This is a genomic window from Marinobacter sp. X15-166B (assembly GCF_001752365.1).
Taxonomy (GTDB): Bacteria; Pseudomonadota; Gammaproteobacteria; order Pseudomonadales; family Oleiphilaceae; genus Marinobacter.
This window is the reverse complement of the sequence record NZ_MEIY01000001.1, coordinates 3,132,272-3,246,842: the sequence shown is the minus strand read 5'-3', so window position 1 is coordinate 3,246,842 and position 114,571 is coordinate 3,132,272. Positions and strand designations below refer to the sequence as shown.

The 114,571-nt window shown below is 57.9% G+C and carries 106 protein-coding genes, 1 tRNA gene, 6 pseudogenes and 1 riboswitch (1 of these 114 only partly in view); of the genes and pseudogenes, 58 read left to right on the top strand and 55 right to left on the bottom strand.

All coding sequences use genetic code 11. The features are described 5' to 3' along the window. Positions 1-646: the 5' portion of a glycerol-3-phosphate dehydrogenase gene (gene glpD / locus BG841_RS15290; RefSeq protein ID WP_070058433.1), read on the bottom strand. Its footprint begins 908 nt before the window's first position; 646 of the gene's 1,554 nt are visible here — the first part of the coding sequence; its start codon is at positions 644-646; the stop codon falls past the left edge of the window. A 144-nt stretch (positions 647-790) separates the two neighbouring features. Beyond that, positions 791-1,549 carry a DeoR/GlpR family transcriptional regulator gene (locus tag BG841_RS15285; protein WP_070058432.1) on the bottom strand — a complete coding sequence of 253 codons (759 nt, stop codon included), beginning with the start codon at positions 1,547-1,549 and terminating at the stop codon, positions 791-793. Between the two features lie 203 nt (positions 1,550-1,752). On the opposite strand from BG841_RS15285, the gene glpK reads away from it, so the two are divergent. After that, a complete protein-coding gene (glpK, locus tag BG841_RS15280; protein WP_070058431.1) occupies positions 1,753-3,225 on the top strand; it encodes a glycerol kinase GlpK in 1,473 nt (490 codons plus the stop codon). A gap of 8 nt (positions 3,226-3,233) precedes the next feature. On the opposite strand, the pseudogene BG841_RS15275 reads toward glpK, so the two are convergent. Continuing rightward, a pseudogene (locus BG841_RS15275) lies at positions 3,234-5,080 on the bottom strand (sigma-54-dependent Fis family transcriptional regulator). A gap of 327 nt (positions 5,081-5,407) precedes the next feature. On the opposite strand from BG841_RS15275, the gene BG841_RS15270 reads away from it, so the two are divergent. The 6 genes from BG841_RS15270 to BG841_RS15245 all read left to right on the top strand — a co-directional run bounded on the left by BG841_RS15270 (position 5,408) and on the right by BG841_RS15245 (position 11,525). Further along, positions 5,408-6,502, top strand: coding sequence for an ABC transporter ATP-binding protein (locus BG841_RS15270; protein WP_070058430.1), 1,095 nt, complete (start codon positions 5,408-5,410; stop codon positions 6,500-6,502). Continuing rightward, positions 6,502-7,602, top strand: coding sequence for an ABC transporter ATP-binding protein (locus tag BG841_RS15265; protein WP_070058429.1), 1,101 nt, complete (start codon positions 6,502-6,504; stop codon positions 7,600-7,602). The genes BG841_RS15270 and BG841_RS15265 overlap by 1 nt, the downstream gene beginning before the upstream one ends. Then, the gene (locus BG841_RS15260) at positions 7,602-8,468 is read left to right on the top strand and encodes a carbohydrate ABC transporter permease (RefSeq protein WP_070058428.1); all 867 of its coding nucleotides are present in this window, start codon (positions 7,602-7,604) and stop codon (positions 8,466-8,468) included. Before BG841_RS15265 ends, BG841_RS15260 begins: the two co-directional genes overlap by 1 nt. A gap of 10 nt (positions 8,469-8,478) precedes the next feature. Beyond that, positions 8,479-9,288: a carbohydrate ABC transporter permease gene (locus BG841_RS15255; protein WP_070058427.1), complete on the top strand. Its 810-nt coding sequence runs from the start codon at positions 8,479-8,481 to the stop codon at positions 9,286-9,288. Positions 9,289-9,298: 10 nt separating this feature from the next. Then, positions 9,299-9,574, top strand: coding sequence for a DUF2160 domain-containing protein (locus BG841_RS15250; protein WP_070058426.1), 276 nt, complete (start codon positions 9,299-9,301; stop codon positions 9,572-9,574). A gap of 202 nt (positions 9,575-9,776) precedes the next feature. Beyond that, positions 9,777-11,525 (top strand): ABC transporter substrate-binding protein, encoded by a 1,749-nt coding sequence (locus BG841_RS15245; protein WP_070058425.1) that lies wholly within the window; start codon positions 9,777-9,779, stop codon positions 11,523-11,525. Between the two features lie 71 nt (positions 11,526-11,596). Here the strand turns inward: BG841_RS15245 and BG841_RS15240 are convergent, their stop codons facing one another. Next, positions 11,597-12,394, bottom strand: coding sequence for an AraC family transcriptional regulator (locus BG841_RS15240; protein ID WP_070058424.1), 798 nt, complete (start codon positions 12,392-12,394; stop codon positions 11,597-11,599). Positions 12,395-12,468: 74 nt separating this feature from the next. Between BG841_RS15240 and BG841_RS15235 the strand changes: the two genes are divergently transcribed. Beyond that, on the top strand, positions 12,469-13,461 hold the full coding sequence (locus BG841_RS15235) for a bile acid:sodium symporter family protein (RefSeq protein ID WP_070058423.1): 993 nt from the start codon (positions 12,469-12,471) through the stop codon (positions 13,459-13,461). Between the two features lie 26 nt (positions 13,462-13,487). Here the strand turns inward: BG841_RS15235 and BG841_RS15230 are convergent, their stop codons facing one another. Genes BG841_RS15230 through imuA form a run of 3 tightly spaced genes read right to left on the bottom strand, consistent with a single transcriptional unit; the run spans position 13,488 to position 18,748 of the window. Further along, positions 13,488-16,628 carry an error-prone DNA polymerase gene (locus BG841_RS15230; protein WP_070058422.1) on the bottom strand — a complete coding sequence of 1,047 codons (3,141 nt, stop codon included), beginning with the start codon at positions 16,626-16,628 and terminating at the stop codon, positions 13,488-13,490. Further along, the gene (locus BG841_RS15225) at positions 16,628-18,049 is read right to left on the bottom strand and encodes a Y-family DNA polymerase (protein WP_070058421.1); all 1,422 of its coding nucleotides are present in this window, start codon (positions 18,047-18,049) and stop codon (positions 16,628-16,630) included. Before BG841_RS15225 ends, BG841_RS15230 begins: the two co-directional genes overlap by 1 nt. A gap of 9 nt (positions 18,050-18,058) precedes the next feature. Continuing rightward, a complete protein-coding gene (gene imuA / locus BG841_RS15220) occupies positions 18,059-18,748 on the bottom strand; it encodes a translesion DNA synthesis-associated protein ImuA (RefSeq protein ID WP_070058420.1) in 690 nt (229 codons plus the stop codon). A gap of 130 nt (positions 18,749-18,878) precedes the next feature. On the opposite strand from imuA, the pseudogene BG841_RS16645 reads away from it, so the two are divergent. The 4 genes and pseudogenes from BG841_RS16645 to BG841_RS15205 all read left to right on the top strand — a co-directional run. Further along, a pseudogene (locus tag BG841_RS16645) lies at positions 18,879-18,998 on the top strand (MscL family protein); the annotation flags it as partial. 60 nt (positions 18,999-19,058) lie between these two features. After that, the gene (locus BG841_RS15215) at positions 19,059-19,292 is read left to right on the top strand and encodes a hypothetical protein (protein WP_070058419.1); all 234 of its coding nucleotides are present in this window, start codon (positions 19,059-19,061) and stop codon (positions 19,290-19,292) included. 431 nt (positions 19,293-19,723) lie between these two features. Further along, positions 19,724-20,509: a spermidine synthase gene (locus BG841_RS15210; protein WP_070058418.1), complete on the top strand. Its 786-nt coding sequence runs from the start codon at positions 19,724-19,726 to the stop codon at positions 20,507-20,509. 14 nt (positions 20,510-20,523) lie between these two features. Further along, entirely contained in the window at positions 20,524-21,519 is a 996-nt protein-coding gene (locus BG841_RS15205; protein ID WP_228141681.1) for an FAD:protein FMN transferase, read from the top strand. 38 nt (positions 21,520-21,557) lie between these two features. Here BG841_RS15205 and BG841_RS16755 read toward each other — a convergent pair whose 3' ends face one another. After that, positions 21,558-21,908, bottom strand: coding sequence for a hypothetical protein (locus tag BG841_RS16755; RefSeq protein WP_070058417.1), 351 nt, complete (start codon positions 21,906-21,908; stop codon positions 21,558-21,560). Between BG841_RS16755 and BG841_RS16630 the strand changes: the two genes are divergently transcribed. Next, entirely contained in the window at positions 21,883-22,092 is a 210-nt protein-coding gene (locus BG841_RS16630; protein ID WP_141737114.1) for an AgmX/PglI C-terminal domain-containing protein, read from the top strand. The genes BG841_RS16755 and BG841_RS16630 overlap by 26 nt on opposite strands. 3 nt (positions 22,093-22,095) lie before the next feature. Here BG841_RS16630 and hemH read toward each other — a convergent pair whose 3' ends face one another. The 5 genes from hemH to BG841_RS15175 form a co-directional block, all read right to left on the bottom strand. Next, positions 22,096-23,196, bottom strand: coding sequence for a ferrochelatase (hemH, locus tag BG841_RS15195; RefSeq protein ID WP_070058416.1), 1,101 nt, complete (start codon positions 23,194-23,196; stop codon positions 22,096-22,098). 134 nt (positions 23,197-23,330) lie between these two features. Then, positions 23,331-23,762: a TIGR01244 family sulfur transferase gene (locus BG841_RS15190; protein ID WP_070058415.1), complete on the bottom strand. Its 432-nt coding sequence runs from the start codon at positions 23,760-23,762 to the stop codon at positions 23,331-23,333. 58 nt (positions 23,763-23,820) lie between these two features. Next, complete coding sequence (locus BG841_RS15185) at positions 23,821-24,246, bottom strand: DUF6691 family protein (RefSeq protein WP_070058414.1); 426 nt, start codon at positions 24,244-24,246, stop codon at positions 23,821-23,823. Positions 24,247-24,250: 4 nt separating this feature from the next. Then, positions 24,251-24,688 carry a YeeE/YedE family protein gene (locus BG841_RS15180; RefSeq protein WP_070058413.1) on the bottom strand — a complete coding sequence of 146 codons (438 nt, stop codon included), beginning with the start codon at positions 24,686-24,688 and terminating at the stop codon, positions 24,251-24,253. Further along, positions 24,681-25,007: an ArsR/SmtB family transcription factor gene (locus BG841_RS15175; protein ID WP_070058412.1), complete on the bottom strand. Its 327-nt coding sequence runs from the start codon at positions 25,005-25,007 to the stop codon at positions 24,681-24,683. The genes BG841_RS15180 and BG841_RS15175 overlap by 8 nt, the downstream gene beginning before the upstream one ends. A gap of 342 nt (positions 25,008-25,349) precedes the next feature. Between BG841_RS15175 and BG841_RS15170 the strand changes: the two genes are divergently transcribed. Further along, positions 25,350-25,766, top strand: a complete 417-nt coding sequence (locus tag BG841_RS15170) for a phasin family protein (RefSeq protein WP_070058411.1) — start codon at positions 25,350-25,352, stop codon at positions 25,764-25,766. Here BG841_RS15170 and BG841_RS15165 read toward each other — a convergent pair. From BG841_RS15165 to BG841_RS15130, 9 genes and pseudogenes are all read right to left on the bottom strand, one after another. After that, positions 25,730-26,389, bottom strand: coding sequence for a TetR/AcrR family transcriptional regulator (locus BG841_RS15165; protein ID WP_070058410.1), 660 nt, complete (start codon positions 26,387-26,389; stop codon positions 25,730-25,732). The two genes, BG841_RS15170 and BG841_RS15165, sit on opposite strands and share 37 nt — an antisense overlap. A 23-nt stretch (positions 26,390-26,412) precedes the next feature. Beyond that, positions 26,413-27,225, bottom strand: coding sequence for an exodeoxyribonuclease III (gene xthA, locus BG841_RS15160; protein ID WP_070058409.1), 813 nt, complete (start codon positions 27,223-27,225; stop codon positions 26,413-26,415). Positions 27,226-27,327: 102 nt separating this feature from the next. Continuing rightward, positions 27,328-28,596 carry an SAM-dependent methyltransferase gene (locus BG841_RS15155; protein ID WP_070058408.1) on the bottom strand — a complete coding sequence of 423 codons (1,269 nt, stop codon included), beginning with the start codon at positions 28,594-28,596 and terminating at the stop codon, positions 27,328-27,330. Further along, positions 28,584-29,501, bottom strand: coding sequence for a DUF1365 domain-containing protein (locus BG841_RS15150; protein WP_416202620.1), 918 nt, complete (start codon positions 29,499-29,501; stop codon positions 28,584-28,586). The genes BG841_RS15155 and BG841_RS15150 overlap by 13 nt, the downstream gene beginning before the upstream one ends. A gap of 3 nt (positions 29,502-29,504) precedes the next feature. Next, positions 29,505-30,771: pseudogene (locus BG841_RS15145) on the bottom strand (NAD(P)/FAD-dependent oxidoreductase). Beyond that, positions 30,768-31,568 carry an SDR family NAD(P)-dependent oxidoreductase gene (locus tag BG841_RS15140; RefSeq protein ID WP_070058407.1) on the bottom strand — a complete coding sequence of 267 codons (801 nt, stop codon included), beginning with the start codon at positions 31,566-31,568 and terminating at the stop codon, positions 30,768-30,770. Before BG841_RS15140 ends, BG841_RS15145 begins: the two are co-directional and overlap by 4 nt. Next, positions 31,565-31,762, bottom strand: coding sequence for a hypothetical protein (locus tag BG841_RS17490; protein WP_228141680.1), 198 nt, complete (start codon positions 31,760-31,762; stop codon positions 31,565-31,567). Before BG841_RS17490 ends, BG841_RS15140 begins: the two co-directional genes overlap by 4 nt. Further along, complete coding sequence (locus BG841_RS17485; protein ID WP_228141679.1) at positions 31,734-32,027, bottom strand: nuclear transport factor 2 family protein; 294 nt, start codon at positions 32,025-32,027, stop codon at positions 31,734-31,736. Before BG841_RS17485 ends, BG841_RS17490 begins: the two co-directional genes overlap by 29 nt. A 165-nt stretch (positions 32,028-32,192) precedes the next feature. After that, a pseudogene (locus tag BG841_RS15130) lies at positions 32,193-33,675 on the bottom strand (HD domain-containing protein). A gap of 123 nt (positions 33,676-33,798) precedes the next feature. Here BG841_RS15130 and BG841_RS15125 point away from each other — a divergent pair. The 6 genes from BG841_RS15125 to BG841_RS15100 all read left to right on the top strand — a co-directional run bounded on the left by BG841_RS15125 (position 33,799) and on the right by BG841_RS15100 (position 39,463). Then, positions 33,799-35,046: a SpoIIE family protein phosphatase gene (locus BG841_RS15125; RefSeq protein ID WP_070058406.1), complete on the top strand. Its 1,248-nt coding sequence runs from the start codon at positions 33,799-33,801 to the stop codon at positions 35,044-35,046. Positions 35,047-35,057: 11 nt separating this feature from the next. After that, on the top strand, positions 35,058-35,552 hold the full coding sequence (locus tag BG841_RS15120) for an STAS domain-containing protein (protein ID WP_070058405.1): 495 nt from the start codon (positions 35,058-35,060) through the stop codon (positions 35,550-35,552). 48 nt (positions 35,553-35,600) lie between these two features. After that, positions 35,601-36,662: an NAD(P)H-dependent glycerol-3-phosphate dehydrogenase gene (locus tag BG841_RS15115; protein ID WP_070058404.1), complete on the top strand. Its 1,062-nt coding sequence runs from the start codon at positions 35,601-35,603 to the stop codon at positions 36,660-36,662. Between the two features lie 35 nt (positions 36,663-36,697). Next, a complete protein-coding gene (gene sixA, locus BG841_RS15110) occupies positions 36,698-37,147 on the top strand; it encodes a phosphohistidine phosphatase SixA (protein WP_070058403.1) in 450 nt (149 codons plus the stop codon). A gap of 399 nt (positions 37,148-37,546) precedes the next feature. Then, complete coding sequence (locus BG841_RS15105) at positions 37,547-38,368, top strand: THxN family PEP-CTERM protein (protein ID WP_070058402.1); 822 nt, start codon at positions 37,547-37,549, stop codon at positions 38,366-38,368. Positions 38,369-38,656: 288 nt separating this feature from the next. After that, positions 38,657-39,463 (top strand): THxN family PEP-CTERM protein, encoded by an 807-nt coding sequence (locus tag BG841_RS15100; protein WP_070058401.1) that lies wholly within the window; start codon positions 38,657-38,659, stop codon positions 39,461-39,463. A 114-nt stretch (positions 39,464-39,577) separates the two neighbouring features. Here BG841_RS15100 and BG841_RS15095 read toward each other — a convergent pair whose 3' ends face one another. Both BG841_RS15095 and BG841_RS15090 read right to left on the bottom strand, forming a co-directional pair. Beyond that, positions 39,578-40,417: a PEP-CTERM/exosortase system-associated acyltransferase gene (locus BG841_RS15095; protein WP_070058400.1), complete on the bottom strand. Its 840-nt coding sequence runs from the start codon at positions 40,415-40,417 to the stop codon at positions 39,578-39,580. 115 nt (positions 40,418-40,532) lie between these two features. Next, on the bottom strand, positions 40,533-42,155 hold the full coding sequence (locus BG841_RS15090; RefSeq protein ID WP_070058399.1) for an FAD-binding oxidoreductase: 1,623 nt from the start codon (positions 42,153-42,155) through the stop codon (positions 40,533-40,535). Between the two features lie 549 nt (positions 42,156-42,704). Here BG841_RS15090 and BG841_RS15085 point away from each other — a divergent pair. The 4 genes from BG841_RS15085 to BG841_RS15075 all read left to right on the top strand — a co-directional run bounded on the left by BG841_RS15085 (position 42,705) and on the right by BG841_RS15075 (position 44,830). Then, positions 42,705-43,601 (top strand): radical SAM protein, encoded by an 897-nt coding sequence (locus tag BG841_RS15085; RefSeq protein ID WP_070058398.1) that lies wholly within the window; start codon positions 42,705-42,707, stop codon positions 43,599-43,601. After that, the gene (locus BG841_RS17650) at positions 43,601-43,891 is read left to right on the top strand and encodes a DUF1285 domain-containing protein (RefSeq protein ID WP_322853379.1); all 291 of its coding nucleotides are present in this window, start codon (positions 43,601-43,603) and stop codon (positions 43,889-43,891) included. Before BG841_RS15085 ends, BG841_RS17650 begins: the two co-directional genes overlap by 1 nt. Before the next feature lie 35 nt (positions 43,892-43,926). Next, positions 43,927-44,160, top strand: coding sequence for a DUF1285 domain-containing protein (locus BG841_RS17645; RefSeq protein ID WP_322853378.1), 234 nt, complete (start codon positions 43,927-43,929; stop codon positions 44,158-44,160). Between the two features lie 208 nt (positions 44,161-44,368). Next, a complete protein-coding gene (locus tag BG841_RS15075; RefSeq protein WP_070058397.1) occupies positions 44,369-44,830 on the top strand; it encodes an FKBP-type peptidyl-prolyl cis-trans isomerase in 462 nt (153 codons plus the stop codon). 55 nt (positions 44,831-44,885) lie between these two features. On the opposite strand, the gene BG841_RS15070 is transcribed toward BG841_RS15075, so the two are convergent. After that, on the bottom strand, positions 44,886-45,812 hold the full coding sequence (locus BG841_RS15070; RefSeq protein ID WP_070058396.1) for a bestrophin family protein: 927 nt from the start codon (positions 45,810-45,812) through the stop codon (positions 44,886-44,888). A gap of 127 nt (positions 45,813-45,939) precedes the next feature. Then, a complete protein-coding gene (locus BG841_RS15065) occupies positions 45,940-47,592 on the bottom strand; it encodes an electron transfer flavoprotein-ubiquinone oxidoreductase (protein WP_070058395.1) in 1,653 nt (550 codons plus the stop codon). A gap of 434 nt (positions 47,593-48,026) precedes the next feature. On the opposite strand from BG841_RS15065, the gene BG841_RS15060 reads away from it, so the two are divergent. From BG841_RS15060 to BG841_RS15050, 3 genes are all read left to right on the top strand, one after another. Further along, positions 48,027-48,776, top strand: coding sequence for an electron transfer flavoprotein subunit beta/FixA family protein (locus tag BG841_RS15060; protein ID WP_070058394.1), 750 nt, complete (start codon positions 48,027-48,029; stop codon positions 48,774-48,776). After that, a complete protein-coding gene (locus BG841_RS15055; protein WP_070058393.1) occupies positions 48,777-49,718 on the top strand; it encodes an electron transfer flavoprotein subunit alpha/FixB family protein in 942 nt (313 codons plus the stop codon). A gap of 61 nt (positions 49,719-49,779) precedes the next feature. Next, positions 49,780-51,018 (top strand): saccharopine dehydrogenase family protein, encoded by a 1,239-nt coding sequence (locus BG841_RS15050; RefSeq protein ID WP_070058392.1) that lies wholly within the window; start codon positions 49,780-49,782, stop codon positions 51,016-51,018. On the opposite strand, the gene cydC is transcribed toward BG841_RS15050, so the two are convergent. Genes cydC through BG841_RS15030 form a run of 4 tightly spaced genes read right to left on the bottom strand, consistent with a single transcriptional unit; the run spans position 51,015 to position 56,765 of the window. After that, a complete protein-coding gene (cydC, locus tag BG841_RS15045; RefSeq protein ID WP_070058391.1) occupies positions 51,015-52,673 on the bottom strand; it encodes a thiol reductant ABC exporter subunit CydC in 1,659 nt (552 codons plus the stop codon). The genes BG841_RS15050 and cydC overlap by 4 nt on opposite strands. After that, a complete protein-coding gene (cydD, locus tag BG841_RS15040) occupies positions 52,666-54,339 on the bottom strand; it encodes a thiol reductant ABC exporter subunit CydD (RefSeq protein ID WP_070058390.1) in 1,674 nt (557 codons plus the stop codon). The genes cydC and cydD overlap by 8 nt, the downstream gene beginning before the upstream one ends. Continuing rightward, positions 54,340-55,341: a cytochrome d ubiquinol oxidase subunit II gene (cydB, locus tag BG841_RS15035; protein ID WP_070058389.1), complete on the bottom strand. Its 1,002-nt coding sequence runs from the start codon at positions 55,339-55,341 to the stop codon at positions 54,340-54,342. 2 nt (positions 55,342-55,343) lie between these two features. Continuing rightward, on the bottom strand, positions 55,344-56,765 hold the full coding sequence (locus BG841_RS15030; RefSeq protein WP_070058388.1) for a cytochrome ubiquinol oxidase subunit I: 1,422 nt from the start codon (positions 56,763-56,765) through the stop codon (positions 55,344-55,346). Positions 56,766-56,973: 208 nt separating this feature from the next. Between BG841_RS15030 and BG841_RS15025 the strand changes: the two genes are divergently transcribed. The 4 genes from BG841_RS15025 (at position 56,974) to BG841_RS15010 (ending at position 60,998) form a co-directional block, all read left to right on the top strand. Continuing rightward, the gene (locus BG841_RS15025) at positions 56,974-57,597 is read left to right on the top strand and encodes a class I SAM-dependent methyltransferase (protein WP_070058387.1); all 624 of its coding nucleotides are present in this window, start codon (positions 56,974-56,976) and stop codon (positions 57,595-57,597) included. Between the two features lie 155 nt (positions 57,598-57,752). Next, a tRNA-Leu gene (locus BG841_RS15020) sits at positions 57,753-57,841 on the top strand. A gap of 669 nt (positions 57,842-58,510) precedes the next feature. Next, the gene (locus BG841_RS15015) at positions 58,511-59,998 is read left to right on the top strand and encodes a carotenoid oxygenase family protein (protein ID WP_070058386.1); all 1,488 of its coding nucleotides are present in this window, start codon (positions 58,511-58,513) and stop codon (positions 59,996-59,998) included. Between the two features lie 37 nt (positions 59,999-60,035). Then, on the top strand, positions 60,036-60,998 hold the full coding sequence (locus BG841_RS15010; protein ID WP_070058385.1) for a Bug family tripartite tricarboxylate transporter substrate binding protein: 963 nt from the start codon (positions 60,036-60,038) through the stop codon (positions 60,996-60,998). A 196-nt stretch (positions 60,999-61,194) separates the two neighbouring features. On the opposite strand, the gene BG841_RS17480 is transcribed toward BG841_RS15010, so the two are convergent. From BG841_RS17480 to BG841_RS14975, 10 genes are all read right to left on the bottom strand, one after another. Continuing rightward, positions 61,195-61,371, bottom strand: coding sequence for an SOS response-associated peptidase (locus BG841_RS17480; RefSeq protein WP_228141678.1), 177 nt, complete (start codon positions 61,369-61,371; stop codon positions 61,195-61,197). Further along, positions 61,371-61,874, bottom strand: a complete 504-nt coding sequence (locus BG841_RS15005; protein WP_228141677.1) for an SOS response-associated peptidase — start codon at positions 61,872-61,874, stop codon at positions 61,371-61,373. The genes BG841_RS17480 and BG841_RS15005 overlap by 1 nt, the downstream gene beginning before the upstream one ends. Before the next feature lie 72 nt (positions 61,875-61,946). Further along, entirely contained in the window at positions 61,947-62,303 is a 357-nt protein-coding gene (locus tag BG841_RS15000; RefSeq protein WP_070058384.1) for a RidA family protein, read from the bottom strand. Positions 62,304-62,380: 77 nt separating this feature from the next. After that, positions 62,381-62,770 (bottom strand): septal ring lytic transglycosylase RlpA family protein, encoded by a 390-nt coding sequence (locus BG841_RS14995; protein WP_070058383.1) that lies wholly within the window; start codon positions 62,768-62,770, stop codon positions 62,381-62,383. A gap of 50 nt (positions 62,771-62,820) precedes the next feature. Then, entirely contained in the window at positions 62,821-63,522 is a 702-nt protein-coding gene (locus BG841_RS14990) for a lytic transglycosylase domain-containing protein (protein WP_070058382.1), read from the bottom strand. Positions 63,523-63,818: 296 nt separating this feature from the next. Further along, positions 63,819-63,977 carry a hypothetical protein gene (locus tag BG841_RS17115; protein ID WP_158007624.1) on the bottom strand — a complete coding sequence of 53 codons (159 nt, stop codon included), beginning with the start codon at positions 63,975-63,977 and terminating at the stop codon, positions 63,819-63,821. 243 nt (positions 63,978-64,220) lie between these two features. Then, positions 64,221-64,367 carry a hypothetical protein gene (locus BG841_RS17110; RefSeq protein ID WP_158007623.1) on the bottom strand — a complete coding sequence of 49 codons (147 nt, stop codon included), beginning with the start codon at positions 64,365-64,367 and terminating at the stop codon, positions 64,221-64,223. A 123-nt stretch (positions 64,368-64,490) separates the two neighbouring features. Beyond that, positions 64,491-65,459: an aldo/keto reductase gene (locus BG841_RS14985; RefSeq protein ID WP_083260283.1), complete on the bottom strand. Its 969-nt coding sequence runs from the start codon at positions 65,457-65,459 to the stop codon at positions 64,491-64,493. Then, a complete protein-coding gene (locus tag BG841_RS14980; RefSeq protein ID WP_083260282.1) occupies positions 65,446-66,816 on the bottom strand; it encodes an NTP/NDP exchange transporter in 1,371 nt (456 codons plus the stop codon). The genes BG841_RS14985 and BG841_RS14980 overlap by 14 nt, the downstream gene beginning before the upstream one ends. A gap of 106 nt (positions 66,817-66,922) precedes the next feature. Continuing rightward, a complete protein-coding gene (locus BG841_RS14975) occupies positions 66,923-67,702 on the bottom strand; it encodes an SDR family oxidoreductase (RefSeq protein WP_070058381.1) in 780 nt (259 codons plus the stop codon). 150 nt (positions 67,703-67,852) lie between these two features. Between BG841_RS14975 and BG841_RS14970 the strand changes: the two genes are divergently transcribed. From BG841_RS14970 to BG841_RS14955, 4 genes are all read left to right on the top strand, one after another. Next, on the top strand, positions 67,853-69,307 hold the full coding sequence (locus tag BG841_RS14970; protein WP_070058380.1) for a catalase: 1,455 nt from the start codon (positions 67,853-67,855) through the stop codon (positions 69,305-69,307). Positions 69,308-69,408: 101 nt separating this feature from the next. After that, positions 69,409-70,764, top strand: a complete 1,356-nt coding sequence (locus BG841_RS14965; protein ID WP_070058379.1) for an MBL fold metallo-hydrolase RNA specificity domain-containing protein — start codon at positions 69,409-69,411, stop codon at positions 70,762-70,764. A gap of 136 nt (positions 70,765-70,900) precedes the next feature. Then, entirely contained in the window at positions 70,901-72,046 is a 1,146-nt protein-coding gene (locus BG841_RS14960; RefSeq protein WP_070058378.1) for a metallophosphoesterase family protein, read from the top strand. Beyond that, a complete protein-coding gene (locus BG841_RS14955; RefSeq protein WP_070058377.1) occupies positions 72,043-74,742 on the top strand; it encodes an AAA family ATPase in 2,700 nt (899 codons plus the stop codon). The genes BG841_RS14960 and BG841_RS14955 overlap by 4 nt, the downstream gene beginning before the upstream one ends. On the opposite strand, the gene BG841_RS14950 is transcribed toward BG841_RS14955, so the two are convergent. The 3 genes from BG841_RS14950 to BG841_RS14940 are packed head-to-tail and all read right to left on the bottom strand — an operon-like array spanning position 74,700 to position 76,897. Beyond that, on the bottom strand, positions 74,700-75,182 hold the full coding sequence (locus BG841_RS14950; protein WP_083260281.1) for a DUF192 domain-containing protein: 483 nt from the start codon (positions 75,180-75,182) through the stop codon (positions 74,700-74,702). The genes BG841_RS14955 and BG841_RS14950 overlap by 43 nt on opposite strands. Then, a complete protein-coding gene (locus BG841_RS14945; RefSeq protein WP_070058375.1) occupies positions 75,182-75,943 on the bottom strand; it encodes an ABC transporter permease in 762 nt (253 codons plus the stop codon). The genes BG841_RS14950 and BG841_RS14945 overlap by 1 nt, the downstream gene beginning before the upstream one ends. Positions 75,944-75,976: 33 nt before the next feature. Beyond that, the gene (locus BG841_RS14940) at positions 75,977-76,897 is read right to left on the bottom strand and encodes an ABC transporter ATP-binding protein (protein WP_070058374.1); all 921 of its coding nucleotides are present in this window, start codon (positions 76,895-76,897) and stop codon (positions 75,977-75,979) included. A 185-nt stretch (positions 76,898-77,082) separates the two neighbouring features. Between BG841_RS14940 and BG841_RS14935 the strand changes: the two genes are divergently transcribed. Continuing rightward, positions 77,083-77,553 (top strand): hypothetical protein, encoded by a 471-nt coding sequence (locus BG841_RS14935; RefSeq protein ID WP_070058373.1) that lies wholly within the window; start codon positions 77,083-77,085, stop codon positions 77,551-77,553. Here the strand turns inward: BG841_RS14935 and selD are convergent. From selD to BG841_RS14915, 5 genes are all read right to left on the bottom strand, one after another. Then, entirely contained in the window at positions 77,545-79,788 is a 2,244-nt protein-coding gene (selD, locus tag BG841_RS14930) for a selenide, water dikinase SelD (RefSeq protein ID WP_070058372.1), read from the bottom strand. The two genes, BG841_RS14935 and selD, sit on opposite strands and share 9 nt — an antisense overlap. Continuing rightward, positions 79,785-79,919 (bottom strand): hypothetical protein, encoded by a 135-nt coding sequence (locus BG841_RS17560; protein WP_265733888.1) that lies wholly within the window; start codon positions 79,917-79,919, stop codon positions 79,785-79,787. Before BG841_RS17560 ends, selD begins: the two co-directional genes overlap by 4 nt. Continuing rightward, positions 79,916-80,419, bottom strand: coding sequence for a hypothetical protein (locus BG841_RS14925; protein WP_228141676.1), 504 nt, complete (start codon positions 80,417-80,419; stop codon positions 79,916-79,918). Before BG841_RS14925 ends, BG841_RS17560 begins: the two co-directional genes overlap by 4 nt. Positions 80,420-80,447: 28 nt before the next feature. Further along, complete coding sequence (locus BG841_RS14920) at positions 80,448-80,846, bottom strand: hypothetical protein (protein WP_070058371.1); 399 nt, start codon at positions 80,844-80,846, stop codon at positions 80,448-80,450. Between the two features lie 118 nt (positions 80,847-80,964). Next, complete coding sequence (locus tag BG841_RS14915) at positions 80,965-82,485, bottom strand: bifunctional GNAT family N-acetyltransferase/carbon-nitrogen hydrolase family protein (RefSeq protein WP_070058370.1); 1,521 nt, start codon at positions 82,483-82,485, stop codon at positions 80,965-80,967. A 154-nt stretch (positions 82,486-82,639) separates the two neighbouring features. Here BG841_RS14915 and BG841_RS14910 point away from each other — a divergent pair, with 154 nt between their 5' ends. Further along, positions 82,640-84,526, top strand: a complete 1,887-nt coding sequence (locus BG841_RS14910; RefSeq protein WP_070058369.1) for a methyl-accepting chemotaxis protein — start codon at positions 82,640-82,642, stop codon at positions 84,524-84,526. A gap of 43 nt (positions 84,527-84,569) precedes the next feature. Here the strand turns inward: BG841_RS14910 and recQ are convergent, their stop codons facing one another. Then, complete coding sequence (gene recQ / locus BG841_RS14905) at positions 84,570-86,384, bottom strand: DNA helicase RecQ (protein WP_070058867.1); 1,815 nt, start codon at positions 86,382-86,384, stop codon at positions 84,570-84,572. A 176-nt stretch (positions 86,385-86,560) separates the two neighbouring features. Between recQ and BG841_RS14900 the strand changes: the two genes are divergently transcribed. Both BG841_RS14900 and BG841_RS14895 read left to right on the top strand, forming a co-directional pair. Further along, positions 86,561-87,745, top strand: coding sequence for a 1-acyl-sn-glycerol-3-phosphate acyltransferase (locus BG841_RS14900; RefSeq protein WP_070058368.1), 1,185 nt, complete (start codon positions 86,561-86,563; stop codon positions 87,743-87,745). A gap of 24 nt (positions 87,746-87,769) precedes the next feature. Continuing rightward, a complete protein-coding gene (locus BG841_RS14895) occupies positions 87,770-88,429 on the top strand; it encodes an alpha/beta hydrolase (protein ID WP_070058367.1) in 660 nt (219 codons plus the stop codon). Here BG841_RS14895 and BG841_RS14890 read toward each other — a convergent pair whose 3' ends face one another. Beyond that, complete coding sequence (locus tag BG841_RS14890; RefSeq protein ID WP_141737165.1) at positions 88,430-89,842, bottom strand: TrkH family potassium uptake protein; 1,413 nt, start codon at positions 89,840-89,842, stop codon at positions 88,430-88,432. Between the two features lie 159 nt (positions 89,843-90,001). On the opposite strand from BG841_RS14890, the pseudogene BG841_RS16750 reads away from it, so the two are divergent. Then, a pseudogene (locus BG841_RS16750) lies at positions 90,002-90,454 on the top strand (ACP phosphodiesterase); the annotation flags it as partial. 120 nt (positions 90,455-90,574) lie between these two features. Here the strand turns inward: BG841_RS16750 and BG841_RS14880 are convergent. Further along, positions 90,575-91,504, bottom strand: coding sequence for a DUF2914 domain-containing protein (locus tag BG841_RS14880; RefSeq protein WP_070058364.1), 930 nt, complete (start codon positions 91,502-91,504; stop codon positions 90,575-90,577). Between the two features lie 192 nt (positions 91,505-91,696). Here BG841_RS14880 and BG841_RS14875 point away from each other — a divergent pair, with 192 nt between their 5' ends. The 8 genes from BG841_RS14875 to BG841_RS14840 all read left to right on the top strand — a co-directional run bounded on the left by BG841_RS14875 (position 91,697) and on the right by BG841_RS14840 (position 98,936). Continuing rightward, positions 91,697-92,209 carry a methylated-DNA--[protein]-cysteine S-methyltransferase gene (locus tag BG841_RS14875; RefSeq protein ID WP_070058363.1) on the top strand — a complete coding sequence of 171 codons (513 nt, stop codon included), beginning with the start codon at positions 91,697-91,699 and terminating at the stop codon, positions 92,207-92,209. Positions 92,210-92,253: 44 nt separating this feature from the next. Further along, a complete protein-coding gene (gene dctP, locus BG841_RS14870) occupies positions 92,254-93,333 on the top strand; it encodes a TRAP transporter substrate-binding protein DctP (protein ID WP_070058362.1) in 1,080 nt (359 codons plus the stop codon). A gap of 76 nt (positions 93,334-93,409) precedes the next feature. Continuing rightward, positions 93,410-93,886 carry an iron-sulfur cluster assembly scaffold protein gene (locus BG841_RS14865; RefSeq protein WP_083260278.1) on the top strand — a complete coding sequence of 159 codons (477 nt, stop codon included), beginning with the start codon at positions 93,410-93,412 and terminating at the stop codon, positions 93,884-93,886. A gap of 43 nt (positions 93,887-93,929) precedes the next feature. Continuing rightward, positions 93,930-95,120 carry an NAD(P)/FAD-dependent oxidoreductase gene (locus BG841_RS14860; RefSeq protein ID WP_070058361.1) on the top strand — a complete coding sequence of 397 codons (1,191 nt, stop codon included), beginning with the start codon at positions 93,930-93,932 and terminating at the stop codon, positions 95,118-95,120. 14 nt (positions 95,121-95,134) lie between these two features. Further along, positions 95,135-95,584 (top strand): DUF1641 domain-containing protein, encoded by a 450-nt coding sequence (locus BG841_RS14855; protein WP_070058360.1) that lies wholly within the window; start codon positions 95,135-95,137, stop codon positions 95,582-95,584. A 296-nt stretch (positions 95,585-95,880) separates the two neighbouring features. Next, the gene (locus BG841_RS14850) at positions 95,881-96,795 is read left to right on the top strand and encodes a dienelactone hydrolase family protein (protein ID WP_070058359.1); all 915 of its coding nucleotides are present in this window, start codon (positions 95,881-95,883) and stop codon (positions 96,793-96,795) included. Between the two features lie 154 nt (positions 96,796-96,949). Then, the gene (yeiP, locus tag BG841_RS14845) at positions 96,950-97,516 is read left to right on the top strand and encodes an elongation factor P-like protein YeiP (protein ID WP_070058358.1); all 567 of its coding nucleotides are present in this window, start codon (positions 96,950-96,952) and stop codon (positions 97,514-97,516) included. 199 nt (positions 97,517-97,715) lie between these two features. Continuing rightward, positions 97,716-98,936 carry a hypothetical protein gene (locus BG841_RS14840; RefSeq protein ID WP_070058357.1) on the top strand — a complete coding sequence of 407 codons (1,221 nt, stop codon included), beginning with the start codon at positions 97,716-97,718 and terminating at the stop codon, positions 98,934-98,936. A gap of 65 nt (positions 98,937-99,001) precedes the next feature. On the opposite strand, the gene BG841_RS14835 is transcribed toward BG841_RS14840, so the two are convergent. Continuing rightward, positions 99,002-99,940, bottom strand: coding sequence for an endonuclease (locus BG841_RS14835; RefSeq protein ID WP_070058356.1), 939 nt, complete (start codon positions 99,938-99,940; stop codon positions 99,002-99,004). 299 nt (positions 99,941-100,239) lie between these two features. On the opposite strand from BG841_RS14835, the gene BG841_RS14830 reads away from it, so the two are divergent. The 3 genes from BG841_RS14830 to BG841_RS14820 all read left to right on the top strand — a co-directional run bounded on the left by BG841_RS14830 (position 100,240) and on the right by BG841_RS14820 (position 103,921). Then, on the top strand, positions 100,240-101,160 hold the full coding sequence (locus tag BG841_RS14830; protein WP_070058355.1) for a pirin family protein: 921 nt from the start codon (positions 100,240-100,242) through the stop codon (positions 101,158-101,160). A gap of 139 nt (positions 101,161-101,299) precedes the next feature. Then, positions 101,300-102,685, top strand: a complete 1,386-nt coding sequence (locus BG841_RS14825; protein ID WP_141737113.1) for a phospholipase D-like domain-containing protein — start codon at positions 101,300-101,302, stop codon at positions 102,683-102,685. Between the two features lie 48 nt (positions 102,686-102,733). Then, positions 102,734-103,921, top strand: coding sequence for a CynX/NimT family MFS transporter (locus BG841_RS14820; protein WP_070058353.1), 1,188 nt, complete (start codon positions 102,734-102,736; stop codon positions 103,919-103,921). 10 nt (positions 103,922-103,931) lie between these two features. Here the strand turns inward: BG841_RS14820 and BG841_RS14815 are convergent, their stop codons facing one another. Beyond that, on the bottom strand, positions 103,932-104,924 hold the full coding sequence (locus BG841_RS14815; RefSeq protein ID WP_070058352.1) for a DNA replication terminus site-binding protein: 993 nt from the start codon (positions 104,922-104,924) through the stop codon (positions 103,932-103,934). A 215-nt stretch (positions 104,925-105,139) separates the two neighbouring features. Further along, positions 105,140-105,235, top strand: a riboswitch (TPP riboswitch). 49 nt (positions 105,236-105,284) lie between these two features. On the opposite strand from BG841_RS14815, the gene BG841_RS14810 reads away from it, so the two are divergent. From BG841_RS14810 to BG841_RS17105, 3 genes are all read left to right on the top strand, one after another. Next, positions 105,285-106,058, top strand: coding sequence for a 3-oxoacyl-ACP reductase (locus BG841_RS14810; RefSeq protein ID WP_070058351.1), 774 nt, complete (start codon positions 105,285-105,287; stop codon positions 106,056-106,058). A gap of 176 nt (positions 106,059-106,234) precedes the next feature. Next, the gene (locus BG841_RS14805; RefSeq protein ID WP_070058350.1) at positions 106,235-106,933 is read left to right on the top strand and encodes an SDR family NAD(P)-dependent oxidoreductase; all 699 of its coding nucleotides are present in this window, start codon (positions 106,235-106,237) and stop codon (positions 106,931-106,933) included. An 18-nt stretch (positions 106,934-106,951) separates the two neighbouring features. Then, positions 106,952-107,227 (top strand): hypothetical protein, encoded by a 276-nt coding sequence (locus BG841_RS17105; protein ID WP_070058349.1) that lies wholly within the window; start codon positions 106,952-106,954, stop codon positions 107,225-107,227. Positions 107,228-108,373: 1,146 nt separating this feature from the next. Here the strand turns inward: BG841_RS17105 and BG841_RS14795 are convergent. Beyond that, positions 108,374-108,874: pseudogene (locus BG841_RS14795) on the bottom strand (integrase core domain-containing protein); the annotation flags it as partial. A gap of 564 nt (positions 108,875-109,438) precedes the next feature. On the opposite strand from BG841_RS14795, the gene BG841_RS14790 reads away from it, so the two are divergent. From BG841_RS14790 to BG841_RS14775, 4 genes are all read left to right on the top strand, one after another. Continuing rightward, positions 109,439-110,107: a hypothetical protein gene (locus tag BG841_RS14790; RefSeq protein WP_141737112.1), complete on the top strand. Its 669-nt coding sequence runs from the start codon at positions 109,439-109,441 to the stop codon at positions 110,105-110,107. A 20-nt stretch (positions 110,108-110,127) separates the two neighbouring features. Further along, positions 110,128-110,562 carry a hypothetical protein gene (locus tag BG841_RS14785; RefSeq protein WP_141737111.1) on the top strand — a complete coding sequence of 145 codons (435 nt, stop codon included), beginning with the start codon at positions 110,128-110,130 and terminating at the stop codon, positions 110,560-110,562. Continuing rightward, complete coding sequence (locus BG841_RS14780) at positions 110,559-111,080, top strand: hypothetical protein (RefSeq protein WP_070058345.1); 522 nt, start codon at positions 110,559-110,561, stop codon at positions 111,078-111,080. Before BG841_RS14785 ends, BG841_RS14780 begins: the two co-directional genes overlap by 4 nt. Positions 111,081-111,466: 386 nt before the next feature. Next, positions 111,467-112,267, top strand: a complete 801-nt coding sequence (locus BG841_RS14775; RefSeq protein WP_070058344.1) for an SDR family NAD(P)-dependent oxidoreductase — start codon at positions 111,467-111,469, stop codon at positions 112,265-112,267. Positions 112,268-112,409: 142 nt separating this feature from the next. Here the strand turns inward: BG841_RS14775 and BG841_RS14770 are convergent, their stop codons facing one another. After that, the gene (locus BG841_RS14770) at positions 112,410-114,125 is read right to left on the bottom strand and encodes a protein adenylyltransferase SelO (protein ID WP_070058343.1); all 1,716 of its coding nucleotides are present in this window, start codon (positions 114,123-114,125) and stop codon (positions 112,410-112,412) included. Positions 114,126-114,571: the final 446 nt, after the last annotated feature.

The window sequence follows — 114,571 nt, the reverse complement described above, 5'->3', positions numbered from 1 at the left end:
TACTCACCCAAGGGCCGGAAGCGTTGACGATTGTTTTGGCGGATACCATCCGGTCCGTTTGGCGGCGGGTGTCACGCAGAGTAACTTGCCAGTGGTCCCGCCCACGCACCGCGTTCACACATTTGGTGCGGGTCAGGATAGTGGCGCCAAGCTGTTCCGCTTTTTTCGCCGTTAGCACCACCAGACGCGCGTCATCCACCCAGCCGTCCGAGTATTCGAACCCTCGGGTGATGCTCGCTTTGAGCGGCCCGGATTGGTCGAAACGGATGGCGCGGGAACCCGGCAGGATCTCGCGCCTGGCCAGATGGTCATACAGAAAAAGACCCGCGCGAATCATCCATGCCGGGCGTAAGTGAGGCCGGTGCGGCAGTCGGAAGCGCATGGGCCACATGATATGGGGGGAGTTGCGCAACAGCGCTTCCCGCTCGGCCAACGCCTTTCGCACCAGCCCAAACTCGTACTGCTCCAGGTACCGCAACCCGCCGTGAATCAGTTTGCTGCTGTTGGACGACGTGGCCGAAGCCAGGTCATTCATTTCACACAACAGGACTTTCAGACCTCGGCCGGCGGCATCCATGGCGATGCCGGCGCCATTGATGCCGCCGCCCACGACGACGACGTCATAAGATTGGGGTTCCACTGACATGGTTGGCTGTCTCCTGGGGCCGTCAGAAACGAAGTGTTAGAGGCATTATGCGAAAGTCTAAGATATTCGTAAAGGAAAAAAAGAAAACAAACGAAAATGGCGGGTGGGTAGCGGACGGCCGTCCGGATCGGGTTCAGGCGGTGCTCAGACCAGATGCAGGGTTACGTTATGCTCGTGCAGCAGGCGGGAGATTTCGGCCGGAGGTTGCTGGTTGGTAAACACGTGATCCGCCTGAGTGATGCTACCCAGCCGCACCATCGCGTTGCGGCCAAACTTGGAGTGGTCGGCCGCCAGCAGTATCTGATCGGAATTGGCAATGATCGCCTGGGCAACGCGGACTTCACGGTAATCGAAATCCAGCAGTGAGCCATCGTTGTGAATGCCACTGATACCGATAATGCCAAAATCCATCTTGAACTGATTGATGAAATCCCGGGTGGCCTCACCCACGATGCCGCCATCCCGACTGCGCACTTCACCACCGGCAATGATGACGCGAAAATCTTCCTTGGCCGAGAGAATGGACGCCACGTGCAGGTTGTTGGTGACAATCTGCAGGTCATTCTTGGCCAGCAAGGCCCTGGCAATGGCTTCGGTGGTGGTGCCAATATTGATGAATATGGAGGAGTTGTCGGGGATCAGTTTTACCAAGGCTTCGGCGATGCGTTCTTTGGCCTCCAGGTCCATAATTTTGCGCGCCTGGTAGGCGGTATTAACGGTGCTGGACTCGATACCGGCACCGCCGTGATGGCGCCGCAATTTTTTGTGTTTGGCCAGTTCGTTCAAATCCCGGCGAATGGTCTGCGGCGTAACCTTGAATTGTTCCACCAGCTGTTCGGTGGTCACAAAACCGTTCTGCTGGATCAGCTCCAGGATCAGGTCTTGCCGGCGCCGTTGTGCCATTCAACTTCCTCCACCTGTGGGTGTTCCTACCCGAATGCGTGTATAACTGAACAAGATATTGAAAGCTTAATCGTTTTACATGTTTTATGCAGCCATTTTAGCCAGTTGGACGCGGATAAGGGGAGTAAATGAGTCAAATCTCTTGGTGTTTATGTTCAAAAAAGTAAAAATACGAACAAACAAGAAAGCGAGGCCTATACGCAATGAGTCAATACCTACTCTCCATTGATCAGGGAACCACCAGTTCCCGCGCCATCCTCTTCGACTTGCGCGGCAACATACACGCGGTCCGGCAACAGGAGTTTCCCCAACATTTCCCGCATAGTGGCTGGGTGGAACACGATCCCGAGGATATCTGGTCGACGGTGCAGGACACCTGCGAAGCGATCATGGCTGAGGCTCTGGGGGCGGACGACCAAGTGCTGGCGGTGGGCATCACCAATCAGCGCGAAACCACCATCCTTTGGGACCGGCAGACCGGTGAACCGGTCTACAATGCGATCGTCTGGCAGGACCGGCGGACCGCCGAATACTGCAAAACCCTGAAACTGGCCAGCCACGAACCCTGGGTGCACAGCAAGACGGGCTTGTTGATTGACCCGTATTTTTCCGCCACTAAAATCCGCTGGATACTGGAGAATGTCCCCGGTGTTCGGGAGCGGGCCGAACGGGGTGAACTGGCGTTCGGTACCGTGGACTGTTTTTTGCTGTGGCGGTTGACCGGTGGGCGCGAGCACCGCACCGATGCCACCAATGCCAGTCGTACCCTGTTGTTTAACATCCATACCCAGCAATGGGATGAAGAACTGCTGGAACTGTTCAACGTCCCTTCGTCGTTGTTACCCGAGGTGATGGACTCAGCGGATGATTTTGGTGATATCAGCGCAGCGGGCCGGTTGAATGGTACGCCCGTGTGCGGCGTCGCTGGCGACCAGCAGGCAGCCCTGTTCGGACAGACCTGCTTCGAGGTGGGAATGACCAAAAGCACTTACGGAACCGGCTGTTTTCTGATGCTCAATACCGGCGATAAAGCACTGCGCTCCGAACACCGTTTGCTGACCACGGTGGCCTATCGGCTGCAGGGTAAACCGACCTACGCACTGGAAGGGAGCATCTTTATTGCCGGAGCGGCGATTCAGTGGCTGCGGGATGGCCTGCATCTGATTCGCAATGCCTGCGACAGTGAGCCTCTGGCAGAGGGCACACCGGTTGATCACGGGGTGTATCTGGTGCCGGCGTTCACCGGGTTGGGTGCGCCATACTGGGATCCGGACGCCCGCGGCGCAATCTTCGGGCTGACCCGGGACACTGGCATCAGGGAGATTGTGACAGCCGGTTTGCAGTCGGTGTGTTACCAGTCCAAAGATTTGCAAAAAGCCATGGAAAAAGACGGCATTCGTCCCACGGCCCTGCGGGTGGATGGCGGTATGACGACCAACAACTGGCTGCTGCAGTTTCTGGCCGACATTCTGGGGGCCACTGTTGACCGGCCTTCGGTGGTGGAAACCACCGCTCTGGGGGTTGCCTATCTGGCCGGGTTGCAAGCGGGCGTGTACGAGTCGCTGGACGAGCTGGCCGAGATGTGGCGTTGTGACCGCAGCTTTGCCCCGGCAATGACCAAAGCACACCGCGACCGTTTGTACGACGGCTGGATCCAGGCCGTGCGCAAACTGTGAGCGGGTGATCAACGCAGGCCCAGCGCCCGCAGGCGCTTGTACAGGGTGTTACGGCTGATTGCCAACTCCCTCGCCGCGCGGGACACATTACCCTCACAGTGATGGTACACCTGCAGGGTATGCACCAAGGGATCCGTGCTGACGGTGTGTGCCTCATCACCAGCTGAGAGTGACGGCGCGCTGCCGCCCGCCTCCGTTGGCGTGTCAGCTTCGAGTTGCCCCAGAAAATCAGCGGGCAGATGCCAGATCTGCAAGTCTTCGCCATCGGCCAGCGCCACCGCGACGCGGATTACATTCACCAGCTGGCGGATATTGCCGGGCCAGGGATGACTCATCAGAGCTGCCAGCACCCGGGGCGACAAGGTGTGACTGTGCACCGGGTCGCGATACTGACTGTAGATTTGTTGCATCAGGCCCTGCTTGTCGGTTCGCTCCCGCAGGGGCGGCAACTCCACACTCAGTCCGTTGATCCGGTAATACAGATCGGCGCGCAATTGCCCCGATGCCACCAGCGACCCGCCGTCGCGATTGGTGGCGGTGATCAGCAGCAAGTCCACCGGTACACCGGTGCTGGCACCGACCGGTGTCACCCTCCTTTCCTGCAGCACCCGCAACAAGCGGGACTGGGCCGCTAATGGCATCTCGCCAATCTCATCCAGAAACAATATGCCCTTGTCGGCGCTGCGGATGTGCCCCAGCGAACCCTGGGCTCTGGCACCGGTAAAGGCGCCAGGCTGGTAGCCAAACAGCTCCGATTCCACCAGTTCTGGCGGAATGGCGGCGCAATTGACGGCCACCAGCGGTTGTTGTCTGCGCCGGGAGGCCTGGTGCAGGGCGTTAACGAGAACCTCCTTACCCACCCCGGTTTCCCCCGTAATCAGCAGCGGTACCCCGCGTTCCAGGACTTTCAGGCTTTGTTCCGCGCAGCGGCGTACCCGGGGGTCGCCGAATTCCAGGGTCGCAAAGCGGGTGGCAGGGGGGCGCTGGCAGGAGGTGCCGCACAGCCAGAGGGTCGGTTGACCTGGGCGCTCAACCGCACCCGGCCTCTGGTGATGAGTTGCAGCGGGGTGTGGGGCGGGTGGGTAAGAATGTGGGTACGGTGGGCGGTGAACAGATCGTCCAGCCGGTGGCCCACCGCGGCTATTTTCAGCAGCTGATCCGCCCGCGGATTACTGGCCACTACCCGTGCGCTGGCATCGCAAATCAGCACGCCTGACCAGGGGCTGTCGATATTATCCGCGGTGGTGCTGAGGGTCAGCTGGAAATGGTCGTCCTCAAACTGCTTTCTGAGTAACCGGTTGCCCACGGATTGGGACAGCAACCGAACCAGCCCCAGTGTGTGGGCCTGAGGGAGGTAGGCGTCGCTGAACAGGCCGAGCACCCCCGTCAGATTTTTGTGGGGGTCGAAGATGGGGGCGGCGGAACCGACCAGGCTGCGGTTGGCGCGCAGGAAATGCTCGTTGCGCTGAATCTGGACGGCTTCACCGGTGGCAACGGCGGTGCCGATGGCATTGGTGCCGCACAAGTGTTCCTGCCAGTTGGCGCCCGGCCGGAACCAGGGCTTCAGTCGTGCGGCGGTCGTGCGCGCATCCCCCCAGCTTTTCAGTACCGTCGCCTGGCGGTTGGCCAATAGCATCAGGCACCGGCTGTGGGCAAGTACGTTGCGGTAGTAAGGCACAACCTCGGTTTCGGCGTGGGTCAGCAACAGGCGGTGCTGCCGTTCCAGCTCCGCCAGCTGCGTCCCGTCCAGTTCCACAGGTATGGGCTCGTGGGCCTGATCCAGACCCCAGGCGGTACAGCGCTCCCAGGATTGCTCGATCAGCCCCGACCCGACGGCGTGTTCGTTGTCATTCACCAGTGCGCGCCCTCGTGCTGTTGTTGGAGTTATCGGGTGCTGCAGTGCCACGTGAATTGTTCAGGGTTGCACGGGCAACTGTTCAATCCACTGTGCAATCAGTGTAGGAGGCAATGTTCAGAATGAACAAGTTGGCGTTAAACGAACCCCGCAGTGCGGGCACCGTAATTGCCGGCCGATAAACAATCCTTTGAAGATCAACACCCTGGAAGGCTGTTCACCCGCGGCGCGGGGAACTGGTACGGCCTTTGCGTTGGATGGGCTGAAACGGATTGACGACCGGGCGCATTTGCCCGACGGGTTCCCCAGGGACTGCAAGGAACAGCCATGTCACTGACGCTCGAAAACCTGTCACGGAAAGTGGACGGTGTTGACTACATCCGCGATGTGAACCTCACCCTTGAAGCCGGCTCGTTCAACGTGCTGTTGGGCCGCACGCTGGCGGGCAAGACGTCGTTGATGCGCTTGATGGCAGGGCTCGACAAGCCCACCCAGGGCCGCTTGTATTACGACGGTGTGGAAGTCACCGGCGCAAGTGTGCAACGCCGCAATATCTCGATGATTTACCAGCAGTTCATCAATTATCCGAATATTACCGTGTACGAGAATATCGCGTCGCCCCTGCGTCTGGCCAGGGTGGCGGCGGCTGAAATCGATCGACGCGTGAAAGAGACCGCGTCGATGCTGCATATCGAACCGCTGTTGCAGCGGTACCCCCTGGAACTGTCTGGCGGTCAACAGCAGCGTACCGCGATGGCCCGCGCCCTGGTAAAAGACGCCACGCTGGTGCTGTTTGATGAACCCCTTGTCAATCTTGATTACAAATTGCGGGAGGAGTTGCGGGCAGAGCTGCGGGACTTGTTTCGTGTCCGCCAGTGCATCGGGGTGTACGCCACCACCGAGGCCAATGAAGCGCTGGCCCTGGGCGGCACCACGACGCTGCTACACGAAGGCAGGGTGGTACAGAGCGGACCGGTGATGGAGGTGTATCGCAACCCGGTGAACACCCTGGCCGCCCAACTGTTCAGTGAACCGCCGATGAATATGCTGCGCGGCCGGGTGAGCGACACCGAGATCACCTTCGATGAGTACTCCCACCATGGGTTGACCCGGGATTTGGCCCGGCTGGCACCGGGGGATTACTGGTTTGGAATTCGCCCCAGCCACATCGCCCTGGTACCGGCCCACGATGACGATCTGGAAATCTCCATGGAGGTAGCGCTCAGCGAAATCAGCGGTTCAGAAACCTTTATGCACGTTGAAAACCGTCATTTCGAGATGGTCACCCAATTGATGGGGGTGCATCAGTATCACACCGGCGCGCCCATCAAGGTGTATCTGCCGATCAACAAGCTGTTCGTGTTTGATCGCAACGAGCAACTGGTGCACACGCCGGCACAGGGCGGGGAGAGGGGCGGCTGATGGCTGAAATACAGTTGAAATCCCTGGCCCACAGCTACAGCGAGTCGCCCGCCGGACCCGAAGACTATGCGATCCGCCAGCTTGACCACGTGTGGCACAAAGGCGGCGCCTATGCCCTGCTGGGGCCTTCAGGGTGCGGCAAGAGCACCATGCTCAATATCATTTCCGGTCTGGTCCAACCCTCTGAAGGGGAGGTTCTGTTTGACGGTCAACGGGTCAACGAGTTGTCGCCACGGGAGCGTAACATTGCTCAGGTGTTCCAGTTTCCGGTGGTTTACGACTCGATGACGGTGTTTGAAAACCTGGCGTTTCCGCTGAAGAACAACAAGGTGCCGGGGGCACGCATCCAGACGCGGGTGGCAGAAATTGCCGAAATTCTGGAGATAGCAGACAAACTGCACAAAAAAGCCCGCAACCTGACCGCCGACGAAAAACAGAAGGTATCTATGGGGCGTGGCCTGGTGCGGGAAGATGTCACCGCGATTCTGTTTGATGAACCCTTGACGGTGATCGACCCCGCGCTCAAGTGGAAGCTGCGGCGCAAACTCAAGCAGATTCACGAACAGTTCGATATCACCATGGTGTACGTGACCCACGACCAGCTGGAAGCGTCCACCTTTGCCGACAAGATTGCCGTGATGTACGACGGCCAGATTGTCCAGTTCGGCACGCCCATCGAGCTGTTCGAGCACCCCAATCACACCTTTGTTGGCTATTTTATCGGCAGTCCCGGCATGAACCTCATTGACGTGGAGCGCAGTGCCGACGGCGTTAGTTTTGGCGCGGTGCGGGTGGCTCTGCAGGAGTGGCAGATCGAGCGATTGCAGGGTCTTGCGTCCAACAATATCAAAATCGGCATTCGTCCGGAATTCATCGAGCTGGCGTCCGGTGCGGCGGAGGGAAGTTACCAGGCGGAGGTTCTGGACATGGAAGATCTGGGTACTTACAAAATCATTACCGTGCGGCTGGGCACACAGCAACTGCAGGTGCGCATGCACGAAGACTTTGAGGCCGGGATCGGCAGCCGGGTGCACCTGTCGTTCCCGCCCCAATGGACCATGCTGTATGTGGATGAATTCCTGGTGCAGGAGCAATCGTGATGGACAGGATCCCCGATAACCGGGCGTGGTGGCTGGTGCTGCCGGTGTTTCTGCTGGTGGCGTTTTCGGCGCTGATCCCGTTGATGACCGTGGTGAACTATTCGGTCCAGGACATTTTCGGTCCGGGGCAGGCGTACTTTGTGGGCACGGAATGGTTCAGGGAAGTGCTGACCGACCAGCGGTTGCAGGATTCCCTGCTGCGCCAGTTTCTGTTCTCCGGTGCCGTGCTGCTGATCCAGATTCCCCTGGGAATCGGCGTTGCCCTGCTGATGCCCAAGTCCGGAATCAAGGGCTCACTGTGCCTGATTCTGGTGGCCATTCCGCTGTTGATTCCCTGGAATGTGGTCGGCACCATCTGGCAGATTTTCGCCCGCGGCGATATCGGCCTGTTTGGCTGGGGTGTGAATCAACTGGGCGTGGACTACAACTACACCGGGAACACGGTGGATGCATGGCTGACCGTGTTGCTGATGGATGTCTGGCACTGGACGCCTCTGGTGGCGTTGCTGTGTTACTCGGGGCTGCGGGCCATTCCGGAAGCGTTTTATCAGGCGGCGGAGATCGACCGGGCCTCCCGGTGGGCGGTGTTCCGCTACATTCAGTTGCCGCGGCTCAAAAGTGTGCTGGTCATTGCCGTGCTGTTGCGTTTTATGGACAGTTTCATGATCTACAGCGAACCGTTTGTGCTGACCGGCGGCGGCCCGGGCAGTTCCACGACCTTTCTGAGCCAGACGTTGACCACCATGGCGGTGGGTCAGTTCGATCTGGGTCGTGCGGCGGCATTCTCGCTGGTGTATTTCCTGATCGTGTTGCTGATTTCCTGGCTGTTCTTTACCGCCATCACGCACGCCGACAAAGACACCTGAGGCGGATGTTATGAACAGACCCGCCCGCTCGAAAAACGTTGCCATCGTCGTGTTCATCGTATTGCTGCTGACCCCGGTGTATTGGTTGCTGAACATGTCGTTCAAAACCAATCAGGAAATTCTCGGAGGGCTGACCCTGTGGCCCGAAAACTTCACCCTGGATAATTACGTGGTGATATTCACCGACCCCAGCTGGTACAGCGGTTACCTCAATTCGATGACCTATGTATCCATCAACGTGGTGATTACCCTGCTGGTGGCCTTGCCCGCTGCCTACGCGTTCAGCCGCTACAGGTTTCTCGGCGACAAGCATCTGTTTTTCTGGTTGCTGAGCAATCGCATGGCGCCACCGGCGGTGTTTCTGTTGCCCTTCTTTCAGTTGTACTCGTCCATCGGTCTGTTCGACACCCACATAGCGGTGGCGCTGGCGCACTGCCTGTTCAACGTCCCCCTGGCGGTGTGGATTCTGGAAGGTTTCATGAAGGGAGTGCCCCGGGAATACGACGAAATGGCGTACATCGATGGCTACAGTTTTCCGCGTTTCTTTGTGAAAGTGTTTTTGCCCATGATCCGTTCCGGCATCGGGGTAACCGCTTTCTTCGTGTTCATGTTCTCCTGGGTCGAACTATTGCTGGCCAGAACCCTGACCGCGGTCGATGCCCAGCCGATCGGCGCCATCATGACCCGCACCATCGGGGCGAGCGGCATCGATTGGGGGGTGCTGGCGGCGGCCGGTGTGCTCACCATTATCCCCGGCCTGCTGGTGATCTGGTTTGTGCGCAACCATGTCGCCAAAGGCTTCGCACTCGGACGGGTCTAGGGAGGCGATGATGATTGCGTGGATGAATTGGACCCCCAGCGTGGCCATCTTTTTCGCGGTGATTGCAGGCCTGCTGGCGGTGATGACCGTTTATGAACTGGTGTCCCCCAGCGTGGAGCGCAAGGGGTTTTTGCCCATTGCGACCACCCGTGGTGACCGTTTGTTTATCGGTTTGTTATCGGCGGCCTATATCCATCTGACCTTTCTCGCAGTCAGTGACGTGACCTTATGGGTTGCGCTGGCCGTGTCGGTCGCGTGGATGGTGGTCTTGCTGCGATGGGGGTAGGGGTAGGCCGGCGCGCTGGCCCGGCAGTTGGATTGGTGGTCACCCGTTTTTGGACGAACTAGCTTGATAGCTGTGCTCGAAAGCGAACACGAAACAACGTTCGAGCCCGGAAGGAAAGGATCGCGTGCTGTAACTGCGGTTGAAGGAAGCAACGGAGTGGGGCTAGCGCCCGCTCTTTACTAAACAGCAAATGAGGTCGGATATGTCTAACAACAACAAACGTCCCAAAGCTCTTATGCTCAGTGCCGCTATCGCCGCAGCCAGTTTGGGGATGAGCCTGCAGGCTTATGCAGATCAGTATGCAGACGCGGCGGAAAAGTGGGTCACTGAGTCTTTCCAACGGTCGACCCTCAGCAAGGAACAGCAGCTGGAAGAATTGGCCTGGTTTACCAACGCGGCGAAAGAGTTTCGCGGTATGGACATCAACGTGGTGTCGGAAACCATAGCCACCCATGAATATGAAGCAAGCGTCCTGGCGAAAGCGTTCACCGACATCACCGGTATCAAGATAACCCATACGCTGATCCAGGAAGGCGACGTGATCGAGAAACTGCAGACCCAGATGCAGTCGGGCCGGAACATCTACGACGCCTACGTGAACGACTCCGATTTGATCGGGACCCATTTTCGATATGGCAAGGTGGTGCCCATCGACGACATCATGAGTGGCTCCGGCAAAGACCTGACCCTGCCGACTCTGGATCTGGACGATTTCATCGGGCTCGATTTCACCACCGGGCCGGATGGCAAACTCTATCAACTGCCCGACCAGCAATTCGCCAACCTGTACTGGTTCCGGGCGGACTGGTTCGAACGTGACGACCTGAAACAGCAGTTCCGGGAGCGCTACGGGTATGAGTTGGGTGTACCGGTGAACTGGTCGGCGTACGAAGACATTGCCGAGTTTTTCTCGGTGCATGTCAAGGAAATCGATGGCAACCGGGTGTATGGCCACATGGATTATGGCAAAAAAGACCCGTCCCTGGGCTGGCGTTTTACCGATGCCTGGTTTTCCATGGCCGGGGCCGGCGACAAGGGGTTGCCTAACGGCGTGCCGGTAGACGAGTGGGGAATCCGGGTGGAAGAGTGCCACCCGGTTGGGTCTAACGTATCCCGCGGCGGCGCCACCAACGGCCCTGCCGCAGTCTACGCGACCACCAAATACGTTGACTGGATGAAGAAATACGCGCCGCCCGAAGCGACCGGCATGACCTTCTCGGAATCCGGGCCGGTTCCGGCTCAGGGCAACATTGCCCAGCAGATCTTCTGGTATACCGCGTTTACCGCCAGCATGGTGGAGGAAGGCCTGCCGGTCGTCAACGACGATGCCACGCCCAAGTGGCGCATGGCGCCTTCGCCCCGCGGCCCTTACTGGGAAGAGGGCATGAAACTGGGCTATCAGGATGTAGGCTCCTGGACCTTTTTCGATTCAACCCCCGAAAAACGTCGTCTGGCCGCCTGGCTGTATGCCCAGTTCACGGTCTCCAAGACGGTGTCGCTGGAAAAAACCATTGCCGGCCTGACCCCCATTCGTGATTCAGATATTAACTCGGAATACATGACGGAAATGGCGCCGAAACTGGGAGGCCTGGTGGAGTTCTACCGCAGTCCGGCGCGGGTGCAGTGGACCCCCACGGGTACCAACGTACCGGATTACCCCAAGCTGGCCCAGTTATGGTGGCAGTACATTGCCCAGGCCGCCAGTGGCGAAGCCACCCCCCAGAAAGCGCTGGATGGTCTGGCCGATGCGCAGGACCGGGTGATGGAGCGGCTGGAGCGGGCCAATGTCATGCCCAATTGTGGCCCCAAACTGAACGAGCCGCGGGACCCGCAGTACTGGCTGGATCAGCCAGGGTCACCCAAGCCCAAACTGGCGAATGAAAAGGTGCCGGGTAAAACCGTCCCTTATGAAGAACTGTTGCAAACCTGGGAAGACGCCCGCAAAGGCTGATGTCTGCCCCCTGCCTGTGGTCGCCTCCGGGTGATACAGGCAGGGCACTTTGGCGCTGAATGGATGACAGGTTAATAACGCTGGCGGTAATTGCCCGGGGTGTAACCGAGCAACTGGCGGAAGGCGGCAATGAACGCCGACAGGCTGTCATAGCCACAGGCCAGTGCCACCTCGGTCACGCTCATGTTCTGCTCCAGCAGGGGCAGGGCGGCCAGCAGGCGACTGCGCTGGCGCCACTGGCGAAAGCTCATGCCGGTGTGTTTACGGAAATCCCGCATCAGGGTTTTATCGCTGACCCCCAGTTGGGCGCTGAAATAGCTCAGTGGCTGCTGGCAGTCAGGATTCTGGCCAAGATAGCGGCACAAGGGCTGCAGCCGGACATCCCTGGGCCAGGGCAAGATCAACTCGCAACTGTTCGCTGCAGCCAGCTCGTCCAGCAACACTCCGACCAGGCGGCCCTCCGGGCCCGCTTCATCGTACTCGACCGGAAACTCACTGAAGGCGACGATCAGCTCGCGCAGCAAGGGGCGAATCTCCAGCACCTGGCACACAGACCGGTCGGGTAACACCTCAGGGGCCAGATACAGACTGCGAATCTCGGTGTCGGCGCTGCAGCGCACACTGTGCACGACTCCGGGCGGTATCCACACCGCCAGACTGGGGGGCGCCAGGTAACTTGCGGTGGCGGTTTCAACGGTCAGCACGCCGTGAATGGCGTAGGACAGCTGCACCCAGGGGTGCTGATGGTCGGTGGCGATGGCCTGGTTGGGCAGGGCCAGCTGCTGCCCGAGCACCGGTCGGGGCAGCTCGGTCAGGCGGGCCAATTCATCCAATAATTGCTGCTGCTTGTCCGTTTGGCGACGATTCATCTCATATTGCCGACAGAGTTAGGTCGGGTTTCACATTACAATAGCCGTTATTGTGTCTCAACCAGGGTTTCAGAATGTTTGCTCATTTACGGCTGTTGTTCGATAACTTCACCCTCGTACTGCTGGCGGTGGTGGCTGCCGCGACCTTGTTGCCTGCCCATGGGCAGGGGGCGGTGTTCTTCGAGGGGCTGACTGTTGCGGCGATCGCGCTGCTGTTTTTCATGCACGGGGCGAAATTGTCCCGGCAGGCCATTATTGACGGGGCTACCCACTGGCGGCTGCATCTGCTGGTGTTTGCCTGCACCTTCGTGATGTTCCCGCTGCTGGGGCTGGTGCTGAGACCGGTGGTGCTGCCCCTGCTGGGTGAGGAACTCTATCTGGGGTTGCTGTTTTTGTGTGTGTTGCCGGGCACGGTACAATCGGCCATTGCGTTTACTTCCCTGGCGGGGGGCAATATCCCGGCGGCGGTGTGCAGCGCCTCGGCTTCCAGTATCCTCGGCATTGTGTTGACCCCCGTGCTGGTGGCGCTGGTGATGAATGTACAGGCGGAGAGCAGTGCGGCGTCCATGCTCAACTCCATTCTGGCCATCAGTGTGCAGTTGCTGCTGCCCTTTGTTGTCGGGCACCTGATGCGGCCGTTGATCGGGGGCTGGATCGACAGACACCGCCCGGTTCTGGCCAAGGTGGACCAAAGTTCCATCCTGCTGGTGGTGTATACCGCGCTGAGTGCGTCGGTGATTGAGGGGTTGTGGAGCACGGTCTCGCCAACCGCCCTGGCGATGCTGACCGTGGTCTGCTGCCTGTTGCTGGCGCTGGTGTTGTGGTTGACCGCCACCTTCGGGCGGATGCTCGGGTTCAGTTGGGAAGACCGGATCACCATTGTGTTTGCCGGCTCCAAAAAAAGCCTGGCTACCGGCGTGCCCATGGCCAAGGTCCTGTTTGCGGGGTCCATGCTCGGACCTGTGTTGTTGCCGCTGATGATCTTTCACCAGATCCAGTTGATGGTGTGTGCGGTGATGGCACAGCAGTACGCGCGGGAAGGTCAGCCGGCGGAAGCGACGGGCTAGCCCGGCTGGTGGGTGGTTTTTGCCGGTCAGTGAAAGTCCCGCGAACTAACCGGCAGGTTGTTGATCAGGTTGCTGAGGTCGGTCAGCTTGCCGGCGATCACATGAATAACCTCGCCCTCTCTTTCCAGTACGCCTTTCACCTGCAATAACCGTGCGGTGAGCAGTGGCTTGCGCTGCTGCCGTGCGGTGGCCAGCCACACAATCACATTCACATTGCCGGTTTCGTCTTCCAAGGTGACAAAGGTCACGCCGGAGGCGGAACCGGGCCGCTGGCGGCCCGTCACCAGACCGGCCACCTGCACCGGCCGGCCGGGCTCCAGATCTTTGAGCTGTGCGGCGGTGCGACACCATGGCAGCTGGCCTTGTTCCCGAAGCAAGGCCAAAGGGTGACGTTGCAGGCTCAGTCCCTGGCTGCGGTAGTCGGCCATCAGATTCTGGCCTTCACTGGGTTCGGGCAAAGGCGCATCTCCAGCGTTATAAGCTTCGCCAGCATCGTGCGCGGACAAGGCCCCGTCTGACCCGGCAAACAACCCCGAGGAGAGCTCGTGGTCCAACAGTTGCCAGTACGCCTGGTGGCGGTTGGCGGTGAACCCGGGCATGGCGTTGGCACCCGCCAGTAACTCCAGGTCCCTCTGGTTGAGACCGGCCCGGCGGCGCAAGTCGCCGACCGTGCGATACCCTTGCGGGGGGCGCTGGTGCACAAGGGCCCTACCGCCCCTGGCCGATAGCCCGCGAATCAGGCGTAAACCCAGTCTCAGTGCCCCGTCTGGCTTTTCCAGGGTGTGATCCCAGTGGCTGCGATTCACGTCCGGCGGCAACACTGTCACCTGGTGGCGGCGGGCGTCCTGCACCAGTTGTGAGGGGGTATAGAACCCCATGGGCTGGCTGTTGAGCAGGGCGCAGTAGAAGGCGGCCGGGTGGTGACACTTGAGCCAGGCCGATACGTAGACCAGCACCGCAAAGCTGGCGGAGTGGGACTCGGGAAAGCCGTAGCCGCCAAATCCACAGATTTGCTGGTACAGCCGCTCGGCGAATTCCGGATCCTGGCCGCGTGCCAGCATGCCCTTCATCAGTTTGTCGCGAAAGGGCGTCAGGTTACCGTGTGATTTCCAGGCCGCCATGGCGCGGCGCAGCTGATCGGCTTCACCGGCACTGAAACCGGCGGCCACCATGGCCAGTTTGATCACCTGCTCCTGAAAGATAGGTACCCCCAGAGTGCGCCCCAGGACCTGGCGAATGGCCTCGTTGGGGTAATCGACCGGTTCCAGCCCGGCGCGGCGGCGCAGGTAAGGATGCACCATGTCTCCCTGAATGGGGCCGGGACGGACAATTGCCACCTGCACCACCAGATCGTAAAAGGTGGCCGGTTTCAACCGGGGCAGCATGCTGATCTGGGCGCGGGACTCCACCTGGAACACGCCGATGCTGTCGCCCCGCTGCAACATGGCGTAGGTGGCGGGGTCGTCCCTGGGGACGTCCTGGATGCGCACCGGCTGGCCGGTTGGCGCAGGGATCAGGGCCAGCGCCTTGCGTATCGCCGACAACATGCCCAAGGCGAGCACATCCACCTTCATCAGTCCCAGACTTTCCAGATCGTCCTTGTCCCACTGAATCACGGTGCGATCCGCCATGGCGGCATTCTCCACCGGTACCAGTTCCGCCAAAGGCCCGGCGCTGATCACAAAGCCGCCGACATGCTGGGAAAGGTGGCGAGGAAAGCCCAGCAACTGGTTGACCAAAAAGAAAAACTGATCGGCGACCCGCGGGTCGTTGGTGAGCCCCTTGGCGAGAATCTGCTGGCGCCAGTTGCTGGCTTGATCGCGCCAGTCAATGTGTTCCAGCAGCTGGTCGACCAGGGCGGCATCCAGCCCCAGGGCTTTGCCCACATCCCGGACCGCACTGCGCGGGCGATAGCGGATCACCGTCGCGGCCAGCGCCGCCCGTTCGCGGCTGTAACGCCGATAGATGTACTGAATCACTTCTTCCCGGCGTTCGTGTTCAAAATCCACATCAATGTCCGGCGGCTCATTGCGGTCTTTTGAAATGAAACGCTCAAACAACAGCTCTGCCTGAGCCGGATTGACCTCGGTGATCCCCAGGCAATAACACACCGCCGAATTGGCCGCCGACCCCCGGCCCTGACACAGAATACCCTGGCCGCGGGCAAAGGCGACGATGTCGTACACGGTAAGGAAGTAATGCTCGTACTGCAGTTCGGCAATCAACGCCAGTTCTTTGTGAATCAGCGTCTGCACCTTCAGGGGGATGCTTTCGGGGTAGCGCTGCTGCGCCCCGGCCCAAGTCAGACGCTGCAGGCAGGCGGCGGGCGACTCCCCGTCAGGGACCAGATCGGGGGGGTATTCATAACGCAGGGTGCCGGGCTCAAAGGTGCACTGTCGGGCAATCGCTACAGTTTCCTGCAGCCAGGCGCTGGGGAACAGCCGCTCCAGCACCGGCAAGGGCCGCAGGTAACGCTCGCCGTTCTGGAACAGACGGTGGCCGGCCCGCTCCAGTGAGATGTTGTGCCGGATCGCGGTTAACACATCCTGCAACGGCTGACGTTCCCGGCGGTGCATGTGCACCTCACCCAGGGCCACCACCGGGCAGTGCAGTTGCTCGGCCAGCGTGCGTACCCGGGCGAGCTGATGCGCCTCGCCGGGCTCCAGGGTGCGGGTGGCGCCTATCCAGAAACGATCGGTAAACCGCTGCTGCAGCCAGTGACCGCACGCCCGTGCCGAGTCCTGATCGGCTGCCTCAGGCGTGGGCGGTAACCACAGACACAGACAATCATCCAGGGCGTGCTCGTCCAGATCGGCTGTGTGCAAGGTGTAGTGACCCTTCTGCGCCCTGCGCCGGCCGGTGGTGATCAGCCGGCACAACTGGCCATACCCGGTGCGGGTACGGGCCAGCAGAACGAAGGCCGGCGCGCTGGCCCCCGGGGGGGCGTCGTCCAGTTCAAACCAGCTGCCGGTAATCAGCTTGACGGGGCTGTCTTTGAGCGCCGCCCAGGCCCGGGGAATGCCCGCCACCGAGCAGGCATCGGTGATCGCCAGAGCGTGATAACCCAGTTTGGCGGCTTGCTCCGCCAGCTCATGGGGGTGGGAGGCGCCGGTTAAAAAGGTGAAGTTGGTGAGGCTGAATAATTCAGCGTACGCGAGGCTGTTCATCAGCCAAACCAGCCGTGCACAAACCAGTGGCTGTTTACCCCCCGAAACACCCAGGCCAGCTGGCCGTCAGGCAGTTGGGCCACGTAGTAGTCCCGCTGCACCCGCTGGCCCTCCCACCAGCCACTGCTGATGCGTTCCGGCCCTGCCAGCCAGGCCTGCGGTGTTTCGGTCAGAGGTCGCGGCTCCGGCAACAGCCATAAGGGACGATCCGGGTAGTGATGGTGCTTCAGGGCCGGGTCAGCCCGGTGGGCGCGTTGCACTTCAGTGGCCGACCAGGCGTGTTCAGGGCGGTGATCGGCTTTGGGGGACAGCCGGATGAGCGCCCGGTTGCCGAGTCTGGCTTGCAGGCGGCTGACCAGGGTGTGCCAGGCTTCGCTGAGATCCTGGCCGTCACCGAGCAAATCAGGGCCGCCGGGTGTGGCGCGCCCCAGAAAGCGTTTGACGGATAACTTCATCTGGGTGACTGGCGCCGGCAACGGCTGCTGCTCCAGCCGCAACCGAATCAGCCCCAGAAAGGTCTCGGCGCGGTGCTCGGGGCCCGAGGTGCGGATACGTAACCGGGACGGTTCACGGTGACGGTGGTGCAGTTTCAGCAGCAAACAGTCGGTATCTTGCTGGCGCCAGCACAGATAGGCCTCCAGCTCTGTCAGCATCCGCCGCAGGGGGAATAACAACCGGGAGGCCTGTTCAATGTCCTGTACAAACTCGGTCTGTTGCCGGAACCGCCGGGGCGGCTGCCAGGGCGTTTGCGGATCTGCCCGGGTTCCCTGGATTTTCTGTACATGGGCCAGGATTTGCGGGGACAACCGATGGGCCAGTTCCGCCGGTGGCAGGGCCGCCACTTGTCCGAGGGTGTTCAGGCCCAGTCGCTGCAGGCGGGTACAGGTGCGGGCATCGAACCCGGCGGCGGACAGGGACAGGCGGGCCAGGGTGTTGGTCAGTTGCTCGCGGGTGGCGGTGCATTCGCCTTTGTGGGCCCGGGCGAGGAGGCGTGCGGCCAGAGGGGTGTACCCGGTTGCCAGGGTGGCCGTCAGCTGACGCTCCTCCAGGGCCCGTTGCAGGGTGGACCAGACTCCGGCAAGACCGTCATACAAGCGCAGCATGCTGCCAATTTCCATAAGTATGCCCGCCGGCGGGCACAGCACGATATGAGCGACGTGGCGATACAGCCAGAGCGCCTGATCCTCCAGAACCCTGGCTTCCCGGGCAGGGTCCGCGCGTACCAGGGTCAGATCCGGGGCCAGACTGGTGGCGGTTTTCAGTCGCATGCCCGGTCGCACGCCCAGCGTTCGCGCCTCGGGGCAGACCTGGAGGATGTTCTGGCCACTGCCTTCAACCACCACCAACGCCTGACGCCGTTCGTGATGGCGCCGGAGGTGATCCAGAATCAGGTGAGGGAAGTGCAGGTAGAGCCAGAGCATCGGGCCAACCTAGCGGGCTGGTGCGGGCCAGGGGCCGCGCACCACGCTTGAAACTGTGCCGGTAGAGAGCCCCGCCCGCTGGGCCAAAGTCAGGGAGCAACGCTGGCCAGACCAGCTGCCCCGGCGCTTCAGCACGGTCACGCCCAAGCCCTGCGGGCCATCGGGTTCCAGCACAAGACGCAGCGCGGCAGGTGAGCTTTGTTCGCTATAACGGCGTTCGCGAAACAAAACGCACAGGTTGTTACCGGCTTCAGCGGCCAGTTGCAGGCGCCGGATGTCCCGGGGGGCCAGGGTGTCCGGCCAGGCCATGACCAGACCGGTAACGGGTGAGCGCAGACAATTTTCCAACGACCACACAAAATCGCCCCGATCCCGGGCATGGAGCACAATGATCTCTTCCAGATTGACGCCTGCCCGCGCCAACGCCGGGGCGTAGGGAATGTAGGGCGGGTTCAGCCAGAATACCGTGCGCCCTGTCTCGGCCAGCCGCCGTACCAACGGCAGCAGCAGGTAAAGTTCACCAATGCCGGGGGTATCCAGCAGGCACTCGGTCAGCGCACCCCGGGGCCAGCCATGGCCCCCCAACAGAGTGTCCAGACGCGAATAGCCGGTTAACTCCGCCGGTTGGTTGGTTGACGTGTGTCGATGACCCTGCCAGACGCGGGCGTCCTGAAGAAGCGTGGTCAGAATTTCGCTCATAAAAACCCCTGAGGCTGTATATGCGTACAGTATTCTGAAAGTGAGTGAAATTCAAGGGTGCTCCGTTCATCGCCAAACTATATTTAAGTGCACAGATTGCACCTTATCCTGACACTTGAGGAAGATGGTTATGGTATTTCTTAATGAATTCAGGGAGTTTTCGGTAAAAGGCAATGTGGTTGATATGGCGGTCGGCATCATTATGGGTGTTGCTTTCGGCAAGGTTGTGTCATCGTTGGTGGCGGAGATACGGGATTTACTGAAATCCAAAACAGGGTGATTGGGACGGCGGGTATCAGGAGCAGGAAATATGGGTACGGACAAGTGGAGCCCACTGGAAGAGGCGATTCCGGATGTTCGCGATGGCCTGACCCGTACGGAACGCATTATTTTGTATGTTTTGCGTGAGACCCAGCTGGAACGGGACGGTCGGTTTGTGCCTACGGCCATGTTGTACGGCAGGGTGCTGGAATACGTCGATATGAGCGAAGCCGAATTCCATGGGTACCTCGATCGGCTGGGGGTGAGAGGTGACAGGCTTTGACACGCTCAGGGTGTTGAACTTAAGTAGGCTTCCGTATACCTTTTTAGGGCCCGATCCGCTAAGTTGGTGAAAATATGCTTAAAGAAGGGTCTCTATGAGCCAGCAGCCAGACCGGGCCAGTACCCCGGTACGCGATAACACGCGTAAATTTGCGGTTTCCAGCAACCGGGGCTCTGCTTCCCACCGGGTTCATTATGTGGAAGTCAGTGGCGCGGCTGTTGATGCTGGCGAGTGCGTTTTTTGTGAGGCAATTCCAAGTCTCTCTGGCGACACAACCTCCAGACGCTCTTCTGAACAAGCCCAAGCTCTGGACCCGAACACCTAACCAGCCCCGTCTTGCTGCTCACCCTGAGCGGTTACCTTGCCCAACGCTCGAATTGGAAGACCGGGGCACCTGCAGATCTATACAACCTTCTTGGAGTTCAGTGGTTATGCGCTTGTTAGGGGATCCTAAGAGTTTTTTTGACGGTGAAATCATCGAACATCGCCGGGATGCCATGGGGCCAATACAGGTCGTTGATTTCCGCCGGCACCGGGTGCTGAATTTCGCTTCAATTTTTGAGCAAAGCAAAATCGACCGTCGCCAACCTTACCTTCCGGTGCACGAATACAATCGGGCCATGTTTTTGCCCATCGTTTATGGTGAGCCGACACGGGTGACCGTGCTTGGGTTAGGCGGTGGCGTCATGGTGAGCGGGCTGAGCCACCTGTTGCCCGAGAGCCGGATTCACGCCGTTGAACTGCGCCAGGAAGTGCTCAATGTCGCCAGAGAGTATTTCAGCATGCCCGACACCGACAACATCAACGTCACCATTGCGGACGCCCGCCACGCCCTGGCCGCCATGGAGGACGCCAGTACTGACCTGATTATGGCGGATTTATACGACGCCAACAGAATGAGTACCGCCCAGTCGGGCCGGCGGTTTGTTGAAAACTGCAGCCGGGTGCTGTCAGACACCGGCTGGCTGGTGATCAACTATCACGAGCCCCCTGAACAGAACGGCCCCGTGTTCAGACAACTGCGGGCGCATTTTTCTTCTTTATTCTCTTTTCAGAGCAAAACCAACAACACCATTATTTACTGCAGCCGGCAGCCGGTCGAGCTGGTCTCGCCCGCCGAGCCGCGATTCGATGTGCTCGAAGGCCGTCTGCCGATTGGCTGGCGTTCACTGATGAAGCGCATGACCCGGCTGAGCAGAGCAACGGAAGAGGCCTGAATCTGGTAACCACCATGCTGTCCCGTGTCCGGATCCTGATCGCCTGCATTGTCACCACGGTTGCACCGGGGGTGCACGCTGAATGGTTCAGCTACTCCGCTACCGCCATGACCACGCCCATCGAGCTGGAATTTTGGAGCGAAAGTGCGGAGCAGGCCGGGCGCACCCGTGACGCGGTTTTTGCGGTGTTCGAGGATATTGATCAACGCATGAGCCGTTACCGGGAAACGTCGGAATTGTCGGCGGTGAACCGGCAAGCCGCTGAGGCGCCAGTGCCCCTCAGTGAAAGTTTGTTTGCGGTGTTTCAGGCCGCGCAGCGGGTGTCGGCACAGAGTCAGGGCGCGTTCGATATCAGCTTTGGCTCGGTGGGTTACCTCTACGATTATCGCAACCGCCAACAACCCACCGATACCGATGTCGCCCTGCAATTGCAGCACATCAATTACCGGGACATTGTGCTGGATGAGACCAACCGCACCGTGTTCTACAGCAAGCCGGGCCTGCGGGTGGATTTGGGAGGCATTGCCAAGGGCTATGCAGTCGACCTGGGGGTGGAGGTGTTAAAAAGCCACGGGGTCCGCCATGCCCGCCTGAGTGCCGGCGGCGACATGCGCCTGCTCGGTGACAAACGTGGCAACCCCTGGGTTGTGGGGGTGCGCGACCCGCGCTCCGAAGCCCGCAACGCCGTGGTGTTGCCGCTGGCGGATCTGGCGATTTCCACGTCGGGAGATTATGAACGGTATTTTATCGACGAGGCGGGTAACCGCGTTCATCATATTCTGTCCCCGCAGACAGGGCGACCGGTGCAGGGTATTCAGAGCGTGACCATTCTGGGGAGCGACGCCATCACCACCGACGGGCTGTCGACGGCAGTGTTCGTGCTGGGTGTGGAGAAAGGCCTGGCGATGATCAATCGGCTCGGGGGCCTTGACGCCATCATCATCGACGAGCAACGCCGCATTCATTACTCGGACGGCCTGGCAACCCCCGGCCGTGCCGCGAGTCAGTAGCACCGCTTGCAACGCTGCTGACTCGGCCACGCGCAGTATTAAATAACCATGCGTTCTATGCCGATCAGCCTGTCCAGCGAGGTGCTGTTGCCCAGGCCGTGGTCCGGAAAACGGTTGCTGAATTCCCCTTCCTCACCGTGCAGGGCCATGTAATTCAGCAGTACCGTCTGCACCAGCTGATTGACGTTGTTGGCCGCCGGGCTGGAGGCGGTCTCCACCGATGCATCGGCACGCATGTGGCCAATCTGATGGCGCCGGGCAGTGGGACGATTGTCCGGGCTGTAGACCAGATAGAAGGACGCAGCGGTCTGCTGGTTGTCACCGGTCCATTCCCCCTTACCACGACCCTCCAGGGAATCGTCAATGCAACCGGCGCTTCGGGGGAGCATTACCCCTGAGCTGGTGATCGAAAAAAACGGCACCGTATCCCGGTGTTCTATTGCAGAATCGACGCTCAACGAGCCAAAACTCGAAGCAAGAATCTGCAACCGGTTACGGCTGGTTAACTTCGGCGCAGTTTCGGGGGTCACCCAAACGGTTATCCGCTATCCGATCGAGCTGTTACCAGGGTAGCGCTCAGCCAGCGTGCTTCTCGGCGGTAAGTACGGTCGCTCGCTGTTTTCGGGTTGCCAGAACCTCCGGGTCGTTGACAGGGCTGGACCAGCCCGCCAGATTCTGCTCGATCAGCTCCACCAAAGCATCAATATGGCCCGCAGAACTGTTCAGGGCGCTGATGTAGCGGAATTCCTTGCCACCGGCCTCCATGAAGTACTCGCGGTTTTCTTCATCAATCTCTTCGATGGTCTCCAGGCAGTCGGAAGCAAACCCCGGACAGAACACATCGACGGACTCGACCCCTTGGGCCGGCAGCGCTTTCAGGGTTTTATCGGTGTAGGGGCGCAACCATTCTTCGCGGCCGAAGCGTGACTGGAAGGTGGTCAGGTAGTCCTCGTCGCCGAGCCCCAGACGTTCCGCCAGTAACCGTGAGCTTTTGTAACACTCACAGTGGTATGGGTCGCCTTTTTTCAGGTATTTCAACGGGATACCGTGGTAAGACAGAATCAGCTTCTGGCTGCGTCCGTGCTGGCTCCAGTAGTCTTCAATGTGGGTTGCCATGGCTTCGATGTACGCAGGAAAGTCGTGGTAATGGCTGATAAAACGAAAATCCGGCAGCCAGCGACGTTGGCTGAAGTCCCGGGCAACCGCGTCAAAGGTGGAGGCGGATGTGGTGGCTGAGTATTGGGGGTACAGCGGCAGCACCATCAGCTTTCGCACGCCGGCGGCGCTCAGCCGGTCAAGTTCGGAGGCGATCGACGGGTTGCCATAACGCATGGCAAAGCCCACTTCGATGGACTCACCGTACTTTGTCTGTAACGCCTGGCGCAGTTTTTCACACTGATCGGCGGTGTGCTTCAGCAAGGGCGAACCTTGCTCGCCCCAGATTTTTTGATACGCCTTGGCGGAACGGGGCGGGCGGATCCTCAAAATGACGCCGTGCAGCACAAACCACCAGATCAGCCGTGGCACTTCGACCACACGGGGGTCGGCGAGAAACTCGCCCAGGTAGCGGCGCAATGCGGCGGGGGTGGGGGCGTCGGGCGTACCGAGGTTGGTGATTAAAACACCCAGCTTTTCAGCCTGGGCATGGTCAAAATTCTCAACACCTTTATAGCGCATGCCGGAGAGAGTCCTTAGACGAGCATTGGAGTGCAGTACCTGGAGTACGACTCGGGTTGTGATCGGGATTATACCGGTTCGTCCGCGACTGTGGCAGAGGGCCACCGGTGCAGCCCCCTGCCAGACGCGAAGGGTCAGCCGGCGTGACGGGCCCGTTGCATGAGCCGGGCGGTCAGGGCGGTAAGGTTGTAACCCGCCTGGCCGGCTTTGCTGAGGATGGTCTCTGCCGGTGCCTCAGTAGCGCGGGACAGGGCCCATAAGACACAGCACCGGGTGCCGGAACGGCAAAAGGCCAGGACCGGTTTTTCTGCCTGCTCGTATATTGCGGTGAAGTCATCGATGTTGGTATCGGTGATGTTGCCGGAATCAACAGGAAGATAAACCCATTCCATACCGTTGGCATGGGTGGCTGCCTGAAGATCGGCCATGGACAGCTGCCCGAACTCTTCACCGTCAGGGCGATTGGCTATGACGGTTCGAAACCCCAGTTTGGCCGCCTCCACAATATCGCCCAGCGTCAGTTGCGGAGACACCGAGATGTCCTCATCAATTTTTCGGAAGTCCATAAATCACCTGTCTCGAAGATCGTTGTTACGTCATTGCGTTCAGTATAAGCCAGGAACGTCAGCCCGTATGCCGGTTGCGCTCCAGGGTCTCAAAAACAGCCATACCGGCAATCATGGCCACCACAAATACCACGGCCTTGGTTTCGCCCGCGCCCAGCGCGACCAGTGCCGGGCCGGGGCAAAACCCGGCCAGTCCCCAACCCGCACCGAAGCCAATGCTACCAAGAATCAAGCGCTTGTCGATGGACGATGCGGTGGGCAGTTTCATCGCGAACCCGAGCAGGGACCGGGTCTGTTTTCTGGCAACGCTGAACGCCCCGGTACCCACCAGGATCGCGCCGCCCATCACCAGCGCCAGGGACGGGTCCCAGGAGCCGGCCAGATCAAGAAAACCAAGAACTTTGTGCGGGTTAGCCAAACCCGACAACAGCAGTCCGGCACCAAACAGCAGGCCCGAAATCAGGGAAACCAGCGACGATCTCATGGCGTCAGACTCCGCTTAAATGGCGAATGATATAGACGGTCATAAACCCAACGATCATAAAGGTCAGGGTGGCGACGAGGGAGCGCGCAGAGAACCGCGACAGGCCGCACACGCCATGACCACTGGTGCACCCTGAGCCGTAGCGGGTACCTATACCCACCAGCAGACCGGCGGCAATGAGTGCAGGGTAACCGGCGTCGATGCGGATGGCCGGAAGCTCACCGAAACCTGACCAGATAAACGGAGTAACGACGATGCCCAGGATGAACGCAAGTCGCCACAGCGTGTCTTTTTTGTGCGGCGTGAACAGCCCGCCGAGGATGCCACTGATGCCGGCAATGCGCCCGTTGAGCAGGACCAGGGTGGCCGCCGCCACACCGATGAGGACGCCGCCGGACAGAGCCGTCCAGGGGGTGAAGGAACTCCAGTCGATATCAATCATTCATCGCACCGTCAGGGGAACAGAAAAGTTCATACAGTTGCTCCAGCATCCGCTGGACCCGGGGATCAGCCAGCTGGTAATAAACGTGTTTGCCTTCTTTGCGCGAGCGTATCAGTGCTTGCCGGCGCAGGATGCCGAGCTGCTGCGACAGCGACGGTTGGCGGATGCCGGTGCGTGCTTCCAGTTCGCTGACACTGAGTTCTTGCTGGCTTAACTGGCACAGCAGCATCAGCCGGTCGGTGTTGGCGAGCGAGCGTAAAAATTCGCTGGCCTGGCCAGCGGATTTGAGCATGGCCTCTGGGTTGAACGTTTCGGTCATTGGGGGCTCCAGTGCAATATAAAATTATAATATATTATTTTATATAATTTGGGCAAGTAAAAAAGCCCGGCGCTGATGGCCGGGCAGAGGCGTGCGAGTAGTATCCATGAAGACTTCCAGACAAACCGGCATCAGCAGGGATACCGGTAACTCTCAGTATTGCTCATATTTTAAACACAGCAAGTAAATGTGCTGGTTTTTTGAACACGTTTTGTCATATCGAACTCTGGCTTATACCTGTTTTTATTTTTTGATGCGCTCGTTGTCGGGCTGGTGCATTGCCCGTCGCCGTTGGTTATCCTTGTGGGAACTGAGTTACCGACTTTGGCTGAGGTTTTACGAATGTCTGATCACGATGAGAAAAAGCCACCCACCGAAGACCCGCAATTGCCCGGCAAAATCAAAGATTCTGCCCGTCAGATCTGGCTTGCCGGATTAGGTGCCTATAACAAGGCGGGTGAAGACGCGGGCAAATTTTTCGACCGGCTGGTGAGTGAAGGTGAGCAGCTTGAGAACAAAACCCGGGGGATGGTCGGAAAACACGTCAAGACGGTAGAGCACAAGGTCGACGATGTGCGCGACAAGGCCACCGGCACCTGGGACAAGCTGGAAACCCTGTTTGATCAACGGGTGTCCGGTGCGTTACGCCGTTTGGGAATTCCTCGCCACGAAGACATCACCGCGCTGGAGCAGCGTATCGCCGAACTGGAGCAAAGCGTGGCTCAGCTACGAGGTGAGCGCGGCGACGAAGAAGAGTAATAACTTTCGCTCATGAGACGGATCTGCTCACGCTCTTCATCGATCAGATAGGGGCGCAGCAGGCACATCATCTGGAATACGCCGCGACCGGGGTCCATGGCATCCCGGTCATCCAGATGTGACAGGCTGTCATAACTGCTCCAGTAGCAAGTGGTCAGGGTCAGCTGTTCGCACAACGCATCCAGCTCATCATCGCGTATCGTCATCACCCCTTGCGCTTGCAGGCTGTGGCATATGGTCTGAAACGCGCGATGCTTTTTCTTCAGAATTGACCGGAACCGTTTCTGCAGGGTGTCGTAGCGGGACAGCACGTTGACCAGGTCCTGATATAGAAACCGATAGCGGGCGACGGCTTCAAACAGCAGATGCAGGAAGACGTTATTGTCATCCAGACTGATCCATGCGTCTGCTGGAACCGAGAGTAAATCCAGTAATTCTGCTTCATAGCGCCCGAACAGCTCGCCGACGATGTCACCTTTGCTTTTGAAGTGGTAATAAAGATTGCCCGGACTGATGTCCAGTTCGTCGGCAATCAGCAGGGTGGTGACATTCGGCTCGCCGATGCCATTGAACAACAGCAGGCTGGTGGTGAGGATACGGTCACGGGTTTTGACTTTGCTCATGCCTTGGCCCCAACCAGTGGTCTCTACAGATCGAAACTGGCCCACACCGGACAATGATCCGAAGGCCGTTCCATTGCCCTTATGTCGTAGGACACACCGCTGTCGACCACTTTGGGCAACAAACTGTCACTGGCCATGATCAGGTCAATGCGCAGGCCACGCCGGGGCACCCGGTCAAAACCCTTGCTGCGGTAATCAAACCAGCTGAAAGTATTGGACTCTTCGGGATTCAGGTGTCTGAACACATCGGTAATGCCGAGGCTCTCCACCCGCGCCAGCCACTCACGCTCTTCAGGTAAAAAGCTGCATTTGCCGGTGCGCAACCAGCGTTTGGCGTTGTCCGCACCGATGCCGATATCCAGGTCTTGGGGGGAAATGTTCATGTCACCCATCAGCACGATATGGTTGCCGGTTTGCTGGATCTCTTTTATGTGGGTGATCAGGTCGGCATAAAACTGTTTCTTCGCCGGGAACTTGGTAGGGTGTTCGCGGTTTTCACCCTGGGGAAAGTAACCGTTGATCACTGTCAGGCCTTCACCGTTCACCCGGAAGTTTCCGGTAATCAGCCGACGTTGCGATTCTTCCGTATCTGTAGGGTAACCTTTGACTACGCAATCAGGTTCAGACCGGGACAGTAAGGCTACGCCATAATGGGTTTTCTGGCCGTGATAGTGGACGTGATACCCCATGGCTGCAATCTCGGCGACGGGAAACTGGTCATCCGCCACTTTGGTTTCCTGCAGCCCAATGACATCCGGGTTATAGGTCTCAATCACCGCCTGCAGTTGATGCAAGCGGGTACGGATGCTGTTGACGTTAAAAGAGACAAACATCATGGGGGAATACTCGATCAGGTCGCTAAGTGGTTAAGTGCTATGAAAACGCAGAGAAGTCTAACACATAAGTGCGGCCAGTTTAGTCGACCGGAGCATTCAATGTCAGCGCATCAGAGACGGTTGCTTATTGGCGGGTTTGGTTAACATCAGGTGGGCGACCCCAATAGCCCGTTCGCTGAATCCCGCTTCGCAGTAGGCGAAATATAAGCGCCAAAGCTTCCTGAAGTTTTTATCGTAGCCCAGCGCATCGATAGCCTGCTCGTGTTCCACAAAGCGACGGCACCAGTCATGAAGCGTTCTGGCGTAGTGAAAGCCGAAATCTTCTACGTGGGTCAGCACCAGGTTGGTCCGGGTTCTCAGTGAAGCGAGAATGGCGCCAAAGGAGGGCAGAAAGCCGCCGGGGAAGATATAGCGTTGGATAAAATCGACGTTGTTCAGCGCTCGCTCGTAGCGTTGTTCCGGAATATTAATGGCTTGAATGAGCGCTTGCCCGGTTGGTTTTAACAGCCTGTCAATTTGCGCGAGGTAAGTGTCGAGAAAATCCGGACCCACGGCTTCGATCATTTCGATGGACACCAGCTTGTCGAACTGACCGTTCAGATCACGGTAATCGTCAAACAGCAGAGTGATTTCCCGTTCCAGTCCTTCTGCCAGAATTCGGGTTCTGGCCAGTTCCAGTTGCTTGCGGGAAATGGTCGTCGTGGTGACGTGACAGTGGTAATGTTTGGCGGCATGAATGGCAAAGCCACCCCAGCCCGTACCAATTTCAATGACCCGGTCGCCGGGCCTCAGGTCCAGTTTCTTGCAGATGATATCCAGTTTGTGCACAGCGGCTTGTTCCAGCGTGCTGTTGGCACCCGGATAAATTGCCGAGGAGTACATCATGGTCGGGTCAAGAAAGGCCTCGAACAGCTCGTTCCCCAGATCGTAATGGGCTTCAATATTCTTACGGGAGCCGGCACGGGTATTGCGGTTCAACCAGCGCAGCCCTTTGAGGGCGGGCCTTGTCACCCAGCGGAAGCGGTCTTCAAACTGATTGATACGGTCGATATTGCGGGTGAAGAACCGCAGCAGTGCCACCAGATCCGGGGAGCTCCAGTCGCCTGCCACAAACGATTCTGCCGCGCCGACATTGCCGCCGGTGAGCAGGTCTATCCAGAAGCTGTGATCATGCACCTGCAACTCGGTGGTCGGGAAACCTGCATCGCCATCGCCAAAGGTTAGTGTGTCGCAACCGGCTTCGGTGATTGTGAGAGTACCGCTGCGCAAATCCCGCAACTGTTTGCATATCAGCTGCTTGGCCACGCGACTTGCCTGGGAGCTGCCTTTGGCTTGCCCTTGCCGCTGCACTGAGGCGTTCAGATTCGCCATGAGGTTACTCTCCCGTTGGGCTGAGTCTTTGGGTGTGGGGACGACACAGGTACCCCTTCGTCATCACTGCCCAGCCGAAATTCGTCGGCGTCCGGGGCAAGTTTGTCCGGGTGAGAGTGGAACCTCACCCCTTTGAGCTTGAGTCTGAGCGCCTGCCAGTAAATGCCGGCGACCACTTTCAGGGATTCCAACGGGAACTGGCGCAGGTTTTTATGAAAAACAGTACGGGTGAGGGGGGTTCTTTGGACTACCAGTGTCGCATCAAATATTTTTCGCGCGGCTTCAAGCACGTTAATGTGGATGCGCAATTCATTGCCCCGAAAACTGAATAGCCACTGGTAGTGTTGCTGCATGGGGTTGAACGGCGAAACATGAAAACGCTTGGTAAAGCCGAATCGCTGGGTACGCCAGCCAGACGACGTGACCGCAACAGGGGGGCATTCCAGACAATACACGTGCCGTTGCTGCCAGGGGGTGTTAGTGACCTGGGCAAGAATTACCCGTGGGCAATGCCCCTGTTGCGGGCTGGCTCCGTGGGCATAACAAAAGTAGAAACTGACCGGGTTGAACACGTACCCCAGATAGCGGGGGTGGGTGATCAACTCGACAGGCCCGTCCGGACGCCAACCGGTAGCGCGCGCCACCCGCTGTTTTACGGCATTTTTCAGATCGGGGACGGACGGATCAAGGTAGTCGTCCCGGTTCAGGGACAGCCAGTTGAATCGGCCCACAGAGAACAGCCGGCTGACGCGGCTGATGCAGGTCCACTCGTCCAGATCAAGCGCAAGCATGCCAGTGCCGTAGCTGAAGGCGTGGCTGCCGGGGGCCATCCGCCTGTGGCGGATACGGCCAGTCAACCATTGGCTGTGCAGATTGGTGACCGTCCCCTCCGTCGCAGCACGCACGGCTTAAAGCTCCACACCAAACGCATTGGCCACCCGCAGTGCGCTGTTAACGCCGTCTTCATGGAAGCCGTTAAACCAGTAGGCGCCACAAAAATGACTGCGTCGTGTGTTGCCAATTTCGTCGTAGCGCCTTTGCGCGGCGACTGCTGCGAGACTGAACTCCGGATGCGCATAGGTGTAGCGTGCGATGATTTTGTGAGGCGCAATTGCAGACCCGCGGTTCAGGGTAACGCAGAACGTTTCCGGGGCTTTCTTAAAGTTTTGCAGCAGGTTTATGTTATAAGTTATTGATATTTTGTCTTTTCTATAGGCTGGGGTGTGGTAGTTCCAGGACGCCCAGGCACGCTGGCTTGACGGTAAGACCGAACTGTCGGTGTGCAGCACCACATCGTTATCCCGGTAGCTAATGGCCGACAGGATGTCGCGTTCTGCGGGGCTTGGGTCAGCAAGCATTCGCAAGGCCTGATCGCTGTGGCAGGCAAACACCACCTGATCGAAACTCCCATGCCCTCGTTCGGTGACCACTTGCACCTGGTCATTACTGCGGTTCACCGTAACCACCGGTGTGTTGAGCTGGGTAATAGGCGCAAGGCGGTCCATCATGGCACCCACATAACTGACGGAGCCGTTGGAGATAACCCGCCACGCCGGTCGGTCATTCACCGACAGCAAGCCGTGATTGTTGAAGAACTGCAAAAAAAATCCGAATGGGAAACTGTTCGAGCGCCAGTTCCGGGGCCGACCAGATTGCTGCACCCATCGGTACGATGTAGTGCCGACGGAAGTAATCGGAATAGCCACAGCGAGTGAGGTAGCTGCCAAGGGTTTCCACTTCGTCCAGTTCGCCGGTGGCCAGTTCGGCTCGGGTTTCCTTGTTGAAACGCAGAATTTCCTGAATCATCCGGAGGAAACGGGGGTTCAGCAGGTTACGGCGCTGCGCGAACAGAGTGTTCAGGTTGGTACCGCAATATTGCAGGCCAGTGGCACCGGAGTCGACGCTGAAACTCATGTTGCTTGGCTCGGAGGCAATCCCAAGCCGGCTCATCAGTTTGATAAAGTTGGGGTAGGTCCGGTCATTGAACACGATAAATCCGGTGTTTACCGGCCACCGTTCGCCTCCAGCCGCCACCATCCGCGTGTTGGTATGGCCACCGGGGCAATCTGCGGCTTCAAATAACATCACCTCGTGATGGTCCGCCAGTAACCAGGCAACCGTCAAACCGGATACGCCCGCGCCGATGATGGCAATACGTTGACGCTGCGGGGTCATGAACCGTTTTCCTGTTGCCGGTTGTCAGGGCGGGTCATGCTGGCGGCCAGGCGGTCAATGGCGCTTTGTGGCAGCGCACTCAGAAGTTTCAGCGGCCAGGTCAAGCGCTTGGGAAAGTGAATATGATTCCGCCCTCGCTGTAAGCCTTTCAGCACCCGTTGGGCGGCGTTTTCTGCGCTGATCAGGAACGGCATGACAAAGTCATTGCGATCGGTCAGTGGCGTTTTTACGAATCCCGGTGACACAATCACCACGTCAATGCCTTCGGCGGCCAGGTCAGCTCTGAGGGACAGGGCGAAGTAGGTCAGGGCAGCTTTCGAGGCACCGTAGCCCTCTGCTCTGGCGAACGGAAACCAGCTGGCGGATGAGCTGACAATCACCAGGGTGGCCGGCTGGTTTTTTGCCCTGGAAGCCCTGAGCAAAGGCAGTGCCAGCTCTACACACCGTGCGGTCCCGATCAGATTGGTGTTGATGTTGTGCTCGATCACGGTGGCTTTAAAGTTGGCTATGTCGAGGTACTCACAGGTACCGGAATTCAGAATCGCCATCTGGACCGACGACTGCTCACTCAGTTGTGCGCGCATCTGCTTGAGGTCTTCGCAACGGGTAATGTCGCCCCGGGCGATGGTAACCTGCTGTGGCGCCTGGGCCCTTATCTGTTCAAGGGCTTCCTGCCGGCGCCCTGTTACGATCAATCTGTGCCCCTGTTCAATCAGCTGGTGGGCCAGTGCCTGACCGATCCCCGAGGTTGCCCCGGTCAGCCAGATGTGGCTTGCTGAGTCCAGCCGGCGGTTCATGCGACCTGCTTGCGCAGCCAGCGCACCGCGCCGCCCAGCACCGGCAGGTTTTCATACAACAGCTGGCCCGCATCGAAATAATCCCGGTGCAGAGTGATGCCCCCATCCACGATGCGCAGCTGGCTGATGCCGTCAACCTTGATTTCTGCACCACCACGTATGCGCTTATGGCGCAGATGCATCACCCAAGGCACACAGGGCGCTTCCTGTGCCTTCGATGGTTTCACCAAATTCGAAATGACAGCTGACGACGTTGGCGTATGAGTTCTGTAAATAGGCGCTCAAAGCGCGGCGGCCATTCACCCGGGTAAAGGGATCGACAAACTGCACTGACTCGTTGTAGACAGCCGACAGCTCACCAATGTTGTCACGGGCCATTGAACTGAACAGCGCTTTGAATCGCTCTGTCACCAGACTGACAGATTCGGCCCCGGAAGTGGGCGTATCGGTTGTGTGCATGGCGCGACGCTCCGCAGTTGCTCGAGTCTTTAACCCCTGGCTCAGTAACCATCAGTCAGGATACGTACCCAAGCCACATTTTGGATTCATCGCCATTGATGAAATCCAGTCGCTGTGCCGGACACCCGGATACCAGATGTGCAATTATTGCGGCCGCACGCCGGTTTATCGGACGATGGGCGGTAAGCCCTGCAGGACCGCCGGGCGCACGTAAAAATGAGTAATGGTGCCGTCACTGAATTTGCTGAAAAACCCACTGACATCGGTGATTCTTTGCAAGTGGCGCCGCCTGCTGATGGGGTCGCGGATCAACACTTTGATGCCATTAAAGTTATCCTGGATGTTGGAAAAACGGGCGCGCATTGAGCAGGTCACCACATCCGCATTGTTGAGTTTCAGCTGCTCGGCAAGGTAATCACTGTGGTGGCGTATGCCGGCCGCGTCCAGGTTCTCACGGGTGTCGAGGTGATCTAATTTGATGCGATCCACAATGCATCGGGAGTAACTTCGCGGGTTTTTTCTGGCCACTTTGCGAAAAGCTTCCCAGGAAAAAACTGTCGGTCAGCTCGGCAAAGTAACGCATGTCACTCAGGCAGGTGTCCACCCAGGCGCAGGCATCGGGCTCCTCCATCACTTCATTGATGGCCTCGCGCAGCAGCCAGTCGAACCCCAGAGCGGTCTTGTGGGCATAGACTTTGCGGTACATCTGATAGCGGCTGTAAACGAAATCCTCCAGCGCACCCAGCCCCTTTTGGGTAATCGCCAGTCCCAGCCAGGGTGTTTCAGCGCTCCAGCCAAAACGCAGGTTGCTCAGCAGGTGGTCAAGGTTGAAGCCGCCAATGGTCACGGACGAGTGGAAGCCGTCCCGCAGCATGTAGTCGGCCCGGTCTGCGTCGATTTCTCCGGAGACGATGGAAGAGAGCAAGTTCATCACCAGGCGCGGTATATCGGCCTCACTGAGTGCGCCGGCTGCCGCATCGGGGCCGGCTATAAAGTTCCAGAAAGTGGCTGCATGGCTGCAGAAAACCGGGCTGGGGGCCACTTCGGTGGTTTCCATGATCCCCATAATGTCTTGCGGGAAGAGCCCGGCGTCTTCAATGTCCACGTCGCTGAGTACCTGGTGCGCGACCCGGACCGAGTAGTGTTCGTGTTCCAGCTCTGCCGGCTGTTGCGGGTAGTAACAGCGGTAATCCACGCCTTGCCACAGGTCTTCAAATCGCCCGGGCCGGGCCATCATCTCGTGGATGCGCCGGGCTTGGGTAAACTGGTGGGAAAAGCTGGAGTGACCGCTGTCGTGCAACAGGCAGCCAACCCGAATCACCTTGGCGAGGTAATCGATGGCCTCCAGCTCGGGGCGGGTCAAATCCGTTTGATTGCACCGTGGGCGCTCCCGGAGGTAGGCGTCAATCATGGACCGGAACATACGATCGCCCACGTGCATCACCCCGAGACTGTGCAGAAAACGGGAGTGGGTGGCGCCGGGGAACACCAGGCTCAGAATGTCGTTCTGACAGATGTTGCGCAGACGCTGGAACAGCGGGTGGTCGATGATACGGCTTTCATGGCGGAACAGGCGAATCCCCCCATGCACGGGGTCCATAATCAGCTTGTCGTAAGCACCCAGCAGATCGTTAACAGCGCTGCGCATTGCAAAAGCTCCTATAATAGGCGTAAGGTCCTTGTTATATCACAGGCCCGTGCCAGAATAGGCTACACAACATGTGAGCATTGCCAAATTGTCGTTTACCACGGGTAGTTTAAGGCGACAGCCATGACCTCGCGCACCGAGCGCATTTTGATTATTGACCCGGATAACACCGCACGTTCGGAACTGGGTGGTTACCTGACATCCAAGGGGTTCGACGTCCGCACCTGTCCGACCATCACCGACAGCACCGAGCTGCTTGACGGCGATGCTTTTGATGCAATTTTTGCTGATTTGTGTCCCCAGGGTATCCAGAGTCTGATCGGTCATCTTGATGCCTCGGTGTTTCCGGGCGCCTTCATTCCCCTGATTGCCCATTCAGACATCACCCGGGCGGTTGATGTGGTGGCAGCGCTGCGCGCGGGTGCCGCGGACTTTCTGCTGAAACCCTGCGAAGACAGAGGCAAGCTGGACCGTGTGGTGGCCAACATGCTGCACCGGGTGGAGGTGCACCGCCAGAACGAACAGTACCGCCAGAAACTGGAAACCACCAATGCGGAACTGCAGGCTGGCATCGCCGAGTTGCGGGCGGATCAGCGCGCGGGACGCAAAGTGCAGATGAAAATGCTGCCCGAGGGTGGCCAGAAACTGGGGCGGTTTTATGTCGACCATTTTATCAAACCCTCCCTGTACCTGAGTGGCGATTTTCTGGATTACTTCCGCATCAGCAAAGACAAGGTCCTGGTCTACATAGCGGACGTATCCGGCCATGGTGCCAGTTCTGCCTTCGTCACCGTACTGCTGCGAAATCTGACCAACCGGCTGCAGCGCAATCTGCGCCGGGGTTCCAGCGACGATTTGCTGTATCCCGACCGGTTTCTTGAGCGGGTTAACACCGAATTGCTGGACACCGGCCTGGGTAAACACGTGACCATGTTTATCGGGATCATTTCCGAGCGTAGCAAAAAGTTGCACTATTCGGTCGGTGCGCACATGCCCATGCCGGTGCTAATCACGCCGGAACGGGGCGCGCGCTTTCTGGAGGGTAACGGTTTGCCGGTGGGGTTGTTTGAAACTCCCCGCTGGGACGTTTATGAAACCCCCATCACCAGTGGCTTCCAGCTATTTTTGTTTTCGGATGGCATACTGGAGGTGATTCCCGCGCCTACCCTGGCGGGGAAGGAGCAAAGATTACTTGAACTCGTGGAGGGAGGTAGTCACACTATCGCGGCTTTGAGCGAGGCGCTGAATCTGGATGATAAAACAGAGTTGCCTGATGATATCGCTATTGTATCAGTGACCGACACGGTAACTCCCGCCGGCTGTGTCAATCAGCGGGAGAGTAAGGCGTCGGCTAATGTTGCGTCTAAATAGTGGCAGTTAAAATGAATACTGGTTATAAGATCCTGCAAGCGGAAAAACAGGGAATTTATCTCCTGAAGTTTATCGGGGAAATCCGGCTGAATTTGTGCTCAACGCTGGATAATCTCGTTGATTCCATCACCCAGGATCCGGCCTTTAAAACCGTGGTGGTTGATCTTACCGAAACCGAGGTCATCGACAGCACAACTTTGGGGTTTCTGGCCAAAATCGCGATGGCGGCTGCCAAACGCAGTCACTTTCTTCCGACACTGATCTCAACCAATCCGGACGTTACCCGCATCATCCTTTCCATGGGGTTTGACAAGATTTTCATCATCGTCAGGGAACCCGCCTCCCGCATTGAAGAACTGGAAGAAATTCCGGTGCTCCGCGCCAGTGAACAACAGGTTCGTGAAAAAGTACTGGATGCCCACCGGGTCCTGATGGCGCTGAACAGCAAGAATCGTGAAGAATTCAAGAATCTTGTGCGAGCACTCGAGTGTGAAGAGCCGGGCTGATCCGGACCACCTCTTTACGTATCCAAAGAACCATGTAGCGAAAATCTTATGCCTGAAAAACAGACACCCGGGCCTGCAGCGCCAGCGTTTCAACAGCAACAGGTCGCGGTATTGGGCGGGGGTAGTTTCGGCTCTGCGATAGCCAAAGTACTTGCCGAAAACGGTCACACTGTGCATTTCTGGATGCGGGACGAGCAACAGGTTGCTGAGATCCGTGAGCAGGGCACCAACACCCGGTACATGCCCGATGCCCGTTTCAGCGGTGATGTGCGGCCGACCACCGACTTCGCGGCGGCGGTCGGCGATGCCGATACCGTGTTTGTGGCCATTCCCAGCAAGGCGTTCCGCAGTGTGATCACCCGTTATGCGGGGGAATTCCATGAGGGTCAGGTGGTCATCAGTCTGACCAAGGGCATCGAACGTCAGGGGTTCAAACTGATGAGCGAGATCCTTCAGGAAGAGATTCCCAAGAGCCGCATCGGGGTGCTGAGCGGACCAAACCTGGCCGCAGAAATTGTACAGCGAGATTTTACCGCGACCGTTATCGCCGCCAAGGATCCCGAGGTGCGCCGCCGGGTGCAGACCTTGCTCGGGTGCGAGTACCTGCGCGTGTACGCCAACGTGGATGTGTACGGCGTTGAACTGGCCGGGGCGCTTAAAAACATCTACGCCATCATTGCAGGTCTGGCTGCGGCGCTGGAAGTGGGCGAGAACGCAAAGGCGATGCTGGTGACCCGCGGGCTGGCGGAAATGAGCCGGTTTGCGGTCAGCATGGGGGCTAACCCGATGACGTTTCTGGGGCTGGCCGGTGTTGGTGATCTGATGGTGACCTGTACCTCCAGCAAGAGCCGTAATTTCCGCATTGGTTACGCACTTGGCCGGGGTGCTAAACTGGCAGATGCGGTCCGGCAACTTGGCCAGGTGGCGGAGGGTATTTACACCCTGGAGCTGGTGAAAGAAAAATCGGACGATACCGGCGTGTATATGCCGCTGGCGCAGGGTTTGTATGACGTGATTTATGGCGACGCCAGCATCAGCTCCGTTATCGGCGGGCTGATGGCGGCGGCGCAAAATTCCGACGTTGAATTCATTCTTCCGCGTACGCTCTGACCTGTACGCTCCATGATGTAAAGGGGTAATCAGTCATGCACGTGTTGATCATGCGTCACGGCGAAGCCGGCTGGCACAGTCTGGATGAACAACGGGAGCTGACCGAACAGGGTCGTCAGGCGACCGCCAAAGTGGCCCGGGATATTGCCAGCTCACCCTGGCGCCCCAATTTGATCTGGTGCAGTCCGCTGATACGTGCCCGCCAGACCGCGGGCATTGTGGCCGAAATCCTGAATTGCCCCGTGGAAGAAAAAGAGGGCATTACCCCGGAAGGGGATCCGGGACAATTTCTGGATCAGCTGATCACCACCCGTCAGCAGTCGTTGATGATTGTATCCCATATGCCCTTTGTGGGTGCCTTGTCGACACTGATGATCGATGGTCACCGCCGGGGGATCCCGTTCATGACCAGCCATGCGGTGGTGCTGGACATGCCCATCGCGGGCCCGGGGTGTGCCGATCTGCGTGAGCAATTCCTGCCCTGACCGGGATCAATCGCACGGCGGGTTTCTGCCAGTCAATCCCCGTTATTTTCCATGCCAGAGCCCTGTCAGAATAATTTACGAACCACGGGGCGGTGTAGCGGCGCAGCGGTTGTTTCAGGCTTCAATCAGAGGTCCAGGCCCCATTCCCAGGCGTTTATATGCAAGATGAGGCGAAATCTGAACTAAACGTCTGAATACGTGCCGTTTCGAGCGATAGATTCGCGTATTTCAGTGTCGAAATCGCTTACACCTGCCTGAAAAATTCCCGTTGATTATTTTTCAACTGACTGAAGAGGCGTGTTTTTTTCAGTGTGGCACGACTGATGCTTTATACCCTAGAGCGTTGGCGCGGTGCATTCATATCCAGTTGCCAGCGTCTACAATCAAGGAGAGACAACAATGAATAGTGTTCTCAAGAAAACGCTTTTATCATCTCTTGTCGTGCCCTTCGCCATGGGCGTCCAGTCCGCCAGCGCGGCGTTGGTTACCAGTTGGGCTTATGATGTTGATAGCACGCTTACTGTCCTGACAGTCGACCCCGGAGACGGTTCCGTGAGCGGAAGTGGGACAAACAAACTGGAATGGGGTGTAATTACGCCATTACATCCTCAAAAATCATCTGTCGAAATTGAGGATGTTGTTGGGGGGACTGGTCTTCTCACGGGAGGACCCGCAGTGGCAGGTGGTACCTTCACCCATAACAACTTCGTTATTGGTGCAGATGATGAAGCACTACTGACTTTCGATCTCGAATCTGTTCTCACGCTGACCCCCGAGCTACCTCCAGGGCCAGCTCAAGCGCCTCTTAGCACCACCTTCAAAAGTTTCTTCAAGGAAACAGATAATGTTGAGGGAGACTGTTTCGACACGTCGGTTTCGGATTGTGATGATATTTTCACCCTCGGAAATCTCGCAGCTCTGGGTGGTAACCCCACAGCGGATGGATTTGAATTTAGTCAGTCCTTCAACTACAACGGCTTCACTTACGACGTATTTCTTGAGGTTGCGGGACTGATGGAGTTGAGCAACGAAGCTTGTGCCACGGCAGGTGCCCCTAACGGGTGTGTGGGCCTGCAAACCGTAGAAAATGCACAAAACGACTTCGAAACCAGCTTCCGTATTACTGCCAGGCCTGTACCCGAACCTGGTACCTTGGCGTTGTTGGGCTTAGGCCTGGCGGGACTCGGCCTGTCACGGAGGAGAAAAGCCGCCAAGTCATAAGTGTTGCATGTAACAGCTAACCGTTTGTGGTGAAGAACGAAGCCCCCGCTGGAAGGCGGGGGCTTTTTGGTTGGTTGCATCCACCGGGCTCAAAATCCCGTTGTCTGGCCCGCCTGAAACGTCGAAAAAACTTACAGCTCTCCCGTTTCGTTGTTTACACATACTTGCTAACTCTCTGTAACATAAGCTTTTTTATGAGATGGAATGAAAGGTGCTTGGATGTTGCTGTGCCGGCCTTTTATAACAACAAAGCCAGCCGTTAAACTTCATAACAGAATAGGGATATCCATGAACACGGCCATTAAAAAAACGCTGTTACCAGCTCTGGTCTTGCCTCTGGCTCTGGGTGTGCAAGCGGCCAGCGCCGCGCCGGTGACCAGCTGGGCTTATAGCGTCGGGAACACGCTGATTCTGAATGATTTCAGCACTGGGGACGGTGCCGTTACAGGAACCGGAACCAACAAGCTGGAATGGGGCACCCGACCTGATCAGTCGTCGGTCGAGATCAATGATGTAGCAGGTAACGGCCTTTTGACCGACGGGGACCCGGTTGCGGGTGGTACCTTCATCCACAACAACTATGTGATCAGTCTGTCTGATGCGGCCCTGTTAAGCTTTGATCTGGTGTCCATGCTGACGCTGACCCCCGAGGATCCGGTAGGGCCCGCCCAGACACCACTAAGTACTACATTCGCCAGCTTCTTCAAAGAAACCCCGAATGTTAGCGGCGGGTGTTTTGATGGCTCAGTCTCCACCTGCGACGACATATTCACGGTGGGCGATCCTGAAGGATTGGGGGGCACGCCTATGGATGGCGGCTTCGAGTTCAGTCAGTCGTTCAGCTACGACGGTTATACCTACGATGTGTTCCTCGGGATAGCCGGGCTGACAGCCCTGAGCAGCGAAGCCTGTGCGGCGGCAAAGGCAGGCGAGGGTTGTGTGGGGCTTATTACTGAAGAAGACCAAGCCAACTCGTTTGATACCAGCTTCCGCATCACCGCCAGACCCGTACCGGAGCCAGGTACTCTGGCGTTGTTAGGGCTGGGGCTCGCCGGGCTCGGGTTGGTACGCAGGAGAAATAACAGCACGGCGTGACGCCCATCAGGCTCCCTGATGCGGCTGAAACTGCAGCCCCCGGCCACAGGGGGCTGTAACTGTTTGTGGCTCCTCTGCTGAACGCCCTCGGTTAACCCCGGTGTCGGCGCAGCTTCAGGCGACCTGTATCTTGTTGCACTTGTAATTGGTGTCCGGTATCGCTGGCAGGTATTGCCCGTTATCGGTCACCAGCTCCCACACGTCCGGGCGGCTCGCTTTCATGCGTTCAATCAGAGACGCCGCTTCGGTGAAGGCCGGGCGACGACGGCCGTGATAATCCAGCACCGGGCCGACATGGTCGAACTCTACGCCAAATCGTTTCAGGAGGCGCAGTTGGGCTGGCTCCATGACCGCCATCCAGTGCGTGATATTATGTTTGACCGACATCCGGAGGATCGCGGCAAACAGCCCCAGACTGATGTATGGCATGGCCCGTTTGCCATTCTCAGCGTCGCTGTAATAGGCCGCTTTGCTGATACCGGACACTGATTTTTCTTCATTTAAGCGGCGGCGGAACTCCCTGCTCACCGCCATTCGGGAGATTTCAGCAATCTGCTCACGGCGTGCGCCCGCGATGGCACGCTGCGCACGTTCATCCATGTGGGGTACGCAGGGGCCTTCCATGGGGAAGTGGTTCTGTTCCGGGTTGTCACCCGCCATCACAAGACGAACAGCGGCAACGCTGTCCCCGGTGATCTGGTGGCGGATCAGGGCGTGTGCGGAACGAGGGTCGTAAGCGTCGTGCTCGCGTTTATCCAGGAAGCAGTTAGGATCTTCGAATGGCCGGTCGATGCAATAGACCTGATACCGGACCTTGAAAACCTCGTTGATGACCTTCGGGCAGGTTGCCAGCTCCACCTTGAATACGGAATTGAATATGGTGCTGATGTCGTCCTGAAGCTGGAAATTTTGGACGATGTCTGTGTTTTGATGAAGATATGAAAGTGTTTGCATTTTAGGTTCTCAGTTTTCGCGCTCAAAGAGCTGTTATGCCATTAATCGCAGGGCGAAAAGCGCAGCCTAAATCCCAACTGCCGGTGCACCGTGTGTGAATCGTTTGTGTAACTGTTCAGGCCTCGGACGGGTCGTTTGTGTGCACGTAGCGTCCGGGCGCCAGAATGAAATTGGGGTCGACCGAAGCTTTCAGCTGACGGGCGAACCGGAAAAAGCCAGATTCTTCGGCCGAGAGAATATTCATCGCATCTACGTTGAGTCGATAGGGCAGAAATCCCTCTTTTTGCCCCGCCTCATAGAGGGCGCGATAGCAGTCATTGGCTCGCGCAGTAGCCGTGGCATCCCCGCGGTCAAAAAGCAGGGGAACGGTAGAGTCGAAACAACGGTCATTCAGTGTGGTTAAGGTAATGAGCGGATTGATCCCGTATTGCGGACAAATCCTCTCAATCATGTTGATATAAGCGCGCACGCTGTTGGCCCGTATGGGAACCAGGGGCGCAAACCATATGAGCCCGCAGCCATCCCGGGCAGGGTTTTTGGGTTCGTCCGGAGCCGGTAGGTTGCCTGAACGCCAATAAGCCAGTGGCAGTGCTACCTCGTTGGGGCTGCCGTGCATGATCTCCAGCGCTCCGGAGAGCGTAGTTGCCATACCATTGACCCTTGTGGCCAGCTTTTTTGGAAGTACCCGTGCGACGCTGCGCACCGCATCAACTCTGCGTTGGTTGATAAACACCAGGCGGTCGGTGACCGGACCGAGCAGCCGTCGCAGGGTGCGACGGGCCGCACGGGCTACCTCTTTAGAGGCGTAAATGGCGCCCACTCCACTCCATGCGGGAACGCCATGGCTGCTGGCAAGTTTGTCAACTTCGTCGGGTGGCAGAATGCCGTCGATAGCCAGTTCCTCAGGGAAAGGCACCATCATCGACAGCATGCGTTGACTGTTAAGCAGATTGATCGCCACCACCGATCCGCTGAGGGCTCGCAATACGCTGCGGACGGTGGGCACCAGTGCTTCGAGTTTGGCGTCGTCTTTGGTGGAGAAGAAAAAGGCGGTTACCGTGTCGGGCTTGGGCGCAAGCGCAATGGTCATGCCTACAACCACACCGAAGTTTCCCTGGCTGAAGAGACCGTCCAGGTAAGGCCCAACCCCCCACTTGAACAACCCGTCGACTTCCTTGCCTCCGAGCTCGCTGAGCGGGGTGCGATAATGGGAGCCGTCCGGCAGGATTGCCTCTATTTTGGTGACTGCTGCAAAATGATCGGTGAACGGAGTGATACCGTAACCCCGCTCTAACGCGTTGCCCAGCAGACTGCAGGTGGGGCCGGCGCCGGTGACCGGAACCAGATAGTCACCCTCCTGACGGTCGAGGAACGCCCGCAGTGCGCCTTGGGTCACCCCGGGTTCCACAGTGACCACGCCCAGTTCCGGATCAAAATCATAAATTCGATCCAGGCCGCTCAGGTCCAGTACCACGCAGTTGTCTTCGACCGGGTTGGCACTTCCGTAACCCCAGTTGTTGCCTGTGCTTACAGGGTAAACCGCCACCCCCCGTTGCTGCGCCACTTCAAGAATCCGGGCAACCTGGTCCCGGTTTTCCGGTCGGAGCACCGCGGGAATATCCCGTTGGGCGCCGGTTGTTGATGCGCCAATATCAGTTTTGTGTGCCTCTTGCACTCCAAACTCACCCAAAATGGCGGTCCATTCGGTAATCGCAAACTCCAGGGCGGAACTGTTCACGGATGTTTCAGCCTTTTACGTATCGTGGTAGTGAAGACTCCGAGAGAGCCTGACCAACGCCTGTTGTGAACCCTTGCCAGAGCCGTTGCGCGGGGTCCTGTTGTTTTGTGAGCGAATTCATAGATTTCCTTCTCTAATTGGGCTTGCGGGGTTTTCCCGGCAAGCGTCATTATAGAGGAGGTGAGGTTCGCTTTACCTTGCTGAACCATTACAGGATCGAGACAATAAGGAATGGCAAAACGTATCTACAAACAGGCGGTTGCGGTGAAATAAAATAAACAAATGAGATGGGGTTCATTAAAAAAGATCAATCTAGACCGTTTTTGCCCCCAGTTTGAGCAAAAAGTAAATCATTCTTTAGGCCAGATGATTTTACCGGCACACACGCGAGCCCAACAGTGCTGAATTTGCGTATACCGCTAAGGCACTGCCGGGGTCAGAAACTGTGTACCTAAGGGGTTGGCGCACCGATAGTAACGAGTGAGTTGCGATACCTGACCGTAAAGATTGCGCCCGCAATGACCGCTAAAACCCAAATGTGAGAGTTCTATGGTTAATTTTCCTATCGATTACATTGAGCCGGTTTTCCGGCCACCGAGTGAGGCCCGGTCGCTGATCCTCCCGGTAACCAATGGGTGTTCCTGGAACCAGTGCACCTTCTGCGAGATGTACACCCAGCCCCAGAAAAAGTTCCGCGCCCGTAAGGAAACTGATATCAGCAACGATATCCAGAATGCCGCCCGGCAGTTGGGCGAGGTGCGCCGGGTGTTTCTGGCCGACGGTGATGCCATGGTCCTGCCGACCCGTCGGCTGCTGGCCATCCTGCAGGAGCTGAAGCAGGCGTTCCCGGAGTTGCAGCGGGTCTCGAGCTATTGTCTGCCCCGCAATCTGGCCCGTAAAACCGTCGAGGAGTTGGCGCAGCTGCGGGAGGCGGGGCTGGCGTTTCTTTACGTGGGCATGGAATCCGGTGACGATGAAGTCCTGAAACGCATCAATAAGGGCGAGAGTTACGCATCAACCCGGTCGGCTCTGGATAAAATTCGCCGTGCCGGCCTGACCAGTTCCGTTATGGTATTGAATGGCCTGGGTGGTGAATCCTTGTCCCGTCAGCACGCAATAAATACGGCTACACTGTGTAATGAGACCCAGCCCGATTATCTGTCCACCTTGGTGGTGAGCTTCCCCCAGGGAGAGCAACGTTTCCGGAAGGGCTTCGGAACCGACTTCGTGCCCCTGGATCAGGCGGGCCTGTTCGCTGAAATCAAGCTCTTTCTGGAACATTTGGAACTGAGCAATACGGTGTTCCGCAGCGATCACGCCTCCAACTATCTGGTGCTCAAAGGGCGGCTCGGTCGTGATAAAGAGCGACTGCTGGCAGAAGTCGAGCTGGCATTGACCAACCCCGGTGCAGCAGCGCTGCGACCTGAATGGCTGCGAGGCCTGTAATGACCAAAGATCCAGAAGAACTGGCGTCACATGTGCAGCAGGTAAGCTCCGGGGGTAAAAGTCTGCCACCGGTGGACACCTGGACACCCGAACTCTCCGGTGACATCGACATACGGATAACCCGGGATGGCCAGTGGCTGTATCGGGGGGTGCCGCTGAAGCGGGAGGCCATTACCCGCCTGTTTGCAACCATTCTGCGGCGTGAGGAGGATGGCGAGTATTACCTCGTCACACCGGTTGAAAAGTGGCGTATTCAGGTCGAAGACGCCCCCTCATTGCCCACACGCTGACCGTTCAGGGGCAGGGTACGGACCAGCAACTCACTGTGACCACCAACATGGGCGAGACCCTGGCCATAGGAAAGGCCCACCCCTTGGCGGTTGGCCGCTACCCGCACACAGACGAGCCGCGGCCAGTGGTTGGGGTGCGTCACGGAATTACCGCCCGCCTGACGACCTCGGCATTTTATGAGCTGGCGGAGCTGGCGCAGGAGCATGCCGCGGCGGACACGGGTTTCTTCGGCGTGTGGAGTGGGGGCGTTTTATTCGAAATTGGCTAGCAGTTCTGAAAATATTTGCTACGCGCTTCAGGGCGGCACTGGCCACCGCATCAACACACTTGTTACACTGTGTTTTCGAGCTTGTTACCGAGCCTGGCTTATAACAAAGCTGGTGGTCGTTAGTTCTTCTGTTCAGTCTGGCTGTTCCAGATCACTTTCGATTGCTCTCATTTACCAAAACAGTCATTGCGACACGCAAGGAGATCTCATGGCCCAACCTCGTGTTGTCACCATCCACTACACACTGACAAATGATCAGGGAGACGAGCTGGATTCGTCCCGCGGCGACGATCGTCAGCCGTTGTCGTACCTGGAAGGTGCTCAAAACATTATTGGCGGACTGGAAAGTGCGCTGAACGACAAAACCGCTGGCGACAAGGTCAAGGTGTCGGTAGCACCTGCGGACGGTTACGGCGAAGTGAATGAAGAATTGGTTCAGCCAGTTCCCCGTTCAGCCTTTGAAGGCGTAGACACAATTGAGCCGGGCATGCAGTTCCAGGCCCAGACCCCAGGCGGCCCGCAGGTCGTACGGGTCGTCGAAGTGAGCGAAGAAACCGTCACGATCGACGCGAACCACCCCCTCGCCGGTGAAACTCTGCACTTTGACGTAGAAGTCGTTGAAGTTCGCGAGCCGAGCGATGAAGAGAAAGAGCACGGTCACGTTCACTGACAGCGTTCTTTGGCATAAAAAAAGCGACCTTCGGGTCGCTTTTTTTATGGGGCTGTTATTGAAGGCAGCCGTTGACCGGTGTAATCGGCGCAGGCAAGGGAGTTTCGCCGAGCGCTTCCAATAAATTGATTTCAATAGCCCGGCACATGGTGGTTAATGGCAGATCATTGGTGGCCAGACCAAAAGGTTCCTCTAGCTCTTCACTCAATGCATCCAGTCCAAAAAAGCTGTAGGCAATCACGGTACACATCAGGGGTGTAACCGCGCCCATGGACGTGATCAGGCCAAAGGGCAGCATGAAGCAGTATAAGTAGGTGGTGCGATGAATCAACAAGCTAAACGCAAATGGCAGCGGGGTGTTCTGGATGCGTTCGCACGCGGCGAGAACACCGGTCATTGAGGTGATGCGTTCGTCCACATTCAGCACCTGAAACTCGGACAATAGCCGAGCCTTGCGCGCGCAGCCGATTTGTCTGCCCATTAATTGCAACAGATACCCGGCTGGGTTCTGTGCCTTGTGCAAGGCGGTTCGTTGCTTTGGTTCGACCAAACGGTCGATGTCTTCCCATGGCGACGTTTGCCGCAACTGGTGACGTAAGGCGTGGCCAAAGGCGATGGTTAAATAAATCAGGCGCTGTTGGGTTTGCCGGCCGGCTTCGCTGTCTTCATCAATAAACGACGTAACCTGGCGGGCCAGACTGCGGGCATCCACCGATAGCTGGCCCCACTGCCGGCGGGCTTCCCACCAGCGTTCGTAGCTGGCGTTATTGCGGAAGCCGAGAAACAGGGCCAAGGCTACCCCCAGCAGCGTGAACGGGGCCGGGCTATAAGTGGGCAGTTTGCCCGGGTAAGCATACTGCGCCGCCACCACAAGGCTGCTCAGTAACGCAATCACGATGAGTTGCTTGTAAATCTGCCGAAGAATGGAGCCCCGCAGCGTGAAGAACAGTTTAAGCGCATGGGGTTTTTGACGGACAATCATAGGAAGCTCCATGCAACGGCGAACGGTAAGAGGTGTGCACCCTTTTGTTGAGGTAATCAGAAAAAACGCCCTGTGACAAAAAGAAAAAACCCACCATCAGGTGGGCTTTCTCAGACGACATCCAGTCTTACATGTTTGGATAGTTAGGACCACCGCCACCTTCCGGTGTGACCCAGGTGATGTTCTGGGCCGGGTCTTTAATGTCACAGGTCTTACAGTGCACGCAGTTCTGCGCGTTAATCTGGAAGCGTTTGCCGCTGCCATCGTCCTGCTCCACCACTTCATACACGCCGGCCGGGCAGTAACGCTGGGCGGGTTCGTCGTACTTGGGCAGGTTCTCGTTGATGGGTACGTCCGGATCGGCCAGCTTGAGGTGGATCGGCTGATCTTCCTCGTGGTTGGTGTTCGAGATGAACACTGAGGTGAGACGATCGAACGTCAGGGTGTTGTCCGGCTTCGGATAGTCGATTTTTTTGGCCTCGGCCGCCGGTTTCAGGGTGGCGTGGTCCGGCGTCATATCGCGGAAGGTAAAGGGCAGGCTGCGGCGCAGCACGTTCTGCTCGAGGAAGGCGATGGCGCCCCCGACGATGTTGCCGAACTTGTGCATGGCCGGACCAAAGTTGCGCTCGTCGTAGAGTTCTTTGTACAGCCAGCTGTCCTTGAAGCGATCTGCGAAACTGGTGATTTCTTCGCCGGTCTTGCCTGCTTTCAATGCTTCAAACACGGCTTCGGCGCCGAGCAGACCTGATTTCATCGCCGTGTGCGAGCCTTTGATTTTCGAGCTGTTGAGGGTGCCTGCATTACAGCCCAGCAGCAGACCGCCGGGGAAGCTCATTTTGGGCAACGCGTTGAAACCACCTTTGGTCAGGGCCCGGGCGCCATAGGATACCCGTTTGCCGCCTTCCAGATACTTGCGAATTTCCGGGTGAAGCTTCAGACGCTGGAATTCTTCAAACGGACTCAGGTGGGGGTTGCTGTACGCCAGATCGGTGATCAGACCAACGTACACCTGGCCATTTTCCAGGTGGTACAGGAAGGAGCCACCGGTAGAACCGCTTTCATTCAGTGGCCAGCCGGTGGTGTGCACCACCAGGCCAGGTTCATGTTTGGCGGGGTCAATATCCCACAACTCTTTGATACCAATGCCATAATGCTGAGGATCTTTGCCCTCGTCCAGTTTGAAGTCGTTGATCAGACGCTTGCCGAGGTGGCCGCGACAGCCTTCGGTAAACAGGGTGTACTTGGCGCGCAGTTCCATGCCGGGCATGTAGCTGTCTTTCTGGCTGCCGTCACGGGCAACCCCCATGTCACCGGTGATGATGCCTTTAACCTGACCGTCCTCGATAATGGTTTCGGAGGCCGCAAAACCAGGGTAGACCTCGACTCCCAGCGCTTCGGCTTGCTCGGCCAGCCAGCGGCACAAGTTACCCAGGCTGATAATGTAGTTGCCGTGGTTGTGCATGTTTTTGGGCACAAAGGCCCCGGGGACTTTGGTCGCCGCCTGCTGGTTGCGCAGCAGGAAAATATCATCCCGGGTTACCGGTGTGTGCAAGGGTGCGCCTTTATCTTTCCAGTCGGGGAAGAGTTCGGTCAGGGCTGTGGGCTCGAATACCGTGCCCGCCAATATGTGCGCGCCGATTTCGGATCCCTTTTCGACGACACACACGGACAGGTCTTCGCCAGATTCTTGCGCCAGCTGCATCACACGGCAAGCGGCTGACAGGCCGGCCGGTCCACCGCCGACGATCAGAACATCAAACTCCATCGATTCGCGTTCCACGTTGGTCTCCTCAAACGTCTTTTATGTAGGTATATAGGGTTAAAAGGTCTGGGTCGTAATAATACCTACTTTATCAACCGCGTACCTCTTCAGAATATAACTTTTTAAAATTCAAACAAGCGTTCGCTTGGATTTTGGCGCGATTCGACACCGCTGAACGCCGGAAAACGGGCCGCAAACCCCGTCAGGAGGTGATTGTGGCGATGTATTGGTGCATACGGACTATTGACCCGTCCGAGCTTTGCAGTCAGTATTATTCCGGTTCTGACAGTGCGCCTTCGGGCGTGACAGCAGTTACAACGTTCGGTTTGTCGGCTGATGAATCGACACGACAGGCAACATGAGCGCTGGTATCAACGGTATTCGAACGCTGTTCGCCATCGAGCGCTACTGCTTGCGAGTCTTTAAACCCATCGTAGAAGAACGAGGAATCTATGAAGGTTCTGGTCGCTGTAAAACGAGTTATCGACTACAACGTCAAAGTGCGTGTCAAGCCGGACAACACCGGTGTTGATCTTGCCAACGTCAAAATGGCTATGAACCCTTTCTGTGAAATCGCGGTTGAAGAAGCGGTTCGTCTTAAGGAAAAGGGTGTAGCCACTGAAATCGTTGTCGTGTCCATCGGGCCGAAAGCCGCTCAGGAGCAAATTCGTACCGCTCTGGCGCTGGGTGCCGACCGTGGCATCCATGTGGAGACGGACGAAGAAGTTCAGTCTCTCGAAGCCGCCAAACTGCTGAAGGCAATTGTTGATAAAGAAGAGCCCAAGCTGGTTATTCTTGGCAAACAGTCGATCGATACCGACAACAACCAGACCGGCCAGATGCTGGCAGCACTGAGCGGTATGGGGCAGGGCACTTTCGCCTCTGAAGTGGTTGTTGATGGTGACAAAGTCAACGTTACCCGCGAAGTAGACGGCGGTCTGATGACAGTTGCACTCAGCCTGCCGGCGGTTGTTACCACTGACTTGCGCCTGAACGAGCCGCGCTATGCCTCACTGCCGAACATCATGAAGGCCAAGAAAAAGCCGATCGACGCCATGAGCCCGGCTGACCTGGGTGTGGAGCTGGCACCGCGTCTCAAGACCTTGAAAGTAGAAGCTCCGGCTGCCCGCCAGGCAGGGGTGAAGGTGGCTGACGTTGCAGAGCTGGTTAACAAACTGAAGAACGAAGCGAAGGTGATCTGAATGAGCATCCTTGTAATTGCTGAACATGACAACAGCAGCCTGAAACCGGCAACTCTGAGCGTGGTTGCCGCGGCCAAAGCCATCGGTGGCGATATTGATCTGCTGGTGGCAGGTGCGAACTGTGGCGCCGTAGCCGAAGCCGCTGCGAAAGCTGAAGGCGTCAGCAAGGTGCTGGTCGCTGACAATGCCGTTTACGAGCACTTTCTGGGTGAAAACCTGGCCGCTCTGGTTGTTGAGCTGGGCCAAAACTACAGTCACATCCTGACCTCCGCAGGCACCACCGGTAAAGATTTTATGCCCCGGGTTGCGGCCCTGCTGGATGTTGCCCAGGTTTCCGACATCATCCGGGTTGAGTCTGCAGACACCTTTGTACGTCCGATTTATGCAGGTAATGCGGTTGCTACGGTCCAGTCCGGCGACAGCATCAAGGTGATTACCGTGCGTCCGACCGGGTTCGATCCGGTGGCCGCTGACGGCGGAGCGGCTAATGTTGAGGCGGTCGATGTCGTAAAAGATGCCGGCTTGTCTTCCTTCGTAGGCGAAGAACTGGCCAAGTCTGACCGTCCTGACCTGGCCAGTGCCGGTACCGTGGTATCCGGTGGTCGTGGCATGCAAAACGGTGAAAACTTCAAAATGCTGGAGCAGATTGCCGATATTCTGGGAGCGGCGGTTGGCGCGTCCCGGGCCGCCGTTGACGCCGGGTTTGTACCCAACGATATGCAGGTCGGCCAGACCGGTAAAATCGTTGCCCCCCAGCTGTACATTGCCGTGGGAATTTCCGGGGCCATTCAGCATCTGGCCGGTATGTCTGACTCCAAAGTGATCGTCGCGATCAACAAGGACGAAGACGCACCGATTTTCCAGGTGGCCGATTACGGTCTGGTCGCGGATTTGTTCGAAGCGGTACCGCAGCTTGAAGAAGAATTGAAGAAAGTAGTATAACCTATTGCTTCAGTTACAAAAAAGGCGCTATTAAGCGCCTTTTTTTGGTTAAGGAAAACGAATGAACAACAATAAGTTTGATCTGGTGGTGTTCGGTGCGACCAGTTTCGTCGGTCAGATTGTCGCGGCCTACTTGCTACGCACACACGGCGTGGGCCAGCAAGTCAAGTGGGCCATTGCCGGCCGGTCAGCCACCAAGCTGACCCGACTCAAAGAACAACTGGGCGCCGCAGCCGAAGGGTTGCCGGTGGTCGTGGCCGATGCCAAGGACCCCGCCAGTCTCGTGCAGCTGTGTGAGCAAACCCGCGTCCTTGTGTCCACCGTCGGCCCATATGCGTTGTACGGCGAACCGGTGATCAAAGCCTGCGTGGAGACGGGCACGGATTATTGTGATCTCACCGGCGAAGTGCAGTGGATTCGCCGGATGATCGAAACCTACGAAGCCCAGGCCAAAGCCAGCGGTGCGCGCATTGTCCACTGTTGCGGGTTCGATTCGATTCCCTCCGATCTGGGGGTCTGGTATTTGCAGCAGCAAGCGCAAAAAGCCTTCGGCGTCCCCTGTGACAGCGTGCGGATGCGGGTGAAAGCCGCTAAAGGTGGGCTGTCAGGCGGCACGGTGGCCAGCATGGTCAATATCTCCAAAGAAATCGCGGCGGACCCTGCGTTGCGTAAAGAACTGGCCAATCCCTATTCTATTTGCCCCCCGGAGCATCGGCCCGACGTTCGCCAGCCCAATCTGAAAGCGCCGCGCTATGACGACCAGTTCGACGTGTGGCTGGCGCCATTTATCATGGCTGCGATCAACACCCGCATTGTGCATCGTTCGAACGCCCTGCAGGGTGCGGCGTACGGCGAAAACTTCACCTACGACGAAGCGATGATGACCGGTCGGGGGCTCAAGGGGCGCGTTGCTGCCTATGGGCTGGTGGCCGGGTTGGGTGGGTTCATGCTCGGTTCGGCCATCAAACCCACGCGCTGGGCGCTGGAGCGTTTTGTGCTGCCCAAGCCCGGAGAGGGGCCCACGGCGGAGGCCCAGAAAAACGGGTTTTACGATCTGCGATTCGTTGGTCACACCGCCGCAGGGCAGACCATCACCACCAAAGTCACGGGTGATGCCGATCCTGGGTACGGCTCCACCAGCAAGATGCTGGGAGAGGCTGCGGCGTGCCTGGCTTTTGATATTGGCGCGACAGATCAGCCGGGAGGCTTCTGGACGCCGGCCGCTCTGTTCGGGGACCAACTGCTCACCCGGCTGACCGAGCGGGCCGGGTTGACCTTCGAGGTGGTGCACACCGATTAGACCGCGCAGCGCGCCTGCTGCAGATGGATCAGCCGATCCGTGGGCAGCAGGGCATCACGATCATGGGCCAGCACCACCAGAGTGCGGGTGGCTAATTCCTCCGCCAGCGCTGCGCTGATCCGCGCCCGGGTGGCGTGATCCACCCCGGTAAAGGGCTCATCCAGAATCACTACGCTGGCCTCGGTCAACAGGGTTCGGGCCAGCGCTACACGCCGCGCCTCTCCACCGGATAAGCTGTGGCCATGCGCACCCAGCCAGCTATCAAGCCCGTCTGGCATGGTGGCTACCCGCTCGGTAAGGTCCACCAGCGCCAGGATGCGCCAGAGCTGTTGGTCGCTTAACACCCGGCCGTCCAGCACCAGATTGTTGCGCAAGGTGTCATTGAACAGCACCGTGCGCTGGGTCAGGTACGCAAGGTCCCCTGGCGCGACATGGCGTGTAACGCGACCGTGTTGGGGGGGGATCAGGCCGGCCAAGACGTTGGCCAGAGTGGATTTGCCACTGCCGGACGCACCGATGACGCCCAGATGCTGGCCGGCTGTCAGGGCCAGAGACAGCGGGCCGAGGGCCGCTGCCGACTCGCCGTAATGGACGCTCACCTCGGTTAGGGTCAGACAGGCGCCTGCGGGGGAGACGTTGGCATCGGCAAACGGTTCCTCTGCCGGAGCGGCCCCCACGGGCGCTGCGCAATCCCGGTTTAATCGGGCGGCGGCTGCAATCGTTCCGCCCAGCCGTCCGAACGCCTCGGGCAGTGCGCCGTAAACCTCGCCAAAGCCAAGCAGCAGCAACGGAAATATTACGCTGACCGGGCCGCTGATGGCGCCACTTTCAACCATCAACAACCCCCCGGCCAATGCCGCGACCGCGGCGCCGTTGGTTAACAGGGTGGCAACCGCCTGATGCCAACCGGTGCGCACATCCACGATTGCCTGTTGCCGGGAAAAGTTCCCGGTCAGGTTTTGCAGTTGGCTGGCGTGAAAGTCCCATGTGCCGGCGGCGGTTAGCTCGGCGTTGCCTTCTACGTAGGCCACTGCGGTCACCCGGATGCGTTCTTCACTGAGTACCCGCGCGCCCGCAAGTCGGCGGGTCCGGTAAAACAGCCCCAGGGTTGCCAGCAACAAGGCCCCCAGCAAGCAGGCGGCAAGTATCGCCGCGTACGCGGGGGGCAAGAGCCAGCCGGCAAGCGCAGCCACCGTACCGGAGATGATCAGTGCCACCGCAGAGGGCGCCACCAGACGGATGTACAGGGTGTCCAGGGCGTCGAGATCACTGGTCAGGCGGGTCAGCCATTGGGCGCCCGTGCGGCCTGTCTGCACGTCCGGCTTGGCGGTGACCAGACCCTGAAACAAGCGGACCCGGGTATCGGCCAGCAGGCGCAGTATGGTGTCGTGGTTGTACACCCGCTCGGCGTAACGGCCCAGGGTCCGGCTGATGGCAAAAAAGCGGATGCCGCCACCGGGTGTGTAAATATTCAACGACGATGGCACCCCGGCGGCCAACAGCAACCCGGTCATCGCGGTGGCACTGATGAACCACCCCGACAGTGCCAGCAGGCCCAATCCGGAGATGGCGGTGAACAGGATCAGCAGTCCGCCGACGAGCAGCCGTTGGCGCCGTTGCAGAATCAGGGAGAGCCAGGGGAAAAGTTCATGCATGGTGCAACTGACCCTCACGGACATCGATGACTCGGTCAGCCAACGCCAGCAGTTGAGGGTGGTGGGTGGAAAACACCAGAGTCTTGCCCGCCGCGTGCAGCTCTTGCAAGGCTGTTATTACCACCGACTCGCTACCCGCATCCAGCCCTGCGGTGGGCTCATCGAGCAACACCAGATCAAAATCGCCCAGAAAGATACGCGCCAGGCTCAGTCTGCGCGCTTGCCCACCCGACAAGCCGCCGCCCGATTCGGTGACAGGGCTGTGAATACCGGCGCTGCGGGCCTTTACCAAAGGTGCCAGACCAACCCGTGCCAAGGCATCGAATAGCGTCGCGTCGTTGGCTTGCGGAGCCACCAGGCGCAGGTTTTCCGCCCAGGTGCCCTGAACGACAAAGGGGGATTGCCCCAGCCACCCGAAGGGTTGCTGGTTGACCCCGGACACCCTGCCCGAATCCGGCGGCAGAAATCCTGCCATCAGATGCAAGAGGGTGGATTTGCCACTTCCGGAAGGCCCGGTCAGGGCTACCGACTCACCCCGCCGGATACCCATGGAGACGTCAGTCAGTACTGCGGGCCGGGTCGCAAAACCAACGCTGACCCGGTCCAGCACCAGAACATTGACCGCCGCGTCGAGGGTGCTCGTGGAGCTTTGGGTTGCCGGCGGGCTGACGGCTTGGGCGGAGCCGGTGCGGTTACCTAACAGTTGCGCGGCCCCCAGAGCAGCGGCGCGGTCGTGGTAGTGTTGCGACAGTAGGCGCAGTGGCTGAAAAAACTCCGGGGCCAGCAGCAGCACATACAACCCACTGAACAGGGTCAGGTTTTCCGAGGGCCCGATGCGTATGTAACCCAGTAGCCCGAAACCCACATACATGGCGACAATGGCAATGGCGACGGAGGAAAAAAACTCAAGCACCGCCGACGACAGGAAGGCAATCTTCAGGGTTTTCATGGTGATCCGGCGATACGCATCCGACTGCGTGCGGAGCGCTTCGGTGGCGACTGGAATGCCCCCGAACAGATTCAGCGTGGTTAACCCACGAACCTTGTCCAGAAATTGCCCCGCCAGACGTCCGAGGGTTTCGAAGTGTCGCTGATTGACCTGTTCTGCGCCCATCCCGACCAGCGCCATGAATACCGGGATCAGCGGCGCAGACAGCAGCAAGAAGAGGGCAGCCAGCCAGTCCAGGCTGGCCACCACCAGCAGAACAAGTAACGGCACGAGCAGGCTGAGCCACATTTGTGGAAGAAAACGGGCGAAGTAGCCATGCAGTGCGTCCACCTGATCCAGCCATTCGCTGGCCAACTCGGCAGCGGAAGACGCCTTCAGTTTAATCGGGCCCTGATGGTGCCAGGCGGTCAGCAATTGACGGCGCACCCGCGCTCGGATGGCGTGGCTGCTGTGTGCCGCCAGTTGCGCCTGAATCCCTTGGGCTAACGCCCGCAGCGCAATTGCACCAACGAGCCCGCCGAACCAGGGCGACAGGGTACTGACGGGTTGTCGGGCAATGACGCCCTGATGCACAAGGTGCGCCAGTATCCCCATTTGTGCGATGGTGGCCAGCGCTGCCACCAACCCGGCACCCACAGTGGATACAACCAAAAATCTGTTGCCGGAGGCCAGTGCGCGCAACCACTGACGGGCGCCCTGCTGAGCGGAGGGTGGCACTTAATGGTAGCCCTCGCCCGCGCGGACTTTGCCGCGGAATACCCAGTAAGTCCAGGCGGTATAGGTCAGCACAATGGGAATCACAAACAACAAACCCAGCAACAGGAAGAGTTGCGATTCGTACGCTGAAGAGGCGTCCCACAGAGTGTAGTTGGGCGGCACCACGTAGGGCCAGCGGCTCACCAGGAGCCCCAGGTAGGTGGTGATAAACAGCCCCATGGTGGCGGCGAAAGGCATGGTTTGACGGCCTTGACGTACCGAGCGGAAAATCTGCACCGCGCACAACAGGCTCAGCAGGGGCAACACCCAGATGATGCTCAAATTGGAGAACCAACGTTCCTTCACCAGTTCGTCTACAAAGGGCGTCCACACACTGATGATGGCAAACACCGCCAATACGGCGCCCAGCAAGGGTATGGCGAGACGACGGGCCCAGTGTTGCAGGTCCCCTTCGGTCTTGAGGATCAACCAGGTGGTGCCGAGCAGAGAGTAGCCGATCAGCATGCCCAAACCGGTCAGAACGGTAAACGGCGTCAACCAGTCCAGCGCGCCGCCCACATAAACGCCATCTACGGTCTCAATCCCCTGGATGTAGGTGCCCACCACTGCCCCCTGTGCGAAGGCCGCCACCATGGACCCGCCTGCGAACGCGCTATTCCACAGATATCGGGAAGTATTGGCCTTGAACCGGAACTCAAAGGATATGCCGCGAAAGATCAAGCCGGCCAGCAGCAAAAACACGCCAATGTAGAGCGCCGGCAGAAAGATGCTGTACACCCGCGGGAAGGCCGCCAACAGGCCGGCACCGCCCAGCACCAGCCAGGTGCCATTGCCGTCCCAGATGGGGGCCACCGAGTTCATCATGGTGTCCCTGGCCTCCTCATCCGGGGCGAAGGGGAACAGAATGCCGACCCCAAGCACAAAGCCATCCATCAGCACATACATGATGATGCCAAAGCCGATAATAAACGCCCAGATAACCGCAATATCAAGTACCTGCATAATTATCGGCCTCCTGAAGTTTGGTTGGACGGGTCCTGGCCACCGATCTCAAAAGGCACATGCGCCGCTGACAGGGGCCGCATGGGCCGGTCGCTCTCCAGCTCTTCATGCCGGTCTTCCAGCCCGACGTACAGCACCCGCATCAGGTAATAGAGCCCCGCACTGAACACCAGGGCGTACACCAGGATGTAACCGATCAGGGTGAACAGCGCCATGGCTCCGGTCAGCGACGGCGTCACCCCTTCGGCGTGGGTCATCAGTCCGTATACCAGCCAGGGGGCCCGGCCTGTTTCGGTCACGAACCAGCCGGTCAACACCGCAATAAAGGGGGCGATGCTCATGAACCGCAGCCCCTGCAGATACCAGCGCGCCCGCCAGTAGCGGTCGTCCCGGCGCAACACCAGCCCGGTGATCCCGAACAGGATCATCAGCATCCCGATGGCGACCATGGTGCGGAACGACCAGAATACAATCGCCACCGGGGGTTGCTCGGCCGGTGGTACGTCTTTCAGGCCCGGGACCACCCCGTTGACGTCGTGGGTCAGAATCAGGCTGGCGACACCGGGAATGCCGATCTCGAAGTGATTGGTCTGGTTGTCCTGATCCGGAAGCGCAAACAACAGCAAGGGCACGTTGGCCTGGGTGTCCCAGTTGCCTTCCATCGCCGCCACCTTGGTGGGCTGGTGTTCGAGTGTATTGAGACCGTGAAAGTCACCGACCACCGCCTGGGTGGGGGCCAGAATAAGGATCACCCACAGGCACATGGACAAGGCTTTTTTATTGGCGGTGACCTCGCGCCCGCGCAGCAGGTACCAGGCACTGACCCCGGCCACGACAAAACTGCCGGTCAGGAAGGATGCGATCACCATATGCATGAACCGGTAGGGGAAGGACGGGTTGAAAATGGCTTCGCCCCAGGAGAGTACGTGGAACACCCCGTCCCGCAGCTCGACACCGGCCGGGGTTTGCATCCAGCTGTTGGCGGAAAGAATCCAGAAGGTGGATATAAAGGTGCCGGTGGCCACCATGATCGCCGCAAACAGGTGCACTCCGGCAGGTACCCGGTCGCGACCGAACAACAGCACACCCAGAAACGAGGCTTCGAGAAAAAAGGCCGTCAACACCTCGTAGCTGAGCATGGGGCCGAGAAAATTGGCGGTGGCCTGTGCGAAATTACTCCAGTTGGTGCCGAACTGAAACGACATCACAATGCCGGACACCACACCCATCCCGAACACCACCGCAAATACCTTGGTCCAGAAGGCGGACAGCTTCATCCATACCGGGTTTCTGGTTTTGAAAAACAACCCCTCAAGTAACGCAACGTAGGACGCCAGACCAATGGTAAAGACCGGGAAGATCGCGTGAAAGGAGATCACAAACGCAAACTGGATGCGTGATAAAAGGAGTGGGTCGAGTTCCAAATGAACCTCCGCTAGTCAAAGAGTAGACGTACGTTCTGGAAAAATGGCCGTACAAGCCGACCATCGGAGGATAAGCACCTATACTAAAGCACCTATCATGGTGTGCTTACACACAAGTCCCATACCATGACACGTACCACCAAGGATAGTTCAAGGCCGGCGAGAATTTAAGGTTTAGCCGGCAGGGTGATTGATATCGGGCCAGGCTATGAAATTCTACAATGAGCGAATTCTGCCGCACCTGATTGATAAGGTTTGCTCCCTTGGCCAGGTCATGAAGCTTCGCCGCCAGGTGGTACCGCAGGCGCAGGGCATAGTCCTGGAGATCGGTATGGGGTCGGGCATTAACCTGGCACTCTACAACCCGGCCGCCGTCAGTCTCGTGTACGGTCTGGAGCCGTCCGCAGGCATGCGCCGCAAAGCGGGCAAAAATCTTGGTCAGTCGCCGGTGCCGGTTGAGTGGCTGGACCTGCCCGGCGAGCAGATCCCTTTGGCGGACGCATCCGTCGACACCGTCCTGGTCACGTTCACTCTGTGCACCATTGCGGACAGTCAGGCGGCGCTTGCGCAAATGCTCAGGGTGCTAAAACCCGGGGGGCACTTGTTGTTTCTGGAGCATGGCTTGTCTCCCGAGCCATCGGTCAGCGTCTGGCAGCACCGAATCACCCCGGGCTGGAAAAAAATCGCCGGGGGCTGTCACCTGAACCGGGACATCGCGCAACTGATTACCGATGCGGGATTTGCAATCGAGACCATTGATAATTTTTATATTCCCGCAGCCCCCCGGATTGCGGGCCACATCTATCAGGGTAAGGCCGTTAAACCGACCTGACAGCTTCGCCGCCGCAGCAGGAAAGCCGTTGCGCAAGCGAGGATTGGTGCGCCGGTGGCCACCAGAACAGTATGCTCGCGAAGTTTTTGAATTGCGTTATGGCGCAAGGCCTTATACAATCCTGCCCTCTGATTTCCTCAGACCTCCTCCGAATAGCCCGGATGGTGAAATTGGTAGACACAAGAGACTTAAAATCTCTCGATCGGTTACGATCGTGCCGGTTCGATTCCGGCTCCGGGCACCATTGAAATCAATAGCTTACCAAGATGTTCTCATTTCGGATGCAGGTCGTCATTCCGCTGTAGACAGCACCCATTCGCCAGACACGTGGCCGACATCCGCCACCTGGTGAGTGCCTCCTTGTTAATTCCTCGCCATCGCCCAGCTCCGTTTCAAACAAGACGTGGTCAGTGCCATTCAAATTGACGTCCTGTCGGACCGCCGGCGCCACTTGCTGTGCGCTGGCCGGCTTTGCGTGATCATGGTCGGACACCGGTGTCATCGTATTTCAGCCATCGGAGCGCGCTCCCGCAGGCTACGGCTATCCAGGCCGCGTGGGGATGTACGGCAAGCCACCGGGTGGGTAACCGGCCTGGTAAAGAAAACACGGGGCAGAAGACCAGCAGGTTCGGGCAAGGGGCGCCCTTGATCGGAGCGGCAACCTGGCGTGGGATCAATGAACTATGGATGGGTGGCGCGTCAGCGATACCGGAGCGGGGGAAGGTCCGGCGAGCTTGCTCCTGAAATAAATATTGACTTATATAAGTAAATACCTAGACTGGTTTTGGTGGGCTCGGTCTTCGCAATACACGATCACTGATTGCAGAGTGGGGGGTGAGCCTGACTTGGCTTCGTCAGGGCCTCCCGACCGTCGACGAGCTAAGTAATAGAAATAAAAACAAAAGGTTACAGAATGATTACGTTGGAAAATGAAATTAAGATTACGGTCCGCGAAGACAATGACAACCCACTGCTGCGCGATCATTTTACCCCTATCGGTAAAGAGTACACCGCCACTACCGACAGCCTTGAAGTCATCGGTGAGATTCCCAAAGACCTGAATGGCATCTACGTCCGCAACGGCCACGTGCAGGTGCATGAACCGATTGGCGTTTACCATGCGTTTGATGGCGACGGCATGCTCCATGCCGTGCATTTTGAGGAAGGTAAAGCCACCTATCGCAACCGGTTCGTGCGCACCACCGGCTTTTTGGCCGAGCAGGCTGCGGGCAAGTCGCTCTGGCCTGGCATCCTGGAGCCGCATCTGGGCACGCGCCGGGGCTGGGGCAGCACCGGGTTGATGAAAGACAACGCCGGCACCGACGTCATATGCCACGCCGGCAAGCTGATCGCCACCATGTCCCAGTGCAGTGAAGGCAACCGCATTGACCCACGCACCCTGGAGCCCCTGGACCCGGATCTCTGGAACACCACCGTTGCTCCGCATCAGGGTATTTGTTCCCACTTCAAGGTGGACAACGACACCGGTGAACTGATGTTTTTCAACTTCAGCGAACGGCCGCCGTATATGCACTACGGGGTGGTCGGCAGCGACAGCACGCTCAAACACTACACGCCTATCGAGTTGCCGGGGGTGCGCTGGCCCCACGATCTGGGCGTAACCAAGAACTACTCCATCCTGCACGATCTGCCGTTCATTTTTGACCCGGAACTGCTGGCCAAAGGCGAACGTAAGGTCACTTTCTTTGACACCATGCCGGCCCGCTTCGGCATCATTCCGCGGCACGGCACCAACGACGATATCCAATGGTTTGAAGCCAGCCCGTGCTTCATTCTCCACCTGTCCAACTGTTACGAAAACGGCGATGACGTGGTGATGGAAGGCTGCATCACCACCAGCCCGCAAAAACCCCAGGTGGGCAAACAGACCCGCGAGACCATCAAGAACATCACCGAGAATTTTGACAAGTCGCTTACCCGCTACCGGATGCACCGCTGGACCTTCAATCTGAAGACCGGCAAGACCAAAGAAGAGTATCTGGACGACGAGATCACCGAGTTTCCGGTGGTCAGTAACGAGTATGTGGGCAAGCAGTACCGCTACAGTTACAACGCCATTCTCGGTGACCGGCCGTGGTGGATTTCCGGGGTGAAAAAATACGATCTGCTGACCAACTCGTTCCAGCGCTACGAATTCGGGGAAGGCCGCACCGGCAGCGAATGCCAGATTGCCCTGCGCGACGGTGCCGTCGACGAAGACGATGGCTACCTGATTACCCTGGTAACCGACATGAACGCGGACCGTTCCGAATGCGTGATCCTGGATGCCAAAGACATCACCCGGGGGCCGATCGCCACCATCGTACTGCCGCTGCGGATTCCCAACGGTGCCCACGCCTGCTGGGTCGAGGCTGATCGCATCGACGGCGAACGGGTCTGAGCGACACCACCAAGTCCAATAACAACAGGTAGTTATTATGAAAAAAATCCACACCCTGCTTTGCTCTGCCGCCCTTAGCGTGGCCACCGCCTTCTCACCCGCGATTGCCGACGAGTTTCCGGACCGGCCGATCGAACTGGTCGTGCCATTTGGTGCCGGTGGGACAACGGACGTCTTTGCCCGTGCGTTCAGCCGGGTCATCAGCAAATACCTACCGAACGAACAGCGCACGGTGGTGATCAACAAGCCAGGCGGTGCGGCCACCATCGGCATATCCGTTGTCGCTAACGCCGATCCGGACGGCTACACCCTGGGTTTTCTGCCCGGTGGTGTCCTGGAGCTCCAGCCCCACTACGGTCGCACCAGCTGGACCGCGGAGGATTTTGAGCCGGTGATCGCGTTTCTGGAGATTCCGGCGGCCCTCAACGTGCTCGACTCCTCGCCCATCAAAACCTATGAGCAGTGGCTCGAGTTCACTGCCCGGAATCCGGGCAAATTCACCTATACCACCCCGGGTGGCACCGGTAGCGGAACCCACCTGTCAATGGAACAGGTGGCCGAGGCGGCCGGCGTTGAAATCCGCCATATTCCGTTCGAAGGCCATGCACAGGGCCAGAGTGCCATGCTGAGCGGTCAGGTGATGGGAAGCTACTCTTTGCCCGATCTGCATAACGGGGGTGAAGTCAGACCGCTGGTGTTCCTGACGAAAGTCAAACCCAACCATCCGGCCTACGACAACATTCCGTTAAGCTCAGAGGTTGGAATAGACATCGCCGCCAGTTACCCCATGGGGATCATTGCCCCAAAAGGCACCCCCAAAGACCGGCTGAAGGTCATTCATGATGCGTTCAAAGCTGCCATGGAAGACCCGGACATTGTTGAATACTACCGGACCACTGGCCTGCCCAAGATATACGAAGGCCCGGAGGAGTATGGCGAAGGTATCAAACAACGCTCCGAGGCCTACCGGAAAACATTGGAAAAACTCGGCATGATCTGAGGTAACCATACAGCACATGCATGGCAAGCGGGGACGGTTGGTCGCCGTTTGCTATGCGGCTGTTCCGACGAAGAAGGCCTCCCGGGGGCCGCTGTAGCCTCTGTGCCCCTGTAAACCTTCCTGTGATTGTGTCACGTTCGCCTCTGGCGTCCGCCCGGTCAGTCCGTCATGGCCCGTGCTTCGGTGTACACCGTCATTATTGGTTGTCCGCTGCAATCTCTTCGATCGCACCCACCGGTTCCAGATTAAGCGGCGAGCGGACGGGTTCGACCAGCAGTGGTTGCCGTATACGGGTTTCAAACAGGTGCTGCAGTGGGTCTGTGTTGGTGAGTTGGGGGTCCAACCACCGATCAAAATCTTCCGGTGACAGCATCAGCGGCAGGCTCTTGGGGTGAATATGTGCGAACCGGGGGGGGGTGGCAGGGTGATAATGGTGTACGCGGGTACCAGGTCGCCGTCGAAATCCCACAATTCGTACAGACCCGCAAAGGCGATTGCTCCCTTGGCCGCGCGGATGTGGTAACACTGTTTGTGACCTTTTTCCCCCGTCCACTCATGGAATCCACTGGCGGGTATGATGGCGCGTTGGCGGTGGAGTCGTGCCTTCCACAGTGGGCTGGAGGCCAGACTTCCCGCGCGGGCATTGAAAGTGCTGTATCTGGGGGACGGGCGGTATCCCGTGTTGTCGGGTTTGCGTTCGATCAGCAATGACCAGATGGCATCCACCAGGGTGCGTTGTTGCGCAGTTTGATAGACGATCTGTCCGCTGCCACCCGGTGCGATGTTAAGGCGGGTCTGGGCGCGAAGGGGAATGCCCAGAATGGTCAGTAAGTCCTGGACCTTGGGGTCGTCGATGACATTGTAGCGGCCGCACATACAGCGTTTCCTTCAGAAAGCACGTCAGTTCCGGAGTTGACGTGCTTTTACGTGCCTTGCGGTGTGCCGCAATCAGCCCGCAGGAATCGCGGCAACCACTGACACTTCCACCAAATAGTCCGGATTGGCCATGGGCGCCTGGACACAGGTGCGGGCAGGGGCGTGGCCACTGGGCACCCAGTTGTCCCAGACTTCGTTCATCTCGGCAAACAGGCTCATGTCTTTGACATAAATCGTAGCGCTCAGCAGGTGGTTGCGATCGCTGCCCACTTCTGTCAGCAAAGCATCAACCTTCTCCAGCATCGACCGGGTCTGTTCGACCATGCCCTGGCTGGTGTCTTCCGGGACCTGGCCACACAGATAAGCGGTGTTGTTGTGAATGACCACCTGACTCATGCGGGCGGCGGGACGGATGCGAGTAATGCTCATGGTGCCTCCTGACGTTTGAATTGTATTGAGTGCAGGTCGACAGTTTAAGGGCAGAGGTTTTCAGACACCATCTGTTTTCACCGGATGACTTCAACTTTCACCGGAATGACACCTGTGTCGAGGTTGCCGATGCGTTCAAACGCGGATCGGGACAAATCAATCACCCGGCCACGCACAAAGGGCCCCCGGTCGTTGATTCGGACCACCACACTTTTGCCATTGCGGGAATTGGTGACTTTGACCCGGGTGCCAAACGGCAACGTCTTGTGAGCGGCCGTGCTGGCCGACTGGTTGAAGCGCTCGCCGTTGGCTGTTTGTCTGCCCTGGAACTTCATGGCGTAGTAGGACGCCAGGCCGGTTTCGGTGTAACCGACCCGGGTGGAGCTGCCTTTGGGGCCTGCACTGGAGCAGCCGCTCAGCATCAATAAAAGGCAGATAGCGATGGTCCCGGATTTTAAAGCGCTCATGGTAAGTTCCTGTCTCAAGTACTCTTGGTCGTCCCGGTGAGGCCGGCGTGCTAGTGGGCGGCATACCGCTCGCGCAATATGCCTACCCGTCGGACGTACGCTTTGGTCTCCGCGTAGGGGGGTATACCTCCGTGACGGCCAACCGCACCGGGACCGGCGTTGTAGGCAGCGGTTGCCAGACGGATGTCGCCGTCAAACCGCCGCAACATCCGGGCCAGATAATGGACTCCGCCGCGAATGTTCTCGGCAGCAGCCATGGCATTCTGCACGCCGAGTTCGGCGGCGGTGCCCGGCATCAATTGCATAAGCCCCTGGGCCCCCTTGGGTGACAGGGCGTTGGGGTTAAAAGCCGACTCCGCGTGGATCACCGCCCGAACCAGGGCAGGATCGACGTTATACTCCGCGCTGGCGACATTGATTTCGTCCCGGAACGGCGTCAAAAAGAGCGGGGTGGTGCGCCAGTCCACCGTGGAATCAGGGTCACAGGCATAACACTCAAAGCGTATGACTTCGTAAGCGTTACTGTCGGGCTGAATGCTGGAATAGGACACGATACCGCGTTCGTCCGTGTAGCGGAAGACGACTTCGTCCTTGCTGGATGCGCGGCGGCGCTCGCTCTCCCGGATATTGGTGAACTCGACCGAACCGTCCGCATGAACCACGCGGCGTACGCTGTCCGCCGCAACGGGCAGCGAGCATGTCAGCAGCTGGGTTATCAGCAGTGTGCCTATGGTTGATAAACGGCTGCTCATTGCGCCCGGGCCGATCCTGTGTCTGACAAGTGATTGATCGCTTTGAAGAAGCTTCGTCAGGCCTGATTATACGGTATTGTCTTGGCGAATAAACCGCTAGTCAGGTGGCAACAGTGTCTGGCTTCACGAATTGCGAATCCGGTGCGCCACTCCCTGCAAAAAAGAAGCGCTGAGGGGAACAATGGCAGACCCGATGGCAATCGGGACCGGGCAGGCGGGCATGATGTGGAGCAGGGGGGCACCCACCACCGCAACTGGGATTGCGGACAGCGGCGGGTAATGAGTCTGGCTGGTGTCTAGAAATCTTTGTCATCCACCGCTCCATCGACAATGAAGCAGGGGTAATGGCCGTTGCATTCGATGTCATCGTGACTGACGCCACCGACGTCGCCTTCAGCAAACGCTGAACCGGCGAACAAAAACGCTAACATGGCAAACAATCTGAGCAGGTTCATGAGTGAGGACTCCTGTGTCTGATTCGCCACCGTGAGCGGCAACACCCGATTTGGCCGATTCTATGGTGACCTTCATAAATACAGACACCTTTTCCTGACAAACGTTACAGACTGTTTTTTCATATTGGTGCTGCGCTCATATCCGCAAAGCCTATGCGGCCAGCCGGCAGTGTGCCGGAGCAAGAGGAGTACCCACCGGCGCAGCGCAGTGCACAGCGGCGGGTATGGGTTGGGGCAGGGTGTTTAAGACTCCGGGCTATCAACAGAGTCGGAGACGATCGTGCAAGCGACATCCCCGCTGCATTCCATATCATCGATATTGACGCCCTGTGCGGACACGGCACCGGTGAATAGAAACGCTAACACGGCGAACAGTTTGAACAGGTTCATGAGAGTGTCCTCCTGTGTCGGACTCGCCACCCTGTGCAGTATCAGAAAATTGCGCCGATACCGGGATGGCCTTCGTAACTACAGACACCATTGCTCTCGGAAGGTTACATGCATCGCTGACGTTTAACGCCACATCCACATGGCCTGCACGTGCTCGGCCATCCGGCGTCTTTCCTTCAGGTCTGGAACGTACCCGTGGGCGGCGCCAATGTTGTCGAGGGCATGCTCCGGGTTGCTGGTCGCTGGGATGGCACAGGTGACGGCCGGGTGGCTGACGATGAATTTGAGAAAGAACTGGGCCCAGCTCGCGACACCGAGATCCGCGGCCCAGTCCGGCAGGGCCTGGCCCCGCACCAACCGAAACAAAGACCCTTTCGCGAAAGGCTCGTTGATGAGCGTTGCCACGCCATTCTCGCGGGCAGCGGGCAGCAAGCGCTTTTCGGCTTCCCGTTCATGGATGTTGTAGTTGAACTGAACGAAGTCCAGCGGTTCCTGCTCGCACAGTCTGGTGAGTTCATCAAAAGCACGGGTGCGGGAGTGGGTCACGCCGATATAGCGGATGCGGCCTTCTTCGCGCCAGGCTTTCAGCGTTTCCAGATGCGCCTCTGTGTCGACCAGATTGTGGACCTGCATCAGCTCCAGCGGGCCTCCGCCCATGCGCTGGGCGGACCGCTGCATCTGGGCGATTCCCTCCTGCTGCCCCCGGGTCCACACTTTGGTGGCCATGAACAACTCATCGGCAATACCCAAATCCGCCGCCAATTGCCCGACGACCGTTTCCGCATGGCCGTACATGGGGGAACTGTCCACCACCCGTCCACCACCTTGGTAAAAGTGATTCAGGACCTGTCTGAGCGCCGCCATTGCGGATTGATTGTCGGGAGAGACATTGAAGGTGCGGGCGGTTCCCAGGCCAATCACCGGTATACCCTCGTCGGTGGATGGAATCGTCCGCCGGATGAGTGAATCTGTATCGGCCATAATACCCCGGGGTGCCAGCGCCCCCAGCAACATGGCACTGGACGCGAGTTTGAGGAACCGCCGGCGCGACAGCTGGTGTTCTATCGGTGCGTGGGGGTCAGGTCGGGTCATGGGGCTTCTCCATCCGCTCTGTGGTTGTGTGCAGCCGGGTTGCGCGCGCTGACTGTGCCTGGCCGAGCCGAAAACCGATGGTGGCCCAACCAAGTGCGATCGGCACCGCCACCCAAGAAATGCCGGTCAGTCCCAGCCCCTGCATGGCAAGCCCACTGTACACCCAGCCGGCCAGGGCGTCGCCACCGCGGTAGACGACCGTGTCGATGACGTTCTTGGCCTTGTACTTTTCCATCCGTGGTATCACCGTGAACAGCATTTCGCGCCCGGGCTTGGCGATGGCGTAATTGCCGGCGCGGCGCAGCAACTGGAACACCAGCAAGGTGATCAGTACCGGGGTCAGGGCGAGACACACAAACCCGACGGCGACGACGACCGGAATCAGCGCCAGGGTGCGGTCCAGGCCAAAGCTCCGCACCAGTCGGGCGGTCACAAACAGCTGCAGCCCGACAGTCACCGTATTGGTGGCAAAATCCAGCGCTGCAAAAACCGAGGTGCGATCTCCGCTGTCGGTAAAGGTCCTGCTGACAATGTCAGCTTGGGCAAAATAGAGAAAAGTTGCCAGTGTAGTGTACAGCCAGATGAACGCGCAGATGCCGCCCAGGTAGCGAGAGCGCCTTATGGCCTGGACGCCTTCCAGCAAGGTGCCACCCAAGGGTCGGTCAGGGGAGTTGCGGGTGGCCGGTTTCCCATTTGTTGATGAAGGCCGCCAATGCTGTACCGCCCAGATGCAGGGCAGGGTTAGCGCCAGGGACACCCCCGCAATGGGTAACAAGTGTAGTGGTGCCATGATTTGCGCCAGCAGACCGGTCAGTCCGGGGCCGAGAATGGCGCCCGCGCTGCCACCGGCGGCGATGGCTGCGAACAAGCGGGCGGCCTGGCGGTCATCAAATATGTCGGCCATGAAACTCCAGAACACCGACACCACAAACAGGTTGAACACTGACAACCACACAAAAAACACCCGCGCGGCCCAGGTCATGGCAAGGTCGGATTCCATCCACAGCCAAAACCCGCCGATACAAACAATGAAAAAGCCATACACCACCGGCAGCAAGACCGCGCGTCGGAAGTGGGTTGCCAGGGCAGCAAACAGGGGAACGGCGAGCAACATGGCGACGAAGGTGGCGGTAAAGAGCCATTGCAGGTTTTCCACCCCGCCACGGATGCCCATTTCGTCCCGCACCGGGCGAAGAATGTAGTAGCTGAACAACAGGAAAAAGAAGTATACAAAACTGGCGAGCACCGCCGGCCACTCGTGCCGGTTGATCAGCACGATGCGGGCCAGCCAACCGACAGGTTCGTCACTGGCGCAGGGGGTGGACCCAGGGTCCGGCGAATCGTTGACACGGCTCATTGGCGGACTCGTTGCGACGGAATCCAGTGGTCAGTTTAGTCAGCTTTGGACCCAACGGGCAACGCCCCTGATGCAACCCCTGTGCCGGCGGCGCGTAACCCGGGGGCTAAAATGTGCCTGGATACTGGCCACCATCCAGCAACAGGTTCTGACCGGTGATGAAGCCTGCCTGCTCACTGCAGAGGAAGGCGCAGGCCGCACCGAACTCATCCGGACGTCCGAAACGTTTGGCCGGGTTCGCCTGCATGCGACGCTCGCGGGCCTCATTGGGAGTGATTTCAAGACGCTCGGCCTCAGCAGCCACGACCGAATGGAGCCGGTCGGTATCGAACGGTCCGGGCAGCAAGCCGTTGATGGTCACATTGCGGGCAACGGTCTCCCGGGCCAGACCCGCGACAAATCCGGTCAGCCCGCTGCGCGCACCGTTGGACAGACCGAGCACCGCAATGGGGGCTTTTACCGCGCCGGAGGTAATGTTGACAATGCGCCCGAAGCCCCGGGCCATCATACCGTCGACCACGGCTTTGATGAGAAAGATCGGGGTGAGCATATTGGCATCCAGCGCGTCGTGCCAGGCCTGTTCGTCCCAGTCACGGAAGTCACCCGCAGGTGGCCCCCCGGCGTTGGTGACCAGAATGTCCGGTTCGGGGCAGGCCGCCAACACTTTCGTGCGGCCTTGTTCGGTGGTGATGTCGGCAGGCACAGCGACCACTCTGACGCCGGTGGCAGTGCGAATGGCCGCCGCGGTTTGTTCCAGCGCCTCGGCATTGCGGGCGTTGATAACAAGCTCCACTCCTTCTTCGGCCAGGGCAAACGCGCAGGCCCGCCCCAACCCTTTGGACGCTGCGCAGACGATGGCCTTTCGGCCTTGCAGATTCAGATTCATGATTGTGCTCCTCCAGTCGGGGTCAGCCTACCCCGGATTAGGTGTTTTTCCATAATACTGCTTCACTGAATGAACCAACGGTAGCCGCCCGAGCCGGTTCGGAGGGCGGGCTGAACATGCTCCGACAGTACCCAACAAGGAGACCTTACAATGGCACCTAAAGACACCAAACCGACCACCACCGATGCCGGTATACCGGTTGCCAGCGATGAACACTCTTTATCGGTGGGCCCGGACGGCCCCTTGCTGCTGCATGATCACTATCTGATTGAGCAAATGGCCAGTTTTAACCGCGAGCGCATCCCCGAGCGTCAGCCCCACGCCAAGGGCGGCGGTGCGTTCGGCCACTTTGAGGTAACCGAGGACCTCAGCCAATACACCAAAGCCGCGGTGTTTCAGCCTGGCACCACAACCGATGTGCTGATTCGCTTCTCCACCGTGGCCGGTGAGCGGGGCAGCCCCGATACCTGGCGTGACCCCCGGGGCTTCGCGCTCAAGTTCTACACCAGCGAAGGCAATTACGACATGGTGGGCAACAACACCCCGGTGTTTTTTCTCCGTGATCCGATGAAGTTCCAGCATTTCATCCGCTCGCAAAAACGCCGGGCGGATACCAATCTGCGCGACCACGACATGCAATGGGATTTCTGGACCCTGTCACCGGAGTCGGCTCATCAGGTCACCTGGCTGATGGGGGACCGTGGCATTCCCAAAAGCTGGCGCCACATGAACGGGTACTCCAGCCACACCTACCTGTGGGTGAACGCCCAGGGGGATAAATTCTGGGTCAAGTACCACTTCAAAACCGATCAGGGGGTTGACTTTCTGACCCAGGAAGACGCCGATCGCCTGGCCGGTGAGGATGGGGACTATCACACCCGGGACCTGTATGACGCGATCCAGCGGGGCGACCACCCGAGTTGGACGCTGCACATGCAGATCATGCCGTTCAAGGAGGCGGAAACCTACCGCTTCAACCCGTTCGATCTTACCAAGGTGTGGCCCCATGGCGATTACCCGCTAATCAAGCTGGGCACCCTCACCCTCAACCGCAACCCCACCGATTACCACACCGAAATTGAACAGGCCGCTTTCGAACCCAACAATCTGGTACCGGGTATCGGTATCAGTCCGGATAAAATGCTGCTGGGACGGGTGTTCGCTTACGCCGATGCCCATCGCCACCGTCTGGGGGCCAACTACAAACAGATACCGGTCAACCGGCCCCAGTCACCGGTGCACAGTTACAGCAAAGACGGCGCCATGCGCATTGATAACGTGACCGACCCGGTGTACGCGCCCAACTCCAAGGGTGGGCCCAGCGCCGATGGCGGGCGGTTTCCCACCGATTCCACCTGGCAAACCAGTGGTGATATGGTGCGTGCCGCCTATACCTTGCGCAAGGACGACGACGATTTTGGACAGGCCAATACGCTGATTAACAACGTTATGGACGAGGCGGCCCGGGACCGGTTAGTCGCTAATGCGGTCGGTCACATTAAAGCGGGGGTGGCAGAGCCGGTGTTGTCGCGGGTGTTTGAGTACTGGAAAAACATCGACCAGAGTATTGGCGAGCGCATTGAAAAGGGGGTCAAGGGAGACTGACCGCATCGATCCGGTGCGGTTGCTCGGTGGGATGAGCCCGTGTTGTCGGTGGGTGGATACGTCTTATACTGAATAACAATTCACCAACAAGGCTCGACGTTATGAACATCGTTTTTTTGGGTGGTGCGGAAACCGTCACCGGGTCGAAATTCCTGGTGGAAACAGACACCACCCGGGTGCTGGTGGATTGCGGCCTGTTCCAGGGCTACAAATGGCTGCGCCGCCGCAATCGCGACCCATTGCCGGTGGACATTGGTTCTCTGGATGCGGTCATCCTCACCCATGCCCATCTGGACCATTCCGGTTACCTTCCCGTGCTATATAAACGCGGCTACCGTGGCCCGGTGTTCGCCCATCCCGCCACGGTGGAGTTGTGCGGAATTATGCTGGCGGACAGTGGCCACATTCAGGAGGAGGAGGCCCGCTTCTGCCAACGGCATAAAATCGGTCGGCATGAAAAGCCCGAACCGCTCTACAACCAGGATGAAGCCAACGCCAGTCTGACGTTGTTTCAGTCCCTCGGCTACGAACAGCCGATGACCATCGGTGATATCCGTTTTCATCTGCAGCCGGTGGGACACATCCTGGGAGCGGGCAGCGTAATTCTGGAGGCGGAGGGCAAACGGGTTGGTTTTTCCGGTGATGTCGGGCGTCTCGACGATATTTTCATGCATGCGCCGAAGCCGTTACCGGCATTGGATCTTTTACTGCTGGAGTCCACTTACGGTAACCGTCTGCACAGGGCTGAGGATCCATTTGCTGAATTGGCTGAGGTCATCAACTCGACCGTCGAAGGCGGTGGCCGGGTATTGATTCCGTCTTTCGCGGTGGGGCGGGCCCAGGTGCTGCAGTATATGCTGGACCGTCTGATGCGGGAGCAGCGTATTCCCAAGCTGCCTGTGTATCTCGACAGTCCCATGGCGATTGATGTGTCGGAGATATACTGGAATTACCCCGAACAACACAAACTGAGCCAGCAGGAGTGTCGCAGCCTGGGTCAGTCGACGATTTATACCCGCTCCGTTGACGCTTCCAAAGAATTGCTGGGGCAAACCTATCCTCACATTATTATCGCCGGCAGCGGTATGGCCACCGGGGGTAGAATTCTGCATCATTTCAAAAAGTTACTTTCCGATCATAAAACCACGGTAATCTTCGCGGGCTACCAGGCGGGAGGTACCCGTGGTGCCAAAATGGTGGCCGGCGCTGAGACCGTCAAAATCCACGGCGCGTGGATTCCGGTCAAGGCACGGATCGAAATGCTGGACGGCCTGTCGGCGCACGCGGATTACGGCGAGCTGGAACAATGGCTGCAGCAAAGCGATCTGGCGGCGGGTACCGCGATTCAGCTGGTGCACGGTGAGCCGGAGGCGTCGGAAACCTTCCGGGATTACCTGCGCCAACACACGTCCTACGAGGTTGATGTTGCCGGTTACCGGACCATCCTGCGCCTCTGAGTGTCCGCAATCACTGTCGGCCGGGGCTGCTCCGGGCGTTTGTCGACGGGTCGTTTATCTACTTGCCTGATCTAACTGGTAGACTCTTCCTGGTCCCCGTACCGGAACTTCACCCAGCAGACAGGAAACCGTTCACATGCCTCGTTTTTTGCACACCGCTGACTGGCAAATGGGCCGCACCTACAGCCGGTTTGAACCCGATGATGCCGCCGCGTTAGCGGAAGCCCGCTTCACGGCTATCGAGCGACTGGCCCAACTGGCCCGGGACGAGCGCTGCGATGCGGTACTGGTAGCAGGCGATGTGTTTGATACCCAAACGGTGCCGGATCGCACCATCCGCCGTGTTTTTAATGCCATGAGTGGTTATCAGGGGCCCTGGGTACTCTTGCCCGGCAACCACGATGCCGCGCTGGCAGAGAGTGTATGGACCAGAGCTCTGCGCCTGGACGCGGTTGCCGATAACGTCCATCTGGCCCTGGTACCCGGGGTAATTGAGCTGCCAGACCAGGGGATGGCGGTGCTGGCGGCTCCGCTGACCCAACGGCACACCTATGAAGATTTAACCGCGGCCTTTGCCGACTGGATGACCAGACCGGACTTGCTGCGCGTGGGGCTTGCCCACGGCAGTGTGCAGGGCATTCTGCCGGACACCGTCGATGCCACCAACCCGATCGCGGCCGACCGGGCCGAGCGGGCGCGACTGGATTATCTGGCGCTGGGCGACTGGCACGGTAGCAAACGCATCAACGCCCGCACCTGGTACAGCGGCACCCCGGAGCCAGAACGGTTCCGAAACAATGAGGCGGGTTATGCTTTGATTGTTGACCTTGCCGGGCCCGGTGCGGAACCCGAAGTGAGCCAGCACCCGGTCGGGCAGTATCCCTGGTACCAGTTACAGAAAACCCTCAGGGTGTCGTCGGACGTAGATCAGTTGCTGGAAGAACTGGCCGCCATACCGGCCCCGGCGGTCCTCGATATCCGTCTGCAAGGTGATATCGATCTGCACGGCGAAACCCGCTTGCAATACGGATTGTCGGTGGCCGAGGCACGTCATCGCAGTGTGCAGTGTGATCGCACCGGGTTGAGTCTGCAGCCCACCGATGACGACGTGGCCGCGTTGCAGGCTGACGGCTATCTGGGTGAGGTAATTACCCTGCTGCGGGAGCGCCAGCAGCAGGGTGACGATCCGCAAGCCCGGGATGCCCTGGCCATTCTCACCGGGTTGCTCCGGGACCGTCAGGTTGGTGCTCCACCCGAATCCGCCGAGGAGGCCTCGTCATGAAATTACAGCGGGTCAGAATTGAACAGGTGCGACAGTTCCGGCAACCGCTGGAATTGCCGCAATTGACCGCGGGACTGAATCTGTTCTATGGCCCGAACGAATCGGGCAAAAGCACGCTGGTACAAGCCATCCGCTCAGCATTTTTTGAACGCCACCGTTCCAACGGTGCGGAGCATTTGCGCCCCTGGGGGGATTCGGCGGCCGCGCCCAGCATTGAAATCCACTTCACCAGCCAGCGGCAGGACTGGCAGTTGCACAAAAGCTTCCTGGCCACCAAACGGTGCGATTTGCAGGTCGCCGGTCAGGCGTTCAGCGGTGAAGAGGCCGAAGACAAACTCGCAGACTTGCTGGGGTTCCAATACGCCAGCCGCGGTGCCAGTCAGGACAGGCACTGGGGCATCCCCGGCCTGCTGTGGGTGGAGCAGGGCAGCGGTCAGGATATTGAAGCCGCGGCGCAACACGCCGGGGATCATTTGCAAGCGGCATTGCACAGCATGCTCGGGGAAGTGGCCAGCAGCGGTGGGGATGACCTCATCCAGACTGTGGCAGCGCAGCGCAGTAACTTGTTGACCCCGACCGGTAAACCCCGCGGAGAATATGCCACGCTGGCCACCCGCAAAGCCGAATTGAGTGCCGGGTTAGCTACCCTGGAACAACGCATCGGGCAGTATCAGGCACAAGTCGACCGGCTGGGTGAATTGCGGCAACAGCACCAGCGGGATGAGCACCAGCAACCGTGGCTGGCGGCCAGGCAACAGTATGAAGAAGCGCAACGCAGACATCGCCAGGTTGAACAATGGCAGCAGGAACAACAGCAGGAACAGCAGGCACTCAACAACCATACCCAGACCCTCGGGTTGTTGCGGGAGCAGCAATCCCAGGCCCGCTCACAAGTCGACAAACTGGAACAGCGTCATCAGGAGTACATCAGGGCGCAGGAATCTCTGGCCAGCCTGAGCGCGCAGAGCCCTCAGATCGAGGCGCGCCTGCAGCACGCCCAGTCGGCTTATTCCCGGGCGCTGGAGAAGGTGGCGCTGGCCAGACAGCAGCAGCAACATGGGCAACTTGCAGACAGCGTTAGCCAACTGGAGCGCCAGATCGCCGGTCTGAGCGACCGTCTGGCCAAGGCCCGGGAGCATCAGGAGACTCTGGAGCAGACCCGGCAGGTCCAACGGCAGGACGCCATCGACCCGGACACACTGGCAAACCTGCGGCAATGCCAACGGCAGTTGGATGAGGCGAGCATCCGTTCTAATGCCATCGCCACCCGCCTGCGCTATCACCTGGAGGGCAACCAAACGTTTACTCTGGAAGATACGTTACTCCGCGGCACGGGGGAAACGTTGCTGCTGGAAGAAACCCGACTGGTGATTCCCGGCGTGGGAGAGTTGCAAATTACTCCGGGCGGGGAGGATCTTGGCCGGTTGCAGCGCCAGCTGGCGCGGCTCACAGATGAGCGGAATCGCCAGCTTCATGCGCTGGCGGTGGCGTCTCTGGCTGAAGGGGAACAAAAAGCGGAACGTCAGGCCGAGCGGCTGCGCACCATCAAGACGCGGGAACAGTTGCTGACGTCGGTGGCTCCCGAAGGTATTGACGCATTGCGCGCCCATCAGCAGACGGAATACATCAGGCTGGAACAGCTGCGTGCCCGGCTGGCGGCACTGCCGGTGGCGTCGGCGACAGCACTGCCTCTGGACCAGGCCGAAACACAGCAGGCGGAGCGCGAGCAACAGCTGGCCGACGCTGAACAACAGCATCAGCGCCATCAGCAGAGTCTGGCGATGGCGACCCAGCGGACACAGGCGGCTCAACAGGAATGGCAGCAGCTGCAGCGGGAGCTGGAAGACCCGAAACGTCAGCAGTTGCAACACACTCTGGCACAGAATATACGCTCGGCAGAAGAGGACAGCTCCCGTCTGCAAGCGGCGATCGACCTCCGGCAAACCCGGATTGATGAGGCCCGGCCTGATTTGCTGCAGCAGGATATGGTGCGCTTCAAAACCAGTGCTGAACAGCTGGAGCGGGCCCACCAAAGCCGGGCGTTGGAATTGGCGCGCCTGCAAAGTGCGCTGGAAACCTTAGGGGGGGAAGGCCTGGAAGAGCTGCGTGACCAGCAGACAGCAAATCTCGAGCGGGTTGAGCGCCGTTATCAGGAACTGCGGCGCCGGGCAGAGGCGCTGGATTTGTTGCTGGGCTTATTGCAAGACAAACGGCAGGAACTCACCCGTCGCTTGCAGGCACCGCTGCAAAAGCACCTCCACCATTATCTGCGGATGCTATTCCCGCAGGCGAGTATCGAGGTGGATGACCGGTTGATTCCCGGGCAGATGACCCGGTCAGGCCGGCAAGGGCAGGAGACCGGCGAGGTGCGGGCGCTCAGCTTCGGTGCCCGGGAGCAGATGGGGCTGATCAGCCGGCTGGCCTATGCGGATCTGCTGCAAGAAGCAGGCCGGCCCACGCTGATCATTCTGGATGACACTCTGGTGCACAGTGACGTGACGCGGCTGGCGAAAATGAAACGTATCTTGTTCGATGCCTCGCAGCGCCATCAGATCCTGTTGTTTACCTGCCACCCGGACCAATGGCAGGACCTGGGAGTGCAACCCAGAGATCTGGAGGCCATCAAAAGTCAGGCCTTGAGTGAGGTGGCGGTTCAGTCGCCCCATTCCACCCGGTCACCCACGACAATGCCATGACGGGCGAAGAACCCCTGATTCATTTCCAGTGCGGCGGAGAAAGGTTGTCCGGCGGGATAGCTCGGGCACTTTTCGTTGGGCTGGCATGGGGCCATGTGCCGGATCGCGCGAATTTCGCCATCGGCGCCCAGATATGCAATGTCCAGGGGAATCAGGGTCTGAAACATCCAGAAGCCGTGGTGCCCCGGGCGTTCGCTGCGGTACACAAACAGCATGCCCGCATTGGTGGCCAGCGAGGTGCGCCCCATCAGGCCCGTCCGGCGCTCGGTGTCGGTGCGGGCAATTTCAACCGTGATAGGGACGACCCGATCTGCGGTAACAATGTGCGCCGGCTGGCTGGCCAGCTTCTGTTGGCGGCTGAGCTGCGGTTGCGTGCAGGCACTGGACGCATACACGGCCAGTACCAGCACAGCGATCGTCGGAAGCGATAATCTGGTCATCAGGTGCGCAAGCGGTAACCGGTCTTGAAGATGCGCCAGATGACCAACATGCAGATCGCCAGAAACACCAGAGTCATAACCACACTGACGCTGACGTGTACATCGGAGACGCCGTAAAATGCCCAGCGAAAACCGCTGATCAGGTACACCACCGGGTTAAACAGGGTGAGGGTTTGCCACAGAGGAGGCAGCATGTCGATGGAGTAAAAGGTACCACCGAGAAAGACCAGCGGAGTCACCACCATCAGTGGAACGATTTGCAGCTTTTCAAAACCATCGGCCCAGATGCCGAGAATAAAGCCGAACAGACTGAAGGTCACCGCCGTCAGGACCAGGAACGACAACATCCACACCGGATGGAGAATGGAGTAATCCACGAAGAAATTGGCGGTCAGCAAAATCACCAGCCCAAGAATTACCGATTTGGTGGCGGCCGCCCCCACATACCCCACCACCACTTCGATGTAGGACACGGGGGCGGACAGCACTTCGTAGATGGTGCCGGAAAACCGGGGCATATAAATCGCAAACGAGGCGTTGGAAATGCTCTGCATCAACAGCGTCAGCATCACCAGCCCGGGAATAATAAAGGCCCCGTAGTCGATGCCATCGATGGCGCCCATGCGCGGCCCGATCGCAGAGCCAAACACTATAAAATACAAAGAGGTAGAAATGACTGGTGAAGCAATGCTTTGCATCAGCGTACGCCGCATACGCGCCATTTCAAATTTGTATATTGCCATTACGCCGTAAAAATTCATGTTTCTCTCCGGGTGACAAATTGCAAATCAGAGCTACTCGTGAACCAGGCCGACAAAGATATCTTCCAATGAACTTTCACGGGTCTGCAGATCACGGTATTCAATGCCAAGATCACCCAGGGTGCGCAGCAATTTGGCCACCCCGGCCTGTTCCTGCTGGGAATCGAAGGTGTACACCAGCTCGAAGCCATCACCGGACAGCTCGACCGGTTCGAGGGCCAATTCCCCGGGCACTTTTTCCAACGGCTGCTGCAGCAACAGCCGTAACTGCTTTTTGCCCAGTTTGCGCATCAGCACGTGCTTGTCTTCCACCAGAATGATCTCGCCCTCGCGAATGACGCCGATCCGGTCGGCCATTTCCTCGGCCTCTTCGATGTAATGGGTGGTGAGAATGATGGTCACGCCTTTGTCTCGCAGCCCCCGAACCATGTCCCACATGTCGCGGCGTAACTCTACATCCACGCCGGCGGTGGGTTCGTCCAGGAACAGGATTTCCGGTTCGTGGGACAGCGCCTTGGCAATCATTACCCGACGTTTCATGCCACCGGACAGAGACATGATACGGTTGTTGCGCTTATCCCACAGTGACAGATCTTTCAGCACCTTTTCGATGTGGGCCGGGTTGGCGGCTTTGCCGAACAGACCACGGCTGAAGGTGACTGTGTCCCAGACGGTTTCAAAGGAATCGGTGTTCAACTCCTGGGGCACCAGCCCGATGGTCGAGCGGGCCGCGCGGTAATCTTTGACAATGTCGTGGCCAGCCGCGAAGACTTTGCCGCTGGACAGGTTGACGATGCCGCAAATGATGCTGATCAGGGTGGTTTTTCCGGCCCCGTTGGGGCCCAGCAGGGCAAATATTTCGCCCCGTCGGATGTCCAGGTTGATGTCTTTCAGTGCCTGGAAGCCACCGGCGTAAACCTTGTTGAGATTCTGAACAGAAATGTCCGGTTGCACAGTTTCATCCTGTTTAGCGTGAATCAAAGCGTCGCATTTTCTCATGTTCTGCCACCCGTGCGTAACCTTGTATTACCCGCAACTTTGTGGTCCCGACCATAAACCTCCATAATACCGCCCGTGCTGCAGTTTTATGGAAGAAACCGCGGAATCACCGGTCTTCCACCACGCAGGTATTAAACCCTATGTCGAAACGAGCTCTGTTCGCTGGTTGTGTCATGCTCGGATTGCTGGCGCTCGCTGTGCTCGGACCCCGATGGCTGATGTCGTCTTCGGGCAGCGGCGGCCCCGGGACCCTCGAGCACTGTGATCTTCTCACAACCGGCTGCGAATGGCAGTCCGGCCATCACTGGTCGGTCGACATGAAACCGTCAGGGCAGAATTCCGGGGGTGAAACTTACCAGCTGACCGTGACCACCTCCGCCAACCCCCAGCGGCTGATCGGCGTGCTGCGGGGGGAATCCATGTACCTTGGCGAATACCCCGTCGTCCTTAAAAAGACTGCCAAAGCTGACACCTGGGTGGCCAACTTTACTGCGCCCTATTGCACCGAAGATCCGGGCATGATCTGGCGCATTGATCTGCAAGACGGTGCACAACCCCTGCACAGCGGGCCGTTCAAGCTGACCTTTCAGGCCGCGGGACGTCTACGCTGACAAATGCACCGACTCCGGCACGCCCCCGATCGCCCGCACCCGACCGATCAGCGACGCGCAGCTATAGCCGAGCGCGTGCAACTCCCGTAGACAACGGTCCGCCTGCTCATAGGGGATGCCGGCCAATAAGCCCCCCGCCGTTTGCGGGTCAAACAGCAACGGGTAAGCAGGGTGGTGTTGCCAGTTTTCCGGGTTCTGGATGGCCTGTTGTGCGCGGGCATTGGCGGGGTGGAGCGAACTCAGGATACCCCGTCCGGAAGTTGTTGCTGCGCCTTCCAGCAAGGGAACAGCCCCGAGGGACAAGGCTACCGACACCCCCGAAGCCCGGGTCATTTCGTTCAGATGCCCCAGCAACCCGAAGCCGGTGACATCGGTACAGGCGGTGGCGCCGTGCCGGATCAGGCATTCCGCTGCCTGTTGATTCGATTGCATCATGATGTTCAGGGCGTGATCAATCCAGCGGCCTTTGGCGGCCAGTTGGGTATGGGCCGCCAACAAGGTGCCGGTGCCCAGAGGTTTGGTCAGAATCAGCGCATCGCCGGGTTGTAAACCGGTTTTCCGCAGCACCGCGTCGGGGCTGATCAGCCCGTGCACTGAGAACCCGAGGGCCAGCTCCTGGCCTTCACCGGTATGCCCGCCCACCAGCGCGCAACCGGCCAGATTCAGCACTTCGACCGCGCCGGCCATCATCTGGAACAACGTTTCTTCGGTCTGCCGTTCGATGCCGTAGGGCACAGTGACTATGGCCGAGGCGGATTGCGGTTCCGCGCCCATGGCGTACAGGTCCCCCAGACTGTGATTGGCCGCAATCCTGCCAAACACGTAGGGGTCGTCCACAAAGGCCCGGAAGAAATCAACACTGTGCACCAGCGCCCGTCCGGAGGGTACTGTGGTGACCGCCGCATCGTCCGGAGAGTGCAGCCCCACCAGAACATCGGCACGGGCAAGCGGTTGCAATCGGGCGAGTACCCGGCCTAATACCGGACTGCCGACTTTTGCGCCGCAACCGCCACATCGCATGGTGGTGGCCGCAATGGCCTGGGCAGCGTCTTCCTGCGAGCGCGCGTTGCTGGTATCGGGTGCTGCTGGCGGCGCGTTCATGGGTGCAAACCCTGCGTGCTGCCGCATGAATTTCCGGTCGATCCGATCCTTCCAAACCCACAGCGCGCGACCGGCCAAGCTGAAACGGCCCCGGGAGGCAACTGCGTACTGGTTGCCGGTACTGATCAGTGCAAGCCAGGTTTTTTGCGGACGAAAAGGGCGGGGCGGCTGGCCCCGTGCACAGCGGATCAGATTCTGTGCCAGGGGACGTGCCTGGCGTACCGCGATCACGCCGGCTTTTTCCCTGGGGTGGGCACTGACGTGGGCCACATCGCCCGCGGCAAATACCAGCGGGTCGGTGGATGTCTGCAGGGTCGGGCGAACCTTTATGAAACCGTTCCCATCTACCGCCAGCCCGGTGGCCTTCACCCAGTCTGGCCCCGACGCTCCGGTAACCCAGAAGGTTTCATCGGTCTCCAACGTGGCACCCGTTGATAAGCGCAGGCGCTGGTCTTGCACGCTGACCACCGCGGAGTTCAGGTGCACGGAGACACCCCGGTCCTGCAGCACTTTGCGAAAGCGTGCCTGCACGCGGGGATTGTGGGTGGCCAGCACGGTGTTGGCTGCATCGATCAGATGAAAGTGAACCGGCCGGTGCCTGAACCGGTGTTGCATCGCCAGGCACAATTCCACACCGCCTGCGCCGGCACCCACCACCGCGATGGTCACGGGGCGCGCACCTGCTTCAATCCGCGCGAGCAAGGCCAGCCACCGCTGGTTAAACCCCCGTATGGGTTTGACCGCTGTCCCGTAGCGGGAGGCGCCGGGAATATTGCTGACCCGGGGAGTCGCACCGGTGTTGATGGAAAGCAGGTCGTAGCGTACCGGAGGGCGGCCGTTGCACAGCACCTGCCGGTGCTGCCGGTCGATACCGATCACCTCAGCAGGGTAAAAAGCGGCCCCCGTGTACTCGGCAAGGTGCCGTAAATCGATATGTACCTCGTCATAGGCGTAATAGCCGGCGATATAGCCAGGCAGCATGCCGGAATAGGGGGTATGGGTGTCCTGACAGATGAGCGTAACACGGAGGCCAGGTACCGGGTTCATGGCGAAATACCTCAGTACCCCGACGTGGCTGTGGCCACCGCCAATCAGGACTATGTCCTGTAAAACAGGCTGCTGACTGGCGTTCATTCCATAAGTTTCTTGGCTTCGTCAGACCAGGTCGCAATGGCTTTGGGACTGGCGAAGGATTGCATCTGTTTGCGTTCTGTCTCGGTGGGCGTGGCAATCTGGTCAATGCGGGTGACACCGACCGCCCTCATTTTTTAGCGGTAACCGGGCCAATACCCTTGATCCGGGTAAGGTCGGTATTAACCGCAGTTTTGCTGGCGGGTTGGGTCTCAGTCTTCGGTTTCGGTTTCGGTGCGGTCGCGGCTCTTGACGCTGTGGCTTTGCCCGCCGGCTGTGTTCGCTTGCCGGGGGGAGACGGCGGTTTCACAGAGGGTGGCGACGACTTGGCAGGCGGTTCGGGTTGGCTCTCTGGATCACCTTTGGCAGCAATACCCAATCGATCCATAACCCCTTGCTGGAACTCACCCAGACGCCGCTCCAGCTCGTCACTGACCCGTTTCATTTCTTTTTCCCGGCGCCCGTCCAGGTCTTTCATCAGTTTTTTTACCGGTTCCTGGATCTGACCCTGCAGCGCTTCGATCTGTTTCAGTGCGTCGTGGATCAGGCTCTCAATCTGGGCGGCGGTTTTTTCGAACTCCTTGTTCACCTTTTTAACGATGTTATCAACGCTGGGTTTCTTCTTTTTGGCCATGGAGGTTTCTCCCGCTGGTTTTAATCCGTCAGGCCGCGCCCCCGAGTTTTACCGGGCGACCGGCTACACGCCTGGATCGTAGTGTCTGTTTCTTGCTGACGACGTCCAGTATACGCAGCAATTGCTCCCTCTTGGCAGGGTGCTCGCTTGCGGAGTCTCTTTTAAAATCAATCGAATAAAAGAAGTTGCTGCAGTATTTTCTACGTTCGGTTACCAGACCGCTCACCCCTTTGAGGTGGATGTTCTCAAAGGGCATGGCGAGAATGAGGTCAAGTTGCAGGCTATCTCCCAACTCGAAAATCTTGTCCGTTTTGAGCACGCAGCTGAACTGGTCCAGGCTGAATAAGTGTGCCTCAATGGTTTCTTTGCGGAAGAAACGCCGTTTGACGGAAAACTGCGCGATCAGATCAGGCAACGCTTCATCCATGGCTGCAATGCCCCCCAGTATTGGTGCCGTTAAAGGCTACAGAATAGCCTGCCCATGAAAATTTTCAATGCCTTGCCGGGTGGCGGTGACCGGGTTATCGAGCCGCCAGGCAGGGGAATCAGACGGTTTTAAGCGTGTACAGATCGGTTCTCCGGTCTTTCAGGTTGGTCACCGCCCCTTCGTTGCGGATCAGGGTCAACTTCTCCAGATCCAGATCCGAGAACATGACCATTTCAGTATTCGGGGTGGTTTCTGCCAGCACCGCATCGTGGGGGAAGGCAAAATCCGAAGGCGAAAAAACCGACGACTGGGCGTACTGTATGTCCAGGTTTTCTACCTTGGGGAGGTTGCCGACACTGCCGGTAATCACCACGTAACACTCGTTTTCGATCGCCCGGGCCTGGGCACAGTGACGCACCCGCAAATAGCCGTTTTTGGTGTCCGTCCAGAAGGGCACACAAATTATGTCGACTTCTTTCAATGCCGCGATGCGGCCCAGTTCGGGGAACTCGATGTCGTAGCAGATCATAATTGCCACCCGCCCGGCATCGGTGTCAAAAACCTCGAATTTGTCACCACCTTCAATGACCCAGTCGCGACGCTCGTGGGGGGTGATGTGGATTTTGCGCTGTTCATCCACGCGGCCGTCCCGATGGCACAGGTAACTGATATTGTAAGCACGGTCGTTCTCGATCAGCGGCATGGAGCCGGTGATGATGTTGATGTTGTAACTGACCGCCATGTCTGACATCTGGTCACGGAACTGTTCGGTAAAACCTGCCAGAAAGCGTATCGCCCGCGTCTGGTCAATCTGATCGGTGAGTCCCATCAAGGGGGCATTGAAAAACTCGGGGAACAGGGCAAAATCGCTTTTGTAGTCTGACAAGGCATCCACAAAGTACTCAACCTGGCGCAGCACCTCCTCCACCGATGAAAATTCCCGCATTTGCCATTGTACGGCGCCCATCCGGACCTGGGTTTTTTTGACCTGCAGGATGGATGAGGGGGGCGCGAACAGAATGTTGCGCCACTCCAGCAAGGTCGCGTAGCCGAGAGATTTCTCATCTTCGGGAAGATACTTGCGCATCAGCCGGGTCACTTGAAAATCATTGGCCAGCTGAAAGGTGAGGATCGGATCGTAAATTTCCCGGCGGTTGACCCGCTCAATATACTCTTCCGGTTTGTACTGATCCGAATACTTGGAATAGTTGGGAATCCGCCCGCCGGCCAGAATGGCCCGCAGGTTCATGGAGCGGCACAGCTCTTTGCGGGCTTCGTACAGCCGGCGGCCTAACCGGTAGCCCCGATAATCCGGGTGAATAAACACATCGAGGCCGTACAGGGAATCGCCGTCTTTGTCGTGCCTGATCTTTTCATTTTTCATGATCAGGTCGTCGTAGGTGTGCGGGTTGCTGAAACGGTCGTATTTGACGCACACGGTGAGCGCCACGGCCACCAGTTCACCGGATTCTTCGATGCAGATCTGCCCGTCTGGAAACTGCTCGACCAGGGCGTCGATGGTGGTTTTGGGCCAGGAGCCGCCGATGTCGTCGTAAACACGATTCATCAGGTGCTTGAGTTGGCTGTAATCTTCCAGAGACAGATTTCTGAGGTTCAGGTGCAGCTCTTCATGGGCCATGCAGTCCGGCTCCGGCGCGTTGTTGGGAAGTTTTTGTAAGCGCAAATTATTACTTAAAAAAGTTTAGCAGAAACTGTTAAAGAGTTCGCAGTCCGGGCCGATAGCCAGCCAGATTAATACTACCTATTTGCATTCCCAGCCAAGAGGAAATGTTGTGCAATTGACATTCGGACAAAAGCTACTCAGCGCCTTCGGTATTTTGTTGGTGCTCATCATGGGTGTGTTTACGGCAGTCGGCGACGCCCGGCTTGAAGACACGAGCGATACTTACATTGACGCTCAGATTGCCGATGCCGTCGCCCAGAATGCCAACAGTATCGCTCAGTGGCTCAATACCCGCCTCGAGATGACCGTGGCCGCAGCGGAGGCTGTGGGTAACGTTGCGACTGATGAGGAAGCACGCAATATTCTGCGGGCCATGACCGCAGGCGGTGGCTTTCTCGAAGTGTATATTGGCGACAAAAGTGGCCAGATGCTGATGCAGTCGGAGGCTGTGGAAGCGACCTTGCCTCCCGGCTACGACCCGCGTAAGCGCGGTTGGTATCAGCAAACGGTCAACTCTGACAAGGCGACCTTCACTGAGCCGTATCTTGATGCCCAAATCAATGAGCTGTTAATTACCGCTGTTGTTCCGGTCAAAAGCCGGCGCTATCAGGGCGTTGCCGGTGGCGACATCAGCATGGCCGCCATCGACGAAATGTTGAGCGCAACGTCCTTTTCGGGAACGGGTTATCTGGGGCTGGTGAACAGTCGGGGAGTTGTGCTGTTCCATCCCGACCGAAGCCTGATTGGTGAGAACGTCAGCACACTGACCGGAATGACCCCGAATTTTGACGGCAACCGTCAGTATTACCAGCACGACGGTGAAAACTGGCGGGTGGCGTTCCATCCGATCCGCAATGCGGAGGGCGTGGACTGGTATCTGGGGACCTTCGTGAGCGATGACAAAATCAGCGCGCCCATGGAAAGCGCCCGGAGGACGGGCCTGATCATTGCGGTAATCGCGCTGTTGATTTCGCTGGTAATATTGCACGTTGGGATCAAGGTGTTGATGGCGCCGATCCGCCGTCTGGGTGTGGCAATGGCGGACATCAGTGCGGGTGAGGCCGATCTGACCCAGCGTCTGGATGACAAGGCGACGGATGAGTTTGGCGAACTGGCCCGTGACTTTAACCGCTTCATCGAGAATATCCAGAACGTGGTTCGTGACGTTCAGAGTGGCAGTGAGGAGTTGAAAACCAATGTGGTGTCGCTCCGGGATACCGCCGGTGCCAGTCGTCAGAATGTTGAGAACCAGCAGGCGGAAGTGGATATGGTTGCGACCGCCATTAATGAGATGTCGGCGGCGGCCACTGAAATTGCCCAAAGCGCCCAGCAAACCGCCGACGCGGCCAACACCGCCGACGATGAAAGCCGGGCTTCGCTGGACACGGTTACCCACTCACGGGATGCGGTGCAGCAACTGGCGCGGGAAATTCACGGGGCCACCGACGTGATCAACAACCTGGGCGAGGACGTGTCGTCCATCACCACCGTGCTTGAGGTGATTCAGGGCATCGCCGAACAAACCAACCTGTTGGCACTGAATGCGGCGATTGAAGCGGCCCGTGCCGGTGACGCCGGGCGAGGTTTTGCGGTCGTGGCGGATGAAGTCCGCAATCTGGCCCAGAGAACCCAAACCAGTACTGAAGAAATCAACAGCATGATCGAGCGCCTGCAAAAAGGTGCCGAAGATGCGGTCAATGTGATGAAAGCGTCGACCGCAGTGTCCAATGTGAGCATGGAGAAAGCCCAGGATGCGATGGAAGCGCTGGATCGGGTTGCTGAGGCCATAACCTCGATCAGCCAGATGACGTCGCAGATCGCCACGGCCTCGGAAGAACAGACCGCCGTTACCGAGGAGTTGAATGCGTCGATCACCCGGATTGCCGATCAGGGCCAGGAAGCGGCGGCGGCCGCCAGTGAAAACGACGTATACAGCGGTCACATTGCCGCTATCGGCCAGACGCTGAACGACAACGTGTCCCGCTTCAGGGTGTAAGCCTGCCGGTCCGCCTGTTCATTGCGGGCGGGCCGGCGTCACACTATCCCAGTTGTGCGATTGCCTGTAGAAAGGTCTCGCCGTACTTTTCCAGTTTTGCGGAGCCCACGCCACTCACCTCGGCCAGTTCCTCCAGGGTGGCGGGCTTGCGCTCCAGCATGTCAAACAAGGTGGTGTCGTGAAAAATCACATAGGGTGGCACGCCTTGCTTGTCGGCCAGCTCTTTACGGCACGCACGCAGCACTTCCCAGCCGTCGTGATCGGTGATTTGTGCGCGCACCGCAGAGCCACTGCGACTGCCGGATCGCCCGGCGCTTTTCTTCACGGCAGGGTCTTTCCGTAACTCAACCGCTTGCTTGCCCTGCAGCAAGGGGCGGCAGGATTCCGTCAACTGCAGCGCGCCGTAACCGTCCGGGTCCGCCCGCAGGTAGCCGTTGGCCACCAACTGACGAAACACCGACTTCCACTCGTTAACAGTCAGGTCCTTACCGATGCCGTAGGTCGATACCTCGTGATGGCCGAACTGGCGAATGCGATCGTTTTCAGAGCCCCGGAGTACGTCAATCAGATAGCTGACGCCGAAACGCTGTCCGGTCCGGAAGACGCAGGACAGGGCTTTTTGCACCGCCACGGTGCCATCCCAGGTTTCCGGCGGGGTTAAACAGGTATCGCAGTTGCCGCAGGGGGTCTCCAGAGTATCCCCGAAATAGCGCAATAACGCCTGCCGACGACAGCTGGTGACTTCACAAAGCCCCAGCATGGCGTCCATTTTTTGCCGTTCGACCCGTTTGAACTGGTCGCTGCCCATTGAACCTTCAAGCATTTGCCGCAACTTGATCACGTCCTGCAGGCCATACACCATCCAGGCGGTCGAGGGGTTGCCGTCACGCCCCGCACGGCCGGTTTCCTGATAGTAGCTTTCCAGACTTTTGGGCAGATCCATGTGGGCGACAAAACGCACATCCGGCTTGTCGATACCCATGCCAAAGGCGATGGTGGCCACCACAATGACTCCGTCTTCCCGCAGGAAACGTTCTTGATGGGCTGCGCGCTGTTCGGCGGGCAGACCGGCATGGTAGGGCAGTGCGGTCAAGCCTTTATCCCGCAGCAGGCGGGCGGTAGCCTCCACCTTGTTGCGGGACAGGCAATAGACAATCCCCGCGTCACCGTTGTGCTCGGTTTTGATAAAGTCGACTAACTGACTGTTCGCGTTGGTCTTCGGAGCGATGCGGTATTGAATGTTGGGCCGGTCAAACCCGCTGACAAAGTGACGGGCATCGGTCAGGGATAACCGCTCGGCAATTTCCTTGCGGGTGCGCTCATCCGCCGTTGCGGTCAGCGCTATACGGGGAACAGCGGGGAACTCACGGGCCAGAATGTCCAGTCCCAGATAATCAGCGCGGAAGTCGTGGCCCCACTGGGACACACAATGGGCTTCATCAATGGCAAACAATGAGAGGGCCGACTGATGCAGCAAACCCAGCGTGCGCGGTTGCAGCAAGCGTTCCGGGGCGCAATAAAGCAGGTCGAGGTCGCCATTCAGCAGCGCACTTTCGGTATCCCGGGCTTGCTCGTAATCCATGCTCGAGTTGAGAAACGCGGCGCGTACCCCAAGCTGGCGGAGCGCGGTCACCTGATCTTGCATCAGGGCGATCAGCGGTGACACCACAATTGCGGTACCCGGGCGAACCAGTGCAGGCACCTGATAACATAATGATTTGCCGCCGCCGGTAGGCATCAGCACGAGGGCGTTGCCTCCGGCAACCACCTCGTGGATGATATCGCCCTGTAACGGCCGAAACTGTTCATAACCAAACACCTGCCGCAACACGGCTTGTGGGTCCGGGGTAGTATCCATAGGGCTCAACGTCTGATGCGGGTGGTAAACAAAAGCGGCATGATACCAGAAACGCCACGGGATGTTTTGCAGCATATTCATGATCAAAGCGTTACAATAGCCGCGTTTTTATAGCCATCCCCGGTCTGGTTTTGGCCCACAACACCACTTAAATTGTTATCGACGACAGGAAATCCATGCAGGAATTTGACGGCATACGCCCTTATTCGGATGAGGAAACCACTGCGGCATTCACGCGTCTTGTCCAAGACCCGGAGTTCATTGACCTTATCGCGCGTTTCAAATCCCCGAGACTGAGCCGTTGGTTCCCCAGACTGGTCCGTATGCGGGTTAAAGCGTGGATGCATGAGAAATTTGGCGGGCTGACCCGCATTGACGACATTCAGGCACAGCTGTCGTCCCATGTGGCCGCGCTGGTTGATAAAACCACCACCCGGGTGACCCAATCGGGGTTGGAGCGCCTCGACAAGCAATCGGCCTATCTGTTTATTTCCAATCACCGGGACATAGTGTTCGACCCGATGGTGGTCAATTACCTGCTGTACAGCCAGGGGTTCAGTACCACCCGTATCGCAATCGGTGACAACCTGTTGCAGAACCGCTTGTTTGCTGAACTCATGCGTCTGAACAAAAGTTTTATCGTGCGCCGCAACATGACCAGTCCCCGGGAAATGCGTGACGCCTATCTGCTGTTGTCGTCCTTTATCTGTCACAGCATTGACACCAACCACAGCATCTGGATCGCCCAGCGGGAAGGCCGGGCCAAAAACGGCATCGATCAGACCGACCCGGCAATCATCAAGATGTTTTACATGTGCCGTAAAAAATCCGGGCTGGCGTTTGATGAGGCCATGAACCGGATGCATATAGTGCCGGTGTCGATTTCCTATGAGTACGACCCCTGTGATGCCGACAAGGCCCGGGAGCTGGAAGCGCGTGCTCGCGAAGGCAGTTACACCAAGACCGAGGGCGAAGATACCGAGCAGATCCTCAAAGGGCTGACCGGATTCAAGGGCCGCGTGCACGTTCACTTTGGCAGCCCCATCAAGGATTCGCCGGATAATCCGAAGGCCCTGGCCACACGCATCGACAATGAGATGAACGCCAATTATCACCTGCATGCCTCCAATCTGGTGGCGTATCAGCAGAGGGCGCAACAGGATGCAGCTCACGGCCCCGCGGACATGCTCGCCGGATTGGTTACTGCCGACACCTGGAGCGACACCGACCTGGCGGCGGCGGAGGAACACTTGAACAGGCGGCTGAACGCCTGCGCGCCCGCGCAACGCCCCTACCTGCGAGACATGTACGCCAATCCGGTGGCCAGCGCTCTGAAAGCCCAGAGCGGGTCCGAACAGTAATCTGCAAATCAGAGGAAAAAGGTAATGGAACTGGAGTACCTGTCGACTGAAACCGCCCCCAACCCGGACGCGGCCGTTATCTGGCTGCACGGCCTGGGCGCCAGCGGTCACGATTTTGAACCGGTGGTGCCGGAACTGGGGCTGCCGGCGAACGCGGCGGTGCGCTTTATTTTCCCCCATGCGCCGGAACTGCCGGTGACGGTCAACGGTGGCATGCGCATGCCCGCCTGGTACGACATCAAGGCCATGGACATTGATCGGGTGATTGATCACGAGCAACTCAAAGCATCGGCCGATGCGGTCATCCGGCTGGTGCAGCAGCAAATCGACAGTGGCATCGACAGCCGCCGGATTATTCTGGCCGGGTTTTCTCAGGGCGGCGCGGTGGCCTATGAAGCGGCGCTGTCATTTTCGCAACCGCTGGCGGGCTTGCTGGGGTTGTCGACCTATTTTGCGACCGCCGAAACCGTGCAGGTGGCGCCCGCTAATCAGTCGATACCGGTCAATATTTATCACGGCACCCGGGATCCGATGGTGATCGAAGCCCTCGGGCAACGCAGCGTTCAAGCGATGAAACAGCTGGGAATCACCGCCAACTATAAAACCTACCCGATGGAACACAACGTGTGTCTGGAGGAGATAGTGGATATCGGTGCGTTTATACGGGCCGTATTGAAGCTCTGATCAGGAGCGCCAGAAGGCGGGCGAGAGCACGACCACCACACTGAGAATTTCCAGACGCCCCATGAGCATGCCCGCACTGAGCACCAGCTTGGCGGCGTCCGGAAGGGTGGCAAAGTTACCCGATGGCCCGATGACATTGCCCAGCCCCGGCCCCACATTGGTCAGCGCCGCGAGAGCGCCGGTCAGCGCGACCGGAAATTCGAGCTCCAGGCCCGCCAGAATCACCGTAATAACCATTAACGACAGGAAAAATATAAAGGTGTAGGCCACCATTGACGCGATGATCTCATCGCTGACTACGCGACCGTTGTATTTGCGGCTCAGAACCGCGCGGGGATGCAGCAAACGCATCAGCTGCTCACGCAACAGAATCAGTGACAGCTGAAAGCGAAACACTTTCATGCCTCCGGAAGTCGACCCGGAACAGCCACCGATGAACATCAGGTAGAAAAACACCACAAACGCCAGCGAACCCCAGGCCGAATAGTCTTCCGAGGCGTAACCGGTGGTGGTGACCACCGAGGTGACATTGAACAGGGTAGACACATAGCCGGACAGCAGATCGAAGTCGTCGGTCATCAGCCAGCGATAGCAGGTCAACACCAGCGGCACAAACAGCAGAATACCCACAAACGCGCGCACCTGCTGATCCCGCCACAGGACTCCGCGCTGACCGTGCATTTCCCGGACAAACAAGAAGAACGGCATGCCGCCGAGCGCCATGAAAATCGAGGCCTCCACCAGAATGAGGTCCGAATCAAACTTGCCCATGGACGAATCGGAGGTGGAGAACCCCCCGGTGGCGATGCTGGTCAGTCCGTGGTTGAAGGCGTCAAAAAGACTCATGCCCGACGCCCAATAGGTGAGTACTGCAACGGTGGAAAACACCAGATAGACCAGCAGCAGGCCGCGGCTGAGGGTTTTCATGCGGGGCAGGGCTTTGTCGGTCCATTCCGAGGATTCGGTGGCAAACAGCCGCATGCCGCCAACCCGCAAAAACGGCAGCACCGCGACGAACATGCCGATGATGCCGATGCCACCCACCCATTGCAGGATGGACCGCCACAGCAGCAGATCGCGATCCATAAAATCGAGCCCGCTTAATGCCGTGGCGCCGGTGGTGGTGATCCCCGAGGTACTTTCAAACAAGGCGGTGGCCCAGTTGATGTCATTGTCGCTCAGGTAAAAGGGTAAGGCGGACACCAGCGAGATGAACAACCAGCTGGTCACCGTCAGCACAAACATGTACCGGGGTTTGAGATCGCGTTCCTTGTGGTAGGTACCCAGCATCCCGCACAGGCCCATGCCAAAAACCACCGCAGCCGATATAATGAATGCCTGTGAATTGGGCGCGTCGCTGCCAGACAGCAACACCGCCGGCAGCGTCATAAAGATGCTGAGCAGCACAAACATTACGCTTAGAATGAAGATTACGGGATTCAGGTTTTTCAAAAGACACTCGAGCCAGGCAACCCCAGGAAGAGCGCCAGAATACCTTTGGCGGCGCACTTCTGCAATCTGGAGGCACTATTCTTGAATTATCTGGCACATTTGTTTCTGGCGCCCGACTCGATGGAGCATCGGGTGGGCAGCTTGTTGGGTGACTTTGCCCGCGGCGTGCGGGTTGACCGTCTTCCCCTGGCGGTCGGAGAGGGACTGGCACACCATCGTGCCGTGGATGTATACACCGACACTCACCCACAGGTACGGGCTGCGAAACATTTGTTTGCCGCACCCCGGCGCCGGTTTGCCGGGGTCGCTCTGGACGTGTTGTTCGATCATTATCTGTTGCGCCACTGGGGCAGGTTCAGCAGCGTTTGTGTCGATGGATTTATTGCCGAGGTCTACAGGGATCTGGATGCAGGGCACGCACTGATGCCTGATCGCATGGCCCGGGTAACCCAGCGGATCATCCACGATGACTGGTTTACCAGTTACAAGGATCTTGATGCTGTCGGCTATGCACTTGACCGGATTGCCACCCGTATCCGCTTTCCCCATCGGTTTTATGGAATCATCGAAGACATTCACGCTCACGATCACGAACTGGAACGACTGTTTTTAACCTTCTTTCCGGAACTCAAGGCACACAGGGGACCGCATCAATGCCCGCCACGCAGTCCTGGCGGCACACTGACAGCGGCGCTAGTCCACCACCTCAAAACGTGCTTCAGCCAACAGCTCGCCCTCTGCAGATACTGCTTCCACCCGCCAGGAACCCAGCATGGAGCGGTCCACGTATTTGCCCGACGATGCCCGCATCGGACTGGTAAACGGTCGTATCGCAACCCGGGCCTGACGCTCATCGTTAAGATACCAGTCGTGGTAATACACTTGTTGGTTCATGCCCACGACTTCATTAAAGAAATAGACCCTCAGCAAGCCCGCATCGTTCATGGGCACGGTGGCGGGTAATGCCCCGACTAATTCCTTGGCTTCCAGCACCTCCGACACGCCCGCCCGCACGACCTGGTCAGACTGGATGGTTACCGGAGCTGGCTCGGGCGTAATGACGCCATCGGTCTGGGCTGATTCTGGTTGTACATCAGTGTGCGGCGCGAGTGTCCCGTTAGCGGCATGGGCAGTGTGTTCGCTGTCGTCGGTTGCTGAAACAGAGACGGTGACGGTGGGCAGAGCAAGAGCTGTCTCGCCTGGTGCCTCAACGTTCGGATCAACGTCACCTGCTACACCGGTCAATTCATCTGGCTGCGAGTCCCCATCCTCAACAGGCCGATCGGCTGGTTCATCGACCGGATCCAGGGGGCTGTCTGTGGCGCTTTCCGGGCCCGCAAGCCCGGCAGCGAACGGAGCGTCAGTCGGCGGTAGGGAAACAGGGGTGTCGGTGACAGCCGCAGGCGTGGCTGTTACGGTCGGGATGGGATCCCGGGTGCGCTCTTCGAGGACCAGGGGCGTGCCCTCGGCCTCGGTGTCGGCCCAACTGGCCCAGGACCAAATGGCCCAGACAATCCCGCTCAAGAGCAGCAAGGCCAGCACTGCAGTGAATAGAATCCGGTCCCAGCGGTACGAGACGGACTCCTGAACTTCAGGGGGTTCTTTGTATATCTGGGCTTTCATGGCAAAACCTGGCTGGTTGACAAGGGTCCCAGTTTATAGCGCCAACTGGCCAGACAAAAGAACCAGCACCGCTAAACCCTACCTTGTGAAGGCTTTGTAATCTGTCGGCGGTAACCCGGCCCCTGCTTTGTGCTGCGGTTGGGAAACCCTCTATAGTAGTCATATCGACAGCAGGATTTTCAGGTGACGACCATGTTCCACACACCCGCGCCGGTTGGTTTCACACTGGCAAATTGTTCGCTCGGTCTGATGTTAGTGGCCGAAAGTGAGAAAGGTATCTGTGGCATCGCCTTCGGTGACGATCGCCAGCACCTGATCGACGAGTTCAAACACCGCTTTCCGGGCGCCGAGGAGCGGGTAAGTGGGTCGCTCGGGCAACGGGTCGCGCGACTTGTTCAGTTTGTAGATGCAGCCACCGACTGGCCCGACTTGCCTCTCGACGTCCGCGGCACGGAGTTTCAGCAACAGGTGTGGCGGGCCATCAGCGACATCCCCTCCGGTGCAACCGCTACCTATACCGACATCGCCAAGAAAATAGGCGCACCCAAGGCCGTGCGCGCAGTGGCCGGAGCCTGCGCCGCCAACCATCTGGCACTGGCGATACCCTGTCACCGGGTAGTGCGGCGCGACGGCGGGTTATCGGGTTATCGGTGGGGCGTTGAGCGCAAGCGGGTCTTGCTCGCCCGAGAGGCGCAGAGCCGGTAACCGCTTATTGAGTCATTTACATCACCCCATCAATGGAGGGCAAGATGACCACCCAACAGGCAGAGAAGATAACAACGCCGCTGCGGTGGGCTTTATGTGGCTTGGTTGCGGTTGTGCTGATGGGGTCGAATAGTGCGGCTGCGGCCGGCAAACCTACTGTGAACTGGCGCATGCAGGTATTGTGGGAAGCGGGTTCGACCCCTTACGAATACGAGAAGAAGTTCGTTCAGCGGGTGGCTCAGCTCACGGATGGCAAGTTCAGCATCCGGGTGTTCGGAGAGGGCGAGCTGGTGTCTGCGACTCGGGCATTTGACGCGGTTCGCAAAGGCACCGTTGAAATGATGAAAACTTTCGACGGCTATGAAACCGGCATCACCCCGGCGTTTGCGTTCACCAGCAGCGTGCCGTTTGGTTTTCCGCATCCGGATCAGTACGAAGCCTGGTTTTACGAACGGGGAGGACTGGAGTTTGCGCGCCAGGCATACGCCAGCAACGGATTGTTCTACATAGCCCCGACGATTTACGGGCAGGAACCTCTGCATGCCAATTTCCCGTTGCATTCACTGGACGATGTAAAAGGTAAAAAGGGGCGTTTTGTCGGATTGGCGAGTCTGGTGATGTACAAGTTTGGTGTGGACGTGACCCCGTTGCCCATTGGGAAGGTTTACCCGGCGTTGGCGAACGGTGTGGTTGATTTTGCCGATCGGGGGGATTTGATTGCGAATTTGGAGGCTGGTTTGGGGGACGTCGCCAAGTATGTGATTGTGCCCGGGTTTCACCAACCCACCACGGCCACCAGTTACGTTGCTAACCAGCGTGCCTACAACAGGCTGCCCAGTTCCTACAAAGCCGCACTGGAAGTGGCGGCCCGTGAAATTTCCGCAGCGCTCAGACAACGCATTCTCGCCGAGGACGCGGCTGCGCTGAGAAAATTTCAGGAGCAGGGCGTAGAAGTCATCCACCTCGACCCGACAGTGGTCGCCCGCGCCCGGCCAACAGCAATGGCAGCCTGGCAGGAAGCTGCCGCGGACGACAAACTCGCCAACCAGGTGTTGCAAAGTCAGATCGAGTTCATGAAAGAGCTGGGGTTGTTGGGCCAAAGCAGATCGGATTCACAAGAATGAGCTAATAACTGTCTGTTTTTTATTCTGTTTGCTAGTCTGTTCCTAAGGACGCTACCGGCAGGGACGAGGTGAGACGTTGGATAGTGGAGCCAGGGCCAGAACGGAGTTGAGTGCGGAAGCGTTCATTCTGCACCTTAAACGCTACATGTCCCGGGTACGGCGGGATCGTCGTTTGACGGGATCCAATGTACACACCAGGACGGTGTACAGCCGGCAATTGTGTGGCAGCAGGCTGACTCTCGATGCCGTGGTAGACGCTGGTCGGGTACGCTCTCTGGGCTACCAGGTCCGCGCCTGTTCATTGGGACAAGCGACCACCGCCATCGTTTACGAGCGCGCGTTGGGCATGACCGCCGCAGACATAGCGCGCGTGCGGGTCCAGCTGGAACAGATATTAAACAACCAGGTTCCGGCGCAACAGGATCTGATTTGGCCCGAGTTGCTGATATTCCAGCACGCCGCTTCAATGCCGACCCGGCATGATTCCGCATTATTACCCTTCCGGGCGCTACAGGAAATTCTGCACAAGGAGGAATCTGACACTCTTTCATAACAACAAAAACACAGAAGGATTATATCCCACAAGGAGAGGTAACATGATTCACAATATCGTCGTGGTTGGTGGCGGTATCGGCGGCACGATGACCGCAAATAACCTGGTGGAGAAACTCTACCCTGAGATAACCAGGGGCAAGGTCAGGGTGACGTTAATCTCTAACAGCCCCTGGCACTACTACAAACCGGCGTTTATGTACGTTGCATTCGGCGCATTCTATAAGGATGAACTGCGTCGGCCCCAAGCCTCTTTGCTGCGCCCGGAAATCCATTTCGTGCTGGATGAGGTGGAAGGCTTTGAATTCAAGAACAGCCGCCTGAGGCTGTCATCCGGTAAATCCTTTGACTACGATTATCTCGTTGTTTCGACTGGGTGTATCCCTGCCCCGGAGCGTATCAGTGGTCTAAAAGAAGCCGGAGATCACTTTTACCAGCACGGCCCCGCGCGCGACCTTTACAAGAAAATATCCACCATAGAGAGAGGCCGCATATTTATCGGCGTGACCTTTCCGACCACGCCCAACGTCCCTCATCAATGCGGTATTGCGCCGATCGAAACCACCCTTATGCTCGACGATTTTCTGCGTCAGCGCGGTGTGCGGGATCAGATAGAAATTGTTTATACCTATCCAACCGTGTCACAACTTATCCGTAACTGTTTGTTTTTACAAAAAGACACGGGAGAGGTTCTGCCCACGATTTTCGATTCGAAAGGCATCAAACACAAACGGAGCTTCACCCTTGCGAGTGTGGACCCAGAGCGCAAAGTAGCCATTTCTGAGGAGGGCGAAGAAGAAGATTTCGATATCCTGATGCAAACCCCACCAATACGTGCGGTGGATGCTGTTCTTAACTCAGGTGTCTCCCAGGCTCCCAATAACGAAGGCTGGCTGCCAACGGATCGTCAAACCTTGCAACTCGAAGGGCATGAAAATGTGTTCGTCATGGGCGACACCGTTGATCTGCCGATCAGCAAGGCGGGCGGTAGTTGCCACAATCAGTCGCCGGTTGTTTGTAACAATATTGCGGGGTTGGTGCGCCATGGTGAAACGCCGGCCGAGTATGACGGTCGGGTACAGGCTATCGCACAAATGGGCCTGGAGGCCGGTATGCCGCTTTGGTACGACTACGATGTGGATGTTATTCCGACTCCGCCAACCAAGATTGGCGGGCTAATGCGTAAAGGTTTCAACCGCGGAATTTATTGGTCTGTCGCCCGTGGTCTGGTGTGAAAAGGAGATCACCAATGAATAGCGAATCTATGGCCGTAGCTGAGCCCATGTCACTGGAACAAGTGCTGAAAACCATCCCCGAGCTGCAGGATCAGGCAACCCTGGACGGCATGTCCGACCTGCTGATTAAGGTCGCGCCGCTGATCCAGGGCAGGCGATTGCACAACATCGTGGATCTGCTGGCGGCGACGTCGGATGTCATTGAAATGGCCGATGAAGCGATGGTGGAAAAACTGATGGCGTTGTATGAGAACGGTGTCGGCGGAGTCTGGGCCCTCAGCAATGCTCTCAGGTATGCATCAGCGCAAGCGGCTCGAGACGAAACCCCTCCTACTATTTGGCAAAGTTTGCGCCGCCTGAATAAAGACGAAGACGCCCGCCGCGGCCTGAGCATGGCGATCAACCTGGCGGCAGAGCTTGGCCGGCAGTCCAGGGCCGCCAACGGACCGATGCCGGAGGATTAGCCCCGCCCGGTGCCCGGCCCGAACGTCATTCAGGTTACAGACGTTCGGGCCGGTGGTCAGTGACAACACGCCTGGGCAGCTTTGGCGCTGGCGCAGCAAACGGCGAGTCTGCTGCTGCACAACGGCCAGCTGAGCTCTGCCGGGTCCCGGGGAGAGTGATCATCCAAGGCCTGTCAGCGCACCGCTTCCGATAGCCCAAGGCAGGCTGCGCGCCCTTTCAGGGGGACCTGACCTTCCGGTTTGGCTGGCAGCTGCTAAGCTGAAATAGTAATCCCGGGACAGGGGAGCTGTCAGTGATGAGCAAGCAGCGCGACATCGTAATACCGGCGGAATCCGTTCGGCCGATCCCGCAAGAAGCTTTTGATTGGTACGACGCATACGCACACGGTCTGATGGATCGTCGTACGTTTATGCATAAATTGGGAACCCTGACTGCGCTCGGCTACAGCACAGGGTTTTTGACAGCGGCGTTAATGCCCGATTATGTCAAGGCCGCGCAAGTGTCTTTCAATCATCCCCGCATCATCGCGACTTACAGTACCTTTCCAGCCCCCAAGGGCCACGGTCGCGGCCGTGGTTATCTGGTGGTGCCACAGGATTTGCAAGGTCAGGCGCCGGCGGTCCTGGTGGTCCATGAAAACCGGGGGTTGAACCCGTACATCGAAGACGTTGCCCGTCGGTTGGCCTTGCAGGGCTATGTTGCCTTTGCCCCCGATGCCTTGTACAGCCTGGGCGGTTACCCGGGCAATGACGATGAAGGGCGCGCCATGCAGAGCAGTCTGGAGCGGCCTAAAATTGAAGAAGACTTCATTGCCGCCGCTCATTTTCTCAAGCGCCATGAGCTGACCACCGACAAACTCGGTGCGGTTGGTTTCTGTTTTGGCGGCTATATTGTCAACTTGCTCGCAGCAACCCTTGGTGATGAGCTCGACGCTGGCGTGCCGTTCTATGGCACACCGGCAGCGGAAGCTCTGCACGGCAACATTCGCGCCCCCTTGCAACTGCACTTCGCCGGTAACGACGACCGTGTCAACGCCACCTGGCCGGACTACGAAGCCAGCCTGAAAGCGGCTGACGTGGAGTATACGGCCTATGTGTATGAGGGCGTGAACCATGGTTTTCACAATGACTCCACCGCTCGCTATGCCAAGGATGAAGCCGAGCTGGCTTGGTCGCGCACCTTGCAATTTTTTGATAAGCACCTGAGTTAAAAAAGAAAAATACTCAAGTGTCAGACCCGGCATCTTTGGTGTTACTCCCAAACAGCGTATACTCTGCGATTCTGGACGAGAGAGCAGCCAGCGCAATGCGCATTCGTTGCAGTCGGATTTATATGCCATTGAGGTCTTTGTGGAGCTTTGAAAGATGCCTAGAGCCAGTGAAATCAAGAAGAATTCGGCGATTGAGTTTGAAGGTAACGTGTATTTTGTCAGAGACATTGAGCGCTCTGTGCCCCAAGGCCGTGCCGGTGGGAGCCTTTATCGTATGCGGTTGTATGACGTGGTCACCAACAATAAGGTAGACCATACGTTCAAAGACTCGGACATGTTGAATCTTGCCGATCTGACCCGTCGTTCAGCCACCTTCTCATACTCTGACGGGGACGAGTATGTGTTCATGGACAGCGAAGATTTCACCCAGTACAGCCTGAATAAAGAGGCAATTGAGGACGAGTTGCTGTTCGTCACCGAGGAAACTGAAGGCGTTGTGGTAATTCTGGTCGACGATGCCCCGGTGGCTCTCGATTTGCCGCCCACGGTAGAGCTGGAAATTGTGGACACCGCACCTTCGGTCAAAGGCGGCTCAGCAACCGCACGGACCAAACCCGCGACTCTGCCAACGGGGCTGGTTATTCAGGTGCCTGAGCATATTGCCAGCGGTGACCGCATTCGGGTAAACGTGGAAGAACGCAAGTTTATGAGTCGCGTTTAAGGCAGGAGAATTTCATGACAGGGTCTGTTGTTGTGCAACAGGCCCTTTTTTATGTCCGCTGTCACATTATTTGACTGCCGTTTCGGAACAGGCCGGCAAGTCATTATCCCGGGCCGTGTTTTTTGTCAGCTGACTGCTATGCTCTTAAAACCAGCTCGATTGGAATTGAGCGAGAGACAAAGCACAAGGAGGTGGTGTCGTGACGAAGAAGGTGTTCCCCTCCCTCGTGGCGCTGGCCTCACTGGCTGCGCCGATTGTTTCTGCCGCGGACTCCGTTTGGCCGACATTCATGGCCAGCAAGCTGACAACAACCATAGAACTGGTCGGTGGTGTCTTTATGAATGATCATCTTAAGGATGGTGCCGCCGGCCGCGAACATCAGATTAAACTCACTCGGGCGCTGGCTGGACTGACAGCGACTAACGGGCCCTGGCAAGCCAGGCTTGAGTTTGTGGGCCTCGGTGACGAGATGTATCAGGACAGCTCCGATCCGGTCTACAGGGATATATACAGGAATCTGGGGACGGATCTGTATTATTACGGAGACCATCCCTTGCGTGAAGCCTGGGTAGGACGGGATCACAACTGGATGTTCTGGCAGGTCGGACGGTTCATCAACTTCATGGGCACCAAGCCTGGCGGCCTGTATCTGGTTTCTCCTGAAGCTCCGAATGCTGCCCTGATGGCAACGGGTATTTTCAACGGCGCGCGGATGGGAGTGCGTGGTTGGGATGACAGGATTCACATCGGGCTTGGGATCATGGGGGGGGATGACAAGCCAAGGTTGGGTGCGAACAATTACCTGGGGGGCAAGCTCGATGTCAATGAGAAGGGCAATAACACGCCGGTTTTCGAAGCGTTCGCCAGCATCTCTCCGATCAACCAGCTGACCCTCTACACCGGTTATCTGATGAACAAGGAAGGCTCTGCGGTGGGTAGCTTTACTTCGGGAAAGCACAACGATCAGCGTATGGTGTTTGGCATCGATTACCGGAAAGAGACTTTTTCGTGGCTGACCCTGGACTTCAAAGCACAAGGGAGTTGGTTCGTCACCGGGCTAACCGAGGAAGGCTCGCAAGGAGAGTCAACCCCCAATGAGTCTTTCGACATAGATCAGAAGGGGGTGTTCCTAACGGCCAGGGCCACGCTACCAGCCATGGGGCTTTTGCTACAGTACACCCATGAAAAAATGGACCGGATGGACGCGTTGGCCTGGATGGAGGTTGCGAACTTCGACCAGACTCACCCGGTCAATTCCGCCACGGAAAGCCGGGACATCCTGGCAATCGGAAAATTGTTTGCTTCGGGTTTTGAGGTCAGGGCCTTTTACCGGCAGGATGACGTGCCTTACCTGACTGGTAAAGATCAGAAACTCGAAGATCGGTCCGGCCTGGTGTTCAGTTACAACGCGAATTTTTAGGTCGGGGTGCGAGTCAGAAACACTCACCCTGCAGCCCGATGAGTGCAGATTCACCTGACTGGTCGCTATATGCAGTTTCCGGCCTTGCGGTACCCGGCGGCTTCGGCCTCCTGGGAGCTTTGGAAATAGATGCGGTTGGCTTCAGACACCCGGTTGTAACTCGGGCACCCCTCGGATAAGTGATAGACGTTGGAGCGGGTATTGCCCAGGACCTTGACCTGTTGGGTAACCGACACGGTATCCGGCAACGGATCTACCGCCCGCACGCCTTCTGCCAGATTGCGATGGCCAAGCGCCCAACTGCGCTCCCCGGTCACAAACGGGTTGTGGTGTCCCATGATAGCGGCAATCCGCCGATCCCGTTCCCTTTCCCACTGAGAGACCGGGAACTGCCGGTCCCAGGCCATTAAAAGCTGTTGCTGCTGACGGCTCATCCGCAGATTGTAGCGGTCGTGGATATAAAAGTAGGTGCGGGCGATCTGTCCTTTGACCGCGTCCCGTGGCTCCACCGCACGCTGGTCAAAGGCCACGCGCACCTCGCATTTGCCGTGCTGCGGTTGGGTACCCGGTAACACTCCAAAGGAATAATTGCTGCGGTCGGCGTTCACCTCACCGATAGCCGGAGCCAGATTGTGCATGTCGGCTTCCATTACTCTGAACAGCGGATCGCTGGCGGCACACTCCCGGCGTCCGCCTTTTTGCCAGCATTGGCGCTGATGTCCCATCACCCAGGCAGGCACCACGTGCTCCCATTCAATGCGCTCGGCGCGGGTCTGTTGTTTGCGCACCACATAACCGCAGGATGCCAGATCCACCCGGCCACCCGACGCGCCGACCCATTGCCAGTTACAGCCACAATACAAGGATCCGTCTGTGGATTGATTCTGGTCGTGATACACCTGTTTGCGCAGTTCCAATTTGGCTTGCCGGAAGGACGTCGGTTGCGCCAGCGCCGGCTGTGCAACGAGGACGGAGAGCAATACGATGAAGAGTCTGAATATCATGAATAAGCGGCCCTTGGCTAACACCTGAATAGCGGGCAAGATTTTGCCTGATCCGGTCGAAAATCTCTGTAACTATTTGTCAACTAAGCATTAATTATTTTTATGAGTGTCGGAGGTTGTTAGGGTCTGGCAGACCTCGGTTGGGCTGGGCAGGCTCATTGAAATCGCCTTCAGGCGGGAGTTTGAGAGCGGAAAAACCCACGGTTTCTGATTCAGGGCTATAGTATTCACATGCACCGACAGCTGGTTGAATGGCAGGCAGTCAATGCCGTACAAACCAGCAACAAGGAGGTCGTCAGATGAGCAACGTTCTGACCCATGTGAAGCAGAAATGCGAAGTAAGGTTTTCCCGGTGTACCGCAATAGAGCTGATTCTCCATCCAAAGGAGGCGGATCTGGGCGGATTCACCGTGCGTCGTTTATTGCCGACGACGCGACTGAGAAAGGTCGGTCCCTGGGTGTTTTTCGATCACATGGGGCCGGCCAACTTCCCGGCGGGGCAGGGGATTAACGTAAGGCCCCACCCACACATCGGCATTGCCACTGTTACCTATTTGTTTGAAGGTGAAATACTGCATCGGGATTCGTTGGGCAGCCTGCAAAGTATTCGGCCCGGTGATATTAATTTAATGGTCGCTGGTCGGGGCATTGTGCATTCTGAACGGGAGCGGCCGGAGACCACACAAGCAGATCACACGTTGCACGGGTTGCAACTTTGGCTGGCCTTACCGGAAGACCAGGAAGAGACCGCACCGGCGTTTCTGCATTATCCCGGCAGTGAAATACCGGCTGTTGAAGTGAACGGTGTCCCGGTGAGAGTGATGATGGGCAGTGCCTACGGCGCGACCTCGCCGGTGCGGGTGTTTTCTGACACTCTGTACGTTGAGGCACTTCTGCAACCCGGGCAATCCTTGCAACTGCCGGATGCCGAAGAGCGGGCCCTTTACCTGGCGGATGGAGCGCTCAAGGCCCAGGATACCGAACTGACAGCGCACTCCATGGCCGTGCTTTCCGACATGCCCGGTGTGACCGTGACGGCCACCCAGGAATCCCGGTTGGCCATTATCGGCGGTGGGCACCTGCAAAAGCGTTTTATCGAGTGGAACTTCGTGTCCAGTCGTAAAGAGCGAATCGAGCAGGCCAAGAAAGACTGGGTGGCGGGCAAGTTCCCGACAGTGCCGGGGGATGAGCACGAGTATATCCCCTTGCCGGACAAGTAATTAGTGGCTGATCGGGGCGTGCCCCGGCTACCTTTTGAAAAATGAATATGTTAGTTTTTGACGGTGAGTCGTATTCAGGTTCCCACGACTGGCACGGTGCTCGGGAGTAGCAGATATCCTTCTCAATTTGTTTTTTGTTGTGCTGCACTTGGCTCCGGCCACACTGACCATCACCCACGTACTGCTGTTCAAGCGGGACACTCGCGCCGCGACCGGCTGGATCATGGCGTGTTTGTTTATTCCTTATCTCGGGCCCATCGTTTATTACCTGTTTGGTATCAACAGGGTTCGCCTGAGAGCCCAAACCCTCAAACAGCAACTGGCCGGCGACCATATAAAACAAGCGCTGGCCGTAAGGCCGGAACACTCACCGTCCCGCCCCCAGCAGCTTGCGGGGTTTCTGGTTAGTGGCTCGGACATCACCGAAGGCAATCATGTAAAAGCGCTCTACAACGGCGATCAGGCCTACCCCCAGATGCTTGCCGCAATCGACGCGGCGCGGCACCGGATACTGCTGGCATCCTATATTTTCAAGCCGGACCGGGCCGGGCAAAGCTTTGTCGACCGTCTGGCGGCAGCCGTTGCGCGCGGGGTGGATGTTCGAGTGCTCATCGATGGCGTCGGCGAACACTATTCCTTCCGGCGCATCTCGACGGTGTTGAAAAAACGCGGGGTCCGTGTGGTGCGCTTTCTGCCCCCACGGCTGATACCGCCGAGCATATACATCAACCTCAGGAACCACCGTAAATTATTGGTGGTGGACAACCACATTGCTTTCGCAGGGGGGATGAATATCAGTGAGGACAACTGCGAGTACGCGACCAGGAAAAAGCGGATCGCCGATATCCATTTTAAATTCATGGGCCCTATTGTACCGGCTCTGGCGGACCTGTTTGAGCAGGACTGGCGCTACACCCGTGCGCGACCACGCCAGGCGCTCGCCGACCCGCCCATGCGAGCAACCGGCGAACAGGGCGACGCGGGCTGCCGACTTATTGCGGACGGCCCGGACCAGCAGATCGACGCGTTGGAACTTACCCTCGCCGCTGTGGTCAGTACCGCGTCCCACTCTATCTTGATTATTACCCCTTATTTTTTACCGAGTCGGGAGCTGATTTCTGCGTTGATGTCGGCCTCCATGCGGGGGGTCAGGGTCAGCGTTGTGTTGCCGGAGAAAAACAATCTCCCTTATATGAACTGGGCCAGCCGAAGCAGCCTGATCGAATTGAGTCAATGGGGCATCAACATTTACTACCAGCCCCCACCATTCTCCCATACCAAATTACTGTGCATCGACCAGGGGTACTGTTTTGTCGGTTCCGCAAATCTGGACCCGCGGAGTCTGAGGCTGAACTTTGAACTCGGAGTAGAAGTGTTCTCCGAATCCGTTAATGCAGAATTGCGCAAACACGCTAACGATCTGATCAACCGAAGCCGGCTGATGTCTTACCAACAACTTTCTGACCGCTCTATACTGGTTCGCTTGAGAGATGCCATCGCGGCTTTGATGACGCCGTATCTGTAAGCAGGAACCGCCCACATACCCTTCTTGGTTTGGATCCCGTAGCCGAATATGAACAACTCAAGCTCCACTCACACCCGCACGGCCATCCTTGGGCTGATCGGTTTGATGCTGGTCGCTGTCAATTTACGACCAGCACTAACCGGCGTTGGTCCCTTGCTGCGGCGGATCGGCGAAACCCTGACCCTGTCGTCCGCTGAACAGGGCGTGCTTACGACCTTACCGGTGCTGTTCCTCGGACTGGCGGCACCGCTGGCCCCCAGGCTGGCCCGATCATTGGGTATTGAGCGGGCTGTGCTGGCCGTTTTATTAGTGCTGGCCCTGGCCCAGCTTGTCCGCCCGTACACCGGTGTCAGCGGGTTGTTTCTGGGCACCGCCGTGGCCGGAGGCTGTATCGGTATAGCCGGTGTGCTGCTCCCGGGGATGGTAAAACGGGATTACCCGCAACACGCCAGCCTGCTAACCGGGCTGTACACGGCCACTCTGTGTTTTGGCGCGGCCCTGGCGACCGGAGCGTCTGAGCCTTTACGCCAGCTTATGAACGACGACTGGCGGCCGGCACTGGCCTTCTGGCTGCTGCCGGCGGTGGTTGCGGCCATCGTTTGGTGGACCCGACTGGATGGCAAACGTGTCCCCAGGGAACCGGTCAGTGCGGTTGCCAAATCCCTCTTCCGTGACAAACTGGCGTGGCAAGTGGCCTTATACATGGGACTGCAATCCTCCCTCGCTTACACCGTGTTCGGCTGGCTGCCAACCATTCTTCAGGACAAGGGCATTGACGCCGTCGAAGCAGGCCTGGCGGTTTCTGCTTCTATCATGGTGCAGGTTGTTTCCGCGATCATGGCGCCCTGGGTTGCCAGTTACATGCGCGATCAGCGCGCAATGATTGTGCTGGTCATGACGCTGACACTGGTCGGCATGGCTGGCAGCATTTACGGCCCGAGCGATGACGTATGGATGTGGGTTATTGTTCTGGGGCTCGGGCAGGGTGGTACTTTCAGTATGGCGTTGACCTTGTTGGCCATCCGCGCCCGTGATGCGGGTACCGCCGCACGGCTGTCGGGGATGGCCCAGAGTCTTGGTTACACCATGGCGGCCGCAGGCCCGCTGTTGCTGGGCGTGTTGCATGGTATGACCGGCGACTGGCGGGTGGCCGGGGTGTTTCTGATCTTGATTGGTTTGGGTGCCACGGCGGCCGGGGTTGGAGCTGGGCGCAACCGGTATGTGCTGGACGATTGAGCCCCGCAGCTCAGCGGCCGGGTTTGACCAAATACACCGGCACGAGCGGCGAAATCGGCTCCTCCGCCGTTTTTCGACCGCTGCGTTGGCGGCGCTGGCGGCGCTCGAGCGCGCAGTAGATACCAAGTGCCCCCACTTTTATCGGGTGCGACGGGTTGACCGCAATCAACGGAGTGTGCGCTTCACGCAGCGTAACCGGTTGATCAAATTTCCCTTCTTGCGCCCACTTTTCACGCCGCGCCTCTCTTTCGGCAGGCGAGAGGTGACGACGGATATTCACCATGGGGCGAACCACCAATACCCGACGATGACGCAGCTCGGTGTTCTCTGGCAGCGAACTCACCCGGGCCAGTTCTGTATTTACACTGGATTGCCATTCGCCTGCAGTCATACCCTGCGGGGGTGGGGCAGTGAGGTACCGAGCGATGCGCTGGCAGGTTTGCTCGACCGTTACCTTCTTTATTTCGGTTTTCACTCCCCAGGTGAACGTGAGGCTCTGGACCGGCGGCGCGGAGGGCAGCACAAGCAACTGCCGGATCAACTGCAAGGTCACCAGCATGTGGTGGTGATTGTGCAACAGTTCAAACCTGTCGTCCCGGTTTCCGAGTCGCGGAATCAGCTGGCGAATCTGATCCTTTAACACGTTGGCGTCGTGCGCGAGTTGACCGATGAGGTTCGCGGTTGCCTCCTCGGATTGCAGCACAACGGCACCGGGGGTGCGGGCGACAGCTTTGGTCGAGTGCACGCCATCGCCATACCAGTCGGTCAGCGCGAACAAGGTCCGGTCAAACGCCTCCTGGCCACTGAGGGCTTGGGGTTCGATCCGCTCCGGGGGGATTTCTTCGTCCTCTTTTTTGGGCCGGGGGACTACCGCCACGCGCGCCTGCACCAGATCGCACTGGCGCAAGGCCGACTTCAGATCGTTCAATACCGTCCGCAGCGCGGCAATACGTACATTGATGTCTTCAATGGCCTGCAACTGACTGGCGGTGTATTTCGACATGCTAACCTCCTGATATTCACCTCTTTATAATATACCAACATACGAATGTTTTTTAAAATAAAGACCCCAGCCTGCAACCAATTACCACCCACAAGCACTCCACTTATCGCATCACTATTCACTCCTTCCTCGCCAAGAGCGCAGAACGAGGGGCAGTGCGTCAGGCATTTTGCTGCAGGTGAGGGAGGTTGAGCGCGGAGAATGTGCTAAAGTCTCGGGTCGACACGGGGTGTCCTGCGTACAGGGCTGAGATCACACCCGTTGAACCTGATCCAGTTCACACTGGCGAAGGGATGTCAGTCGCAGCCTGATACCGCATCTGCCTGCACAGCGTACCTTCGCCTCACTCTTGAGGTGTTTATGCAAAACTCTATCCATCTGGAACACCAACTGGTCCTTGTCACCGGCGCGGCGCGTGGTTTGGGCGAGCACCTGGTGCGTGCTTTTTTGCGTGAGGGCGCCAGAGTGGTCGTCAATTACCGCAACAGCGCGGAAGCAGCACAGCGGCTGGCGAGCGAGGCTCCCGAACACTTACTCGCGGTTCAAGCCGATGTTACCGACACCGCCGCGGTACGCGCCATGTTTGCGCAGGCCCGGCAGCACTTTGGAATGCCCGTGACCACTGTGGTCAACAATGCGTTACCGGACTTTTCGTTTAATGGCGATGCGCGCCCGACTGCGGCGCAGCTGAGCTGGGAGAATATGAACCAGCAATTTGCCGGCGTAGTCGGTGGTGCCCTGAACACCACCCAGGGGGCCATGGAAGGGATGCGCGAAGCGGGTTTTGGCCGCATTGTGAATGTGGGCACCAACCTGTTTCAGAATCCGGTGGTGCCATATCATGATTACACCGCCGGTAAAGCCGCGCTGCTGTCATTAACTCGTACTCTGGCGAAAGATTTGGGACCCGATAACATCACCGTCAATATGATTTCCGGCGGTCTGCTGCGCACAACCGATGCCTCTGCGGCCACACCGGAAGCAGTGTTTGATTTTATCGCTGCCAATACGCCACTGCGGCGAGTAACCACGCCGGCCGAGTTTGCCGATGCCGCGGTGTTTTTTGCCTCGCCTTGGGCACGCGCCGTGACCGGACAAAATCTGGTGGTGGATGGGGGACTGGTGAATAACTGATCCATACAGGATTGTGCTGCGAAGGTGCAGTCCGCTACCAATCGACAAAGTTTCCCATGACTGACAAGGCAACAATCGTCAAAAACCATAATGCTCAAGCTGAGCCTGTTGTTATTGGCGTCAGTCGGTTAACGTGAGTGGCGGATGTTCTCAATGATGATGGGAAGGAGTGCGCAATGAACCAAGTCTGTGTGATCGTCGGTGTAGGTCCGGGAAACGGGGAAGCTCTGGCCCGCCGTTTCAGTGAAGGAGGCTTCCAGGTAGCAATGTTGGCACGCAGCGGGACTTATATAAACTCTCTGGCCCAACGGCTTCCAAACAGCCACGCCTGGGAATACGATGCTACCGACTGGCGCAACGCGGAGACCACCTTCCAGTCTATCGAGCAGCAATTGGGGCCGGTGTCGGTGTTGCTTTACAACGCAGGTGGTGGCGTCTTTAAGAGTGTAGAAGACGCCAGTGTGGAAGATTTTGAAGCCAACTGGCGGGTCAATGTGCAGGGGTTGGTCGCGGCTACCAAGGCCGCCTTACCCCAGCTGCGCCAACACGACACGGCCAGCATCGTGGTGACCAGCGCCTCAGCGGCCACCCGGGGACGTGCCAATACCGCCCCTTTTGCTTCCGCCAAGGCGGCCCAGCGCAGTTTGGCTCAGTCTCTGGCCCGCCAGTTGGGTCCCGAAAAAATTCATGTCGCCAATGTGTTGATCGACGGGGTGGTTGATTTACCCCGCACACGCGCGCGGCGTGCAGATCAGCCGGATGATTTTTTCGTCAAACCTGCAGCGGTTGCCGATGCCGTCTGGATGCTATGCCATCAGGATCCGTCCGCCTGGACATTCGAACTTGACCTGCGGCCGTTTGGGGAAACCTGGTAGACACCAGCCGGAAGAAATATGAGGAAGCCGAAGCCGTCGGCCTGGCTAACGAAAACCGATGCGGGGTACGAATCAGGGGCATCCGTATGTACGGATAATCTATCCCGCGCGCATCGGTTCGGCAAACTGATTCGCAGCGGCATGGGACAACGGATCCAGCAAGTAAGCCTGAGCAAGATGCTCTCGCAGGGTGTCGCTCTGTTCGGCGGGATCCGTGGGGTGATCAGAATAGGGCGCAACGATGTCTTACAGGCGGGCAGTGTAAATATCGATAAAAAGCATTGGGTTGAATAATGTTCTTAAAGTGTTTTGGGAACACCGCCTAAGCACTGAAAATCCATCATTACCGCCACGTTTTTCTGCAGTGGTCGTTCTAATTGATCTGACAGATACGCCGTTTCACAACCCGCTACGGTATCACTGTCTTACAGAGCCTTAAATAATAGCCTGACCGAGGCCAGACTTGTGGCTACGGATACACTGTTGTTCAGGGGCGAACGAGCTGTTTGGCCACGGTATGGGTGTAGGTGAGGTCAAAGCATCCGCAGGTTTATCACCAGCGCATCTGCCCAGTGCCGCGTCGAAGCCGGAGATTTACGCGTGCTGGTGCTGGAGACCAACCATTACACGTTGAAGGTCTGCACCATTAGACGCACCTTCGGTCGGGCCACTCGGGTCAGGGTGCTGGTTAACGAGCACCAGGCCCGACCCGGAGCGTAACTTCGGCACATTGTACAAACCCTCGCTAAGCCATCATTTAACATAATATACATTACACGAAGTAGTGCATGCGTATGTCAGGGCAAGCGGGGCTTATTTCCTCAACAGGCAGATCTCGGCCAAGGCTGTTGAGGTGGCCTCGACTGCAAAGAGCTTGTGAATCTGCTCATTCACGAGCGCTCAGGTGCAAGTGTTGGCGAAGTGTCGAATTCCTGCGTATACAGCCCATCGCTCAGTCTGTGGACAGGCACTGCAAACCCTCCGCCAAACTGAGGTCTTGCGGCCGCACCTTCAGGCGATCCAAACTGCCAGTAACTGCCGGTGTGTCGAACGGTGTTAACGCCCGGGGTCTGACAATCTGCGTTGAGCGCCAGGCGTTCAACCCTGTCGGTAAGATGCTGTGTTCATTCAACAAGCGGTCAAACTGCAACGCAGCCAGGAGTCGTCACCATCGGGTCTGTAGTTCTTGCCGCTGTGGTCACAGCAGCGGTGCGGTCCAGACGGTTCAGCTTCAGGCATATCACAACTAACTCGGTATCAAGACAACGAGCCGGGATACAACCGGTTTGCTTGCTCCTGCGCGGCAAATTGTTGGAAACAGAGCAATAGGCCTGGGTTGGAAAGATTCTGTATAACCCTTTATTTGAAGGGTTTCACGGCATGTCCAATATTTAGGAGTATTGGACATTCCCTAGGGTGAGGTTGACCTGCCCCCGCTCTTTAATCCAACTGTTCTCTAGTAATGTCCGTTACTTTTGAACCAGTTGTTCCAAGTCGGATGGCCGAGGCAAACTCCAGAGGCGTCTGGTACCCCAAGGATGAATGTGGCCGCTGCTCATTGTAGTCCAAGCGCCAAGTACTGATCTTCTCGCGGGCGTGGGCGAGATCCCGGAACCAGTGCTCATTCAGACATTCATCCCGCAATTTCCCGTTAAAGTTTTCGACATAACCATTCTGCATCGGCTTTCCGGGCTGGATCAGCTTCAGTTCAACGCCATGGCGGTAGGCCCATTGATCGAGTACTCTGCCAGTGAATTCCGGCCCCTGATCGGTTCTCACCGCTTTTGGGTAGCCTCGGAAAGCGGCAACACCATCCAGAGTGCGAACCACCTGTTCGCCTGAGATTCCCAAGGCAACAGGAATGTCGAGGCATTCCTTGGTGAAGTCGTCTACGATCGTCAGGCATTTGATCCTGCGTCCGTTGGCTAATGAATCCATCACGTGACCTGCCCCCAGTCTTTAATCCTGCTGCTTCCCAGTAATTCCGTTACTTGACCCTGACCCCGTATTAGAGGCTTATGAAGTATTCCGGTATTTTTTCGATTTGTTGTGTTCCTTCAGACCGGATGCTGACCAACGCAAAGCCATCCAGCCGAGCGTCATCGTGTAATGGGCTAATTGGCGATGCGAGTAAGCCAGTACGCGGTACCCCCTAAATCTGATAGGCCAATGGTCAGCCGCCAATCGGCTGTTGAGTCCCATTGGTTAAATTCTTTGCCGTTGGCGCCGATACCAATCCGAATGCGATTTCCTAGCAGGTAGGCACCGACGTCTACCGCATAGCTGTATTCATTGTCATTTCTGTATGAGCCGTAGCGACTGAATGACGCGTCCCAACCGGAATAGAACGGGCTTTATAGGATCGGAGCCCAAGCCCGACGCCCCAGGCGGGGGCGCGATCCCGCTTATCGATTAGTTGCTCACGCGATTTCATTTAACGAGATGCAGTCTTGGAACCCAGACAAACTCTACAAACGTGGAGAACTGGTCAAGATCCGCTACGACATGTATATGAGCGTGCTCCCAACAAGGGGTGAACATCCCGAGCATCACCCCATCCGTTGGCGCAAGATTCAGTATGATAGATTCAAAAATTTTGACCCAATGCGTCTCTACTTCCTCGGAAAGGTTGTCGAGCATGAGGGCCAGTACTACATTTCACGGGGAATCAATGTACCGTCAAGTTCTGGCAGCCTCGATCGTCCCCATCGATGGCTGGAATTCACTCATCCCGGTCTGTTTTACGACATTCCAGATTATGATCACCGCTCCGACCAGATGGATACGTTGGTGGGTATCGATAATAATCACAATGGCATTCGAGATGACTACGAAGAGGCCATTATCTTTAGCGGACTACCCGAATCGATTAAGCCCTACGCCTTGGCTGCCGGCAGAGCCTATGGAGGATTGATCGAATCGGCAACGGACGACTTCCAGGCCACACCTGCCAACGCGCGCGCTGTCCTTGAGAGGCTGATGATCGCAGAAGCCTGCAAACGTGAAATGCAAGAACTCCATCAGGGCACAACATGGCAGGAGACCTCGTACTTCAACACCCTCGATCGTATTGAAGCGAAATATAAACTTCAGAATATGTTGGTCAAAGTAATGGATGACCAAGAAGTCCCCTACCCCGAAGACGCTACGTGCAATGCGCTTTCCGCTCTCTGAAAAGGATTTTGGATATGTTTATGAAGCGAATTTTTGCGGCTTCTGTGCTCACTGCGTGCTCGACAGGCGCTATCGCGGCCTGCGAAACCAATGTCGACAGAGTTGAAATTTTCTATATAAACGGCATGTTCACTGACTGGAGCAGCTACCGCGCCAACCTCCAGGCTATCGAAGAGTTTGTGCAGTCCTATCTTTACGGTTGGGGGTTCTCCCCCACTGTGCATGGTGCTCACAATGAATCAGAAAACGCCATAAGCCAAGTCATTGAAGTGGCGAGGCAAAAATTTGAAGACGCCAACGCTTCGGCACAGTTGGCAATCAAACAATTCCTGAACAACGATCCGGAGTACGTCAATACGCCAGAAGGCGTCGCAACAGTTCAGGAATTTCTGGCCGATATCAATTCTGCGTATACAACAATCCTGGCGGAAGCAGAAGGGAGGGTATTTCAATGAGTACATCCGTGATCGCTTCAGTTACGAAAAGCTGGAGTAATCGCAGAAGGAATGCGCCTTTACGGCGCATTCCTCTCTCGTTCTGGATTGTGACCGGCTTCGGTCTTATCCCTAACCTTGCATTCTCTGCGTGGTTTTCGCCTGGGTTGGAGAGGTTCGAAGACTGCACAGTTGAAAAAAAATTTTTGGCATCAACACTGAAGGAGCGCTCAATCACGTCGACTCTGTACGTTACCCGTATTCAAGAGGAACAGGAGTCCCAAACTGCAAAGCTTTTCAGAGAACAGGGTTTGGCGGGAGAGATTGCCTATCGCCCGGTGTACCCGAGCGATACTGAAATTGAGGACTCGCGGACAATGGTCCTGACCAGCGTCGTGTATCGACGAGAAGCAAGCTCCTTGGAGAAATTCTTCAGTGGTTCCGGAACCCAAGTGTATTACGAGGTAAAGATGGATGGCGAAAGCTTCGCTCTGAATCTAGGCTCATTCGAAAAGCACCCTTATGAAGTCTGTATCTGACGTTCTCGGTTTTTTACCAATCGGTGAGCCCTCCCGAGCCCTGTCTTCACGTATCTGAACAGCCACTGCAGTCGCGCTGGGTTCTATGTGGTTTATAAGGACATTGAAGAAGCCAGATCAGGCGCTGTAAATATCGATCCGATTGTCGAGGGCTGAAGTGACCGAGACCAGATGATGGTGGGCAGTTGCAGAGGTCGGGTGTCAGGAAACTATCTTCTAGAATTCACTTTAGGTTTGTTTAGCACTTTCTGTGGAGGGTGGCCGGTAAGCCATTTTCTACGGTTGCGGTAACTTAGTACTTTCTGTGGAATTAGGCTTCAGTTCGGGCGTAAGCTGTCTTTACTATCTGTATTTCTTCCCGTCTTACGAGCGTATGGAGACCGCCGATGAAAAAGAAGATTCTGATTACTGGCGCCACCGATGGCATTGGCCTCGAGACCGCCAAGCGTCTGCACTCCGAGGGCCACACGTTGTTGCTGCACGGCCGTAACCCGGAAAAATTGGCGGCGGCAGAACGGCAGTTGACCGAAAGTGATGGCGCCGGACAGATCTACACCTACACGGCTGACCTGTCCCGTCTGAGCGACGTCAGGCAACTGGCCGACTCCATCTTACAGGCCCACGATCAGCTGGATGTGCTCATCAACAATGCCGGAGTCCTGCGCACACCTGACACGGTGACGCGAGACGGGCTCGATGTGCGGTTTGCGGTCAACACCGTGGCGCCCTACCTGCTGACGCAAAGCTTGTTGCCGATACTGGCGCCAGGCGCCCGGGTTGTTAACCTGTCTTCCGCTGCTCAATCGGCTGTGGAACTGGATGGCCTCCGGGGAAAGCACCGGTTTATCGATGACATGGCCGCCTACGCCCAGAGCAAACTGGCGTTAACCATGTGGACCATAGCCATGGCTGAAGCTGATACCTCAGGCGATCGGGTGTTTGTCGCGGTAAATCCGGGCTCCCTGCTCGGCTCCAAAATGGTCAAGGAAGGTTTTGGTATCGACGGAAAGAGTCTCGCCATTGGGGCCGAAGTGCTTACTCGGGCTGCACTGTCGGCGGAGTTTGCCAACGCCACAGGTCGGTATTTCGATAACGATGAAGGCCGTTTTGGATCCCCCCACGCGGACGCTTTGAACCCGCAGAAACGCCAGACGGTTGTGAAAGTGATCGAAGAGCTGGTTCATTGACCACGCGCTTGACCGGGCAATACTGACAAGGCCACCGGTTTGTCAGTATTGCCCGTACACCATCACCCGGCCGGGTGATGGTGTCGATTGCCAAGGCGCCCGAAAAGCGTTTGTTTATGAAGGCCGGTGGTCTTCAGACCGGTCAGGATGAACAACTGTAATGGGACGCCCCACCCACTCCGAAATACGCCAACGGCTTCACCCTGTAGTATTTCTCTTCCATGTCTTTCCCTTGCTCGGCGTAGGGCTGCGTCATGACCTGTTGCAGTTCTCGAATTGATGAGTAATTCCCGGAAGCTGCTTGTTGATATGCAGGCACAACCAGCCAGTCCCGCAAACTGTACTTCGGATTGACGAGTTTCATTTGTCGGGAAAGCGTCTCGCGACAGCCATGCTGAGTGAGCAATTTCCATTTCGTCAGCCACTCTGACCAGCGCTTGTTCATCCCTTCCGGGTCTGCGGTGTAGGCCGGGCAGCTGTAAAAGCTTTTCTTGAGTGGGCCGATGTCGTCAGGCACCCCTGAGAGCTCGCGGAAAAACATAGTGTAATCAACAGACATGTCCATCATCAGCGTTGCAAGCTCGCTGAACAAACCTGCTGAAAACGTGTCAAGTCCGAGTTTGGCAGCCCACATGGTTTCCATTTGAACTTGCATCACCCGTCGAAAATCACGTCGAATCTCGTCAATCTGCCGCAAAGCATCCTGATGCCCGGTCAGCAACGGTCGCAGCGCCGAACAAAACATGTGAAAGTTGCGTTCTGCTGCCGCCGGTTGGTTCAGAAATGCGAAATGACGCCCCCCACCCGTCCATGGCTGGTAATGCGGATCAAACACATCGCAGAATCCGAATGGGCCGTAATCCAGTGTGAAGCCGCCGGCTGCACAATTGTCGCTGTTGAAGTTGCCCTGGCAGTATCCGACGCGGACCCAGTTCGCCACGAGCGACGTTAACCGGTTGCGGAATTCGCGCGCCAGCAACACCAGTTTTTCGGTCAAGGTCAGTGACTGGTCGATCGCGTCTGCGTATTCACGATCGATCAAATGCACCACAATCTGCTCGAGCTCCTCCAGCGCTTGCGGGTGCTCCTGCTTGCGGGCTCGGCGGGCGAAGAGCTCAAGCTGGCCAACCCGAATGAACGACGGTGCGACCCGCGTGGTGATCGCGACGGGCTCCCACACCAGCATGTCGGGATCTCTCGACTGCGAGCCCTCCGAGTACCACGGCCGTCTGACCTTCTCTGTTTTCGAAACGTACAAGCTCAAAGACCGCGACGTCGGTACCCCGAGCGCGTGCATGTGTTCCTGTGCCAGGAACTCCCGGACACTCGACCGCAGCACGGCCCGTCCGTCCGCGCCTCGGCAGTATGGCGTCCGGCCGGCACCTTTTAGCTGCATTTCCCAGCGCCGACCATCGATTACGGCCTCAAGCACTGAAATTGCGCGCCCGTCGCCGTATCCGTTGCCGGTTTGGAACGGGCACTGCCGGGTGTATTCGGTACCGTAGATCGAAAGCGCATAGCCACAGGCCCAACCGACCTGGCGCATCGGCTGTGGAACGTCCGCGAGATTACCGGAAAACACCCGAACAAAGTCGGCCGACTGCGCCATGCTGTCGGCCAAGCCCAGCTCGTGAAACAACCCTTTGCTGTGGGCGACGTACTCGGGGTTTTCGATGGGCGTTGGTTTGACGGGGACATAGTGGCCCGAGAAGACTTGCCGTGGCGCGAAATCGCGCCCGTGCTCCCGCCCGTCCGGGTCGCAGTTGAGCGAGTCCACCAGCGAATAACTGGCCAAGGTTGCGAGATCGTCGAGCGACGTAACACTAGGGGATGTTTCCCGGGACACTCGCGTTTGCATTGAGGACTCCTCTTACTTTGTGATTCCCACTGTGGTCTGCCGTAGAGACGAACGCTCTACACCAGAAACGCCGACACCAACGGCAGGATCTATTGTAAGCTATCTGCTGGTCAAACATATCGCAGAAGGAATGCGCCTTTACGGCGCATTCCTCTCTCTTACTTGATTGTGACCGGCTTCGGTCCTCTCCCTTAGGACCAGGAGTCCCAAACTGCAAAGCTTTTCAGAGAACAGGGTTTGGCGGGAGAGATTGCCTATCGCCTGGTGTACCCGAGCGATACTGAAATTGAGGACTCGCGAACAATGGCCCTGACCAGGGTTGTGTATCGATGAGAAGCAAGCTCCTTGGAGAAATTCTTCAGTGGCTCCGAACCCCAAGTGTATTGCTCTGAATCCAGGCTCATTCGAAAAGCACCCTTATGAAGTCTGTATCTGACGTTCTCGAT

Excerpts from the sequence above, each read along its gene's own strand:
- hemH (WP_070058416.1), bottom strand. The coding sequence starts at position 23,196 with ATGCGCTATAAAGGTGTTGAGAATTTTGACCATGCCCAGGCTGAAAAG.
- BG841_RS14820 (WP_070058353.1), top strand. The coding sequence starts at position 102,734 with ATGAACAACTCAAGCTCCACTCACACCCGCACGGCCATCCTTGGGCTG.
- BG841_RS15285 (WP_070058432.1), bottom strand. The coding sequence starts at position 1,549 with ATGGCACAACGGCGCCGGCAAGACCTGATCCTGGAGCTGATCCAGCAG.
- BG841_RS15255 (WP_070058427.1), top strand. The coding sequence starts at position 8,479 with ATGAACAGACCCGCCCGCTCGAAAAACGTTGCCATCGTCGTGTTCATC.
- BG841_RS15170 (WP_070058411.1), top strand. The coding sequence starts at position 25,350 with ATGTCTGATCACGATGAGAAAAAGCCACCCACCGAAGACCCGCAATTG.
- BG841_RS14850 (WP_070058359.1), top strand. The coding sequence starts at position 95,881 with ATGAGCAAGCAGCGCGACATCGTAATACCGGCGGAATCCGTTCGGCCG.
- BG841_RS15165 (WP_070058410.1), bottom strand. The coding sequence starts at position 26,389 with ATGAGCAAAGTCAAAACCCGTGACCGTATCCTCACCACCAGCCTGCTG.
- BG841_RS15115 (WP_070058404.1), top strand. The coding sequence starts at position 35,601 with ATGCCTGAAAAACAGACACCCGGGCCTGCAGCGCCAGCGTTTCAACAG.
- BG841_RS14975 (WP_070058381.1), bottom strand. The coding sequence starts at position 67,702 with ATGAATCTGAATCTGCAAGGCCGAAAGGCCATCGTCTGCGCAGCGTCC.
- BG841_RS16630 (WP_141737114.1), top strand. The coding sequence starts at position 21,883 with ATGCAACCGGCGCTTCGGGGGAGCATTACCCCTGAGCTGGTGATCGAA.
- BG841_RS14770 (WP_070058343.1), bottom strand. The coding sequence starts at position 114,125 with ATGCAAACGCGAGTGTCCCGGGAAACATCCCCTAGTGTTACGTCGCTC.
- BG841_RS15015 (WP_070058386.1), top strand. The coding sequence starts at position 58,511 with ATGATTACGTTGGAAAATGAAATTAAGATTACGGTCCGCGAAGACAAT.
- BG841_RS15155 (WP_070058408.1), bottom strand. The coding sequence starts at position 28,596 with ATGGCGAATCTGAACGCCTCAGTGCAGCGGCAAGGGCAAGCCAAAGGC.
- BG841_RS14935 (WP_070058373.1), top strand. The coding sequence starts at position 77,083 with ATGTCGAAACGAGCTCTGTTCGCTGGTTGTGTCATGCTCGGATTGCTG.
- BG841_RS15050 (WP_070058392.1), top strand. The coding sequence starts at position 49,780 with ATGAACAACAATAAGTTTGATCTGGTGGTGTTCGGTGCGACCAGTTTC.
- BG841_RS14995 (WP_070058383.1), bottom strand. The coding sequence starts at position 62,770 with ATGAGCGCTTTAAAATCCGGGACCATCGCTATCTGCCTTTTATTGATG.
- BG841_RS15095 (WP_070058400.1), bottom strand. The coding sequence starts at position 40,417 with ATGCAAACACTTTCATATCTTCATCAAAACACAGACATCGTCCAAAAT.
- BG841_RS14925 (WP_228141676.1), bottom strand. The coding sequence starts at position 80,419 with ATGGCCAAAAAGAAGAAACCCAGCGTTGATAACATCGTTAAAAAGGTG.
- BG841_RS14790 (WP_141737112.1), top strand. The coding sequence starts at position 109,439 with ATGTATATGAGCGTGCTCCCAACAAGGGGTGAACATCCCGAGCATCAC.
- BG841_RS15205 (WP_228141681.1), top strand. The coding sequence starts at position 20,524 with ATGCTGTCCCGTGTCCGGATCCTGATCGCCTGCATTGTCACCACGGTT.
- selD (WP_070058372.1), bottom strand. The coding sequence starts at position 79,788 with ATGAACGCCAGTCAGCAGCCTGTTTTACAGGACATAGTCCTGATTGGC.
- BG841_RS15055 (WP_070058393.1), top strand. The coding sequence starts at position 48,777 with ATGAGCATCCTTGTAATTGCTGAACATGACAACAGCAGCCTGAAACCG.
- BG841_RS15210 (WP_070058418.1), top strand. The coding sequence starts at position 19,724 with ATGCGCTTGTTAGGGGATCCTAAGAGTTTTTTTGACGGTGAAATCATC.
- BG841_RS14780 (WP_070058345.1), top strand. The coding sequence starts at position 110,559 with ATGAGTACATCCGTGATCGCTTCAGTTACGAAAAGCTGGAGTAATCGC.
- BG841_RS17115 (WP_158007624.1), bottom strand. The coding sequence starts at position 63,977 with ATGAACCTGCTCAGATTGTTTGCCATGTTAGCGTTTTTGTTCGCCGGT.
- BG841_RS15185 (WP_070058414.1), bottom strand. The coding sequence starts at position 24,246 with ATGAGATCGTCGCTGGTTTCCCTGATTTCGGGCCTGCTGTTTGGTGCC.
- glpK (WP_070058431.1), top strand. The coding sequence starts at position 1,753 with ATGAGTCAATACCTACTCTCCATTGATCAGGGAACCACCAGTTCCCGC.
- BG841_RS15235 (WP_070058423.1), top strand. The coding sequence starts at position 12,469 with ATGTTTGCTCATTTACGGCTGTTGTTCGATAACTTCACCCTCGTACTG.
- BG841_RS15010 (WP_070058385.1), top strand. The coding sequence starts at position 60,036 with ATGAAAAAAATCCACACCCTGCTTTGCTCTGCCGCCCTTAGCGTGGCC.
- BG841_RS15125 (WP_070058406.1), top strand. The coding sequence starts at position 33,799 with ATGACCTCGCGCACCGAGCGCATTTTGATTATTGACCCGGATAACACC.
- BG841_RS15140 (WP_070058407.1), bottom strand. The coding sequence starts at position 31,568 with ATGAACCGCCGGCTGGACTCAGCAAGCCACATCTGGCTGACCGGGGCA.
- BG841_RS15075 (WP_070058397.1), top strand. The coding sequence starts at position 44,369 with ATGGCCCAACCTCGTGTTGTCACCATCCACTACACACTGACAAATGAT.
- BG841_RS15105 (WP_070058402.1), top strand. The coding sequence starts at position 37,547 with ATGAATAGTGTTCTCAAGAAAACGCTTTTATCATCTCTTGTCGTGCCC.
- BG841_RS17560 (WP_265733888.1), bottom strand. The coding sequence starts at position 79,919 with ATGAGGGCGGTCGGTGTCACCCGCATTGACCAGATTGCCACGCCCACC.
- BG841_RS14830 (WP_070058355.1), top strand. The coding sequence starts at position 100,240 with ATGAGCAACGTTCTGACCCATGTGAAGCAGAAATGCGAAGTAAGGTTT.
- BG841_RS17485 (WP_228141679.1), bottom strand. The coding sequence starts at position 32,027 with ATGCACACAACCGATACGCCCACTTCCGGGGCCGAATCTGTCAGTCTG.
- xthA (WP_070058409.1), bottom strand. The coding sequence starts at position 27,225 with ATGATGTTTGTCTCTTTTAACGTCAACAGCATCCGTACCCGCTTGCAT.
- BG841_RS15120 (WP_070058405.1), top strand. The coding sequence starts at position 35,058 with ATGAATACTGGTTATAAGATCCTGCAAGCGGAAAAACAGGGAATTTAT.
- BG841_RS15225 (WP_070058421.1), bottom strand. The coding sequence starts at position 18,049 with ATGCTCTGGCTCTACCTGCACTTCCCTCACCTGATTCTGGATCACCTC.
- BG841_RS14920 (WP_070058371.1), bottom strand. The coding sequence starts at position 80,846 with ATGGATGAAGCGTTGCCTGATCTGATCGCGCAGTTTTCCGTCAAACGG.
- BG841_RS17480 (WP_228141678.1), bottom strand. The coding sequence starts at position 61,371 with ATGCTGTCACCGGAAGATTTTGATCGGTGGTTGGACCCCCAACTCACC.
- BG841_RS14855 (WP_070058360.1), top strand. The coding sequence starts at position 95,135 with ATGAATAGCGAATCTATGGCCGTAGCTGAGCCCATGTCACTGGAACAA.
- BG841_RS14915 (WP_070058370.1), bottom strand. The coding sequence starts at position 82,485 with ATGGCCCATGAAGAGCTGCACCTGAACCTCAGAAATCTGTCTCTGGAA.
- sixA (WP_070058403.1), top strand. The coding sequence starts at position 36,698 with ATGCACGTGTTGATCATGCGTCACGGCGAAGCCGGCTGGCACAGTCTG.
- BG841_RS15085 (WP_070058398.1), top strand. The coding sequence starts at position 42,705 with ATGGTTAATTTTCCTATCGATTACATTGAGCCGGTTTTCCGGCCACCG.
- BG841_RS15240 (WP_070058424.1), bottom strand. The coding sequence starts at position 12,394 with ATGAATCGTCGCCAAACGGACAAGCAGCAGCAATTATTGGATGAATTG.
- BG841_RS15100 (WP_070058401.1), top strand. The coding sequence starts at position 38,657 with ATGAACACGGCCATTAAAAAAACGCTGTTACCAGCTCTGGTCTTGCCT.
- BG841_RS15175 (WP_070058412.1), bottom strand. The coding sequence starts at position 25,007 with ATGACCGAAACGTTCAACCCAGAGGCCATGCTCAAATCCGCTGGCCAG.
- dctP (WP_070058362.1), top strand. The coding sequence starts at position 92,254 with ATGACCACCCAACAGGCAGAGAAGATAACAACGCCGCTGCGGTGGGCT.
- BG841_RS15265 (WP_070058429.1), top strand. The coding sequence starts at position 6,502 with ATGGCTGAAATACAGTTGAAATCCCTGGCCCACAGCTACAGCGAGTCG.
- BG841_RS14900 (WP_070058368.1), top strand. The coding sequence starts at position 86,561 with ATGCAGGAATTTGACGGCATACGCCCTTATTCGGATGAGGAAACCACT.
- BG841_RS14950 (WP_083260281.1), bottom strand. The coding sequence starts at position 75,182 with ATGACCAGATTATCGCTTCCGACGATCGCTGTGCTGGTACTGGCCGTG.
- BG841_RS14960 (WP_070058378.1), top strand. The coding sequence starts at position 70,901 with ATGCCTCGTTTTTTGCACACCGCTGACTGGCAAATGGGCCGCACCTAC.
- BG841_RS15180 (WP_070058413.1), bottom strand. The coding sequence starts at position 24,688 with ATGATTGATATCGACTGGAGTTCCTTCACCCCCTGGACGGCTCTGTCC.
- BG841_RS15230 (WP_070058422.1), bottom strand. The coding sequence starts at position 16,628 with ATGAACAGCCTCGCGTACGCTGAATTATTCAGCCTCACCAACTTCACC.
- BG841_RS15025 (WP_070058387.1), top strand. The coding sequence starts at position 56,974 with ATGAAATTCTACAATGAGCGAATTCTGCCGCACCTGATTGATAAGGTT.
- BG841_RS17110 (WP_158007623.1), bottom strand. The coding sequence starts at position 64,367 with ATGAACCTGTTCAAACTGTTCGCCGTGTTAGCGTTTCTATTCACCGGT.
- cydC (WP_070058391.1), bottom strand. The coding sequence starts at position 52,673 with ATGCATGAACTTTTCCCCTGGCTCTCCCTGATTCTGCAACGGCGCCAA.
- yeiP (WP_070058358.1), top strand. The coding sequence starts at position 96,950 with ATGCCTAGAGCCAGTGAAATCAAGAAGAATTCGGCGATTGAGTTTGAA.
- BG841_RS14880 (WP_070058364.1), bottom strand. The coding sequence starts at position 91,504 with ATGAAAGCCCAGATATACAAAGAACCCCCTGAAGTTCAGGAGTCCGTC.
- BG841_RS14890 (WP_141737165.1), bottom strand. The coding sequence starts at position 89,842 with ATGTTTGTGCTGCTCAGCATCTTTATGACGCTGCCGGCGGTGTTGCTG.
- BG841_RS14860 (WP_070058361.1), top strand. The coding sequence starts at position 93,930 with ATGATTCACAATATCGTCGTGGTTGGTGGCGGTATCGGCGGCACGATG.
- BG841_RS14985 (WP_083260283.1), bottom strand. The coding sequence starts at position 65,459 with ATGACCCGACCTGACCCCCACGCACCGATAGAACACCAGCTGTCGCGC.
- BG841_RS15260 (WP_070058428.1), top strand. The coding sequence starts at position 7,602 with ATGGACAGGATCCCCGATAACCGGGCGTGGTGGCTGGTGCTGCCGGTG.
- BG841_RS14810 (WP_070058351.1), top strand. The coding sequence starts at position 105,285 with ATGCAAAACTCTATCCATCTGGAACACCAACTGGTCCTTGTCACCGGC.
- BG841_RS15250 (WP_070058426.1), top strand. The coding sequence starts at position 9,299 with ATGATTGCGTGGATGAATTGGACCCCCAGCGTGGCCATCTTTTTCGCG.
- cydB (WP_070058389.1), bottom strand. The coding sequence starts at position 55,341 with ATGCAGGTACTTGATATTGCGGTTATCTGGGCGTTTATTATCGGCTTT.
- BG841_RS14970 (WP_070058380.1), top strand. The coding sequence starts at position 67,853 with ATGGCACCTAAAGACACCAAACCGACCACCACCGATGCCGGTATACCG.
- BG841_RS14875 (WP_070058363.1), top strand. The coding sequence starts at position 91,697 with ATGTTCCACACACCCGCGCCGGTTGGTTTCACACTGGCAAATTGTTCG.
- BG841_RS14775 (WP_070058344.1), top strand. The coding sequence starts at position 111,467 with ATGAAAAAGAAGATTCTGATTACTGGCGCCACCGATGGCATTGGCCTC.
- BG841_RS15215 (WP_070058419.1), top strand. The coding sequence starts at position 19,059 with ATGGGTACGGACAAGTGGAGCCCACTGGAAGAGGCGATTCCGGATGTT.
- BG841_RS15270 (WP_070058430.1), top strand. The coding sequence starts at position 5,408 with ATGTCACTGACGCTCGAAAACCTGTCACGGAAAGTGGACGGTGTTGAC.
- BG841_RS14945 (WP_070058375.1), bottom strand. The coding sequence starts at position 75,943 with ATGAATTTTTACGGCGTAATGGCAATATACAAATTTGAAATGGCGCGT.
- BG841_RS14965 (WP_070058379.1), top strand. The coding sequence starts at position 69,409 with ATGAACATCGTTTTTTTGGGTGGTGCGGAAACCGTCACCGGGTCGAAA.
- BG841_RS14980 (WP_083260282.1), bottom strand. The coding sequence starts at position 66,816 with ATGAGCCGTGTCAACGATTCGCCGGACCCTGGGTCCACCCCCTGCGCC.
- BG841_RS15060 (WP_070058394.1), top strand. The coding sequence starts at position 48,027 with ATGAAGGTTCTGGTCGCTGTAAAACGAGTTATCGACTACAACGTCAAA.
- BG841_RS15005 (WP_228141677.1), bottom strand. The coding sequence starts at position 61,874 with ATGTGCGGCCGCTACAATGTCATCGACGACCCCAAGGTCCAGGACTTA.
- BG841_RS14955 (WP_070058377.1), top strand. The coding sequence starts at position 72,043 with ATGAAATTACAGCGGGTCAGAATTGAACAGGTGCGACAGTTCCGGCAA.
- BG841_RS14805 (WP_070058350.1), top strand. The coding sequence starts at position 106,235 with ATGAACCAAGTCTGTGTGATCGTCGGTGTAGGTCCGGGAAACGGGGAA.
- BG841_RS15245 (WP_070058425.1), top strand. The coding sequence starts at position 9,777 with ATGTCTAACAACAACAAACGTCCCAAAGCTCTTATGCTCAGTGCCGCT.
- imuA (WP_070058420.1), bottom strand. The coding sequence starts at position 18,748 with ATGAGCGAAATTCTGACCACGCTTCTTCAGGACGCCCGCGTCTGGCAG.
- BG841_RS14835 (WP_070058356.1), bottom strand. The coding sequence starts at position 99,940 with ATGATATTCAGACTCTTCATCGTATTGCTCTCCGTCCTCGTTGCACAG.
- BG841_RS14815 (WP_070058352.1), bottom strand. The coding sequence starts at position 104,924 with ATGTCGAAATACACCGCCAGTCAGTTGCAGGCCATTGAAGACATCAAT.
- BG841_RS15070 (WP_070058396.1), bottom strand. The coding sequence starts at position 45,812 with ATGATTGTCCGTCAAAAACCCCATGCGCTTAAACTGTTCTTCACGCTG.
- BG841_RS16755 (WP_070058417.1), bottom strand. The coding sequence starts at position 21,908 with ATGCTCCCCCGAAGCGCCGGTTGCATTGACGATTCCCTGGAGGGTCGT.
- BG841_RS14785 (WP_141737111.1), top strand. The coding sequence starts at position 110,128 with ATGAAGCGAATTTTTGCGGCTTCTGTGCTCACTGCGTGCTCGACAGGC.
- BG841_RS17105 (WP_070058349.1), top strand. The coding sequence starts at position 106,952 with ATGAGGAAGCCGAAGCCGTCGGCCTGGCTAACGAAAACCGATGCGGGG.
- recQ (WP_070058867.1), bottom strand. The coding sequence starts at position 86,384 with ATGGATACTACCCCGGACCCACAAGCCGTGTTGCGGCAGGTGTTTGGT.
- BG841_RS14895 (WP_070058367.1), top strand. The coding sequence starts at position 87,770 with ATGGAACTGGAGTACCTGTCGACTGAAACCGCCCCCAACCCGGACGCG.
- BG841_RS17650 (WP_322853379.1), top strand. The coding sequence starts at position 43,601 with ATGACCAAAGATCCAGAAGAACTGGCGTCACATGTGCAGCAGGTAAGC.
- BG841_RS15190 (WP_070058415.1), bottom strand. The coding sequence starts at position 23,762 with ATGGACTTCCGAAAAATTGATGAGGACATCTCGGTGTCTCCGCAACTG.
- BG841_RS15000 (WP_070058384.1), bottom strand. The coding sequence starts at position 62,303 with ATGAGCATTACTCGCATCCGTCCCGCCGCCCGCATGAGTCAGGTGGTC.
- BG841_RS14990 (WP_070058382.1), bottom strand. The coding sequence starts at position 63,522 with ATGAGCAGCCGTTTATCAACCATAGGCACACTGCTGATAACCCAGCTG.